The 115,343-nt window shown below is 54.4% G+C and carries 99 protein-coding genes and 7 pseudogenes (2 of these 106 cut by a window edge); 73 read left to right on the top strand and 33 right to left on the bottom strand.

Features of this window, described 5'->3' with window-relative positions; translation table 11 throughout:
* The 6 genes and pseudogenes from lepB to acpS form a co-directional block, all read left to right on the top strand.
* Positions 1 to 220: the end of a signal peptidase I gene (lepB, locus tag NL510_RS06590; RefSeq protein WP_253382614.1), read on the top strand. 743 nt of this gene lie to the left of the window's left edge; the window shows 220 of its 963 coding nt (coding positions 744–963); its start codon lies off the left edge, out of view; the stop codon is at positions 218 to 220.
* A gap of 222 nt (positions 221 to 442) precedes the next feature.
* A pseudogene (gene rnc, locus NL510_RS06595) lies at positions 443 to 1,124 on the top strand (ribonuclease III).
* Positions 1,121 to 2,026 (top strand): GTPase Era, encoded by a 906-nt coding sequence (era, locus tag NL510_RS06600; protein ID WP_253382616.1) that lies wholly within the window; start codon positions 1,121 to 1,123, stop codon positions 2,024 to 2,026. The pseudogene rnc and the gene era overlap by 4 nt, the downstream one beginning before the upstream one ends.
* A gap of 18 nt (positions 2,027 to 2,044) precedes the next feature.
* Entirely contained in the window at positions 2,045 to 2,752 is a 708-nt protein-coding gene (gene recO, locus NL510_RS06605) for a DNA repair protein RecO (RefSeq protein ID WP_253384788.1), read from the top strand.
* Positions 2,753 to 2,811: 59 nt separating this feature from the next.
* Entirely contained in the window at positions 2,812 to 3,543 is a 732-nt protein-coding gene (gene pdxJ / locus NL510_RS06610; protein ID WP_253382618.1) for a pyridoxine 5'-phosphate synthase, read from the top strand.
* Positions 3,543 to 3,923 (top strand): holo-ACP synthase, encoded by a 381-nt coding sequence (gene acpS, locus NL510_RS06615; protein WP_253382620.1) that lies wholly within the window; start codon positions 3,543 to 3,545, stop codon positions 3,921 to 3,923. The genes pdxJ and acpS overlap by 1 nt, the downstream gene beginning before the upstream one ends.
* On the opposite strand, the gene NL510_RS06620 is transcribed toward acpS, so the two are convergent.
* Complete coding sequence (locus NL510_RS06620; RefSeq protein WP_253382622.1) at positions 3,920 to 4,180, bottom strand: YfhL family 4Fe-4S dicluster ferredoxin; 261 nt, start codon at positions 4,178 to 4,180, stop codon at positions 3,920 to 3,922. The two genes, acpS and NL510_RS06620, sit on opposite strands and share 4 nt — an antisense overlap.
* A 56-nt stretch (positions 4,181 to 4,236) precedes the next feature.
* Positions 4,237 to 5,085, bottom strand: a complete 849-nt coding sequence (locus NL510_RS06625) for a MurR/RpiR family transcriptional regulator (protein ID WP_253382624.1) — start codon at positions 5,083 to 5,085, stop codon at positions 4,237 to 4,239.
* Between the two features lie 118 nt (positions 5,086 to 5,203).
* On the opposite strand from NL510_RS06625, the gene murQ reads away from it, so the two are divergent.
* From murQ to tadA, 4 genes are read left to right on the top strand one after another with little or no spacing between them, the layout of a single operon-like run.
* On the top strand, positions 5,204 to 6,097 hold the full coding sequence (gene murQ / locus NL510_RS06630) for an N-acetylmuramic acid 6-phosphate etherase (protein WP_253382626.1): 894 nt from the start codon (positions 5,204 to 5,206) through the stop codon (positions 6,095 to 6,097).
* Between the two features lie 12 nt (positions 6,098 to 6,109).
* A complete protein-coding gene (locus NL510_RS06635) occupies positions 6,110 to 7,471 on the top strand; it encodes a PTS transporter subunit EIIC (protein WP_253382629.1) in 1,362 nt (453 codons plus the stop codon).
* A 3-nt stretch (positions 7,472 to 7,474) separates the two neighbouring features.
* A complete protein-coding gene (gene yfhb / locus NL510_RS06640) occupies positions 7,475 to 8,110 on the top strand; it encodes a phosphatidylglycerophosphatase C (protein ID WP_253382630.1) in 636 nt (211 codons plus the stop codon).
* A gap of 24 nt (positions 8,111 to 8,134) precedes the next feature.
* On the top strand, positions 8,135 to 8,674 hold the full coding sequence (tadA, locus tag NL510_RS06645; RefSeq protein WP_253382631.1) for a tRNA adenosine(34) deaminase TadA: 540 nt from the start codon (positions 8,135 to 8,137) through the stop codon (positions 8,672 to 8,674).
* Here tadA and mltF read toward each other — a convergent pair.
* Positions 8,562 to 10,112: a membrane-bound lytic murein transglycosylase MltF gene (mltF, locus tag NL510_RS06650; protein ID WP_253382633.1), complete on the bottom strand. Its 1,551-nt coding sequence runs from the start codon at positions 10,110 to 10,112 to the stop codon at positions 8,562 to 8,564. The two genes, tadA and mltF, sit on opposite strands and share 113 nt — an antisense overlap.
* A 266-nt stretch (positions 10,113 to 10,378) precedes the next feature.
* On the opposite strand from mltF, the gene purL reads away from it, so the two are divergent.
* The 5 genes from purL (at position 10,379) to glnB (ending at position 18,732) form a co-directional block, all read left to right on the top strand.
* Positions 10,379 to 14,266, top strand: a complete 3,888-nt coding sequence (gene purL, locus NL510_RS06655) for a phosphoribosylformylglycinamidine synthase (RefSeq protein WP_253382635.1) — start codon at positions 10,379 to 10,381, stop codon at positions 14,264 to 14,266.
* Between the two features lie 531 nt (positions 14,267 to 14,797).
* Positions 14,798 to 16,231, top strand: a complete 1,434-nt coding sequence (gene qseE, locus NL510_RS06660; RefSeq protein WP_253382637.1) for a two component system sensor histidine kinase QseE/GlrK — start codon at positions 14,798 to 14,800, stop codon at positions 16,229 to 16,231.
* A complete protein-coding gene (gene qseG, locus NL510_RS06665) occupies positions 16,228 to 16,980 on the top strand; it encodes a two-component system QseEF-associated lipoprotein QseG (protein ID WP_253382639.1) in 753 nt (250 codons plus the stop codon). Before qseE ends, qseG begins: the two co-directional genes overlap by 4 nt.
* Positions 16,977 to 18,314, top strand: coding sequence for a two-component system response regulator GlrR (glrR, locus tag NL510_RS06670; protein ID WP_253382641.1), 1,338 nt, complete (start codon positions 16,977 to 16,979; stop codon positions 18,312 to 18,314). Before qseG ends, glrR begins: the two co-directional genes overlap by 4 nt.
* Positions 18,315 to 18,393: 79 nt before the next feature.
* Complete coding sequence (gene glnB / locus NL510_RS06675; RefSeq protein WP_003860685.1) at positions 18,394 to 18,732, top strand: nitrogen regulatory protein P-II; 339 nt, start codon at positions 18,394 to 18,396, stop codon at positions 18,730 to 18,732.
* Between the two features lie 35 nt (positions 18,733 to 18,767).
* On the opposite strand, the gene hmpA is transcribed toward glnB, so the two are convergent.
* Entirely contained in the window at positions 18,768 to 19,958 is a 1,191-nt protein-coding gene (gene hmpA / locus NL510_RS06680; protein ID WP_253382643.1) for an NO-inducible flavohemoprotein, read from the bottom strand.
* Between the two features lie 305 nt (positions 19,959 to 20,263).
* On the opposite strand from hmpA, the gene glyA reads away from it, so the two are divergent.
* Complete coding sequence (gene glyA / locus NL510_RS06685) at positions 20,264 to 21,517, top strand: serine hydroxymethyltransferase (protein WP_253382645.1); 1,254 nt, start codon at positions 20,264 to 20,266, stop codon at positions 21,515 to 21,517.
* A 183-nt stretch (positions 21,518 to 21,700) separates the two neighbouring features.
* On the top strand, positions 21,701 to 22,840 hold the full coding sequence (locus NL510_RS06690; RefSeq protein ID WP_253382647.1) for a 3-phenylpropionate MFS transporter: 1,140 nt from the start codon (positions 21,701 to 21,703) through the stop codon (positions 22,838 to 22,840).
* Here NL510_RS06690 and csiE read toward each other — a convergent pair whose 3' ends face one another.
* Positions 22,841 to 24,118, bottom strand: a complete 1,278-nt coding sequence (csiE, locus tag NL510_RS06695) for a stationary phase inducible protein CsiE (RefSeq protein WP_253382649.1) — start codon at positions 24,116 to 24,118, stop codon at positions 22,841 to 22,843. It lies immediately after the preceding gene.
* A gap of 125 nt (positions 24,119 to 24,243) precedes the next feature.
* Between csiE and NL510_RS06700 the strand changes: the two genes are divergently transcribed.
* A complete protein-coding gene (locus NL510_RS06700; protein WP_253382650.1) occupies positions 24,244 to 24,882 on the top strand; it encodes a DUF1007 family protein in 639 nt (212 codons plus the stop codon).
* Positions 24,873 to 25,853 carry a nickel/cobalt transporter gene (locus NL510_RS06705; protein WP_253382651.1) on the top strand — a complete coding sequence of 327 codons (981 nt, stop codon included), beginning with the start codon at positions 24,873 to 24,875 and terminating at the stop codon, positions 25,851 to 25,853. Before NL510_RS06700 ends, NL510_RS06705 begins: the two co-directional genes overlap by 10 nt.
* A gap of 46 nt (positions 25,854 to 25,899) precedes the next feature.
* On the opposite strand, the gene suhB is transcribed toward NL510_RS06705, so the two are convergent.
* Complete coding sequence (gene suhB / locus NL510_RS06710; protein ID WP_253382652.1) at positions 25,900 to 26,703, bottom strand: inositol-1-monophosphatase; 804 nt, start codon at positions 26,701 to 26,703, stop codon at positions 25,900 to 25,902.
* 133 nt (positions 26,704 to 26,836) lie between these two features.
* Here suhB and trmJ point away from each other — a divergent pair, with 133 nt between their 5' ends.
* The 11 genes from trmJ to sseB all read left to right on the top strand — a co-directional run bounded on the left by trmJ (position 26,837) and on the right by sseB (position 35,415).
* Positions 26,837 to 27,568, top strand: a complete 732-nt coding sequence (gene trmJ, locus NL510_RS06715; RefSeq protein WP_253382654.1) for a tRNA (cytosine(32)/uridine(32)-2'-O)-methyltransferase TrmJ — start codon at positions 26,837 to 26,839, stop codon at positions 27,566 to 27,568.
* A gap of 149 nt (positions 27,569 to 27,717) precedes the next feature.
* Positions 27,718 to 28,209, top strand: coding sequence for a Fe-S cluster assembly transcriptional regulator IscR (gene iscR, locus NL510_RS06720; RefSeq protein ID WP_253382656.1), 492 nt, complete (start codon positions 27,718 to 27,720; stop codon positions 28,207 to 28,209).
* Positions 28,210 to 28,326: 117 nt separating this feature from the next.
* A complete protein-coding gene (locus NL510_RS06725) occupies positions 28,327 to 29,541 on the top strand; it encodes an IscS subfamily cysteine desulfurase (protein WP_253382658.1) in 1,215 nt (404 codons plus the stop codon).
* A 23-nt stretch (positions 29,542 to 29,564) separates the two neighbouring features.
* Entirely contained in the window at positions 29,565 to 29,951 is a 387-nt protein-coding gene (gene iscU, locus NL510_RS06730) for a Fe-S cluster assembly scaffold IscU (RefSeq protein ID WP_005120408.1), read from the top strand.
* 13 nt (positions 29,952 to 29,964) lie between these two features.
* Positions 29,965 to 30,288: an iron-sulfur cluster assembly protein IscA gene (gene iscA, locus NL510_RS06735; RefSeq protein WP_253382660.1), complete on the top strand. Its 324-nt coding sequence runs from the start codon at positions 29,965 to 29,967 to the stop codon at positions 30,286 to 30,288.
* Positions 30,289 to 30,367: 79 nt separating this feature from the next.
* The gene (gene hscB, locus NL510_RS06740) at positions 30,368 to 30,883 is read left to right on the top strand and encodes a co-chaperone HscB (RefSeq protein WP_253382662.1); all 516 of its coding nucleotides are present in this window, start codon (positions 30,368 to 30,370) and stop codon (positions 30,881 to 30,883) included.
* A 14-nt stretch (positions 30,884 to 30,897) separates the two neighbouring features.
* Positions 30,898 to 32,748, top strand: coding sequence for a Fe-S protein assembly chaperone HscA (gene hscA / locus NL510_RS06745; RefSeq protein ID WP_253382664.1), 1,851 nt, complete (start codon positions 30,898 to 30,900; stop codon positions 32,746 to 32,748).
* A 1-nt stretch (position 32,749) separates the two neighbouring features.
* On the top strand, positions 32,750 to 33,085 hold the full coding sequence (gene fdx, locus NL510_RS06750; protein ID WP_217187352.1) for an ISC system 2Fe-2S type ferredoxin: 336 nt from the start codon (positions 32,750 to 32,752) through the stop codon (positions 33,083 to 33,085).
* A gap of 1 nt (position 33,086) precedes the next feature.
* Positions 33,087 to 33,287 (top strand): Fe-S cluster assembly protein IscX, encoded by a 201-nt coding sequence (gene iscX / locus NL510_RS06755; RefSeq protein WP_253382687.1) that lies wholly within the window; start codon positions 33,087 to 33,089, stop codon positions 33,285 to 33,287.
* Between the two features lie 59 nt (positions 33,288 to 33,346).
* A complete protein-coding gene (gene pepB / locus NL510_RS06760) occupies positions 33,347 to 34,633 on the top strand; it encodes an aminopeptidase PepB (RefSeq protein ID WP_253382694.1) in 1,287 nt (428 codons plus the stop codon).
* A 5-nt stretch (positions 34,634 to 34,638) separates the two neighbouring features.
* A complete protein-coding gene (gene sseB / locus NL510_RS06765) occupies positions 34,639 to 35,415 on the top strand; it encodes an enhanced serine sensitivity protein SseB (protein WP_253382696.1) in 777 nt (258 codons plus the stop codon).
* Between the two features lie 18 nt (positions 35,416 to 35,433).
* Here the strand turns inward: sseB and NL510_RS06770 are convergent, their stop codons facing one another.
* From NL510_RS06770 to NL510_RS06785, 4 genes are all read right to left on the bottom strand, one after another.
* Positions 35,434 to 36,204 carry a MurR/RpiR family transcriptional regulator gene (locus NL510_RS06770; protein WP_253382697.1) on the bottom strand — a complete coding sequence of 257 codons (771 nt, stop codon included), beginning with the start codon at positions 36,202 to 36,204 and terminating at the stop codon, positions 35,434 to 35,436.
* Entirely contained in the window at positions 36,204 to 37,049 is an 846-nt protein-coding gene (gene sseA / locus NL510_RS06775; protein WP_253382699.1) for a 3-mercaptopyruvate sulfurtransferase, read from the bottom strand. The genes NL510_RS06770 and sseA overlap by 1 nt, the downstream gene beginning before the upstream one ends.
* A gap of 85 nt (positions 37,050 to 37,134) precedes the next feature.
* Positions 37,135 to 38,502 (bottom strand): 6-phospho-alpha-glucosidase, encoded by a 1,368-nt coding sequence (locus tag NL510_RS06780; RefSeq protein WP_253382702.1) that lies wholly within the window; start codon positions 38,500 to 38,502, stop codon positions 37,135 to 37,137.
* Positions 38,503 to 38,514: 12 nt separating this feature from the next.
* Positions 38,515 to 40,059, bottom strand: a complete 1,545-nt coding sequence (locus NL510_RS06785; RefSeq protein ID WP_253382711.1) for a PTS transporter subunit EIIC — start codon at positions 40,057 to 40,059, stop codon at positions 38,515 to 38,517.
* A gap of 286 nt (positions 40,060 to 40,345) precedes the next feature.
* Here NL510_RS06785 and NL510_RS06790 point away from each other — a divergent pair, with 286 nt between their 5' ends.
* From NL510_RS06790 to NL510_RS06880, 19 genes and pseudogenes are all read left to right on the top strand, one after another.
* Complete coding sequence (locus NL510_RS06790; RefSeq protein WP_253382713.1) at positions 40,346 to 45,301, top strand: alpha-2-macroglobulin family protein; 4,956 nt, start codon at positions 40,346 to 40,348, stop codon at positions 45,299 to 45,301.
* A 1-nt stretch (position 45,302) separates the two neighbouring features.
* On the top strand, positions 45,303 to 47,630 hold the full coding sequence (gene pbpC / locus NL510_RS06795) for a peptidoglycan glycosyltransferase PbpC (RefSeq protein ID WP_253382715.1): 2,328 nt from the start codon (positions 45,303 to 45,305) through the stop codon (positions 47,628 to 47,630).
* A gap of 88 nt (positions 47,631 to 47,718) precedes the next feature.
* Complete coding sequence (locus NL510_RS06800) at positions 47,719 to 50,097, top strand: DMSO/selenate family reductase complex A subunit (RefSeq protein WP_253382717.1); 2,379 nt, start codon at positions 47,719 to 47,721, stop codon at positions 50,095 to 50,097.
* The gene (locus NL510_RS06805) at positions 50,094 to 50,723 is read left to right on the top strand and encodes a DMSO/selenate family reductase complex B subunit (protein ID WP_253382719.1); all 630 of its coding nucleotides are present in this window, start codon (positions 50,094 to 50,096) and stop codon (positions 50,721 to 50,723) included. Before NL510_RS06800 ends, NL510_RS06805 begins: the two co-directional genes overlap by 4 nt.
* Positions 50,716 to 51,504: a dimethyl sulfoxide reductase anchor subunit family protein gene (locus tag NL510_RS06810; protein WP_253382721.1), complete on the top strand. Its 789-nt coding sequence runs from the start codon at positions 50,716 to 50,718 to the stop codon at positions 51,502 to 51,504. The genes NL510_RS06805 and NL510_RS06810 overlap by 8 nt, the downstream gene beginning before the upstream one ends.
* Positions 51,504 to 52,380 (top strand): annotated as a pseudogene (locus NL510_RS06815) (4Fe-4S dicluster domain-containing protein). The gene NL510_RS06810 and the pseudogene NL510_RS06815 overlap by 1 nt, the downstream one beginning before the upstream one ends.
* A 121-nt stretch (positions 52,381 to 52,501) precedes the next feature.
* Positions 52,502 to 52,933, top strand: a complete 432-nt coding sequence (gene ndk / locus NL510_RS06820; RefSeq protein ID WP_014071336.1) for a nucleoside-diphosphate kinase — start codon at positions 52,502 to 52,504, stop codon at positions 52,931 to 52,933.
* A 169-nt stretch (positions 52,934 to 53,102) separates the two neighbouring features.
* A complete protein-coding gene (rlmN, locus tag NL510_RS06825; protein WP_253382728.1) occupies positions 53,103 to 54,269 on the top strand; it encodes a dual-specificity RNA methyltransferase RlmN in 1,167 nt (388 codons plus the stop codon).
* Positions 54,270 to 54,562: 293 nt separating this feature from the next.
* Positions 54,563 to 55,555: a cytoskeleton protein RodZ gene (gene rodZ / locus NL510_RS06830; protein ID WP_253382736.1), complete on the top strand. Its 993-nt coding sequence runs from the start codon at positions 54,563 to 54,565 to the stop codon at positions 55,553 to 55,555.
* 26 nt (positions 55,556 to 55,581) lie between these two features.
* Entirely contained in the window at positions 55,582 to 56,700 is a 1,119-nt protein-coding gene (gene ispG, locus NL510_RS06835) for a flavodoxin-dependent (E)-4-hydroxy-3-methylbut-2-enyl-diphosphate synthase (RefSeq protein WP_253382738.1), read from the top strand.
* 80 nt (positions 56,701 to 56,780) lie between these two features.
* Positions 56,781 to 58,055: a histidine--tRNA ligase gene (gene hisS, locus NL510_RS06840; RefSeq protein ID WP_253382740.1), complete on the top strand. Its 1,275-nt coding sequence runs from the start codon at positions 56,781 to 56,783 to the stop codon at positions 58,053 to 58,055.
* Positions 58,056 to 58,068: 13 nt separating this feature from the next.
* On the top strand, positions 58,069 to 58,689 hold the full coding sequence (locus NL510_RS06845; RefSeq protein WP_253382742.1) for a YfgM family protein: 621 nt from the start codon (positions 58,069 to 58,071) through the stop codon (positions 58,687 to 58,689).
* A gap of 10 nt (positions 58,690 to 58,699) precedes the next feature.
* Positions 58,700 to 59,878, top strand: a complete 1,179-nt coding sequence (gene bamB / locus NL510_RS06850; RefSeq protein ID WP_253382744.1) for an outer membrane protein assembly factor BamB — start codon at positions 58,700 to 58,702, stop codon at positions 59,876 to 59,878.
* Positions 59,879 to 59,990: 112 nt separating this feature from the next.
* On the top strand, positions 59,991 to 61,463 hold the full coding sequence (der, locus tag NL510_RS06855; protein WP_253382746.1) for a ribosome biogenesis GTPase Der: 1,473 nt from the start codon (positions 59,991 to 59,993) through the stop codon (positions 61,461 to 61,463).
* Positions 61,464 to 61,673: 210 nt separating this feature from the next.
* On the top strand, positions 61,674 to 61,856 hold the full coding sequence (locus tag NL510_RS06860) for a hypothetical protein (RefSeq protein ID WP_253382749.1): 183 nt from the start codon (positions 61,674 to 61,676) through the stop codon (positions 61,854 to 61,856).
* A complete protein-coding gene (locus NL510_RS06865) occupies positions 61,831 to 62,130 on the top strand; it encodes a hypothetical protein (RefSeq protein ID WP_253382751.1) in 300 nt (99 codons plus the stop codon). The genes NL510_RS06860 and NL510_RS06865 overlap by 26 nt, the downstream gene beginning before the upstream one ends.
* A 792-nt stretch (positions 62,131 to 62,922) precedes the next feature.
* On the top strand, positions 62,923 to 63,222 hold the full coding sequence (locus tag NL510_RS06870; RefSeq protein WP_253382753.1) for a hypothetical protein: 300 nt from the start codon (positions 62,923 to 62,925) through the stop codon (positions 63,220 to 63,222).
* Between the two features lie 222 nt (positions 63,223 to 63,444).
* Positions 63,445 to 64,986: a peptide MFS transporter gene (locus NL510_RS06875; RefSeq protein WP_253382756.1), complete on the top strand. Its 1,542-nt coding sequence runs from the start codon at positions 63,445 to 63,447 to the stop codon at positions 64,984 to 64,986.
* 60 nt (positions 64,987 to 65,046) lie between these two features.
* On the top strand, positions 65,047 to 65,268 hold the full coding sequence (locus tag NL510_RS06880; protein ID WP_253382758.1) for a zinc ribbon domain-containing protein: 222 nt from the start codon (positions 65,047 to 65,049) through the stop codon (positions 65,266 to 65,268).
* Here the strand turns inward: NL510_RS06880 and NL510_RS06885 are convergent.
* Genes NL510_RS06885 through xseA form a run of 3 tightly spaced genes read right to left on the bottom strand, consistent with a single transcriptional unit; the run spans position 65,265 to position 68,067 of the window.
* Entirely contained in the window at positions 65,265 to 65,615 is a 351-nt protein-coding gene (locus tag NL510_RS06885; RefSeq protein WP_253382766.1) for a protealysin inhibitor emfourin, read from the bottom strand. The genes NL510_RS06880 and NL510_RS06885 overlap by 4 nt on opposite strands.
* On the bottom strand, positions 65,616 to 66,635 hold the full coding sequence (locus NL510_RS06890; RefSeq protein WP_253382774.1) for a M4 family metallopeptidase: 1,020 nt from the start codon (positions 66,633 to 66,635) through the stop codon (positions 65,616 to 65,618).
* A 58-nt stretch (positions 66,636 to 66,693) separates the two neighbouring features.
* Positions 66,694 to 68,067 (bottom strand): exodeoxyribonuclease VII large subunit, encoded by a 1,374-nt coding sequence (gene xseA / locus NL510_RS06895; protein ID WP_253382776.1) that lies wholly within the window; start codon positions 68,065 to 68,067, stop codon positions 66,694 to 66,696.
* A gap of 158 nt (positions 68,068 to 68,225) precedes the next feature.
* On the opposite strand from xseA, the gene guaB reads away from it, so the two are divergent.
* The 4 genes from guaB (at position 68,226) to NL510_RS22785 (ending at position 73,511) form a co-directional block, all read left to right on the top strand.
* A complete protein-coding gene (gene guaB / locus NL510_RS06900) occupies positions 68,226 to 69,692 on the top strand; it encodes an IMP dehydrogenase (protein ID WP_253382784.1) in 1,467 nt (488 codons plus the stop codon).
* A 69-nt stretch (positions 69,693 to 69,761) separates the two neighbouring features.
* Entirely contained in the window at positions 69,762 to 71,339 is a 1,578-nt protein-coding gene (gene guaA, locus NL510_RS06905; protein ID WP_253382786.1) for a glutamine-hydrolyzing GMP synthase, read from the top strand.
* Between the two features lie 1,478 nt (positions 71,340 to 72,817).
* Positions 72,818 to 73,333 carry an autoinducer binding domain-containing protein gene (locus tag NL510_RS06910; RefSeq protein WP_301308592.1) on the top strand — a complete coding sequence of 172 codons (516 nt, stop codon included), beginning with the start codon at positions 72,818 to 72,820 and terminating at the stop codon, positions 73,331 to 73,333.
* Positions 73,320 to 73,511 (top strand): helix-turn-helix transcriptional regulator, encoded by a 192-nt coding sequence (locus NL510_RS22785; RefSeq protein ID WP_301308593.1) that lies wholly within the window; start codon positions 73,320 to 73,322, stop codon positions 73,509 to 73,511. Before NL510_RS06910 ends, NL510_RS22785 begins: the two co-directional genes overlap by 14 nt.
* 14 nt (positions 73,512 to 73,525) lie before the next feature.
* Here NL510_RS22785 and NL510_RS06915 read toward each other — a convergent pair whose 3' ends face one another.
* The 4 genes and pseudogenes from NL510_RS06915 to NL510_RS06930 all read right to left on the bottom strand — a co-directional run bounded on the left by NL510_RS06915 (position 73,526) and on the right by NL510_RS06930 (position 77,095).
* Complete coding sequence (locus NL510_RS06915) at positions 73,526 to 74,164, bottom strand: acyl-homoserine-lactone synthase (RefSeq protein WP_253382804.1); 639 nt, start codon at positions 74,162 to 74,164, stop codon at positions 73,526 to 73,528.
* Positions 74,165 to 74,750: 586 nt separating this feature from the next.
* A complete protein-coding gene (locus tag NL510_RS06920) occupies positions 74,751 to 75,047 on the bottom strand; it encodes an aminoglycoside phosphotransferase family protein (protein WP_436299125.1) in 297 nt (98 codons plus the stop codon).
* A gap of 191 nt (positions 75,048 to 75,238) precedes the next feature.
* Positions 75,239 to 75,869, bottom strand: a pseudogene (locus NL510_RS06925) (IbrB-like domain-containing protein).
* Complete coding sequence (locus NL510_RS06930; protein WP_253384790.1) at positions 75,866 to 77,095, bottom strand: phosphoadenosine phosphosulfate reductase; 1,230 nt, start codon at positions 77,093 to 77,095, stop codon at positions 75,866 to 75,868. The pseudogene NL510_RS06925 and the gene NL510_RS06930 overlap by 4 nt, the downstream one beginning before the upstream one ends.
* Before the next feature lie 451 nt (positions 77,096 to 77,546).
* Here NL510_RS06930 and NL510_RS06935 point away from each other — a divergent pair, with 451 nt between their 5' ends.
* The 4 genes from NL510_RS06935 to NL510_RS06950 all read left to right on the top strand — a co-directional run bounded on the left by NL510_RS06935 (position 77,547) and on the right by NL510_RS06950 (position 84,148).
* The gene (locus NL510_RS06935) at positions 77,547 to 78,443 is read left to right on the top strand and encodes a transporter (RefSeq protein WP_253382806.1); all 897 of its coding nucleotides are present in this window, start codon (positions 77,547 to 77,549) and stop codon (positions 78,441 to 78,443) included.
* A gap of 14 nt (positions 78,444 to 78,457) precedes the next feature.
* Positions 78,458 to 79,246 (top strand): hypothetical protein, encoded by a 789-nt coding sequence (locus NL510_RS06940; RefSeq protein WP_366518937.1) that lies wholly within the window; start codon positions 78,458 to 78,460, stop codon positions 79,244 to 79,246.
* Between the two features lie 20 nt (positions 79,247 to 79,266).
* Positions 79,267 to 82,410, top strand: coding sequence for an efflux RND transporter permease subunit (locus NL510_RS06945; RefSeq protein ID WP_253382808.1), 3,144 nt, complete (start codon positions 79,267 to 79,269; stop codon positions 82,408 to 82,410).
* An 82-nt stretch (positions 82,411 to 82,492) separates the two neighbouring features.
* Positions 82,493 to 84,148 carry a sulfatase-like hydrolase/transferase gene (locus tag NL510_RS06950; RefSeq protein ID WP_253382810.1) on the top strand — a complete coding sequence of 552 codons (1,656 nt, stop codon included), beginning with the start codon at positions 82,493 to 82,495 and terminating at the stop codon, positions 84,146 to 84,148.
* 46 nt (positions 84,149 to 84,194) lie between these two features.
* On the opposite strand, the gene NL510_RS06955 is transcribed toward NL510_RS06950, so the two are convergent.
* Positions 84,195 to 85,427 (bottom strand): anaerobic sulfatase maturase, encoded by a 1,233-nt coding sequence (locus NL510_RS06955; RefSeq protein ID WP_253382812.1) that lies wholly within the window; start codon positions 85,425 to 85,427, stop codon positions 84,195 to 84,197.
* A 423-nt stretch (positions 85,428 to 85,850) separates the two neighbouring features.
* Complete coding sequence (locus NL510_RS06960; protein WP_253382814.1) at positions 85,851 to 86,039, bottom strand: YfgG family protein; 189 nt, start codon at positions 86,037 to 86,039, stop codon at positions 85,851 to 85,853.
* 350 nt (positions 86,040 to 86,389) lie between these two features.
* Here NL510_RS06960 and NL510_RS06965 point away from each other — a divergent pair, with 350 nt between their 5' ends.
* Positions 86,390 to 88,603 (top strand): EAL domain-containing protein, encoded by a 2,214-nt coding sequence (locus tag NL510_RS06965; RefSeq protein WP_253382817.1) that lies wholly within the window; start codon positions 86,390 to 86,392, stop codon positions 88,601 to 88,603.
* A gap of 31 nt (positions 88,604 to 88,634) precedes the next feature.
* On the opposite strand, the gene ppx is transcribed toward NL510_RS06965, so the two are convergent.
* From ppx to purM, 4 genes are all read right to left on the bottom strand, one after another.
* Positions 88,635 to 90,173: an exopolyphosphatase gene (gene ppx / locus NL510_RS06970; protein ID WP_253382831.1), complete on the bottom strand. Its 1,539-nt coding sequence runs from the start codon at positions 90,171 to 90,173 to the stop codon at positions 88,635 to 88,637.
* 3 nt (positions 90,174 to 90,176) lie between these two features.
* Complete coding sequence (ppk1, locus tag NL510_RS06975) at positions 90,177 to 92,237, bottom strand: polyphosphate kinase 1 (protein ID WP_253382840.1); 2,061 nt, start codon at positions 92,235 to 92,237, stop codon at positions 90,177 to 90,179.
* A 190-nt stretch (positions 92,238 to 92,427) separates the two neighbouring features.
* On the bottom strand, positions 92,428 to 93,069 hold the full coding sequence (gene purN, locus NL510_RS06980) for a phosphoribosylglycinamide formyltransferase (protein WP_253382842.1): 642 nt from the start codon (positions 93,067 to 93,069) through the stop codon (positions 92,428 to 92,430).
* Positions 93,066 to 94,103: a phosphoribosylformylglycinamidine cyclo-ligase gene (gene purM, locus NL510_RS06985; protein ID WP_253382844.1), complete on the bottom strand. Its 1,038-nt coding sequence runs from the start codon at positions 94,101 to 94,103 to the stop codon at positions 93,066 to 93,068. The genes purN and purM overlap by 4 nt, the downstream gene beginning before the upstream one ends.
* 248 nt (positions 94,104 to 94,351) lie before the next feature.
* Between purM and bglK the strand changes: the two genes are divergently transcribed.
* The 5 genes from bglK to NL510_RS07010 all read left to right on the top strand — a co-directional run bounded on the left by bglK (position 94,352) and on the right by NL510_RS07010 (position 99,645).
* A complete protein-coding gene (bglK, locus tag NL510_RS06990) occupies positions 94,352 to 95,245 on the top strand; it encodes a beta-glucoside kinase BglK (protein ID WP_253382846.1) in 894 nt (297 codons plus the stop codon).
* A gap of 10 nt (positions 95,246 to 95,255) precedes the next feature.
* Complete coding sequence (locus tag NL510_RS06995; RefSeq protein WP_253382848.1) at positions 95,256 to 96,686, top strand: 6-phospho-beta-glucosidase; 1,431 nt, start codon at positions 95,256 to 95,258, stop codon at positions 96,684 to 96,686.
* Between the two features lie 163 nt (positions 96,687 to 96,849).
* Positions 96,850 to 97,476, top strand: coding sequence for a uracil phosphoribosyltransferase (upp, locus tag NL510_RS07000; protein ID WP_253382850.1), 627 nt, complete (start codon positions 96,850 to 96,852; stop codon positions 97,474 to 97,476).
* 83 nt (positions 97,477 to 97,559) lie between these two features.
* Positions 97,560 to 98,849: a uracil permease gene (uraA, locus tag NL510_RS07005; RefSeq protein ID WP_253382852.1), complete on the top strand. Its 1,290-nt coding sequence runs from the start codon at positions 97,560 to 97,562 to the stop codon at positions 98,847 to 98,849.
* A gap of 94 nt (positions 98,850 to 98,943) precedes the next feature.
* Positions 98,944 to 99,645 (top strand): DnaA inactivator Hda, encoded by a 702-nt coding sequence (locus NL510_RS07010; RefSeq protein ID WP_253384794.1) that lies wholly within the window; start codon positions 98,944 to 98,946, stop codon positions 99,643 to 99,645.
* A gap of 43 nt (positions 99,646 to 99,688) precedes the next feature.
* Here the strand turns inward: NL510_RS07010 and NL510_RS07015 are convergent.
* Positions 99,689 to 100,045: pseudogene (locus NL510_RS07015) on the bottom strand (leucyl aminopeptidase family protein); the annotation flags it as partial.
* Positions 100,046 to 100,053: 8 nt separating this feature from the next.
* Positions 100,054 to 100,188: pseudogene (locus NL510_RS07020) on the bottom strand (N(4)-(beta-N-acetylglucosaminyl)-L-asparaginase); the annotation flags it as partial.
* Between the two features lie 6 nt (positions 100,189 to 100,194).
* Here NL510_RS07020 and NL510_RS07025 point away from each other — a divergent pair.
* A pseudogene (locus NL510_RS07025) lies at positions 100,195 to 100,611 on the top strand (XRE family transcriptional regulator); the annotation flags it as partial.
* Here the strand turns inward: NL510_RS07025 and arsC are convergent.
* Together arsC and bepA are read right to left on the bottom strand one after the other, a co-directional pair.
* Positions 100,608 to 100,964 (bottom strand): arsenate reductase (glutaredoxin), encoded by a 357-nt coding sequence (gene arsC, locus NL510_RS07030; protein ID WP_253382854.1) that lies wholly within the window; start codon positions 100,962 to 100,964, stop codon positions 100,608 to 100,610. The pseudogene NL510_RS07025 and the gene arsC overlap by 4 nt on opposite strands.
* 18 nt (positions 100,965 to 100,982) lie before the next feature.
* Positions 100,983 to 102,446 (bottom strand): beta-barrel assembly-enhancing protease, encoded by a 1,464-nt coding sequence (gene bepA, locus NL510_RS07035; protein WP_253382856.1) that lies wholly within the window; start codon positions 102,444 to 102,446, stop codon positions 100,983 to 100,985.
* 220 nt (positions 102,447 to 102,666) lie between these two features.
* On the opposite strand from bepA, the gene NL510_RS07040 reads away from it, so the two are divergent.
* Positions 102,667 to 103,731 (top strand): AI-2E family transporter, encoded by a 1,065-nt coding sequence (locus NL510_RS07040; protein WP_253382859.1) that lies wholly within the window; start codon positions 102,667 to 102,669, stop codon positions 103,729 to 103,731.
* Positions 103,732 to 103,789: 58 nt separating this feature from the next.
* Here NL510_RS07040 and bcp read toward each other — a convergent pair whose 3' ends face one another.
* On the bottom strand, positions 103,790 to 104,260 hold the full coding sequence (gene bcp / locus NL510_RS07045) for a thioredoxin-dependent thiol peroxidase (RefSeq protein WP_253382861.1): 471 nt from the start codon (positions 104,258 to 104,260) through the stop codon (positions 103,790 to 103,792).
* Entirely contained in the window at positions 104,260 to 104,829 is a 570-nt protein-coding gene (locus NL510_RS07050; RefSeq protein WP_253382863.1) for a glycine cleavage system transcriptional repressor, read from the bottom strand. Before NL510_RS07050 ends, bcp begins: the two co-directional genes overlap by 1 nt.
* 145 nt (positions 104,830 to 104,974) lie before the next feature.
* On the opposite strand from NL510_RS07050, the gene dapA reads away from it, so the two are divergent.
* The 6 genes from dapA (at position 104,975) to ypfH (ending at position 111,431) form a co-directional block, all read left to right on the top strand.
* Entirely contained in the window at positions 104,975 to 105,853 is an 879-nt protein-coding gene (gene dapA, locus NL510_RS07055) for a 4-hydroxy-tetrahydrodipicolinate synthase (RefSeq protein WP_253382876.1), read from the top strand.
* 16 nt (positions 105,854 to 105,869) lie between these two features.
* Complete coding sequence (gene bamC, locus NL510_RS07060; protein ID WP_253382878.1) at positions 105,870 to 106,904, top strand: outer membrane protein assembly factor BamC; 1,035 nt, start codon at positions 105,870 to 105,872, stop codon at positions 106,902 to 106,904.
* 108 nt (positions 106,905 to 107,012) lie between these two features.
* The gene (purC, locus tag NL510_RS07065; protein WP_253382879.1) at positions 107,013 to 107,726 is read left to right on the top strand and encodes a phosphoribosylaminoimidazolesuccinocarboxamide synthase; all 714 of its coding nucleotides are present in this window, start codon (positions 107,013 to 107,015) and stop codon (positions 107,724 to 107,726) included.
* Between the two features lie 120 nt (positions 107,727 to 107,846).
* On the top strand, positions 107,847 to 108,716 hold the full coding sequence (gene ypfJ, locus NL510_RS07070) for a KPN_02809 family neutral zinc metallopeptidase (RefSeq protein ID WP_253382880.1): 870 nt from the start codon (positions 107,847 to 107,849) through the stop codon (positions 108,714 to 108,716).
* Positions 108,716 to 110,662, top strand: a complete 1,947-nt coding sequence (locus tag NL510_RS07075; protein WP_253382886.1) for a tRNA(Met) cytidine acetyltransferase TmcA — start codon at positions 108,716 to 108,718, stop codon at positions 110,660 to 110,662. Before ypfJ ends, NL510_RS07075 begins: the two co-directional genes overlap by 1 nt.
* A 73-nt stretch (positions 110,663 to 110,735) precedes the next feature.
* Positions 110,736 to 111,431 carry an esterase gene (gene ypfH / locus NL510_RS07080; RefSeq protein WP_253382888.1) on the top strand — a complete coding sequence of 232 codons (696 nt, stop codon included), beginning with the start codon at positions 110,736 to 110,738 and terminating at the stop codon, positions 111,429 to 111,431.
* A gap of 39 nt (positions 111,432 to 111,470) precedes the next feature.
* On the opposite strand, the gene NL510_RS07085 is transcribed toward ypfH, so the two are convergent.
* From NL510_RS07085 to NL510_RS07095, 3 genes are read right to left on the bottom strand one after another with little or no spacing between them, the layout of a single operon-like run.
* The gene (locus tag NL510_RS07085) at positions 111,471 to 111,668 is read right to left on the bottom strand and encodes a YpfN family protein (RefSeq protein WP_000383991.1); all 198 of its coding nucleotides are present in this window, start codon (positions 111,666 to 111,668) and stop codon (positions 111,471 to 111,473) included.
* A gap of 25 nt (positions 111,669 to 111,693) precedes the next feature.
* Positions 111,694 to 112,821 (bottom strand): succinyl-diaminopimelate desuccinylase, encoded by a 1,128-nt coding sequence (gene dapE / locus NL510_RS07090; protein WP_253382891.1) that lies wholly within the window; start codon positions 112,819 to 112,821, stop codon positions 111,694 to 111,696.
* Positions 112,822 to 112,831: 10 nt separating this feature from the next.
* Positions 112,832 to 113,209, bottom strand: a complete 378-nt coding sequence (locus NL510_RS07095) for an ArsC family reductase (RefSeq protein WP_253382893.1) — start codon at positions 113,207 to 113,209, stop codon at positions 112,832 to 112,834.
* 241 nt (positions 113,210 to 113,450) lie between these two features.
* Here NL510_RS07095 and NL510_RS22865 point away from each other — a divergent pair.
* Both NL510_RS22865 and ypfM read left to right on the top strand, forming a co-directional pair.
* Positions 113,451 to 113,528: pseudogene (locus NL510_RS22865) on the top strand (IS3 family transposase); the annotation flags it as partial.
* 514 nt (positions 113,529 to 114,042) lie between these two features.
* Entirely contained in the window at positions 114,043 to 114,102 is a 60-nt protein-coding gene (ypfM, locus tag NL510_RS07100) for a protein YpfM (RefSeq protein ID WP_253384796.1), read from the top strand.
* Positions 114,103 to 114,219: 117 nt separating this feature from the next.
* Here ypfM and acrD read toward each other — a convergent pair whose 3' ends face one another.
* Positions 114,220 to 115,343: the final stretch of a multidrug efflux RND transporter permease AcrD gene (gene acrD / locus NL510_RS07105; protein ID WP_253382895.1), read on the bottom strand. Its footprint extends 1,990 nt past the window's final position; 1,124 of the gene's 3,114 nt are visible here — the last part of the coding sequence; the start codon falls outside the window, past its right edge — the gene reads right to left on this strand; it ends in the stop codon at positions 114,220 to 114,222.

A 115,343-nucleotide genomic window follows, 5' to 3' on the forward strand; every position in this document is an offset into this window, starting at 1 on the left:
CCAGCAGCCGGGTCAACAGCTTGCCAGCTGGGTCGTTCCGCCAGGACATTACTTCATGATGGGTGATAACCGCGATAACTCCGCGGACAGTCGTTACTGGGGCTTTGTACCGGAAGCGAATCTGGTGGGTAAAGCGACGGCAATCTGGATGAGTTTTGAGAAGCAGGAAGGCGAGTGGCCGACTGGCGTTCGTCTGAGTCGCATTGGCGGAATCCATTAAATCTCAGTAATTGAACGCGTAGCCGCAGTTATTTGCGGCTACGCGAATTATTTCGGCGATAAATCTCCGTGAACTAACGACATCCCCTGCTGTTGTGTATAGAATATTCCCCCGAAGTTTTAGGTTGGCCCTGTAAGGGTGCCACGGCACACGAAACCGCGTTGGTTTTCTCAGGTCGGTTTCGTGTGCTGCATTTTTGACGCATTCATTTATTGGTATCGCATGAACCCCATCGTAATTAATCGGCTTCAACGGAAGCTGGGCTACACTTTTGTTCATCAGGAGCTGTTGCAGCAGGCATTAACCCATCGCAGTGCCAGCAGCAAACATAATGAGCGTCTCGAGTTTTTAGGCGACTCCATATTAAGTTTCGTGATTGCGAATGCGCTTTATCATCGTTTCCCCCCGCGTGGACGAAGGTGATATGAGTCGCATGCGTGCCACGCTGGTGCGGGGTAACACTCTTGCGGAAATTGCCCGCGAATTTGAGCTGGGCGAATGTCTGCGTCTTGGGCCGGGTGAACTGAAAAGCGGCGGCTTCCGTCGTGAATCAATTCTTGCCGATACGGTTGAAGCATTAATCGGTGGCGTGTTCCTGGACAGCGATATCCAGACCGTTGAAAAACTGATCCTGAACTGGTATCAGACTCGCCTGGATGACATCAGCCCGGGCGATAAACAAAAAGATCCGAAAACGCGTCTGCAGGAGTATCTGCAGGGTCGTCATCTCCCGCTGCCATCTTACCTTGTGGTGCAGGTGCGTGGCGAAGCGCACGATCAGGAATTTACCATACATTGCCAGGTCAGTGGCCTGAGTGAACCGGTGATGGGGACAGGTTCTAGCCGTCGCAAGGCGGAACAGGCTGCCGCCGAACAGGCGTTAAAAATGCTGGAGCTGGAATGAGCGAAGAAAAAACGTATTGCGGATTTATTGCCATTGTCGGACGCCCGAACGTTGGCAAATCCACCTTGTTGAATAATCTGCTTGGGCAGAAGATTTCTATCACCTCGCGTAAGGCGCAGACCACGCGCCACCGCATCGTCGGTATCCATACTGAAGGCGAGTATCAGGCGATCTACGTCGATACGCCGGGCCTGCACATGGAAGAGAAGCGTGCCATTAACCGCCTGATGAACAAAGCGGCGAGCAGCTCAATCGGCGACGTCGAGCTGGTGATTTTCGTTGTTGAAGGCACGCGCTGGACGCCGGACGACGAGATGGTGCTCAATAAGCTGCGCGATGGTAAAACGCCGGTGATTCTGGCCGTTAACAAAGTGGATAACGTGCAGGAAAAAGCGGACCTGCTGCCGCATCTACAGTGGCTGGGCAGCCAGATGAATTTCCTCGATATCGTCCCGCTCTCTGCAGAGACCGGTCTGAACGTGGATACCATCGCGGGCATCGTGCGCAAGCATCTGCCGGAAGCGATTCATCACTTCCCGGAAGAGTACGTCACCGATCGCTCCCAGCGCTTTATGGCGTCTGAGATCATCCGTGAAAAGCTGATGCGTTTCCTGGGTGCGGAACTGCCGTACTCCGTGACGGTCGAGATTGAGCGTTTTCAGACTAATGAACGCGGCGGTTATGACATTAACGGTCTGATTCTCGTTGAGCGAGAAGGGCAGAAGAAGATGGTGATTGGCAACAAAGGTTCTAAGATCAAAACCATCGGTATCGAAGCCCGTAAAGACATGCAGGAGATGTTCGAAGCACCGGTTCACCTGGAGCTGTGGGTGAAAGTCAAATCTGGCTGGGCCGACGATGAGCGTGCTCTGCGCAGCCTCGGTTACGGCGAAGATCAGTAGCCAAAGACGACGAGTATGATGGATGGATGGCAGCGTGCCTTTGTCCTGCATAGCCGTCCCTGGAGCGAAACCAGCTTAATGCTGGACGTCTTCACGGAAGAGTCGGGCCGCGTGCGCCTTGTTGCAAAAGGCGCTCGTTCCAAACGTTCTAATCTGAAGGGTGCATTGCAGCCTTTCACGCCGCTGCTGGTTCGCTTTGGTGGGCGAGGGGAAGTCAAAACCCTGCGCAGTGCCGAAGCCGTCTCTCTGGCGCTTCCCCTTTCCGGTATCACGCTCTACAGCGGCCTGTATGTCAATGAGCTCATCTCACGTGTTCTTGAACATGAGACGCGCTTCTCTGAACTTTTCTTCGATTATCTGCACTGTATCCAGGCGCTTGCTGGCGCAACCGGCACGCCTGAACCCGCGCTACGCCGGTTTGAGCTGGCTTTGTTGGGGTATCTTGGCTACGGCGTCGATTTTTTGCATTGTGCGGGCAGTGGAGATGAGGTCGAAGACTCCATGACCTACCGCTATCGCGAGGAAAAAGGCTTTATTGCCAGCATTGTGGTGGATAACCGTACCTTTACCGGACGACACCTTCGGGCGCTGTATGAGCGGGAATTCCCGGATGCAGATACCCTGCGCGCGGCAAAACGCTTTACCCGCATTGCGCTTAAACCGTATCTTGGGGGCAAACCCTTGAAGAGCCGCGAATTATTCAGGCAGTTTGTGCCAAAACGTTAACGAATTCCCCCTCTCCCTGAGGGAGAGAGGAAACGGATCAAAAGAACACGAGGATTGTCATGGCTGAATTACTGTTAGGCGTCAACATCGATCACATCGCCACGCTGCGTAATGCGCGCGGAACGGCTTATCCGGATCCGGTTCAGGCGGCTTTTATCGCTGAGCAGGCAGGCGCTGACGGCATTACCGTGCACCTGCGGGAAGACCGCCGCCACATCACCGACCGTGACGTGCGGATCCTGCGTCAGACGCTGGACACGCGCATGAATCTCGAGATGGCGGTAACGGAAGAGATGCTGACGATTGCCTGCGATACCCAACCGTATTTCTGCTGCCTGGTGCCGGAAAAGCGTCAGGAGGTGACCACCGAAGGCGGGCTTGACGTGGCGGGGCAACGCGACAAAATGCGCGACGCCTGCAAACGTCTGGCCGATGCCGGTATCCTGGTTTCACTGTTTATCGACGCCGATTTTGAGCAGATCACAGCCGCCGCTGACGTGGGCGCGCCCTATATTGAAATTCATACCGGCTGCTATGCCGATGCCAAAAACGATGCTGAGCAGGCCAAAGAGCTGGAGCGTATTGCCAGCGCGGCCACCTACGCTGCCAGCCTCGGCCTCAAGGTTAACGCTGGTCACGGCCTGACCTATCACAATGTCAAAGCGATTGCCGCGCTGCCGGAAATGCATGAGCTGAACATTGGGCACGCTATAATTGGCCGTGCGGTAATGAGCGGCCTGAAAGAGGCGGTATCAGAGATGAAACGCCTGATGCTGGAAGCGCGTCAGTAATGGCTATTCTGGGCTTAGGCACTGATATCGTTGAAATAGCCCGCATAGAAGCGGTGATCGCCCGCAGCGGCGATCGCCTCGCAAGACGCGTGCTGAGCGATAACGAATGGGCCATCTGGGAAGCGCATCAACAGCCAGTGCGTTTTCTGGCAAAACGTTTTGCAGTCAAAGAGGCGGCGGCCAAAGCCTTCGGGACCGGAATTCGTAACGGCCTGGCATTTAACCAGTTTGAAGTTTACAACGATGAGCTGGGGAAACCGCGTCTGCGCTTATGGGGGGAGGCGCAAAAACTGGCTGAGAAACTTGGCGTGTCACACCTGCATGTGACGATTGCGGATGAGCGCCACTACGCCAGTGCGACGGTAATTATAGAAAGTTAAAGTTTGTCCGCGTGGTGGATCAGAACAAACTTATCCCACAGCTGCTCTTCGTTTTCGAGGTGTGCCGGATCCTTAAGAATAGTATTGGGGATTGGGCACACTTTCTGGCAGGTCGGCGTTTCGTAATGGCCGATGCACTCGGTACAGCGATCGCTGTTAATCTCATAAATGCTGTCGCCCATCGAAATCGCCTGGTTTGGGCATTCGGGTTCGCACATATCGCAATTGATGCATTTTTTGGTGATTAACAGCGCCATCAGGAAATTCTCAGAAACAACACAAACAGGGCGGGCATTATACAATTATTCCCTGCTCAAACCAGTCTCTTTACCAACTCCTCGCTGTGACGAATATGTTCTGGCGCGTTCTCCAGATCCTGTTGGACCAATGCCATGAACAGCAGGTCTGTCAGCATCATTTGTGCGCTCGTCGATGAGATAGCCGCACTGCGCGTGGCCTGCTCTTCCGCAATGGTATACAAACAGCGTGTTGCCCGCTGCTGCAGAGAATTTGGCGTAAATCCGGTGATGGCCAGAACTTTACCGCCTACGCGTAAGACTTCATCGGTGGCTATATTGATCTCGCGACGTTCACCGGAATAGGAGATGGCCAGCAGCAGATCCTCAGGATCCATCGCCTGCACCGTCGCCAGCAGGGCGTGCATGTCCTGCTCAACTATCGCGTTATATCCGATCTTCGTCAGTTTCCAGCCAAAATTACGCGCGACGAGCCCGGAAGCGCCAATTCCGGTTAGAATGATACGACGCGCTCCCCGCAGCAACGCCACGCTTTCCAGCAGCTTCTCTTCGGGATTCACGTCCAGCGTCGCATGCATAGCAGCCACGTTCTCTTTGATCAGCTTTTCGCCCACCAGACGCATCGGATCATCGCCACGGATCTGATTATGTACCGGCATCGACTGCGGATTAGGATTGCTCACCAGCGCTTCGCTAATCGCCAGTTTTAGCGCCGGAAATCCCTTAAAGCCGATCTTCTGCGCAAACTTTACCACGCTTGACTGGCTCACTCCGGCTTCGCTCGCCAACTGCTGCGAGCTGAGATGGCGCGCGCGGTCGGGCTGAGACAGTAAAAAATCCGCCAGCTTTTTGTCGCTTTGTGCAAAGCCTGCGTAGCGCTGGCGGATGCGGATTAAACAGTTCATAGATTCTCCTGGCGAAAGTGTGAATATCTGCGCAAATAAACGTTTTACTCGCCTGAATGAATTTAATATTCCATCGTAGTATGATTATTACGAATTAAAAATTCTTGAGGTGCAAAAAATGAACCTGGGCTCACTCGTTTCTGAAACCCGTAACCCGCAAACCATGGATCTGGATGCGCTTTCCACCCTGGAGCTGGTTAACCGTTTTAATCAACAGGATACGCTGGTCGCTCAGGCAGTGAAAGCGACATTACCTGAGGTTGCCAAAGCAGTGAACGCGGCGGCGGCGTCGCTAAAGGCCGGAGGACGCATTATTTATATGGGGGCAGGGACCAGCGGACGTCTTGGCGTGCTGGATGCGTCAGAGTGTCCGCCAACCTTTGGCGTGCCGCACGGCCTGGTCATTGGGCTGATTGCCGGCGGCCCTGGCGCGCTGCTCAAAGCGGTAGAAGGCGCGGAAGATAACCCACAGCTTGGTGAAGATGATCTGAAGGCGCAGAACCTGACCGGGCGAGATCTGGTGGTCGGGCTGGCGGCATCCGGGCGCACGCCATACGTGATTGGCGGCCTGCAATACGCAAACCAGACCGGCTGCACGACGGTCGCCATCTCTTGTAACCCCGGATCGCCGATTGCGCAGGAGGCGGTAATTGCCATCTCACCGGTTGTCGGGCCAGAAGCCTTGACCGGCTCCACGCGTCTGAAATCAGGGACGGCGCAAAAGCTGGTGCTCAATATGATCTCCACCGGGGCGATGGTCAAGTTCGGCAAGGTCTATCAGAACCTGATGGTGGATATGCAAGCCACCAACGTCAAGCTGGTGGACAGAGCCTGCCGGATGGTGGTGGAAGCTACGGGGGCAAGCCGGGAAGAGGCGGAAAAGGTACTCGAACAAACCGGACATGACGTAAAACCGGCCATTCTGATGATCCTGAGCGGGCTGGATGCCACCGCCGCGCGCGCCAGACTGGCTGCCCATGAGGGGTTCTTGCGGGCGGCATTACAAAACTAACACGAGGCGTGTATGGAAAAAACAGCAGCGCTTGCCAGCCATATTTTGCAGGGGATCGGCGGAGAGAAGAATATTCAGCGTCTGGAAAACTGCATGACGCGCGTGCGCGTCGAAGTGCATGATGACGACCAGCTTGACGTGCCCGGATTAAAGCAACTCCCCGGCGTGAGTGGATACGTCAAACAGGGGCAACAGCACCAGCTAATTGTCGGGCCGGGCAAGGCGGCGCAGGTTGTCGATGCCATGCGGGCGCAGATGCGCGGTGAAACAACCGCGTCGTTTGAGGATGCCGAACGCACTAAAGCCCAGGTAAAAGCCAAATACAAAGCTCCGATGAGCGATGCGCTGCGACAGCTGGCAAACGTCTTTATTCCGCTGATCCCGGCGTTCATTGCCTCCGGGCTTATCACCGGGATTATCAATATCCTTAAGCGTCCGGATATTGTCGGCGATTTTGCGACTCATTATCCGAACCTGCTGGGGATCCTCGGCATCTTCGGCAGCGCTGTGTTTGCCATCATGAACATTTTAGTTGGGGTAAACACCGCCAAAGTGTTTGGCGGCTCACTGGCGATGGGCGGGGTAATGGCGGGTATTCTCTCCAGCCCGCAGCTGGCGCACATTACGCTATTTGGCGAGGCGTTACAGCCGGGGCGCGGCGGGGTCATTGCGGTATTGCTGGTGGTGATGTTGATGTGCTGGATTGAAAAGAGGCTGCGCAACCTGTTGCCTGGCGCGATCGAACTGATCCTCAATCCGTTGCTTACCACGCTAATCACGGGGAGCGTGGCGATCGTCGCTTTGCAGCCGTTGGGAGGATGGATCTCCGAAGCGATTGCCCACGGGGCCTCGGTGGCTATCGACCGCGGTGGCCTGCTGGTGGGCGCGGCGCTTTCCGGCACGTTCCTGCCGCTGGTGCTCACCGGCCTGCATCAGGGGCTGGTCCCCATCCACGTCGAGCTGGTGCAGGCGCATGGCTATAACGCGTTGTTGCCCATTCTTTCTATGGCGGGTGTAGGACAGGTGGGCGCCGCCATTGCGGTGCTGATGAAAACCCGTAATGACCGGCTGAAAAAGGTGATTAAAGGCGCCCTGCCGGTCGGATTACTCGGCATCGGCGAGCCATTAATTTTTGGCGTCACGCTGCCGCTCGGTAAACCTTTCCTTGCCGCCTGTCTCGGCGGCGCGGTAGGCGGCGCGCTCATCAGCTACTGGAAAGTCGCGACGGTGATCACCTTTGGGATCTCTGGCCTGCCTCTGGCGCTGACGATCGTGACCGGAAAAGTCATGCTCTATCTGTTAGGCTATTTAGTAGCAACGATTGCCGGGTTCCTGTTTACCTGGCTATTAGGATTCAATGACCCTGAGGAGTAAGGTTTGGCAAATCACGAGCGTCGTGTTGTCTTTTTCGACCTGGATGGAACGCTGCATCAGGAGGATATGTTCGGTACCTTTATGCGCTACCTGCTCCGGCGTCAGCCCCTGAATGCGTTGCTTGTTTTACCTCTCTTACCCGTTATCGGCCTCGCCCTGCTGATAAAAGGCCGGGCGGCGCGCTGGCCGATGAGCCTGTTATTATGGGGCTGCACCTTTGGCCATAGCGAGGCGCGGTTAAAACAGCTGGAACGGGATTTTGTGCGCTGGTTCCGCAGTCACGTGAACGCGTTTCCGGTGGTTCAGGACAGGCTCACCAGCTATCTGGATGCGAACGATGCCGATATCTGGCTTATCACTGGCTCGCCGCAGCCGCTGGTGGAACAGGTCTATTGTGATACGCCCTGGTTACCTCGGGTGAATCTTATCGCCACGCAGATTGCCCGGGGGTATGGCGGGTGGGTGTTGACGATGCGCTGTCTGGGCCATGAAAAGGTCGTACAGCTCGAGAAGAAAATTGGCACGCCGTTGCGCCTGTACAGCGGTTACAGCGACAGTAAGCAGGATAACCCGCTGCTCTATTTTTGCCAGCATCGCTGGCGCGTCACGCCGGTGGGTGAACTTCAGCAACTCGAATAGTCTTATCTCTAGCGGGTGTGTATAATGCCGCCCGCTTTTAGACTGGAGTATCAACCGTTGTCCACTCTCGAACACGATCACGAATACTGGATGCGCCATGCGCTAACGCTGGCAAAACGCGCCTGGGAAGAGGGTGAAGTGCCCGTAGGCGCGGTTCTCGTCCATAACCATCAGGTGATTGGGGAAGGGTGGAATCGCCCAATTGGCCGCCACGACCCTACCGCGCACGCTGAAATCATGGCGCTGCGACAGGGCGGGCTGGTGCTGCAAAACTACCGTCTGCTTGAAACCACGCTGTATGTCACGCTTGAACCCTGCGTAATGTGTTCCGGCGCAATGGTCCACAGCCGTATCGGCACTCTGGTCTTTGGCGCACGGGATGAAAAGACCGGCGCAGCCGGTTCGCTGATGGACGTGCTTGGACACCCGGGAATGAACCACCAGGTAAAGACTATCGGTGGGGTACTTGCACCGGAGTGTTCGGGTCTATTAAGTGACTTCTTCCGATTACGCCGTCAGCAGAAAAAGCAGCAAAAGGCAGAATTGAAGTCACTGGACGCGTGAGCTCCTCCGGCGCGACAATCGGATAGCTTTGCGCCAGCTGTCGCGCCTCGGCGGCCTTTTTTTCTTTCTCCAGCAGATACCCTACCAGGCTAATCTGATACTTACGAATATTCTCTACGTAGGCGTAAGCTTCATGCCCGCGCGCGTAGCCGTAAGTCAGCTTTTTATACCAGGTTTTTTGGCTCAGCAGCGGCAGACGCTGTTTGACGTCAGACCAACTGTCCGGGTTGCCTTTGGTTTTCGCTGTCAGCGCCCGGGCGTCCAGCATATGCGCATAACCCATGTTGTAGGCGGCGAGGGCAAACCAGATACGCTCTTCTTCCGGCACCGTTTCCGGCACTTTCGCCATCATATCCTGCAAATACTTCGCGCCCCCGCTGATGCTCTGTTCCGCATCCGTTCGGTCGTTAACGCCGAGGCTTTGCGCGGTATTTTTGGTTAGCATCATCAGGCCACGCACGCCAGTGGGCGAGGTGGCCTGGGTATCCCAGTGCGACTCCTGATAAGAGATGGCTGCCAGCAGTTTCCAGTCGATTTCCTGGGCGTATTTCTCAAATAAAGGTTTAAGGTCTGGCAGCACGTTATCCACTGCGCGCAGGAAACTGCGGGTATCCACATAATCAAAATCCTCGCCATGACCGAGATACTTCTCTTCCAGGCGGGCGAGAGTGCCGTCTTCATTGATGGTGTTGAAGAAATCAAGCATGGCCGCAGAGAGGGTCTGATCGTTATCCCGATGGGTAAACCAGGCGACCGGCTGTTCGTCAGTGACGTCAAGCGCCACGGCGATTTCAGGATGCACACGCTGGAAAAGGTTAATCGCAACCGAATCGGCAATGGTGAAGGCCAGTTTTTTGTCTTTTACCTGTTCGAGCAGTTCTGTCGTGCCGAGTTTCGGATCCACCTTCCAGCCGAGATCCGGGTATTTCTTCGCTTTCAGCTCGCGCAAATCGTCAATAACCACGTGGCCAGGCGCAATCGTCAGCTGCTGCTCGCCAATCCCGGCCAGCGTGCGTGGACGTACACTCCCGACGCGATAAACCAGCTGCTGCGACACGGAATAGTAGGTAGGACCTTGCTGATAGTTCTTACTACGCTCGCTGTTGTACACCAGCCCGGCGGCGAGGATATCGGCAGCGTTGTTATCAAGGTCGTCAAACAGTTGGCTGATGTTCTGACGCACGGTAATGTGGAGTTTTACGCCGAGATAGTCGGCAAACTGCTGGGCCAGTTCATAATCCAGACCAATGGTTTTGCCGTTGATGTCGCTGTAAATCAAGGGAGAGTTTAAGGTACTGACGCGCAATTCCCCCCGCTCCTGAATGGCGGCGATACGGTTTTCGGCTTTACCGAACCAGGGGATTGAAGGCCAGAGGGCCACTGCCAGCAGCAACGTAACAATGCCGATGAGCAGATAATTAATCTTTAATTTATTCAATTAGTTAATTCTCTGCGACGCCGGTTGCCTCAGTATGCTGTAGCCATGTTAAAAAATAAGGTTTGCCAGTGGATGAGCGGCATTTTGCGTAAAGATAAGCGACTTGGCAACAAATTAGCGCGACAGGCACCCTCTATTATTAAACGTAAACGATGATTTTATTTCGACGCAAACGGTTTCGTCGACGCTCAGGATTCTCTATAATGACGCCCGTTTTCCCCTTGCGCACACTGTAAGCGCCCCGGCGCTTCGAAGACGAGAGACTAATGATGGAAATTCTGCGTGGTTCGCCTGCACTGTCTGCCTTCCGAATTACTAAACTGCTGGCACGTTTCCAGGCAGCCGACCTTCCGGTAAGCAATATTTACGCTGAGTATGTCCATTTTGCTGACCTGAATGCCCCCCTGAATGCAGAGGAGCGCGTACAGCTGGAATGCCTGCTCAAATATGGTCCGAGTCTGAGCAACCACACGCCAACCGGCAAACTGATCCTTGTTACGCCGCGCCCGGGCACCATCTCCCCCTGGTCTTCCAAAGCCACCGACATCGCCCACAACTGTGGCCTGAAGGCGATCAACCGTCTGGAACGCGGCGTGGCGTACTACGTTGAAGCCTCTACCCTCTGTGATGAACAGTGGCGGGTGGTCGCCGCTGAGCTGCACGATCGCATGATGGAGAGCGTGTTTACCTCTCTTGACGACGCGCAGAAGCTTTTTGCTCATCATCAGCCTGCGCCAGTACAGAGCGTGGACCTGCTCGGGCAGGGCCGTCAGGCGCTGATTGACGCCAACCTGCGTCTTGGTCTGGCGCTGGCAGAAGATGAAATTGACTACCTGCAGAATGCGTTCATCACGCTCAACCGCAACCCGAACGACATCGAACTCTATATGTTCGCGCAGGCCAACTCCGAGCACTGCCGCCATAAGATCTTTAACGCCGACTGGATTATCGACGGCGTGCAGCAGCCGAAATCGCTGTTTAAAATGATTAAAAATACCATGGAGCACACCCCGGACCACGTGCTGTCTGCCTATAAAGACAACGCTGCGGTGATGGAAGGTTCCGAGGTGGGCCGCTTCTTCGCCGATCGCGAAGCAGGGCGCTATGACTTCCACCAGGAGCCAGCACATATCCTGATGAAAGTTGAAACCCACAACCACCCGACGGCGATCTCTCCGTGGCCGGGCGCGGCGACCGGATCCGGCGGTGAAATCCGCGATGAAGGCGCAACCGGACGTGGGGCTAAGCCTAAAGCGGGTCTGGTCGGCTTCGCCGTCTCTAACCTGCGTATCCCGGGCTTTGAACAGCCATGGGAAGAAGATTTCGGTAAGCCTGAACGCATCGTGACCGCGCTGGATATCATGACCGAAGGCCCGCTGGGCGGCGCTGCGTTCAACAACGAATTTGGTCGTCCTGCGCTGAACGGTTATTTCCGTACCTACGAAGAAAAAGTGAACAGCCATAACGGCGAAGAGCTACGCGGCTATCACAAACCGATCATGCTGGCGGGCGGGATCGGCAACATTCGCGCCGATCACGTGCAAAAAGGCGAGATCGTCGTGGGGGCGAAGCTGATCGTACTGGGCGGCCCGGCGATGAACATCGGCCTGGGGGGCGGGGCGGCTTCTTCTATGGCCTCTGGTCAATCCGATGCCGATCTCGATTTCGCGTCCGTCCAGCGTGACAACCCGGAAATGGAGCGTCGTTGCCAGGAGGTGATCGACCGCTGCTGGCAGTTGGGCGAAGCCAACCCGATCCTCTTTATCCACGACGTGGGCGCGGGCGGTCTCTCTAACGCCATGCCTGAACTAGTGAGTGATGGCGGGCGCGGCGGGCGTTTTAACCTGCGCGATATTCTCAACGATGAGCCAGGCATGAGCCCGCTGGAGATCTGGTGTAACGAATCTCAGGAGCGCTACGTAATGGCGGTTGCCGCTGACCAGTTGCCGCTATTTGACGAACTGTGCCGCCGCGAGCGCGCGCCGTATGCCGTTATCGGAGAAGCCACCGCAGAGTTGCATCTCTCCTTAAGCGACACCCATTTCGATAACCAGCCTATCGATCTGCCGCTGGACGTCCTGCTCGGCAAAACGCCGAAGATGACCCGCGACGTAACTACCCGTAAAGCGGCCGGTAACGCGCTGGATCGTCAGGAGATGACGGTTGCAGACGCGGTCAATCGCGTACTGCACCTGCCGACTGTGGCGGAGAAAACGTTCCTCGTGACCATCGGCGACCGTAGCGTTACCGGTATGGTCTCGCGCGATCAGATGGTTGGCCCGTGGCAGATCCCGGTTGCAAACTGCGCCGTCACCACCGCGAGCCTCGACAGCTATTATGGCGAAGCGATGGCGCTGGGAGAACGTACGCCGGTGGCGCTGCTGGATTTCGCGGCCTCCTCCCGTCTGGCCGTCGGTGAAGCGCTGACCAACATCGCCGCCACCCAGATTGGTGATATCAAACGTATCAAACTCTCCGCCAACTGGATGGCTGCAGCCGGTCATCCGGGGGAAGATGCGGGCCTGTACGAAGCGGTCAAAGCGGTGGGTGAGGAGTTGTGTCCTGCGCTCGGTCTGACCATCCCGGTGGGTAAAGACTCCATGTCGATGAAAACCCGCTGGCAGGAAGGTAACGAGCAGCGCGAGATGACCTCTCCGCTGTCGCTGGTTATTACGGCGTTTGCACGGGTGGAGGATGTCCGTCATACCGTCACGCCGCAGCTTTCGACCGATGATAATGCCCTGCTGCTGATCGATCTCGGAAAAGGCAACAACGCGCTAGGGGCGACCGCTCTGGCGCAGGTTTACCGCCAGCTCGGCGACAAACCTGCAGACGTGCGTGATGTGGCGCAGCTTAAAGGCTTCTACGACGCCATTCAGGCGCTGGTGGCGCAACGCAAACTGCTGGCCTACCACGACCGCTCCGATGGCGGCCTGCTGGTCACCCTGGCGGAGATGGCCTTCACAGGCCACTGCGGTGTGGAAGTAAACATTGCAACGCTTGGCGACGATCGTCTGGCGGCGCTGTTTAACGAAGAACTGGGCGCGGTGATCCAGCTCCGTGCGGCCGACCGCGAAGCGGTTGAAGCCGTGCTGGCCCAGCATGGACTTGCCGACTGCGTGCATTATCTGGGTAAAGCGGTGCAGGGCGACCGCTTTGTCATCGCAGCCGATGGGCATGCGGTATTCAGCGAAAGCCGTACCACGCTGCGCATGTGGTGGGCTGAAACCACCTGGCAGATGCAGCGCCTGCGTGACAACCCGGAATGCGCGGATCAGGAACACAACGCCAAGGCTAACGACAACGACCCTGGCCTGAATGTTAAACTCTCTTTTGATATCAGCGAAGACATTGCTGCGCCGTACATTGCGAGAGGCGCGCGTCCGAAAGTGGCCGTGCTGCGTGAGCAGGGCGTTAACTCCCACGTTGAGATGGCGGCTGCCTTCCACCGTGCGGGCTTTGACGCTATCGACGTGCATATGAGCGACCTGCTGGCCGGGCGTACCGGCCTGGATGATTTCCAGGCGCTGGTGGCATGCGGCGGCTTCTCCTATGGCGACGTGCTGGGCGCAGGGGAAGGCTGGGCGAAATCCATCCTGTTTAACACCCGCGTGCGTGATGAATTCGAAACCTTCTTCCACCGTCCGCAGACGCTGGCGCTGGGGGTCTGTAACGGCTGCCAGATGATGTCTAACCTGCGCGAGCTGATCCCGGGCAGCGAAGCCTGGCCGCGCTTTGTGCGTAACCAGTCCGATCGCTTTGAAGCCCGTTTCAGCCTGGTTGAAGTGACCCAAAGCTCGTCTCTGCTTCTGCAGGGAATGGTCGGCTCACGGATGCCAATTGCCGTTTCTCACGGTGAAGGTCAGGTAGAAGTGCGTGATGCAGCGCATCTGGCCCAGCTTGAAAGCAAAGGCCTGGTGGCGCTGCGCTTTGTCGATAATTTTGGCAACGTAACACAAACGTATCCGGCGAACCCGAACGGCTCGACGAACGGCATCACTGCGGTGACCAGCGAAAACGGCCGTGCAACCATCATGATGCCGCACCCGGAGCGCGTATTCCGTACCGTGAGCAACTCCTGGCACCCGGAAAACTGGGGCGAAGACAGCCCATGGATGCGGATCTTCCGTAACGCGCGTAAGCAGTTGGGTTAAGTTTTAAGGTCAGCGAAATAAGCCCGGTGAGTGGTAACGCCCCGGGCTTTTTTACGTGTGTCGCAAAATCGCGACAACAGGCTGATGCCAGTGTCGTCGAATGGAGACATTTAAGCGGTTGATTTTATTGATCCCTAAGATGTTTTGCTTAAGGTGTTGCTATTTAGCGACACATCGGCTGAAAATTGTCCGGTTAACCATTTACCTTATTTATGTTAAAAGAGTATATACATCAGTAAGATAATATTTTGTTTTGCATTCTGGCACGGCCGTTGCATAATAATAACCAGTGGCTCATTCACCTTCTTATGTCAGCCCCTTCGGGACGTGCTACATAAACTTCGAATGACGCACAAAAAGGTGCCTGCCGTCCAACTACTGATCATCGCGTTGCTTTATCAGGCCAGGGCGAAACGTCGAGTTAGGCACCGCCTCATTCCATGACAAAGCCGGGTTTTTACCCGGCTTTGTTGTACCTGAAGGGCAGACTCAGTTACGCTCTCCTTACCTTCACACTAAGAGAGTATTGCGTTGACACGCTGGCCCGTTTTTCCTCGCTCCCTGCGACAGCTCGTGATGATGGCATTTTTGCTGATCCTGCTGCCTTTGCTGATACTGGCATGGCAGGCGTGGCAGAGCCTGAATGCGCTCAGTGCCCAGGCGGCATTAACTAACCGCACGACGCTGATTGATGCCAGACGCAGCGAGGCGATGACCAACGCCGCGCTGGAGATGGAACGTAGCTATCGTCAGTATTGCGTTCTTGACGATCCTACCCTGGAAAAGGTCTACCAGAACCAGCGTAAACGCTACAGTGAAATGCTGGACGCCCATGCGGGCGTGTTGCCGGACGATAAACTGTATCAGGCGTTACGTCAGGATCTTAATGATTTAGCCCAGTTGCAGTGTAAGAACAGCGGCCCCGATACCGCCGCCGCCGCGCGTCTTGAAGCCTTTGCCAATGCCAATACGGAGATGGTTCAGTCCACCCGCACGGTCATCTTCTCGCGCGGACAGCAGCTACAGCAGGAGATAGCCGAGCGCGGTCAGTTCTTTGGCTGGCAAGCGTTAGTGCTCTTCCTGGTCAGCCTGGGGCTGGTTCTGCTGTTCACCCGCATGATTATCGGCCCGGTGAAGGGCATTCAGCGAATGATCAATCGCCTGGGAGAGGGGAAATCCCTCGGGGACGCGGTCGTCTTTACGGGCCCACGCGAGCTGCGCTCCGTCGGGCAGCGCATTATCTGGCTCTCCGAGCGCCTGGCATGGCTGGAATCGCAGCGTCATCAGTTCTTGCGTCATATCTCCCATGAGCTTAAAACGCCGCTTGCCAGCATGCGTGAAGGAACGGAACTGCTGGCGGACGAAGTGGCGGGGCCATTAACCCCTGAACAGAAAGAAATTGTCGATATCCTTGATGCCAGCAGCCGCAACTTGCAAAAGCTGATTGAGCAACTGCTGGACTACAACCGTAAGCTTGCCGATGGCGCGGTGGTGCTGGAAAAAGTCGACATTGAGCCGCTGGTGGATATGGTTGTCTCCGCCCATAGCTTGCCGGCAAGAGCTAAAATGATGCATACCGGGGTGGACCTCAGTGAACCCGCCTGTCTGGCTGAACCCATGCTGTTAATGAGCGTACTGGATAATCTTTATTCTAACGCGGTGCACTATGGTACTGAATCCGGTAACATTTACATCCGTAGCTATATCAATGGTTCTCGGGTAATAATCGATGTCGCCAATACCGGGACCCCAATCCCAAACGACGAAAAAACGATGATTTTTGAACCCTTTTTCCAGGGGAGTCATCAGCGCAAAGGTGCGGTGAAAGGAAGCGGCCTTGGCCTGAGTATCGCCCGGGACTGCATACGACGGATGCAGGGTGAGTTATACATTGTCACGGACGAACGTTCAGATGTTTGCTTCCGTATTGAACTGCCCCCTGAGCCGGAAAAATCAATGAAATGAATCTAAGTCTGGTGAGTATGTCACACGTCTTTTTCCGCGCCGCACGCGCGGTGTTTTCCAGCAAAAAATTACGCCTGAGTCTGCCATGTTTGCTTCTGGTGGGCTGTGTTTCCCATGCGCCAAAAAGTGCAATCAGCGACAAAACCGAAGACAAATTGCCAGAAAAACAACTCGCTGACTTTCTGAGTATCCCCTGTGAGGGGATCTGGCATTTAACCAGCCATGAGGCCGAAATGAACCCGTTGTTCTGGCTGCGTGGCATTGATTGCGCGCAGCGTCTGGCGCCCGTTGATGCGCGAGCGCAAGCTGCAACGTGGAGTGAGGACCGCTGGCAGGACAACTTCAGGCGCGCGATATTACTCGCGGATGCCAAAATTTCTCCCGTTGAGCGCCGCGCCAATACCGCACGGCTGGATGCCTTAAGCGCCAATATTCCGGCACAGGTTCGCCCGGTGTATCAACTCTGGCGGGACGGGCAGGCATTGCAACTGCAGTTATCCGAAGAGCGAACCCGCTACAGTAAATTGCAGCAGACAACGGATGGCGAGCTGGATATGCTGCGCCAGCAGCAGGAATCCTTGCGCACGCAGCTCAATACCACCACGCGCAAGCTGGAAAACCTGACCGATATCGAAAGGCAGCTCTCAACGCGTAAACCGGCGGGAAACTATCTGCCTGACGCGACGAAAAGTAATCCGGCCTCGGCGCCGGACGCTGATGCGCAGAAACAAGAGGAAGAGAAGCCATGACAAGCCGTAAACCCGCTCATCTCCTGCTGGTGGATGACGATCCGGGGCTGTTAAAGCTGCTGGGTATGCGCCTGGTGAGTGAAGGCTACAGCGTGGTGACCGCTGAAAGTGGGCAGGAAGGGCTGAAGGTGCTCAGTCGTGAGAAGATTGATCTGGTCATCAGCGACCTGCGGATGGATGAAATGGATGGATTGCAGCTGTTTGCCGAGATCCAGAAGCAGCAGCCAGGCATGCCGGTGATTATTCTCACGGCCCATGGCTCTATCCCGGATGCGGTCGCGGCGACACAGCAGGGCGTGTTCAGCTTCCTGACCAAGCCGGTGGATAAAGACGCGCTCTATAAAGCGATCGACAGCGCGCTGGAACATGCCGCACCCTCAAATGACGAAGCCTGGCGGGAGTCGATTGTCACGCGCAGCCCGATTATGCTGCGCCTGCTCGAACAGGCGCGGATGGTTGCGCAGTCTGACGTCAGCGTCCTCATTAACGGCCAGAGCGGAACCGGGAAAGAGATCCTTGCGCAGGCGATCCACAACGCCAGCCCGCGCAGTAAAAATGCGTTTATCGCCATTAACTGCGGCGCGCTGCCGGAGCAACTGCTGGAGTCCGAACTGTTTGGCCATGCCCGCGGCGCCTTTACCGGCGCGGTGAGCAGCCGTGAAGGGCTGTTCCAGGCGGCGGAAGGGGGCACGCTTTTCCTCGACGAAATTGGCGATATGCCCGCGCCGTTGCAGGTTAAACTGCTGCGTGTTCTGCAGGAGCGAAAGGTTCGCCCTCTGGGCAGCAACCGCGACATCGACATCAACGTTCGTATCCTCTCCGCCACGCACCGCGATCTACCGAAAGCCATGGCCCGCAATGAGTTTCGTGAGGATCTTTATTATCGCCTGAACGTGGTGAACCTGAAAATTCCTGCCCTTGCCGAGCGTGCGGAAGATATCCCCCTGCTGGCAAATCATCTGTTGCGTCAATCTGCCGATCGCCATAAACCTTTTGTGCGTGCGTTTTCCACCGATGCCATGAAACGGTTAATGACCGCAAGCTGGCCGGGCAACGTGCGCCAGCTGGTGAACGTCATAGAGCAGTGCGTCGCGCTGACCTCCTCGCCCGTGATCAGCGATGCGCTGGTGGAGCAGGCGCTGGAGGGGGAAAATACGGCCCTGCCAACCTTTGCCGAAGCGCGAAATCAGTTTGAACTCAATTATCTGCGCAAGCTGCTGCAGATAACCAAAGGCAACGTGACCCATGCGGCGCGAATGGCCGGGCGCAACCGTACCGAGTTCTACAAGCTGCTCTCTCGCCACGAGCTGGAAGCAAACGATTTTAAAGAGTAGTACCGCAAAATTCGCCTGAATATGATACTGTAAGCAACCGATTACGAGCAGCTTACAGGCAAGAGTTTAAGGACCCACCATGAAAAAGATTGATGCGATTATTAAACCTTTCAAACTGGATGATGTGCGTGAAGCGCTGGCGGAAGTGGGCATCACCGGGATGACAGTTACGGAAGTGAAGGGTTTTGGTCGTCAGAAGGGCCACACCGAGCTTTACCGTGGCGCAGAGTATATGGTGGACTTTTTGCCGAAAGTGAAAATTGAAATCGTGGTGAGCGACGATATCGTCGATACCTGCGTCGATACCATTATCCGCACGGCGCAGACCGGTAAAATTGGCGACGGTAAAATCTTCGTCTTTGACGTGGCGCGCGTGATCCGTATCCGTACCGGTGAAGAAGATGACGCCGCAATCTGATGATAAAAAGCCCCTGCGCAGAGGGGCTTTTGACCTTACAGCACCTTATGTGGCCCGAAACATTCGTAATGAATGCTGTCTTTATTCACCCCCAGTTCCACCAACTGCTTCGCGGCAAACTGCATAAACGCCACCGGCCCACACAGGAAGAACTGCATATCCGCTGCGCTGATCGTCTCTTCATGTATGCTTAAATTCATCAGCCCTTCGCCGTCGAAATGTGCCGCCGCACGGTCAGCCTCCGTTGGCAGACGATACCAGGTGTACGCCTTAAAATGCGGCAAACCCATCGCCAGCGTTTTCACTTCATCGGCAAAGGCGTGCACGTCGCCGTTTTCGGCAGCATGGAACCAGTTAACCTGAGCGCTATGCCTGGCGTTAACGAGGGTATCCAGCATCGCCAGCATCGGCGTTTGTCCCACACCTGCAGAGATCAGTGTGACCGGGGTATTGGCCTCGACCGCCATAAAGAAATCACCCGCAGGCGCTGCCAGATGTACCACATCCCCCACCCTGGCGTGGTTGTGCAGCCAGCCTGAGACCTGGCCGCCATCCTCGCGTTTCACCGCAATGCGATAGCCTTTTCCGTTTGGCTTACGGGTGAGTGAATACTGGCGAATTTCCTGATGCGGGAAGCCCTCAGGCTTCAGCCAGACGCCCAGATACTGGCCTGGCTGATAATCCGCAACGGGCTGGCCGTCCACCGGCTCAAATTCAAAGCTGGTAATCAGCGCGCTACGGGGTGTTTTCTCTACAATACGGAACGTGCGCGTACCTTCCCAGCCGCCGCGCTTGCTGGCGTTTTCGCTATAGATTTGCGCTTCACGGTTGATAAAGACATTTGCCAGCACGCCGTAGGCTTTGCCCCAGGCGTCCAGCACCGCCTGACCCGGGCTGAACAGCTCGTCCAGCGTGGCCAGCAGGTGGGCGCCAACGATGTTGTACTGCTCAGGTTTGATCTGAAAGCTGGTATGTTTCTGCGCGATTTTCTCAACCGCAGGCAATAACGCCGCCAGGTTTTCGAGATTGCTGGCGTAGGCTGCGATGGCATTGAACAGGGCTTCGCGCTGATCGCCATTACGCTGGTTGCTCATGTTGAAAATCTCTTTCAACTCCGGGTTATGCGCGAACATACGATCGTAAAAATGGGCGGTGAGTTTAGGGCCCGTTTCAACCAGCAGGGGAAGAGTAGACTTAACGGTAGCGATGGTGTGAGCGTCTAACATAGCAGCTTCCTTGAAAGGTGATTTTAATGATGTATTTTAAATGCATCTTATAAAAATACCCCTGCAATGTAAATGGTTCTTTACCACGTGAAAAATGTGCATCACAAAGCTGAAAAGAAATCCGTTGAAAATGACCAGGTTTTTATTCCTCGGACCCTTGTGTGGCGTGAAGGTAAACGTTTGCGTAAAATCGTTTGTCAAGACCTGTTATCACCGAACTAATCAGTTATACTGTTGCGCGTTGTCCAACTGGACTGCCTTTTTCAGGGCAAAATTTTTATCGTTAGCTGAGTCAGGAGATGCGGATGTTAAAGCGTGAAATGAACATTGCCGATTATGATGCCGAACTGTGGCAGGCTATGGAGCAGGAAAAAGTACGTCAGGAAGAGCACATCGAACTGATCGCCTCCGAGAACTACACCAGCCCGCGCGTGATGCAGGCGCAGGGTTCTCAGCTGACCAACAAATACGCTGAAGGTTACCCGGGCAAGCGCTATTACGGCGGCTGTGAGTATGTTGATATCGTTGAACAACTGGCTATCGACCGTGCAAAAGCGCTGTTTGGCGCAGACTACGCAAACGTGCAGCCGCACTCCGGCTCCCAGGCTAACTTCGCGGTCTACACTGCGCTGCTGCAGCCGGGCGATACTGTACTGGGTATGAACCTGGCGCAGGGCGGCCACCTGACTCATGGCTCACCGGTTAACTTCTCCGGCAAACTGTACAACATCATCCCTTACGGTATCGATGAGTCCGGTAAAATCGACTATGACGATATGGCGAAGCAGGCGCAGACCCATAAACCGAAGATGATCATCGGCGGTTTCTCCGCTTACTCCGGCATTGTTGACTGGGCAAAAATGCGTGAAATCGCAGACAGCATCGGCGCATACCTGTTCGTCGACATGGCGCACGTAGCCGGTCTGATTGCCGCAGACGTATACCCGAACCCGGTTCCACACGCGCACGTCGTGACCACCACCACCCACAAAACCCTGGCGGGCCCACGCGGTGGCCTGATCCTGGCGAAGGGCGGCGACGAAGAACTGTACAAAAAACTGAACTCAGCCGTCTTCCCAAGCGCGCAGGGCGGCCCATTGATGCACGTTATCGCAGCCAAAGCTGTGGCGCTGAAAGAAGCGATGGAGCCAGAGTTTAAAGTTTACCAGCAGCAGGTCGCTAAAAACGCCAAAGCAATGGTGGAAGTGTTCCTGGCGCGTGGTTACAAGGTCGTTTCTGGCGGGACGGAAAACCACCTGTTCCTGCTGGACCTGGTTGATAAGAACCTGACCGGTAAAGAAGCTGACGCCGCCCTGGGCCGCGCCAACATCACCGTGAACAAAAACAGCGTGCCTAACGATCCAAAGAGCCCGTTCGTAACCTCCGGTATCCGTATCGGCTCCCCGGCGGTAACGCGTCGCGGCTTCAAAGAAGCGGAAGTAAAAGCGCTGGCGGGCTGGATGTGTGACGTGCTGGACAGCATCAATGACGAAGCGGTTATCGAGCGCGTCAAAGGTCAAGTTCTGGAGATCTGTGCTCGCTTCCCGGTATACGCTTAGTTCTTCTGATTTGCATAAATAAAAAAGGCCGCGCTTGCGGCTTTTTATATGGGCTAACGTCGGCCCGCAGAGAGTGGCCCCGGGGCTGGTAAATGTTAATTTATCGTTAATTTATAGCGCGTTAACGGCTTGCTAAAGTCAGGGATTAGCGCCAGACTATCGCCTCCATTTCGGGAGGGATTCATGGTCTTGCATTCCACGCGCTGGCTGGCGCTCAGCTACTTTACCTACTTCTTTAGCTACGGTATTTTTTTGCCTTTCTGGAGCGTCTGGCTCGCAGGTATTGGTCTTACTCCGGAAACCATCGGCGTGCTGCTGGGGGCAGGGCTGGTGGCCCGTTTTCTGGGGAGCCTGTTAATCGCGCCGCGCGTTAGCGATCCCTCCATGCTTATCAAAGCAGTGCGGATCCTGGCGCTATTAACGTTGGTCTTTGTCGCCTGCTTCTGGGTCAGCAACTCGTTTGCCTGGCTGATGGTGGTGATGGTCGGCTTTAACCTGTTCTTCTCGCCGCTGGTTCCGCTGACGGATGCGCTGGCAAATACCTGGCAAAAACAGATAACCATGGACTATGGCCGCGTGCGCCTGTGGGGATCAATAGCCTTTGTGATCGGCTCTGCGTTGGTGGGTAAACTGGTCAGCCTTTACGATTATCGCGCTATTCTTGCCCTGTTGAGCATCGGCATCGCCTCCATGCTGTTGGGCATGCTGCTGCGCCCGTCGGTGATGCCGCTGGGGGAAAGTCGCCATCAGGAAAGCGCAGGCTGGCCCGCCTGGAGAAGCCTGGTCATGCAAAGCTGGCGTTTTTTGGCCTGCGTCTGCCTGCTGCAGGGCGCGCACGCCGCCTATTATGGCTTTAGCGCTATCTACTGGCAGAAGGCGGGGTACTCTGCGTCTGCGGTCGGTTACCTGTGGTCGCTGGGCGTGGTTGCTGAGGTGATCATCTTCGCCCTCAGCAACAAGCTGTTCCGTCGTTTTGGCGCCCGTGACCTGCTGCTGCTCTCAGCGGTATGCGGCGTGGTGCGCTGGGGGATTATGGGGTGGACCACTGAACTGCCGTGGCTGATCGCGGCGCAAATCCTGCACTGTGGGACCTTCACCGTTTGTCATCTGGCGGCCATGCGCTATATCTCGGCACGTGAAGGCGGGGAGGTTATTCGCCTGCAGGCGGTCTATTCAGCCGTGGCGATGGGCGGCAGTATTGCCATCATGACGGTGTTTGCGGGCTTCCTGTACCAGTATCTTGGTCATGGCGTCTTCTGGGTGATGGCGCTGGTCGCGCTGCCGGCAATGTTTTTTCGTCCAACGGTGGCGGCGCGAGCCTGATCAGGATTCCAGCATCGCGCGAATATGGTCTTGCTGCTGAGAGTTCAGCGTCTCAACGGCGTGGATAAGCGGTGGTGAGAACAGGGGCAGAACGGTAGGATAGGGGGTGATAACCAGCGCCGCTTCGCGCGGGGCCCCCTCTTTCTGAAAAGCCTGGAGCGCCAGATAGCGAATATTGAGCGGCAGTAGCGTCAGTTCACGCAACTGCTGCTCAATATGCTCCTCACACGCTTTGTCTGCGCCCATGAGCAGGATCACCTGCTTTTCGTGTAAGTCAGTCTCCTGCATGAGCCAGGCACCAAAAATCACCGCCACCAGGCTCATCTCCTCATCAGAAAAACGTAGCCCAAACTCGGCTTCAAGTTCAAACAGCGCCTCTTTGGTGGTGCGCAACAGGCGCGGGTAAAGGCGGTGGATCTCTTCAGGCAGGCTGTTATCTATGCCGATTTCAAACAGCGAGCGGTCCAGCGCCTGAGCGAGATGAATATAGAGCCGATCGGTCAGCCCCTGTTCATCACTAAACTTCATCCCGGTTAGCGCCCGAAAGCGGGCGACCATCCGCACTATCGTGCGGCGCAGACGCTGATCCTGCTGGTGTTTATCCAGCACCGGATCGGGCGTGCGTAACATCATAAACAACAGCGCCAGAAACAGCTGTTCATCGCTGTGCGTACCCTGAGGAACGCGTCGTTTCCAGTGACGAACGATCTCCTGCGCCGTGAAATATTCTCCTCTCGACTGTGTCCAGCCGCGCTGTATGGGGGAAAACTGCGGGGTATTGCCCTGATGGTGCTGAATCAGACAATATTGCAAATAGAGCTGCAAAAACTGGATATCGCGGCATTCAAACTGGCGTTGGAGTCTGCGCGAACAAAAGCTGATCAACGCCCGCAGGTTCGCATCGTCGTAAAGCGGACGGGCAATGCCGTGCTGTTTAAGCGCGGTTTTTAACGCTGGGGTAAACTGGTGCAAGACGAACTGCGGGCAAAGACGCAGCGCCCTGCGCAGCCAGTGCAGCAGGCATAAACGCTGATTGAGGGCCGAACCTTCAATCCGGTAGCTGCCGTCAGGGTGCGTGACGATATCGAGCCGGTGGTAGCGCTGGATTTCATCCCTCGTCTCGGCTATATCTTGCCGTGCCATGGCGTCGTCCACGCCATTCGCAGCGATTATGCTCTGTGCGTTAATGGCAGCATCGGGCAGGTAAAGCATTAAAAGCACCTGGCAGCGGCGCTGCGAGCTGGAAAGCACAGATGGAATTTCAAGCGTCGTCATCATCTGTCAGGTATCCAGTGGGAATGAGTGATAAGAATAGCTAAAGGATGGGCGCTGAAAAGCGCACCGGCTGGCCTTTCACTCAGGATTGCTGGCGAACATCACAGAATTTTTGACGTGGGGAACAGATGCAAATAGTTAAACAAAGCGCGATGGCGTTATTTTTGACGGTTTTTACATTCACCGCCAGCGCGCACCCTCACAGCTTCATCAGCCTGAAAACAGAGCTGGTAACGGACGGGGCGCAGCTTAGCGGCCTGAAAATGCGCTGGACGATGGATGAAATCACCTCCGCGGATCTGCTCTATGATGCGGGCAACGCAAAGCCCGGAGATGACGTCTGGAAAAAACTGGCGGCGGAGGTGATGGCCAACGTGCTGGGCCAGCACTACTTCACCGAGTTCTGGCATAACGGACAAAAGGTAAAATTCCTCAACCGGCCGACGGAATACGCGATGTCGCGCGAAGGGCATCAGGCGGTGCTGACGTTTATCCTCCCGCTGGCGCACCCGCAGCCGCTGTCCGGACAGACGTTCACCTTTTCAACCTTTGATCCCACCTATTATGTCGATATGCGCTACGGCGAAGAGGATGATGTGACATTGCCGACGAGCCTGCAAAAAACCTGTAAGCTGGCAGTCCATACGCCGAAGCCCAGCGAAGAGATGCTCAACTTTGCGGTCTCGCTCGATAAAGCCGATGCGCCGCCAGAAGATATGGAGTTGGGTAAACATTTTGCACAGGAGGTGACCTTACAATGTCAGTAATTGCTTCTCCGCTCAGAAAATCACGCCGCTGGCCGCACCTTTGGCCGCTGGCGCTCTTTTTACTGTTAGCCGTTTGCGGGGCGCTATGGTTGTGGCACGCCTGGCCGCAGGTGATGTTGAAAAGTATCGTCTGGCAGCGTGAAGTCAACCAGCAGCTGAGCGGCTTGTTAAAAGCGGTGGCGGAAAATCCAACGCAAGCGGGCGGTTCCCTGCTGGCGTTCAGCTTTATTTACGGCGTGCTGCACGCGCTGGGGCCGGGGCACGGCAAGATTGTCATTACCACCTGGCTTGCCACCCATCCGTCGAAGCTCAAATCCAGCATCGGCCTGACGCTGGCCTCCTCTCTGCTGCAGGGCGGCGTGGCGATTGCGCTGGTGGTCGTTGTGCTTACCCTTTTACGGCTTCCCGCGCGTCAGTTGCACCTGAGCAGTTTCTGGCTGGAGAAGGGGAGTTATGCGCTGGTGGGGGTGCTGGGCGTTATTCTCTGCTGGCGAGCGCTGAAAAAACTGCGTGCGCTATTGAAAAAACCGACATTCAAAGCCTTTACCCCGCATCACGTTCACGATGCGCAGTGCGGGTGCGGGCATCAGCACTTGCCGACGCAAGAACAACTGCAGAACGGCGACGACTGGCGGGCACGGTTGATGATTGTTCTCTCCATGGGCATGCGACCGTGCTCGGGCGCGATTATGGTGTTGTTGTTCAGTAAAGTGATTGGCGTGTTCGGCTGGGGAATGCTCTCGGCGTTAGCCATGGCGGCGGGAACCTCATTGACGATCTCCTCCCTGGCCCTGCTGGTCCACAGTTTTCGTCAACTGGCGGTAAAACTCAGCGGCAACAAAACGCCGGTACTGTGGCGGCAGGTCGGGTGGGCGACGCTTGCGCTGGCGGGGGGCGTTATTCTGCTGGTGGCGGCGGTGACAATGTGGACGAGCGCGGTGCCGGTGGGCAGAGGGTTGCGGCCGTTTTAGGGGGTCAGTGTTGTGCCCTCACCCATAGGGGAGAGCACGACCGGCATTAACGCTTCAGCGCTTCACTCAGTTCATCACGCATGTTCGCCAGCATAGCTTTAACAACGCGTGGGTTACCGGCAACGATATTGCCGGTGGTCATGTAGTTGTGCCCACCGGTGAAATCACAAACAATGGCGCCGGCTTCGCGTGCGATCAGCTCGCCCGCAGCAAAGTCCCACGGCTTCAGCGACAGCTCGAAGTAACCGTCAACACGGCCGGTCGCCACATAGGCCAGATCCAGCGCAGCAGAACCGGTGCGACGGAAGTCAGCACATTCGGTGAACAGTTTGCCCAGGATATTCATATAGGGAGTGGCGTGCTGCTTCGCCTTGAACGGGAAGCCGGTCGCCAGAATGGTGCCGTCCAGATCGCGTGCATTGCTGCAGCGCAGACGGTAGCCGTTCAGCTGTGCGCCCTGACCGCGGGTGGCGGTAAACAGTTCGTTACGCATTGGATCATATACAACGGCGACTTCAGTACGGCCCTTAATGCGTACGGCGATAGACACAGAGAAGTGTGGCAGGCGTTTTACGAAGTTGGTGGTGCCATCCAGTGGATCGATAACCCATTGAACATCCTGATCGATACCTTCATGTTCACCGCTTTCTTCGGTGATGATGGTGTGCTGCGGGTAAGATTTACGGATCGTTTCGATAATAATCGCTTCTGCGGCTTTATCGACGTTAGTCACGAAATCATTGCTGCCTTTCTGGCTGGTTTCTACGGAGTCTGGCGTTTCGTAGTGTTTGGCAATTACATTACCCGCCTTGCGCGCTGCGCGCACGGCGATGGTCAGCATCGGATGCATCGGTCTCTCTCACTGGATGTTAAAGAACAGGAAAATCGGCGCAGAGTATAGCACCGGGATCGGATTATGTCTCTCGATTATGATAATATGCCGGAATATTCTTCAGACACTGACTTTCAGACACCTAAAAATTATGCTGCAAAACATTCGAATCGTGCTGGTTGAAACTTCGCACACCGGCAACATGGGCTCCGTAGCCCGCGCGATGAAAACCATGGGCTTAACTAACCTGTGGCTGGTCAATCCCCTGGTCAAACCAGACTCTCAGGCTATTGCGCTGGCTGCAGGCGCCAGCGATGTGATCGGCAATGCGCAGATCGTCGATACTCTCGACGAAGCCCTCGCCGGATGCAGCCTGGTGGTTGGCACCAGCGCACGCTCGCGCACGCTGCCGTGGCCAATGCTGGACCCGCGTGAATGCGGCTTGAAAAGCGTATCGGAAGCTGCACACGCGCCGGTGGCGCTGGTGTTTGGCCGTGAGCGCGTTGGCCTGACCAATGATGAACTGCAGAAGTGCCACTATCACGTAGCCATTGCCGCCAACCCGGAATACAGCTCGCTGAACCTGGCGATGGCGGTACAGGTTATTGCCTATGAAGTGCGCATGGCGTGGCTGGCGACCGGGGAACAAGGTTCTGCACAGTCGCAGGACGAGGCCGTTTATCCCCTGGTCGACGATCTGGAACGCTTCTACGGCCACCTGGAACAGACGTTGCTGGCAACCGGATTTATCCGTGCGGATCATCCCGGCCATGTGATGAACAAGCTGCGCCGTATGTTCACCCGCGCGCGTCCTGAAAGCCAGGAGCTGAACATCCTGCGCGGTATTCTGGCGTCGATCGAACAGAAAAACACAGCGCCATAAACGGCACGGAAGGTCAAATACCTGACTAAAACAGTCAAGTAAATAGTTGACCAATTTAGTCAGGAATGTCAGACTTGGCCCTGCTATGCAATACCCCCATTTTACAATAAAAAACCCCGGGCAGGGGCGAGTTTGAGGTTAAGTAAGACATGAGACTGACATCTAAAGGGCGTTATGCCGTGACCGCGATGCTGGACGTTGCGCTCAACTCAGAAGCGGGCCCGGTTCCGTTGGCTGATATTTCTGAACGACAGGGGATCTCCCTCTCTTATCTGGAACAGCTGTTCTCCAGACTGCGTAAAAATGGACTGGTTTCCAGCGTCCGTGGTCCGGGCGGCGGATATCTGCTCGGTAAAGACGCGGGCAGTATTGCAGTAGGCGAGGTCATTAGCGCTGTTGATGAATCCGTTGACGCGACCCGTTGCCAGGGTAAAGGCGGTTGCCAGGGCGGCGATAAGTGCCTGACCCACGCGCTGTGGCGCGATCTGAGCGACCGTCTGACCGGCTTTTTGAACAACATCACCCTGGGTGAACTGGTCAATAACCAGGAAGTTCTGGACGTATCCGACCGTCAGCAAAGCCATGAGTCACAACGTAGCACCCGCGCGCAAGACGCTATCGACGTTAAGTTACGCGCTTAGTAAAACGAGTAAAATTTTAGAATCAGGCCGGGGTGGTAACACCCCGTGTACTCGGCCGTACATCCAGCCGGTTGCCTGATTCCTTGCATTGAAGCGATGTACGGAGTTTATAGAGCAATGAAATTACCGATTTATCTCGACTACTCCGCAACCACGCCGGTGGACCCGCGTGTTGCCGAGAAGATGATGCAGTGTCTGACCCTGGACGGAAACTTTGGTAACCCAGCTTCCCGTTCACACCGTTTTGGCTGGCATGCTGAAGAGGCGGTCGATATCGCCCGTAATCAGATTGCTGAGCTGGTGGGCGCCGACCCGCGTGAAATTGTTTTCACCTCTGGCGCAACCGAATCCGACAACCTGGCGATCAAAGGTGCGGCCAACTTTTATCAGAAAAAAGGCAAGCACATTATCACCAGCAAAACCGAACACAAAGCCGTGCTGGATACCTGTCGTCAGCTGGAGCGTGAAGGGTTTGAAGTGACCTACCTCGCCCCGCAGAGCAACGGGATAATCGACCTGAAAGCGCTTGAAGCGGCCATGCGTGACGACACCATTCTGGTCTCCATCATGCACGTGAATAATGAAATCGGCGTGGTGCAGGATATCGCGACCATCGGCGAAATGTGCCGTGAGCGCGGCATCATCTATCACGTTGACGCAACCCAGAGCGTGGGCAAACTGCCTATCGACCTGAGCCAGCTGAAAGTTGACCTGATGTCCTTCTCCGGCCACAAAATTTATGGCCCTAAAGGTATCGGCGCACTCTACGTTCGTCGTAAACCCCGTATCCGCATTGAAGCCCAGATGCACGGCGGCGGTCACGAGCGCGGCATGCGCTCCGGTACGCTGCCTGTTCACCAGATCGTGGGCATGGGCGAAGCTTACCGTATTGCGAAAGACGAGATGGAAACCGAGATGGCGCGCCTGCGCACGCTGCGTAACCGTCTGTGGGACGGCGTGAAAGATATGGAAGAAGTGTATCTGAACGGCGACCTTGAGCAGGGCGTACCAAACATCCTCAACGTCAGCTTCAACTATGTTGAAGGCGAATCGCTGATTATGGCCCTGAAAGACCTGGCCGTTTCTTCCGGTTCTGCCTGTACCTCTGCAAGCCTCGAGCCATCCTACGTGCTGCGTGCGCTGGGTATGACCGACGAGCTGGCGCACAGCTCTATCCGTTTCTCTTTAGGTCGTTTCACTACCGAAGAAGAAATTGACTACACCATCAAGCTGGTTCGTAACGCCATTGGCCGTCTGCGCGACCTTTCTCCACTGTGGGAAATGTTTAAGCAGGGCGTGGATCTGAACAGCATTGAATGGTCACATCATTAATCGGTAGGTAAGGAGATTTCATCATGGCATATAGCGAAAAAGTTATCGATCATTACGAGAACCCACGCAACGTTGGTTCTTTCGACAACAGCGACGAAAGCGTTGGTAGCGGCATGGTCGGCGCGCCGGCCTGCGGCGATGTGATGAAGCTGCAGATCAAAGTTAACAATGAAGGTATCATTGAAGACGCGCGCTTCAAGACCTACGGCTGCGGCTCTGCAATCGCCTCCAGCTCCCTGGTCACTGAATGGGTGAAAGGCAAGTCTCTGGATGAAGCACAGGCCATCAAGAACACGGATATTGCTGACGAACTCGAACTGCCGCCGGTGAAAATTCACTGTTCTATTCTGGCTGAAGACGCAATCAAAGCCGCTATTGCGGACTATAAAAGCAAACGTGAAGCAAAATAATTGAGGTTTGAGTATGTCGATTACCCTTAGCGACAGTGCTGCCGCGCGAGTAAGCTCTTTTCTGGCAAACCGTGGTAAAGGCTTCGGCCTGCGACTGGGCGTACGTACCTCCGGCTGTTCTGGTATGGCTTACGTACTGGAGTTTGTTGATGAACCGGCGTCCGACGACACCGTGTTTGAAGACAAGGGCGTGAAGGTGGTGGTCGATGGCAAAAGCCTGCAATTCCTCGACGGCACTCAGCTGGACTTCGTAAAAGAAGGCCTGAACGAAGGGTTCAAATTCACGAATCCGAACGTTAAAGACGAGTGTGGTTGCGGCGAAAGCTTCCACGTTTAACCGCGCGTCAACCGAAACCCCACCGTGGCTTACCTGCTACGCGTGGGGTTTGTTCTAACAGGCTACCCCTGAGATTGTTATGGATTACTTCACTCTCTTCGGATTATCCGCTCAATACCCGATTGATCTGCAGGCTCTGACGATCCGTTTCCAGGATTTGCAGCGCCAGTATCATCCGGATAAATTCGCCAGTGGCACTCAGTCAGAGCAACGGGCTGCTGTATCGCAATCAGCGACCATCAATCAGGCCTGGCAGACGCTGCGTCATCCGCTGGGGCGCGCAGAATACTTGCTTTCGCTCCACGGCTTCGACCTGGCGAGCGAACAGCACACCGTGCGCGACACCGCGTTTCTAATGGAACAGCTGGAGCTGCGTGAAGAGCTGGATGAGATTGAACAGGCCAAAGACGAAGCACGTCTTGAGAGCTTCATTATGCGCGTCAAGGGTATGTTCGATACTCGCCATCAGCAGATGGCGGAGCAACTGAACAATGAGACGTGGGACGTGGCGGCAGACACTGTGCGCAAACTCCGTTTTCTCGATAAACTGCGAAGCAGTGCTGAACAACTCGAAGAAAAGCTGCTCGATTTTTAATTTCGGAAGCAATTATGGCCTTATTACAAATTAGTGAGCCTGGCTTAAGCGCCGCACCGCACCAGCGTCGTCTGGCAGTGGGCATAGACCTGGGTACCACCAATTCTCTCGTGGCGACCGTGCGTAGCGGCCAGGCGGAGACGCTGGCCGACGAGCAGGGCCGCCATCTGCTGCCTTCCGTGGTTCATTACCAGCAGCAGGGGCACGTGGTCGGTTACGATGCGCGCGCCAACGCTGCCCGCGATCCGGCAAATACCATTAGCTCCATCAAGCGCATGATGGGCCGTTCGCTGGTCGATATCCAGACCCGCTACCCGCATCTGCCGTATCAGCTACAGGCAAGTGAAAACGGCCTGCCGATGCTTGCGACGCAGGCCGGTCTGCTTAACCCGGTTCGTATCTCCGCAGACATCCTCAAGGCGCTGGCTGCTCGTGCCACGGCAACGCTTGAAGGCGAGCTGGACGGGGTAGTGATTACCGTTCCGGCCTATTTTGACGACGCACAGCGTCAGGGGACCAAAGATGCCGCGCGTCTGGCGGGCCTGCACGTGTTGCGTCTGCTGAACGAACCGACGGCGGCTGCCATTGCTTACGGCCTCGATTCCGGGCAGGAAGGGGTGATTGCGGTTTACGATCTCGGCGGCGGAACTTTTGATATCTCGATCCTGCGCTTAAGCCGCGGCGTGTTCGAAGTGCTGGCGACGGGCGGAGATTCTGCGCTCGGCGGCGATGACTTCGACCATCTGCTAGCCGACTACATTCGCGAGCAGGCCGGTATTGCCGATCGCAGCGACGTGCGCGTACAGCGTGAACTGCTGGATGCGGCTATCGCGGCGAAAATCACGCTGAGTGATGCCCGGTCAGTCAGCGTCAGCGTGGCGGACTGGCAGGGTGAAATCACCCGTGAACAGTTCAACGAGCTGATTGCCTCTCTGATAAAACGCACGCTGCTGGCCTGCCGCCGCGCATTGAAAGATGCGGGCGTTGAGGCGGGCGAGGTGCTGGAAGTGGTCATGGTTGGCGGCTCTACCCGCGTGCCGCTGGTCCGGGAGCGTGTCGGCGAGTTTTTTGGCCGTACACCGTTAACCACCATCGACCCGGACAAAGTGGTTGCCGTTGGGGCCGCTATTCAGGCCGATATTCTGGTCGGCAACAAGCCCGACAGCGAAATGCTGCTGCTGGACGTCATTCCGCTCTCCCTTGGTTTAGAAACCATGGGCGGGCTGGTGGAGAAAGTGATCCCGCGTAATACCACCATTCCGGTGGCGCGTGCGCAGGAGTTCACGACTTTTAAAGACGGCCAGACCGCAATGTCCATTCACGTCATGCAGGGCGAGCGCGAACTGGTTCAGGACTGCCGTTCTCTGGCACGGTTTGCGCTACGCGGTATTCCGGCGCTGCCCGCGGGCGGGGCGCATATTCGCGTCACCTTCCAGGTGGATGCGGATGGCCTGCTGAGCGTGACGGCGATGGAAAAATCCACCGGCGTCGAATCGTCCATCCAGGTCAAGCCCTCCTACGGCCTGACCGATAGCGAAATCGCCTCCATGATTCAGGACTCAATGAGCTACGCCGAGCAGGATGTTAAGGCGCGTATGCTGGCCGAACAGAAAGTTGAAGCCGCACGCGTGCTGGAAAGTCTGACCGGCGCACTCACTGCCGATGCCGCGCTGTTAAGCGCCGCAGAGCGTCAGTTGATTGACGAAGCCGCCGCGCGCTTAAGCGCAGTAGCTGCTGGCAATGACGCTGATGCAATAGAAGAAGCCATTAAAAACGTTGATAAACAAACACAGGACTTTGCTGCTCGCCGCATGGACAAATCTGTCCGCGTCGCGCTGAAAGGCCAGTCCGTGGACGAGGTTTAGTATGCCAAAGATTGTTATTTTGCCTCATGCGGACCTCTGTCCGGATGGCGCTGTTCTGGAAGCGAATACCGGTGAAACCATTCTCGACGTTGCCCTGCGTAACGGTATCGAAGTGGAACACGCCTGTGAGAAATCCTGTGCCTGCACCACTTGCCACTGCGTCGTGCGTGAAGGTTTTGACTCTCTTGCTGAGAGCACCGAAGACGAAGACGACATGCTGGATAAAGCATGGGGTCTGGAGCCGGACAGCCGCTTAAGCTGCCAGGCGCTGGTGACCGACGAAGATCTGGTCGTGGAGTTCCCACGCTATACCATCAACCACGCACGTGAGCACTGATATGGGACTAAAATGGACTGACAGCCGAGAAATCGGCGAAGCGCTCTACGACGCGAACCCGGATCTGGATCCGAAAACCGTACGATTCACCGACATGCACCAGTGGATCTGCGATTTAGACGATTTTGACGACGATCCAACCGCATCCAATGAAAAAATTCTGGAGGCGATTCTGTTAGTCTGGTTAGATGAAGCAGAATAGATAATGAAACGGGCGGCCTCTGGCGGCCCGTTTGCTCGTTGCGAATAAGGATAAATAAAATGACCGAAGCGATGAAGATTACGCTCTCTACACAGCCTGCCGACGCACGCTGGGGCGAGAAAGCCACGTACAGCATTAACACCGACGGTATTACCCTGCACCTTACCGGCCAGGATGATACTGATCTTATCCAGCGCGCGGCGCGTAAAATTGACGGCCTGGGCATTAAACATGTCTCTCTGGAAGGCGAAGGCTGGGATACCGACCGCAGTTGGGCGTCCTGGGCAGGCTACAAAGGCCCGAAAGGCACCCGCAAAATCGCGTGGGCGAACCTCGACGAAGCCGGTCAGCAAGAGCTGGAAAACCGCCTGAAAATCATCGACTGGGTGCGCGATACCATCAACGCCCCGGCGGAAGAGTTAGGCCCGGAACAGTTGGCGCAGCGTGCCGTTGACCTCCTCTCCGGCGTGGCGGGCGAAAAAATGTCTTATCGCATCACCAAAGGCGAAGACCTGCGCGAGCAGAACTATATGGGCATCCACACCGTGGGCCGTGGTTCTGAACGCCCTCCGGTACTGCTGGCGCTGGACTACAACCCAACCGGCAACAAAGAAACGCCTGTCTTTGCCTGCCTGGTCGGGAAAGGCATCACCTTCGATACCGGCGGCTACAGCCTCAAGCAAAGCGCCTTCATGGACTCCATGAAGTCCGATATGGGCGGCGCAGCCACCATTACTGGCGCGCTGGCCTTCGCCATCACCCGCGGCCTGAACAAACGTGTGAAGCTGTATCTGTGCTGTGCAGACAACATGGTCAGCGGTAATGCCTTCAAGCTGGGCGATATCATTCGCTACCGCAACGGTAAAAACGTTGAGGTGATGAACACCGATGCCGAAGGCCGTCTGGTGCTGGCTGATGGCCTGATCGACGCCTCTGCGCAGAAGCCAGAATTGATTATCGACATGGCGACCCTGACCGGTGCCGCAAAAACGGCACTGGGTAACGACTATCACGCACTGTTCAGCTTTGACGATAAGCTGGCGGCTCGCCTGCTGGCGAGCGCTGCGGCGGAAAACGAACCCTTCTGGCGCCTGCCGCTGGCTGAGTTCCACCGTAGCCAGTTGCCGTCTAACTTCGCAGAACTTAACAATACCGCAAGCTCGGCGTATCCGGCGGGGGCAAGCACCGCGGCAGGCTTCCTGTCTCACTTTGTTGAGAATTATCATCAAGGCTGGCTGCATATCGACTGCTCTGCAACTTACCGCAAAGCTGGCGTTGAGCAGTGGTCTGCGGGCGCAACCGGACTGGGCGTGCGTACCGTGGCGAATCTGCTGACGGCAGAGTAACGGTTATGTTCGAAGCTAAAAACGAATTAGAAACCCTGCTGGAGCAGGCGGCGACCGAGCCTGCCCACCGTCCGGCGTTTTTCCGCACCTTACTGGAATCCACCGTGTGGGTACCGGGCACGGCGGCGGAAGGCGAGCAGGTTGTGGAAGACAGCGCGCTGGATCTGCTGCACTGGGAAAAAGACGACGGTGCCTCGGTTATCCCGTTTTTCACCTCTCTGGAAGCGTTACAGCATGCGGTAGAAGACGAACAGGCGTTCGTGGTCATGCCAGTGCGTACGCTCTTCGACATGACGCTGGGGCAAACCCTGTTCCTCAACGCCAAACTGCCGACCGGGAAAGAGTTCACCCCGCGTGAAATCAGCCACCTGATTGGTGAAGAGGGCAACCCGCTCAGCACCCAGGAGGTGCTCCAGGGGGGCGAAATGCTGCTGTTGTCTGAAGTGGCAGAACCGCCCGCGCAGATGATTGACTCCCTGACCATGCTGTTTAAAACCCTCAAGCCGGTGAGACGGGCGTTCCTCTGCTCCATTAAGGAACACGCGGACGAGCCGTCGGTGCTGCTGATTGGTATTGAGGCGGACGGCGATATCGAGGCGATCGTTCAGGCGGCGGGTAGCGTCGCCACCGACACCCTGCCGGGCGATGAGCCGATTGATATCTGCCAGGTGAAGAAAGGTGAGAAGGGCATTAGCCACTTTATTACCGAGCACCTTACGCCGTTTTATGAACGTCGCTGGGGCGGGTTCCTTCGCGATCTTAACACCACGCGGATTATCTGATCGCAACGGGGTGAGTACTCACCCCGTTGCTTCCAGCAGCAGTAAATCCATCAGTAGCACCAGATTCGACTCGAATGAGGTAATGCCAGCGGCTTCGGCAGCGTAGTGCACCGCCTCGTCATACAAGGCGAAGTGCACATCTGCCATCTCTGCCAGCGTATTCGCCGAGGCGCGGGTAAAAGCCACCACCGTCATCCCCACGTTTTGCGCAATTCTCGCTTTATCCAGCACCGGCTCCGTTTCACCGCTGCGGGAGACGGCGATAAACACCTGATAACGCGCCGCGTTGCTCAGAAAGATATTCCGGCTATCCCCCGGGCCGGAAATAAACGCGGTTTTACCCAGCACCTGCAGTTTTTTGGTCAGGTACTCGGCAAACAGATAAGAAAACCCGGCGCCGTAAAGAAAGAAGCTCTCTTTCTGGCGCAGCAGGTCGGCAAACTGCTGGCGTTTCTCTTCGGTGACCCACTGAAACGTCTGCTGATAGTTGGCTATAAACTGGCTGAACAGCGCGGGCAGTTGCGCAAGAGGAGTTCCTCGCTCAGTAATGTGCGGCGTATCGATGAGGCGCTGTTTACAGTGCCAGATGAACTCGCTAAAGCCGCTAAACCCCAGCTTCTGGCACAGGCGCATAATGGTAGCGGTTGAAACGAATGTCGCCTGCGCCAGCTCGCGCACCGTGATGTTGCCCACCAGCAGCGGATGCTCCGTGAGGTGGGCAAGCACGCGATACTCGGCGCGGGTCAGTGACGCCCCGTGGGTGAGCAACGTCGCCAGACGGTTATCCATTAGCGGGCGGGTTCAACCGGCAGATCGTCACGCGCACCCCATTCACTCCAGGCACCGTCGTACAGCGAGACATCGTTTACGCCGAGCGTGGCGAGGGCCAGGATCACCACGCAGGCCGTCACGCCGGAGCCACAGCTGGCGATCACCGGACGATGCAAATCGACGCCCTGGCGCGCAAAAATAGCGCGCAGTTCATCGGTGGTTTTTAGCTCGCCTTCCAACACCAGGTCGCCCCAGGGCACGTTCAAGGCCCCCGGGATATGGCCGCGCTTCAGCCCCGGACGCGGTTCATCCGCTTCGCCATTGAAGCGCGGCGCAGGGCGCGCATCGACGATTTGCGCCGTTTTTTCGTGGCTGACCACCAGCACGTCGGTCAGGCGCTTGACGATATCCGCGTCAAACGTCGCGTCGAACTCGCCTTCCGGCAGCGTCACATCGCCTTGCTGGAGCGGCAGCTCGCCGCGCTTCCAGCCCGCAAGCCCGCCCGCCAGAATCGAGACTTTTTCCACGCCGAAGTTTTTCAGCGTCCACCACGCGCGCGGCGCGGAGAAGAGGTTACCTTCATCATAGACAACGAGGTGTTTGTCTTTGCTGACGCCCAGCTCGCGCATCGCCACGGAAAACGCTTCCGGGCGCGGCAGCATGTGCGGCAGGGGGGAAGTGTGGTCGGAGAGGGCTTCAATATCAAAAAATACCGCGCCCGGAAGATGTCCGGCACGATATTCCGCAGGAACGTCGCGATGCTCTTGCCCGGGAGGGGCCATACGTGCATCAATAATCTGCACTTGCGGATCGTCGCTGTGCTCAACCAGCCAGTCGGTGGCGACAAAGAATGAGGTGGACATGGTGCCTCCATTTTTGTGAAAAAAGCATTGTCGATGTTTTTTCTGACACCGACAAGAACACCACGTTCAGCTCGCGAGCACCCCCTTATTTTTTTACCGCTTTGCCGTCCTGCCAGGCTTTTTGCAGCGCAGGCCAGTAGTCGCGGTTGGCTTCGATCATCTCGTCGAGAATCGTTTTCGCATGCTCCATCGTGGGCACCGTGCGGTTCAGGGTAAATGCCTGCAGCGCTTTTTCATAATTCCCTTCGATGGTCGCTTCCACCAGCAGTTGCTCACAGGCGAGTTGCTGTTGCAATAACGTCTGATGGAACAGCGGCACCTGGCCGACGCGCACAGGCTCTGGCCCTTCGCAGGTTATATAGGCAGGGACCTCAACAACGGCATCGTACGGCAGGTTGCAAATTGCCCCGCGGTTCTCGACCATCACCAGATGGCGCTGGCGCAGGTTGAAGGCCAGAGAGCGGGCGACATCAACGATAAACTCCCCGTGCACGCCAACGTGAAAAGCATCCGGTAAAATTCCGGTACGCTTATACTCTTCAGCGGCGGCGAACAGCTTTTTCTCGCGCCCGTTCATCACTTCGTTGGCGCGGGTGTAGTCCGGGTTCTGATGCGCGACAATCTGGTTCGGCATCAGGTAGTACTGCAGATACGGGTTCGGCAGATACTCCGGGAAATTGTCCATAATCGGCTTGATGTTGCGCCAGGTTTTGACCCATGACGGATCCGAGTGCTGCGGGTCGGTTTTAGCCGCATCTTCCGTCAGCAGGCCGAATTTCGCGATATGGCGACGCAGCTCCGGCAGCCTGTCCTCGCCGTCCACCAGCACGCGGGTAAACCAGCCAAAGTGGTTCAGACCAAAGTAATCCACCTCCAGCTTATGGCGATCGACACCCAGAATCGCCCCCATGTTGCGCATCGCGGCGACCGGCATATCGCAGATGTTGAGCACGCGAGCATTCGGGCGCAGACGACGCACTCCCTCCGCGACGATCGCCGCCGGGTTGGAATAATTCACGATCCACGCTTTTTCATCCGCGTAGCGATCCACCAGATCGATAAGCTTCACCATCGGCAGGATCGTACGCAGACCGTACGCCAGCCCGCCGGGCCCGCAGGTTTCTTGTCCGACCACGCCGTGGCGCAGTGGGATCTTTTCATCCTGCTCGCGCATGCGGTACTGGCCAACGCGCATCTGGGCGAAAACAAAATGCGCGCCGCTAAAGGCCTCCTGCGGATCCGCCGTCACGGTGAATTTGATGCTCTGGCTGTGATCGCGAATAACCTTCTCCACCACCGGTGCAAGGGTGTTCTGACGCGTGTCGTCGATATCGTAAAGGCGAATTTCTGCCAGCGGAAAATCCTGCAGTCGCACCATCAGGCTTTTCACGATACCCGGCGTATAGGTGCTACCGCCACCAGCTATAGAGAGAATGAACGGGGGTGTAACCATTTTTAGCTCCTGTCAGAGAAACGTCTCAACGGCTTCTCGCATTTTTTTGACATGCAGCCCGTAGACCACCTGAACGTTATTACCTTGTTTGATCATTCCTTTCGCGCCGGTCGCCTTGAGCCGCGGCTCGTCGATAAGGGTGACGTCCTTCACCGTGACGCGTAAGCGGGTATAGCAATTATCTACCACCTCAATGTTTTCTCGCCCGCCGAGGCCCACGACGATGGACTCGCCCAGCGCGTCATTATTGCCCTTTGCCTGATACTCCTGTTTGCTGTAAAGACGTGTCTCCTGATCCTCGTCTTCGCGCCCCGGCGTCTTCATGTTGAAGCGCAAGATTAAGAAGCGGAACACCACATAGTAGAGCGCAAACATCATCAGCCCGACCAGGATGTACATTGGCCAGTTGGATTTTTCGGTGCCGAGCGGCAGGTTATAGAGAATGAAATCGATAATCCCGTTAGCGCCGATAGCGTGGACGCCAAACAGCGAGAACAGCATCATGCCGATGCCAGTCAGCACCGCATGCACCACGAACAGCAGCGGCGCGACAAACAGGAAGGAGAACTCAATCGGTTCGGTTACGCCCACCAGCAGGGAGGTCAGCGCAGCCGGAATAAGAATGGCTTTAGCGATCGCTTTGCGCTCGGATTTGGCGGTTATGTACATCGCCAGCGCGGCGGCAGGCAGGCCAAACATCTTACTGATGCCGCGAGCGTCCCACACGACGGTACTACTGAGTTGCTTCACCTGCGGGCAGGCCATTTCCGCGAAGTAGATATTGCGGGCGCCCTGATACGTCACCCCGCAAACCTCTTGCGTACCGCCAAGCTCGGTGTACAGGAAAGGCGTATACACCAGATGGTGCAGGCCGGACGGCACCAGAATCCGTTCCAGAAAACCATAAATTGCCACGCCAAACGGGCCAGAACCTTTGATAGCCATCGCCAGCGCGCTAATGCCGTGCTGGGCAAAGGGCCACAGCTCGCTCATGATAACGCCAAGCAGCATAGAGACCGGCAACATGACAATTGCCACAAAACAGTGGCCGGAATAAATTGCCATCGCGCCGTTAAACTGTACGCCTGAGTATTTGTTGTACAGGTATCCGGAGAGCGCGCCGGTCAGGATCCCGGCAAAGACGCCCATCTCAAGGACCTGTACGCCCAGTACCATGCTTTGCCCGGTCGCTTTCATCTGCTCTGCGGGCGCCAACTCGCCCTGCAACTGCAGGGTAACGTTCATGGCATTGATAAACACCACAAACGCCACCAGGCCAATCAAGGCGGCGTAACCTTTATCGCGCGTCGCAAGGCCAATTGGAATACCAACGGCAAACACCAGCGCCAGATTCACCAGCACCGATACGGCGGATTTGGCGATCAATTGGCCGATACTCTGGATCAGCGGGTGGCCGAGGAAGGGCAGATAGTCGGCCATGTTACCGTTACCCAGCACATTACCAAACGCAATAAACAGGCCGACAATGGGTAAGATAAGTACCGGTCCGTACAATGATTTTCCGAAATTTTGTAGGGTGTTGACGGCTCGTTTCATGGCTATCTCTCTTATTGCACCGCGCATGCAGGGTGCGTCTCACGCTTAAAACTAGCAGGCTTTACGCGAGCTTATCCAGCTATCTTCTTGTTTTAAAAACAAATGACGGGAAAGGTAACATGTTACCTTCGGGTTTGTGATCGGCGTAGCATCGCAGGGTTGCCGCGCGGCATCGAGTTGCGAGCCGCGTTCCAAATCAGCAAATTGCGCTTTTTGAATTAATGAAACTTGCGGATAATACTTATTCGGATGACGACCAACAGGCTCAACGGGCCAGGGACACAGGATGAAACCGTTTCGCTTAGCCGCGATCTCACTCGCGCTACTCACCACGTTTACGCTTGCCGGTTGTGATAACAGCAACGATAAACCCCAGGCTGCGGCTCCCGTGGTATCTGCAACTCCGGCTGCGGTAAAAACGCCGGAAAAACCCGATGCAGCAATGCTTGCGAAACTGGCCGCGCAGAGCCAGGGTAAAGCACTCACTCTGCTGGATGCCTCCGAAGTTCAGCTCGACGGCGCCGCTACGCTGGTGCTGACGTTTTCTGTTCCGCTCAATCCCGATCAGGATTTTGCCAAAACTGTGCACGTGGTGGATAAGCAAAGCGGCAAAGTGGACGGCGCGTGGGAACTCGCGCCGAACCTGAAAGAGCTACGTTTGCGTCACCTGGAGCCAAACCGTCATCTGGTCGTCACCGTTGAGCGCGACTTAACGGCCCTCAACAAAGCCACCTTCGGCATTGATTATGAAAAAGCCCTGACCACCCGGGATATCGAACCGACGGTCGGCTTTGCCAGCCGGGGTTCACTGCTGCCGGGGAATGTGGTGGAAGGCCTCCCGGTAATGGCGCTCAACGTTAATAACGTGGATGTCAATTTCTACCGCGTGAAGCCTGAATCGCTGGCCTCTTTTGTGAGCCAGTGGGAATACCGCAGCGCCGTGAGCAACTGGGAATCCGACACGCTTCTGAAGATGGCCGAGCTGGTCTATACCGGCCGTTTTGACCTCAATCCGGCGCGTAACACGCGTGAAAAACTGTTACTGCCGCTGCGTGACATCAAACCGCTTCAGCAATCCGGCGTCTATATCGCGGTGATGAACCCCGCCGGGCATTACAACTACAGTAATGCCGCCACGCTCTTTACCCTCAGTGATATCGGGCTGTCCGCTCACCGCTATCACAACCGGCTGGATATCTTCACCCAGAGCCTGGAAAACGGGGCGGCGCAGTCAGGCGTGACCGTTACCTTGTTGAACGACAAGGGCCAGACCCTGGCAGAGGCGAAAAGCGACGCTGACGGCCATGCGAAGCTTGAGACTGATAAAGAGGCCGCGCTGATCCTCGCCCGTAAAGACGGGCAGACCACGCTACTTGACCTCAAGCTGCCGGCGCTCGACCTCGCAGAATTCGACATTGCAGGTAGCCCAGGCTACAACAAACAATTCTTTATGTTTGGTCCTCGCGACCTTTACCGCCCGGGCGAAACGGTTGTCCTGAACGGTTTACTGCGCGATAGCGACGGCAAACCGCTGCCCGCCCAGCCGGTAAAACTGGACGTGCTGCCCCCGGACGGGCAGGTGGCGCGTACCTTTATGGTGCAGCCGGAAAACGGTCTCTACCGCCTTAATTATCCGCTCGACAGCGGGGCGCAGACCGGGATGTGGCATATCCGCGCCAACACGGGTGACAACCTGCAACGGCTATGGGATTTCCATGTTGAAGACTTTATGCCGGAGCGTATGGCACTCAACCTGACCGGGCAAAAGACCCCGCTTTCGGTGCAGGATAACGTCGACTTTAACGTGGTGGGCTATTACCTGTATGGCGCGCCGGCTAACGGAAACGCTTTGCAGGGCCAGCTTTTCCTGCGTCCGCTGCGCGAAGCCGTTAGCGCGTTGCCGGGCTTCCAGTTTGGCGATATCGCCGAGGAAAATCTTAGCCGCAGTCTGGACGAAGTCCAGCTAACGCTGGATGAGCACGGGCGCGGTCAGGTCTCCACCGAAAGCCAGTGGAAAGAGGTCCATTCACCTCTGCATCTAATCCTACAGGCCAGCCTGCTGGAGTCGGGCGGTCGGCCGGTGACGCGTCGCGTTGAGCAGGCTATCTGGCCTGCGACCGCACTGCCCGGTATTCGTCCTCAGTTTGCCAGCAAGGCGGTGTATGACTACCGCACCGATACTACCGTCAACCAGCCGATTGTTGATGAAAACGCTAACGCCAGTTTTGATATCGTTTATGCCGACGCCACTGGCGCCAAAAAAGCGGTGACTGGACTGCAGGTTCGCCTGGTCCGCGAGCGCCGGGACTATTACTGGAACTGGTCTGAAAGCGATGGCTGGGAGTCGCAGTTTGATCAAAAAGACCTGGTGGAAGGCGAGCAGGCGCTGAATCTCAAAGCCGATGAAACCGGCAAGGTGACTTTCCCGGTAGAGTGGGGGTCTTATCGCCTGGAAGTCAAAGCGCCTGACGACACTGTCAGCAGCGTTCGCTTCTGGGCGGGCTATAGCTGGCAGGATAACAGCGACGGTACCGGCGCTGCTCGCCCTGACCGGGTAACGCTGAAAATCGACAAACCGGCCTACGCGCCGGGTGACACTATCCAACTGCATATTGCCGCCCCGGCAGCGGGTAAAGGCTATGCGATGATTGAAACCAGCGAAGGGCCGCTGTGGTGGAAAGAGATTGACGTCCCCGCAAACGGACTGGATCTCGCTATTCCGGTGGACAAAGCCTGGAGACGCCACGATCTCTATCTCAGCACGCTGGTGGTGCGCCCTGGCGATAAATCCAAATCGGCCACCCCAAAACGCGCGGTTGGGCTGCTGCATCTGCCGATGGGCGACGAAAATCGCCGCCTGAATATCGCCCTTGAAAATGTGCCGAAAATGCGTCCGAACCAGACCTTGTCGGTGAAGGTTAAAGCCAGCGTCAAAGAGGGCGCGGTACCGCAAAAAGTCAACGTGCTGGTGTCGGCAGTGGACAGCGGCGTACTGAATATTACCGACTACGTCACGCCGGATCCCTGGCAGGCGTTCTTCGGCCAGAAGCGCTATGGCGCGGATATCTATGATATCTACGGCCAGGTGATTGAAGGACAGGGGCGGATGGCCGCGCTACGCTTTGGTGGTGACGGAGATGAACTCAAGCGCGGCGGTAAGCCTCCGGTGAATCACGTCACGATTATTGCCCAGCAGGCGCAGCCCGTTGAGCTTGATGCCAATGGTGAAGGCGCCATTACGCTCCCCATTGGCGATTTTAACGGCGAACTGCGTCTGATGGCGCAGGCCTGGACGGAAGAAGATTTCGGCAGCAGTGAGAGCAAGGTGACTGTCGCCGCGCCGGTCATTGCCGGGCTTAACACGCCACGCTTCATGGCAAGCGATGACACCTCGCGGTTGACGCTGGATCTCACCAACCTGACCGATCAGCCGCAGACGTTGAATGTTGCGCTCACGGCGACTGGCAAATTGTCCCTGGAAGGCGCCCAGCCGCAGCCCGTTGAGCTACCGCCGGGAGCACGCAGCACGATGTTTATTCCGGTGCGTGCGCTCCAGGGCTACGGCGACGGTGAAATCAGCGCTCAGGTTACGGGTCTTCAATTGCCAGGCGAGACCTTCGCCCCGCTGCAGAAGCACTGGAAAATTGGCGTGCGTCCCGCGTTCCCGGCTCAAACGGTGAACACAGGCGCCATGCTGAACCCGGGCGAGTCCTGGAGTGCGCCGGCACAGCAAATCAACGGCTTCTCGTCGGCCACGTTGCAGGGACAACTGTTGCTCAGTGGTAAGCCGCCGCTGAATCTGGCGCGCTATATTCGTGAGCTGCAGGCTTATCCTTATGGTTGTCTGGAACAAACCACCAGCGGCTTGTTCCCGTCACTGTATACCAACGCCGCGCAGCTTTCAGCGCTGGGCATTAAAGGTGATGCGGATGACAAACGTCGCGCGGCGATTGACGTCGGCATCTCCCGCCTCCTGCAAATGCAGCGTGACGACGGAGGCTTTGCTCTGTGGGATAAAAACGGCCCGGAAGAGTACTGGCTGACAGCCTACGTTACAGACTTCCTGGTGCGCGCGGGCGAGCAGGGCTATAGCGTGCCGGCCGAGGCGGTAAATAACGCCAATAGCCGCCTGCTGCGTTACCTGCAGGATCCCGGCATGATGTCTATCCGCTACAGCGACGACACCCAGGCGAGTAAATTCGCGGTGCAGGCCTACGCTTCGCTGGTGCTGTCGCGCCAGCAGAAAGCGCCGCTCGGCGCACTGCGTGAAATCTGGGATCGCCACGATCAAGCGGCTTCGGGTCTGCCGCTGATGCAATTAGGTATGGCGCTTAAGTTAATGGGCGATGCCCCGCGCAGCCAGCAGGCACTGGATTTAGCGCTCAGGACACCGCGTGATGACAGCAAAAACTGGATGGCGGATTACGGCAGTGCGCTTCGCGACAATGCCCTTATGCTCTCTTTGCTGGAAGAGTACCGGCTTCTGCCGGATGCGCAAACCAGGCTGCTGAACGCTTTGTCTGAACAGGCGTTTAGCCAGCGCTGGCTTTCAACCCAGGAAAGCAACGCGCTGTTCCTGGCAGGGCATTCACAACAAACCCTGAGCGGAGCATGGCAGGCGCAAACCTCCTTATCTGATACCGCATTAAGCGGCGATAAAGCACAGGTACAAAATGTTAACGGCGACCAGCTTACTGCGCTGCAGGTGACCAACACCGGCACTGCGCCGCTTTGGGTACGCCTTGATAGCACCAGTTACCCGGAATATGCGCCACAGCCATCGTCAAACGTGCTGCAGGTTGAACGCCACATTCTGGCAACCGACGGCAGCAGTAAATCACTCTCTTCGCTCAAGAGCGGCGAGCTGGTGCTGGTATGGCTGGAAGTCAACGCCAGCCAGAACGTGCCGGATGCGCTGGTGGTGGATCTGCTCCCGGCGGGGCTGGAGCTGGAAAACCAGAATCTGGCAACCAGCAGCGCCAGCCTGCAGGACAGCGGCAGCGAAGTGCAGAATCTGCTAATCCAGATGCAGCAGGCGGACATCCAGCATATGGAATTCCGCGATGACCGCTTTGTCGCGGCGGTACCGGTCAACGAAGGGCAACCGGTCACGCTGGTCTATCTGGCGCGCGCCGTCACGCCGGGAACCTACCAGGTCCCGGTTCCGATGGTGGAATCGATGTATGTGCCGCAGTGGCGGGCAACGGGGGCGGCCAGTGGCCCGCTGATTGTTGTTCCATAACATGCAAAAGGCGCGTCTGATACGCTCTCGCTGGCTGTGGCTGGCGGGAGCGCTTCTCGTTTTATCAGGGCTAATGATCGCCGCTGACCGTCTGTGGCCGCTTCCTCTCAAAGAGGTTAACCCCGCCAGAGTGGTGGTGGATGAGCGGGGCGCTCCGCTGTGGCGTTTTGCCGACAGTGAAGGCATATGGCGTTATCCGGTGACCATTGAAGAGGTTTCGCCGCGCTATCTTGCGGCGCTTATCCAGTATGAAGATCGCTGGTTCTGGGAGCATCCCGGCGTGAATCCGTTCTCTGTGCTGCGCGCCGCCTGGCAGGATCTCCGTTCCGGGAAGGTGGTGTCCGGCGGCAGTACGCTCACCATGCAGGTGGCGCGCCTGCTGGATCCGCATCCGCGTACTGTCGGCGGTAAAATTCGTCAACTCTGGCGCGCTATCCAGCTGGAGTGGCACCTCTCTAAGCGCGATATTCTTACGCTCTATCTCAACCGTGCGCCGTTTGGCGGCACGCTGCAGGGAATCGGCGCGGCAAGCTGGACCTACCTGGGAAAACCCCCTTCGCAGTTGAGCTATTCAGAAGCGGCGCTGCTGGCGGTCCTCCCGCAGGCCCCAAGCCGTTTACGTCCCGACCGCTGGCCGGAACGGGCGCAGGCGGCGCGCAACAAAGTGCTCGACCGCATGGTGACCCATGGCGTCTGGTCCGCCAGCCTGGTTAAAGCGTCCCGTGAAGAACCGGTATGGCTGGCGCCCCGGCAAATGCCGCAGCTGGCGCCGCTTTTTTCACGCATGATGCTCAATAAAAGCCGCCACACCAAAATTGTCACCACGCTCGATGCCGCCCTGCAGCGACAGCTTGAAGAGCTGGCCATGAACTGGAAATCGCGCCTGCCGGCACGCAGTTCGCTGGCGATGATCGTCGTGGATCACACGGACATGAAAGTGCGCGGCTGGGTAGGATCGGTGGATATCAACGATGAGACTCGCTTTAGCCATGTGGATATGGTGAATGCGATCCGATCGCCGGGATCGGTGCTGAAACCCTTTATCTATGGCATGGCGCTGGACGAAGGGCTGATCCATCCCGCCTCATTACTGCAGGATGTGCCGCGAAAAACCGGCGATTATCGCCCAGGGAACTTCGACAGCGGATTTCACGGGCCGGTGAGCATGAGTGACGCTCTGGTGCGTTCCCTCAATCTGCCAGCCATTCAGGTGCTGGAAGCCTACGGACCTAAACGTTTTGCGGGCTTGCTGAGTAACGCAGGGCTACCGCTTTTCCTGCCCACGGGAGCTCAGCCTAATCTGTCGTTGATTCTGGGCGGGGCCGGGGCGCGACTGGCGGACATTACCGCCGCATACAGCGCTTTTGCCCGCCACGGTAAAGCGGCGCGACTGCGCTTCCAGCCGGACGACCCGCTGATTGAACGCCCGTTGTTGTCACAAGGCTCTGCCTGGATCATTCGCCGTATTCTGGCCGGTGAAGCCCAGCCGCTGCCGGACGGCGCACTGCCGCAGATTGCGCCGCTGGCCTGGAAAACAGGGACCAGCTACGGCTACCGCGATGCCTGGGCAATTGGGGTAAACGCGCGCTATGTGATTGGCATCTGGACCGGAAGGCCGGATGGTACGCCCGTCGCCGGCCAGTTTGGTTTTGCGAGTGCCGTACCGCTGTTAAACCAGGTGAATAATCTGCTGCAGTCGCGCTCACCGGTAGATGAAGCTCGTCTGCCGCGCGACCCACGCCCGCAAAGCGTAGGGCGGGGAGTGATTTGCTGGCCGGGCGGCCAGTCTCTGCCGCAAGGGAGTAATAACTGTCGCCGTCGTTTGTCGACATGGCTGCTGGATGGCAGTGAACCTCCTACCCTGTTGTTGCCCGGGCAGGAAGGTATCCGCGGGATCCGTTTCCCCGTCTGGGTTGATAAAATGGGCAAACGCGTCGCCGCAGACTGCCCGAACGCCACTGAAAATGTGTTGGACGTCTGGCCGCTGCCGCTTGAACCCTGGCTTCCCCCAGCGGAAAAAAGGGCCGCCCGACTGCCTGCATCCTCCCGGGAATGTCCGCCGCTGGATAACAGCACTGGGGCCCCGCTGATGATTTCAGGTATAAGAGATGGGGCGATTATCAAACGTCTTCCGGGCGAGGCGAATATCACGCTTTCTCTGACCACCAGTGGAGGGGAAGGGCAACGATGGTGGTTTTTAAATGGCGAGCCATCAGAAAGCCGAAGCCCGAATTACTCACTGAAATTATATTCACCGGGCAAATATCAAGTGCTGGTGATGGATGAAGCGGGTCAAATGGCGACGGCGAATTTCGAATTAGGTCGGTAAGGCCTACTCCCAACGAGTTAGCTTGATAATTATCAATGTTCCTTGCGGCAAAAGCACGAGAATGCGCTTTTTATTTAAGGAACGAGCAATGAAAAAAGACAAATTCAGGGAAGAGGGCTTCATCCCTGGCGTTTCACGACGGCGTTTTATCCAGGCAGGAACAGCTCTTGCCGCCCTTCCGTTTGTCGTGAGCACGGCAAAAGCAAAGCCGGATGGGGCAGACGCCCCAGAGGCTTACCACGATGAAAAAGTGGTTCAAACCTGCAGTACCTTTGACTGCGGTGGTAAATGTGACATCCGTGCTCACGTAACCGACGGCGTCGTTACCCGAATATCTACGCGTCCTGATAACGAACTGGATCCACACATGCCTGTTATGCGCGCCTGCGTGCGGGGACGTGCGTACAGAAAATTTGTTTATCATCCCGATCGTTTGAAATATCCCATGAAACGCGTGGGGAAACGTGGCGAGGGAAAATTTGAACGTATTTCCTGGGACGAAGCCACCACGCTTATTGCCACTCAATTAAAAACGATAACGCAAAAATACGGTGCCGCATCACGTTATGTCCACGTAGGCACGGCCGTTTCTGGTGGGACTTTTTCCGGTGACAAAATGGTTCGTCGGCTGCTCAACTTAACCGGCGGCTATCTTGAAAGTTATCACTCGGTGAGTATGGGCAACACGGCCGCAGCAACCCCTTATACCTACGGCACCGCCGCGAGCGGCAGTTCCCTGGATACCTTGCTGGAGACCAAACTGGTGATCCTGTGGGGGCACAATCCAACCGAAACCATTTTCGGCCACAGCAACTACTTCTTCCAGAAGATGAAGCAAAGCGGCACCCGCTTTATTGTGGTTGATCCGCGCTATTCGGATACGGTTGCATCCCTTGCCAACCAGTGGATCCCGTTACTACCAACCACCGATAACGCGCTGATGGATGCCATGATGTACGTGATCGTCACGGAAAATCTGCACGATCGCGAGTTTATCGAACGCTTTACCCTTGGCTTTGACGAAGCGTCCATGCCAGCTGGCGTTCCGGCGAATGAATCCTTGTTCGCCTATCTCAATGGCGCTAAGGATGGTGTGGCGAAGACGCCAGAGTGGGCAGAGAACATCACCCACGTGCCCGCGCAGACGATCCGCCAGCTGGCGCGCGACTATGCGACGACGAAACCTGCCGCATTGATCCAGGGCTGGGGCCCGCAGCGTCATAACTGCGGCGAACGCACCGCGCGCGGCTCTACGTTACTCGCTACGCTCACCGGTAACGTCGGGGTGAAAGGGGGCTGGGCGGCAGGCTATGGCGGGGCGGCTAACCGCAAATTCGCCGTAGGCCCGCAGATGCCTGAAAACGCGGTGAGAGCCAAAATATCGGTGATGAACTGGGTACAGGCCGCTGATGATGCCTCAAAGGTGACGCCGGAAATGGGGCTGAAGGATGCCGGGACGCTGGACACTAATATTCGCATCCTGTTCTCGCTGGCGGGTAATTATCTGGCGAACCAGAATCCCGATCTGCACCAGGCGACGCGCATTCTGGAAGATGAGTCGAAAATTCAGTTTATTGTCGCAAGCGATCTGTTCATGACCCCGAGTGCTCGCTACGCCGATCTTCTGCTGCCGGAAACCAGCTTTATGGAACGCTGGAACATCGGTGAAACATGGGGAACGGCAAATTATCTTATCTTATCTGAAAAGCTGATTGAGCCAGAATTCGAACGTCGTTCAGACTATGACTGGCTGCGGGACGTCGCCGCTAAGCTGGGTATTGAGCAAGCGTTCAGCGAGGGGCGCGACGAGCAGGCCTGGATTGAGCATATCTGGGAGCAGACGCGGCTGGCGATGCCGGAAGAAAACTTACCCGACTTCGCCACACTGCAAAAGACGCGTCAGCATCTGTTCAAAAGCGCGCCGTTTGTTGCCTTTGAGGACAATATCCGCGATCCGCAAAATCATCCGTTCCCGACACCGTCCGGGAAAATCGAGATCTTTTCTCAGCGCCTGTACGACATGCGTCATCCGGAGATCCCGGCCCTGTCGCACTATGTACCTGCCCATGAAGGGCCAGAGGATGAACTGGCGAAGAGCTTCCCGCTACAGTTGATCACCTGGAAAGGTAAAAACCGTGCTAACTCTACGCAATATGCCAACCCGTGGCTAATTGAGGCGCAGCAGCAAAAGCTGTGGATTAACCCCCAGGACGCGCAAAAGCGTGGCATTACCCAGGGCGATGCCGTACGTATCCACAATGCGCGCGGGGTATGCGAAATCCCGGCCGAAGTGACACCGCGCATTATTCCGGGCGTGGTGGCAATGCAGGCGGGCGCCTGGTGGCAACCGGACGAGCAGGGCGTGGATAAGGGCGGCTGTGCGAACGTGCTCAGTTCAGCCCGCATTACCGCGCTGGCGAAAGGGAATTCACATCAAACCATGCTGGTGGAGGTGGCAAAAGCATGAGTCAGTTCAAACATTATGCGCCAGTGAGCGAAAAACAGCTGGGCTTTTATATCGACTCTTCACGCTGCTCGGGCTGTAAAGCCTGCCAGGTGGCGTGCAAAGATAAAAACAATCTGGATGTCGGGCGACGTTACCGCCGGGTGTATGAAGTTAACGGCGGGAGTTTCATTCCAACCGGGCAGGGCGGTGTGAATAACAACGTTTTTGCCTACACGCTGTCAATCTCCTGTAACCATTGCGCGGACCCCATCTGTACCAAAAACTGCCCGACCACCGCCATGCACAAGCGGCCTGGGGACGGCATTGTTCGCGTCGACACGGATAAGTGTGTCGGCTGCGGTTACTGCGCATGGTCGTGCCCTTACGGCGCTCCTCAGCTTAATGCGCAAACCGGACAGATGTCGAAATGTGATTTTTGCGTAGACCTGCAGGCCAGAGGAGAACAGCCGGTCTGCGTAGCAACCTGCCCTCTGGAGGCGATTAAATTCGGTCCAATTGATGAACTGCGGGCGAAATACGGTGCGGTATGCGATGTGAAAGGCTTGCCTGATTCATCGATAACCCAACCGAATCTGGCGATCAAAGCGCATCAGGGTGCTGAGAAAGAGGGTAGCCGTCATGCATGAATTACCGCTGCTAATTTTTACCCTTTTCCTGCAGGGTTCGGTGGGCATTACGCTGTGGCTGGCCTTTGCAGGGAGGCAGGCCCCGCAACGTCAGGTACTGTTTACCGCCGCCGGGGCGTTTCTACTCGCCGCGGTTGGGCTTCTCGCTTCGGCGCTGCACATGGGTTACCCGCTTAATGCCCTGAACGCGCTGCGCCACGTTTCCAGCTCCTGGCTGAGCCGTGAGATTATCTTCGCCAGTCTGTATCTCGCGGCGCTGGGTCTTGCGACGTTGCTGGTGTTGGCGAAAAAGCCTGGCTGGACGCTGCTATTGGTTATCGCGGGTATTGTCGGGCTGGTGGATGTGTTCTGCATGGCGCAAATTTACATTCACACGTCCGTAGTCACCTGGCAGCATATCAACACGCTGGTGCTGTTTATCGGCTCGGTTGGTATTATCGGTTCGGCCTGCGTAACCCCGGGGGCACGAAGCCGGGGCAGGGTTCAAGCGGCTGTCGCCATTGTCACGCTGCTGGTGCTGATACGTCTGGTGATGCAGCCCGTCTGGCTGGCAGACATTAACGCGCTTGACCACACCGTCGTCACCTTCCCGCATGCGCCGTTGCAGATGCTGGAGCAGCTCCGGGTTATGCATATCCTGAGCGGGGGCGTGTCCGTTCTGGGAATGTTGTTCTTCGCTGTCGGTGGCCTGAAAGGCGCGCGTGGCACGCTGTTTACGGGGAGCGCGTTGCTGATTATTGGCGAACTGATGCTGCGCTTCGTCTTCTTCAGTATTGGCTGATGGTTGGTTTAACCTTCACCCCGGCGATGGACGTGACGCAAAAATGCGTCCGTCGCCGCTTTCGCCGCGCCGCCTGTCGCGCCTGTGTGGACGCCTGTCCTGCTCAGGTGTTCTCAATCACTGGTACAGGCCTCTCGGTGGATGAAAGCCGCTGTATCAAATGCGGAGATTGCCTCTTTGTTTGTCCCGCAGAGGCCATTGTCGGTGTGACTGCGCCAAAACGCTCTCTCTGCGGCGACACGCTAATTGGCCCCTTTAACGGCAAAGGACCGACGGTGGCTGAACTGCTGCTGTGGCACGCACAATACGGCGTGCGCGCTGTCAGTATCGACGCGGAACGGCACGCTGAATGGATGGTGGCGCTTGCCGGGCTTAATCTGGTGCTTCGCCGACGGGGTGAGCCAGGCTGGACGTTTACGCCCCGGCGCAATAATGAGATTAACCTCGCCCGCCGTTCGCTTATTCACGTGCCGCAGAAAGGGGTGACGGTATGTTCCGTGGTGCCAGGCCCGCGCCAGCTTCGCATGGCTTTCCCCGGCTTCAGCCAGTCGGATACTGTTCTCAGCCCGCAAAAGTGCGACCTGTGCGGCGCCTGCTGGCGAAGCTGTGCTGAAAGCGCGATTCGCTTTGAAAAGGGAACGTTTATCGTTGAGGCTGCGCGCTGCACGGGTTGCGGCGGCTGCGAGGCGGTATGTCAGCACAACGCGCTAGAGGTGATACAGAAGGACGCGCCGGCACAGATAACGGCCCGCCAGACGTATGCGGCGACCTGTGTCTCATGCCAGCGTGCGTTCTGGTCGTTTAAAACCGCAAGAAAAGCAGTGTTCGCTGTGTCTGCGCCACGCGCACGGTATGAGAAACCCTGGCTGTTGCTAATCTTCGCCTTATTTTAAAAAAATGTTATGTCGAACCATAGGCAATGGCCCCATTGCTCATTATAATCCGCGCCACACCATACTCAGGTATGCAAAATAACAGACATTTGACAGAGGTTATCATGGCTATTGAACGTACTTTTTCCATCATCAAACCAAACGCGGTGGCAAAAAACGTTATTGGCAGCATCTTTGCTCGCTTTGAATCTGCAGGGTTTAAGATCGTTGGCACTAAAATGCTGCACCTGAGCGTTGAACAGGCTCGCGGTTTCTACGCTGAGCACGAAGGCCGCCCGTTCTTTGACGGTCTGGTCGAGTTCATGACTTCTGGCCCGATCGTCGTCTCCGTGCTGGAAGGCGAAAATGCGGTACAGCGTCACCGCGATCTGCTGGGGGCAACCAACCCGGATAACGCGCTGGCAGGCACTCTGCGCGCTGACTACGCAGACAGCTTCACCGAGAACGGCACCCACGGTTCCGACTCTGTTGAATCGGCCGCTCGTGAAATCGCTTTCTTCTTCGCAGAAGGCGAAGTGTGCCCGCGTACCCGTTAATTTAGCGGTTTCGTTTACATATTATTTTCGTAAATGCTACGTCCAGACGTGGCATCCCTGCGCCAGACTTTGTACAATGTTACGCCCCGGATGAGCATACCGCTTTCCGGGGCGTTTCTTTTCAACCCTCCACGGGCCATAACGTGTAACAACGAGGCCGGATAAAATTATGTCTGAATTAGTGAATACCTCCGAAGTCGCCATTCCTGCGGTTCCAAATAAAAATGGAAAAATTAACCTGTTGGATCTGAACCGTCAGCAGATGCGCGAGTTTTTCAAAGAGATGGGCGAAAAGCCGTTTCGTGCCGATCAGGTCATGAAATGGATGTACCATTATTGCAGCGACGATTTTGATGACATGACTGACATCAATAAAGTGCTGCGCAATAAGCTCAAAGACGTGGCTGAAATCCGCGCACCGGAAGTGGTGGAAGAGCAGCGTTCTTCAGATGGCACCATCAAATGGGCGATTGCCGTTGGCGATCAGCGCGTTGAAACCGTCTATATTCCGGAAGAGGATCGCGCCACGCTGTGCGTCTCATCTCAGGTGGGGTGTGCGCTGGAGTGCAAATTCTGTTCTACCGCTCAGCAAGGTTTTAACCGTAACCTGCGCGTCTCTGAAATTATCGGTCAGGTCTGGCGTGCGGCGAAAATCGTGGGCGCTGCAAAAGTGACCGGGACCCGCCCAATCACCAACGTGGTAATGATGGGAATGGGTGAACCGCTGCTGAACCTGACCAACGTGGTTCCGGCGATGGAAATCATGCTCGACGACTTCGGTTTTGGCCTGTCCAAGCGCCGTGTAACCCTCTCTACCTCAGGTGTTGTGCCTGCGCTGGATAAGCTGGGCGACATGATTGACGTTGCGCTGGCCATCTCCCTGCATGCGCCAAATGATGCCATCCGTGACGAAATAGTCCCTATCAACAAAAAGTACAATATCGAAACCTTCCTCGCAGGCGTGCGCCGCTACCTCGAGAAATCCAATGCCAACCAGGGCCGTGTGACCATCGAGTATGTCATGCTGGATCACGTTAACGACGGTACCGAACATGCGCATGAGCTGGCCGAGCTGCTGAAAGATACGCCGTGCAAGATCAATCTCATCCCATGGAACCCGTTCCCGGGAGCACCTTATGGGCGCAGCTCCAACAGCCGAATCGATCGCTTCTCCAAAGTACTGATGGAGTACGGTTTCACCACTATCGTGCGTAAAACCCGTGGTGACGATATTGATGCGGCATGCGGACAGCTGGCGGGCGATGTTATTGACCGGACGAAACGAACCCTGCGTAAACGCATGCAGGGCGAAACGATTGCAGTCAAAGCTGTTTGATAATTATGCACTCACGGCGCATTATTTGCGCCGTGAGTGCATAATCTTAGTGAATAATCAGCCAGATTCGTAATGTTTGATAAATAATTACGGTGCGTTTCCTGCGACTTTCGGGCAGTATGTAACGACCTAACAACAGTTTAGCCTCACGGGCAGGGCTGCACTGTCATCTCCGGGCTGACAGTCTTATAATGGCTCTTCCAGGTAAACTGACCAGAAGTTTCGCGGTGCGGGTGGCATTGTGACTCACCGGCGCCTGAACCCTTTTTTTCACGTACCAGTAGTTGTAGCGAATGAATACTGAAGCCACTCACGACCAAAATGAAGCACTCTCCACTGGCGTTCGTCTTCGCAACGCCCGTGAACAACTCGGACTCAGCCAGCAAGCCGTTGCAGAACGCTTGTGCCTGAAAGTTTCCACGGTTCGCGATATTGAAGAAGATAAGGCGCCTGCCGATCTGGCTTCAACATTTTTGCGCGGTTATATCCGCTCTTACGCAAAGCTGGTGCATATCCCCGAAGAAGAATTACTGCCAATGATGGAGAAGCAGGCCCCGGTCCGTGCAGCAAAAGTTGCGCCGATGCAGACCTTCTCTCTGGGCAAACGTCGTAAAAAACGCGACGGCTGGCTGATGAGTATTACCTGGCTGGTGCTGTTTGTGGTGGTCGGCCTGACGGGCGCATGGTGGTGGCAAAACCACAAGGCGCAGCAGGAAGAGATCACCACTATGGCCGATCAATCTTCCGCGGAGCTGAACCAGGCCGGAAGTGATAACGCCCAGAGCCTGCCGCTCGCCACCGACGGTGCAGCCACCTCAGGCGACGCACAGACGGCAACAGCGGATGTCCCGGCAACAGAGCCATCACAGACCCCTGATGCCACGGCTAACGCGCCAGCGCCGCAGACACAGGACCAGAATGCGGTTGTTTCGCCTTCACAGGCCAATGTGCTGAACGCGCCAGCGGACAACGCTGTAGCCTCTCTGCCCACCGATCCGGCAGGCACAACGACTCCAGCGGCGGATCCTAACGCGCTGGTGATGAACTTCAACGCCGACTGCTGGTTGGAAGTCACTGACGCAACGGGCAAAAAGCTATTCAGCGGCCTGCAGCGTAAAGATGGCACGTTAAACCTAACCGGTCAGGCACCTTATAAACTTAAAATCGGCGCACCGGCAGCGGTTCAGATCCAGTATCAAGGAAAACCTGTCGACCTGAGCCGATTTATCAGAACTAACCAGGTTGCGCGTCTTACCGTGAGTGCCGAACAATCAGCAGCACAGTAACAGACGGGCAACGCGGGAGATTTTTCATGCATAACCAGGCTCCGATTCAACGTAGAAAATCGAAACGGATTTACGTTGGGAATGTGCCAGTCGGCGATGGGGCGCCTGTCGCCGTTCAGTCAATGACCAACACGCGCACCACCGACGTGGAAGCAACGGTCAATCAAATCAAAGCATTAGAGCGTGTAGGCGCGGATATCGTGCGCGTTTCCGTGCCGACCATGGACGCCGCTGAGGCGTTTAAGCTTATCAAACAGCAGGTCAGCGTTCCGCTGGTTGCGGATATCCACTTCGACTACCGCATCGCACTGAAAGTGGCCGAGTACGGCGTGGATTGCCTGCGCATTAATCCGGGTAATATCGGCAGTGAGGAGCGCATCCGCACGGTTGTGGACTGCGCGCGCGACAAAAACATTCCTATTCGTATCGGCGTCAACGCCGGTTCTCTGGAAAAAGATCTGCAGGAAAAATACGGTGAGCCGACGCCGCAGGCGCTGCTTGAATCCGCTATGCGCCATGTCGATCATCTGGATCGTCTCAACTTCGATCGGTTCAAGGTGAGCGTAAAAGCGTCTGATGTCTTCCTGGCCGTTGAGTCTTATCGCCTGCTGGCAAAACAGATTGATCAGCCTCTGCACCTTGGGATCACCGAGGCGGGCGGGCTGCGAAGCGGCTCGGTTAAATCGGCGATTGGCCTGGGCTTGCTGCTTTCAGAAGGTATTGGCGATACGTTGCGCGTCTCGCTGGCGGCCGATCCGGTAGAAGAGATCAAAGTCGGATTCGATATTCTGAAATCACTGCGAATCCGCGCTCGCGGGATCAACTTTATTGCCTGCCCGACCTGTTCGCGTCAGGAGTTTGACGTGATCGGTACGGTGAATGCGCTGGAGCAACGTCTGGAAGACATCATCACCCCAATGGACGTGTCCATTATAGGCTGCGTGGTGAATGGCCCGGGTGAAGCGCTGGTCTCAACCCTGGGTGTGACCGGCGGCAATAAGAAAAGCGGGCTGTATGAAGATGGCGTGCGCAAGGATCGCCTCGATAATAATGACATGATCGACCAGCTTGAAGCCCGTATTCGTGCTAAAGCCAGTATGCTGGATGAGACGCAGCGTATTAGCGTTCAGCAGGTTGAAAAATAACGTGATGGGAAGCCGCGAGCTTCCCATGTATGATTGAACCCATTCTTTGGGTTTTTTTTGTATATAGAAAGAGAATAAACGTGGCAAAAAATATTCAAGCCATCCGCGGCATGAACGATTATCTGCCTGGCGAAACCGCCATCTGGCAGCGCATTGAAGGCACGCTAAAGCAGGTGCTCGGCAGCTACGGTTACAGCGAAATCCGTTTGCCGATTGTAGAGCAGACCCCGTTATTCAAACGCGCAATCGGCGAAGTGACCGACGTGGTTGAAAAAGAGATGTATACCTTTGAAGACCGCAATGGCGACAGCCTGACCCTGCGTCCGGAAGGTACGGCGGGCTGTGTACGCGCCGGCATCGAACATGGTCTCCTGTACAATCAGGAGCAGCGTCTGTGGTATATCGGCCCGATGTTCCGCCACGAACGTCCGCAAAAAGGCCGTTACCGTCAGTTCAACCAGTTGGGTGTGGAAGCGTTTGGCCTGCAAGGTCCAGACATTGATGCCGAACTGATTATGCTGACGGCACGCTGGTGGCGTGCGCTGGGTATTGCTGAGCACGTTTCGCTTGAGCTGAACTCAATCGGTTCTCTGCAAGCGCGTGCCAATTACCGCGATGCGCTGGTGGCATTCCTGGAACAGCATAAAGAGAAGCTGGACGAAGACTGCAAACGTCGTATGTACAGTAATCCGCTACGCGTCCTTGACTCCAAAAACCCTGATGTACAGGCGCTCTTGAACGATGCGCCTGCGCTAGGTGATTATCTTGATGAAGAGTCTCGTGAACACTTTGCCGGACTGTGCACGCTGCTTGAAGCCGCGGGCATTGCCTATACCGTTAACCAGCGTCTGGTGCGCGGGCTGGACTACTACAACCGTACCGTGTTTGAGTGGGTAACCACCAGCCTTGGTTCCCAGGGCACCGTGTGTGCTGGCGGGCGTTATGATGGCCTGGTTGAACAACTGGGTGGTCGCGCAGCGCCAGCCGTTGGCTTTGCGATGGGACTTGAACGGCTTGTTTTGCTGGTTCAGGCAGTTAATCCGGAATTTAAAGCAGATTCCGTTGTCGATATATACCTGGTGGCCTCAGGTGCGGATACGCAGTCTGCGGCGATGCAGCTTGCTGAACGCGTGCGTGATGCACTGCCGGAGGTTAAACTGATGACTAACCATGGCGGCGGCAACTTTAAAAAACAGTTTGCTCGCGCCGATAAGTGGGGCGCAAGTATTGCACTGGTGCTGGGTGAGTCCGAAGTGGCTAACGGCGAAGTGGTAGTGAAAGACCTGCGCTCTGGTGAGCAAACTACGGTAACGCAGGATGGCGTTGCGGCGCATTTGCGCACTTTATTGGGCTAAGGAGAAGGACTGCGTGGAAATTTACGAGAACGAACACGACCAGGTCGATGCGATCAAACGATTCTTTATTGAAAACGGTAAGGCCCTGGTTGTGGGGGTTATTTTGGGCGTCGGCGCGCTGATTGGCTGGCGTTACTGGAACAGTCACCAGGCTGATACCGCGCGAGACTCGTCGCTGGCGTATGAAACGACCATCGGCGCAATTCGTGCCGATCAGCCGCAAACGCTGGCGGCTGCGGAGAAATTCGCCGCTGATAATAAAAACACCTACGGTGCGCTGGCCGCACTGGAAATCGCTCAGCAGTACGTTGATAAGAACGAACTGGATAAAGCGGCTGCACAATTGTCGCAGGGTCTCGCGGCTGCCAGCGATGAAAATCTGAAAGCGGTCATCAATCTGCGTCTGGCACGTATCCAGGTTCAGCAGAAAAAAACTGATGAAGCGTTGAAGACCCTCGATACCATCAAAGGCGAAGGCTTTACAGCCATTGTTGCCGATCTGCGCGGTGAAGCACTACTGAGCAAAGGTGACAAAGCGGGCGCGCGCAAAGCCTGGCAAGCTGGTATCGATAGCAATGCTTCACCTGCGCTGAGCGAAATGATGCAGATGAAAATAAATAATTTGTCCGTCTGAGAGGGACCCGATGCAATTGCGTAAATTACTTCTGCCAGGACTGCTTTCCGTTACGTTATTGAGTGGCTGTTCACTGTTCAGTGGCGAAGAAGATGTTGTAAAAATGTCCCCGCTGCCAACTGTTGAAAACCAGTTTACCCCGTCAACCGCGTGGAGAACGTCAGTAGGAAGTGGGATTGATGATTTCTATTCCAACCTGCATCCGGCATTTGCTGACAGCGTTGTCTATGCGGCTGACCGGAAAGGTACCGTCAAAGCGCTCAACGCTGATGACGGAAAAGAGGTGTGGTCGGTAAATCTGGCAGAGAAAGACGGCTGGTTTTCCCGTAAACCTGCACTGCTGTCTGGTGGTCTGACCGTTGCCGGTGGCCACGTGTATGTGGGTAGCGAAAAAGCGCAGGTTTATGCCCTGAACACCAGCGATGGCTCTATCGCCTGGCAAACCCGCGTTGCCGGTGAAGCGCTGTCTCGTCCAGTGGTAAGCGATGGCGTTGTGTTGATTCATACCAGCAACGGCCAGCTACAGGCGCTAAACGAAGCGGACGGTCTAGTGAAATGGACGGTTAACCTTGATATGCCCTCTCTTTCTCTGCGCGGTGAATCCGCCCCGGCTACCGCATATGGCGCTGCTATTGTTGGCGGTGACAACGGTCGCGTGAGTGCGGTACTGATGGAACAAGGCCAGATGATTTGGCAGCAACGTATTTCTCAGGCGACCGGTTCAACTGAAATTGACCGCCTGAGTGACGTCGATACTACCCCGGTGATTGTGGATGGTGTGGTTTATGCCCTGGCCTATAACGGCAACCTGACTGCGCTGGACCTGCGCAGCGGCCAGATCATGTGGAAACGTGAGCTGGGCTCGGTCAATGATTTCATTGTTGATGGCAACCGCATCTACATGGTTGATCAGAACGACCGTCTGCTGGCACTGAGCACTGAAGGTGGCGTAACGCTGTGGACGCAAAGCGATCTGCTGCACCGCCTGCTGACAGCGCCAGCGCTGTTCAGCGGTAGCCTGGTGGTGGGTGATAGCGAAGGGTATATGCACTGGGTTGATCCTGAGACGGGCCGCTTCACGGCGCAGCAAAAAGTCGATAGCTCCGGCTTCCTGACGGACCCGGTTATTGCTGACGGTAAACTGCTGATTCAGGCAAAAGACGGCACGCTGTACGCGATCGCGCGTTAATTACCGGGCGGTTGTAGTATACTAAACGGCTGCTGTTCACTCAGGAGCCGTTTTGACATTTTTAAAAACGCCGCAAAAGCGACGTTATTTTGAATTTTATGAGGCTTCAAACATGGTACCTGTGGTCGCGCTTGTCGGGCGCCCTAACGTTGGAAAATCCACTCTTTTTAACCGTTTAACACGCACCCGAGATGCGCTGGTTGCGGATTTCCCGGGGCTGACGCGTGACCGTAAGTACGGTCGTGCAGAGGTGGAAGGACGCGAGTTCATCTGTATTGATACCGGCGGTATTGATGGTACGGAAGACGGCGTGGAAACGCGTATGGCGGAACAGTCGCTGCTGGCTATCGAAGAAGCAGACGTGGTGCTGTTTATGGTTGATGCCCGCGCAGGCCTGATGCCTGCGGACTCGGCGATTGCTAAGCATCTGCGCGCGCGTGAAAAGCCCACCTTCCTCGTGGCGAACAAAACTGACGGTATTGATGCCGATCAGGCGGTCGCGGATTTCTGGTCTCTGGGCCTGGGTGAAATTTACCCCATTGCCGCTTCGCACGGTCGCGGCGTCACCAGCCTGCTGGAAACCGTACTGCTGCCGTGGGTTGATGAGGTGAACCCGCCGGAAGAAGTGGACGAAGATGCTGAATATTGGGCGCAGTTTGAAGAGGGCGTTGAAGGCGAAGAAGAGCCTGAAGACACCTTCAACCCGCAGGATTTACCGATTAAACTGGCGATCGTAGGGCGTCCAAACGTAGGTAAGTCAACGCTTACTAACCGTATACTTGGTGAAGAACGCGTGGTTGTGTATGACATGCCGGGCACGACCCGCGACAGCATCTATATCCCTATGCAGCGCGATGAGCGTGAGTTTGTCCTCATCGACACCGCGGGCGTGCGCAAACGTGGGAAAATCACCGATGTGGTGGAAAAGTTCTCGGTTATCAAAACTCTGCAAGCGATCGAAGATGCCAACGTGGTCCTGCTGGTTATCGATGCTCGTGAAGGCATCTCCGATCAGGATCTCTCCCTGCTTGGTTTTATCCTCAATAGTGGGCGCTCACTGGTTATCGTCGTCAACAAGTGGGATGGCCTGAGCAATGAAGTCAAAGAGCAGGTGAAAGAGACCCTGGACTTCCGCCTGGGCTTTATCGACTTTGCACGCGTGCACTTTATTTCTGCCCTGCACGGCAGCGGCGTGGGTAATCTGTTCGAGTCCGTTCGTGAAGCCTATGACAGCTCCACGCGTCGTCAAAGTACCGCTATGCTAACCCGCATTATGACCATGGCTGCAGAAGACCACCAGCCGCCGCTGGTGCGTGGCCGTCGCGTGAAGCTCAAATATGCCCACGCCGGGGGGTATAACCCGCCTATCGTGGTCATTCATGGCAACCAGGTTAAAGACCTGCCGGACTCCTACAAGCGCTATCTCATGAACTACTTCCGAAAATCGCTGGACGTGATGGGTACGCCTATCCGCATTCAGTTTAAGGAGGGGGAGAACCCGTTCGCCAACAAGCGTAATACGCTGACCCCAAACCAGATGCGTAAGCGTAAGCGTTTGATTAAGCACATTAAGAAAAGCAAATGATGAATCACTAAAAATCATCTGCTATCGAAAAACCCTGAAGCCCGCATTGTGTCGGGCTTATTTGTTATCAGTGGCTATCATAACGACGTATGAAAACGCATAATTAGGGTGTGCCTACTGACCTTTGCTGTGTTTCGCGGGAAACGCAACATTGGTAGAGCATTTGCTGATGATAAAGTGACCGTTGAAACCGAACGACAGGGAGATGTTATGAGCAAACGCATTGACGTGACCGGAAAGAATGGCGCGACGTTGTCAGCCAAAGGTAGTGGTCTTATCTATACAAAAGAGCTGGGATGGCTTGATCTCGGTCATGCCAGAGGTACAGATATTCGACTTTTGCTCAACCAGTTCCGCTCTGGCGAGGATGATGCATACTGCGTCACTGTTTGAGCACTGGCAGACACGTTTTAGCTGGATAACAGACAGCGGTTTTAGTGCTGAAGATCTGGTTTCTGATCTGTTGGGGTTTTACTCGGTTGTCCGTCCCATGAATTACCTTGATTTGTTAAGCATCGACCCGAAAGAGAAAGCGCAGCGTCGCTGGGACTTTTACGGCTCTGTTGGTCGGAATAAAAATAATTTTTTCCTGCCTTTGCTCTTCCCTGATCCTGATGACCCCTGCATTCGATACATGCCTTATTATGGCAAATATCGCACTGGATGAAGCAGATTGACCGGTTTACTGATACGGCCAGTAAAATCGCAAGACCATTAATCAAAAACGGGGTCAGTTTCGGTTTTTGGACGGACTAGAATAATGAGATTTTTACGTAATACGATTTACATTATCCTGGCTGTCGTCATTGGCATTACGGTATTCACTGTTGGCTTTTCACCAGCGATTTGATTAAACACGCCCCGAGAATCAGTGAGGTGTATGACTTAGAATATCGTTCACAGGATGGCGCTTCGCCAGAAATGAGTTCATCACATTTCATCATACGCGTGACGCTGAAACACTTCGCAGTTACCTCAAAGAGAAAGGCTTTATTTACGAGGCTACTGATAGTTTTGGTGAGCAATGGACGCACTGGTGATGTCATTAGCCGTTGATAAAAGCCAGCAAACCGTGGTTCTGACGGAGCTTTCGTACCCTTAAATATAACCCCGGTACTAAGCGGGGGATAATTCGCTATGGCTGCCTAATACTAAGTGCTCAGTACCTGCTTTAAAAAACGGGCTAAGTTACCGTTCCTGTTATCGGTAAGCTCGTAGATGACTATATGAATTTTGATGTAGATGCACGCCATCACTATCAGCGCGGCCATTTCCGTTTGCATCCCCCGGCCAGATGGTTCTGGCATCAGTGAAGGCTGTATTACTTTCTTACTTTCGCGTGATTTTTATGTGGTTCGTGCAGCGTTACTAAAAGCCCACCGTCACCGTATTTTACAGGGGAATAAACTGTGGGCTTATGGTGAAGTAACGGTGATCGGTAATACGTCAGGGAGTTGCGATGTCGCGCCCGGCTAAGTGGTCGTTACACCTGCTGGTGTTTTTGGCAATCACATTTTTCCTGATGCTTTCAGGGATATTCGGCCCGCTGGCCGAAAGCCTCAAATATACCGTCACAAATCTGATGAATTACATCTCAACTGAAAAGCTGGAGCTTTATCCTGATCGCGTAGAGGATAACTATTTCACTATGTATAAACAAGCACAGTGTAAGTTACCGAAAGGTATACGACTGACTCTCGGGGCATGTTTAATCAATCGCGGGTCAACCTGCATCATGGCGCCTGCTTTCTCTGTGTGATGTCAATCACTCTTCCCTTCCAACCCTGTTTAAATCTAAGAAACTAGACAGCCATCGAGTTTTCACCTTAAAGTCCCGGGTTCGGTTCTGGATAAAATGAGCACCGGGTTATCAAATGGTTAACCAACTTTTCGCCGTATGTAAAAAATCGATCGGAGACGTAACCGTTCGGCGTACATACTGGTGTTAGCAAGCACGACGACATACCTTTTCGGGAGAATTATGCAATCCTCTGTTAATCAAAAAGAAAGCCGAACTTTCTTCGGCCATCCCTATCCGCTCGGGTCGCTGTTTTTCACCGAGATGTGGGAACGCTTCTCGTTTTACGGCATTCGTCCATTACTGATCCTGTTTATGGCAGCCACCGTTTATGACGGCGGGATGGGGCTGGCGCGTGAAAATGCCTCGGCAATCGTGGGTATCTTTGCCGGAACCATGTATCTGGCCGCGCTGCCGGGCGGCTGGCTGGCGGATAACTGGCTCGGCCAGCAGCGCGCCGTCTGGTACGGTTCGATTCTGATTGCACTCGGCCATCTGTCAATCGCGCTCTCTGCCTTTATGGGCGATAACCTGTTCTTTATCGGCCTGATGTTTATCGTACTCGGTTCGGGTCTGTTTAAGACCTGTATCTCGGTAATGGTGGGCACGCTCTACAAAAAAGGCGATGCGCGTCGCGACGGCGGTTTCTCGCTGTTTTATATGGGCATCAACATGGGGTCGTTCATCGCCCCTCTGATCTCCGGCTGGCTGATAAAATCTCACGGCTGGCACTGGGGCTTTGGTATTGGCGGAATCGGCATGCTGGTGGCGTTAATCATCTTCCGCGCGTTTGCCGTTCCGTCGATGAAACGCTACGACCGTGAAGTCGGGCTGGACTCGACCTGGAATAGCCCGGTGGTGAAGCGTAACGGCGTGGGCGCAGGGTTGATCACGCTGGCGGTGGGCGGTGTGGTGATTGTTACGCTGATTGCGCAGGGCGTGATTGTGATTAACCCGGTTGCGGTTGCCAGTACGCTGGTATACGTGATCGCGGCGTCCGTTGCGCTTTACTTCATCTATCTGTTCCTTTTTGCCGGTCTGAATCGCAAAGAGCGCGCCAGACTGCTGGTTTGCTTTATTCTGTTGGTTTCTGCGGCGTTCTTCTGGTCCGCGTTTGAGCAAAAACCGACCTCGTTTAACCTGTTTGCCAACGACTACACTGATCGTATGATCGGGGATTTTGAAATCCCGGCGGTGTGGTTCCAGTCGATTAACGCCCTGTTTATTATCCTGCTGGCACCGGTGTTTAGCTGGGCATGGCCAAAGCTTGCCAGCAACAATATTCGTCCGAGCAGCATCACTAAGTTTGTTATCGGTATTCTTTGTGCGGCGGCGGGCTTTGGCCTGATGATGCTGGCGGCGCAGAACGTATTGAGCAACGGCGGTGCTGGCGTGTCTCCGTTCTGGCTGGTGGGCAGTATTTTAATGCTGACGCTGGGTGAGTTGTGCCTCAGCCCGATTGGGCTGGCGACCATGACGCTGCTGGCTCCGGAAAGAATGCGTGGTCAGATGATGGGTCTGTGGTTCTGCGCCAGCGCACTGGGTAACCTGGCCGCAGGCCTGATTGGCGGCCACGTGAAGGCTGACCAGTTGGACATGCTGCCGGATCTCTTCGCGCATTGTTCCATCGCCCTGGTTATCTGTGCGGCTGTACTGATCGTACTGATTGTTCCGGTGCGCCGCATGCTGGAAAATACCCAGACAAAACCGGCCGCTGAGGCCTGATTTTTCGCTTAAAATGCCGGGACAGATTTTCTCTCCCGGCCACACCTTACAGGAGTAAGCATGTCGATAACCTGCCCGGATTGCCACGCGGAACTGGCGCCACAAAATGGGATAGCGCACTGCGATAACTGCAATAAAGAGATCCCATTAGACGCGCGCTGCCCGGAATGCCATACGCCGCTCCAGGTGCTGAAAGCTTGTGGTGCGGTGGATTATTTCTGCCAGAACGGCCACGGACTCATCTCGAAGAAACGCGTGGAGTTCGTCAGGGCCGGAGATTAATCGCACACGCAGCCTTCGCCCTTTTGCCACAGTTCAATCAGCGATTCCGGTGCTTCCTGTTCAGGCACCAGCACAATTATATCAGCGTATTGCGCCTGATTGTGCTGGCTCCAGAAGATCTGAATGCGAAAATAGCGCTGATCGCCCCTTCCCGCTGACGAGGCCTGACCGGGCGGTTGTCCGCGCGGAAGAGCCTGTTCCAGTATGCTTACCACGCGCTGGCGCTGCGCGTCGTTAAGAGAGGAGAGCGTGATGGTACGCTGGCCGCTCAGCTTTGGAATAAAGGCGACGCCGCCTTCCCGGGCCAGCTCAACCACGGCGTCATCCGTTAGTTCCGGGATCTGCATTTACAACACTCCTACTTGTTCCCACGCTTGCCTGATGGCCGCCGCAACCTCGCTGCCGGCGCGTTTTTCCCCATGTGCAATCGTCAGTTTTGCAAAGGCGTCGAAGTCGGCATCTTGTGCCAGCGTGCGATCGCAAACCGTGTCGTACCAGGCATAACCCACTTTTTCCCAGGCATAGCCGCCAACGGCGGTCGCGGCAAGGTAAAACGCGCGATTAGGAATGCCGGAGTTGAGATGCACGCCGCCGTTATCCTCCCGGGTTTTGATAAAATTCTTCATATGGCCCGGCTGGGGATCTTTACCGAGCAGAGGATCGTCATAGGCGGTGCCGGGAGCCGACATAGAGCGCAACCCTTTACCGTTTATGCCTTCAGCCAGGAGCCCTTCACCAATCAACCAGTCTGCTTTATCGACCGTCTGCTTAAGATGATACTGTTTAACCAGCGAGCCAAACACGTCTGAGAGGGACTCGTTCAGCGCGCCCGCTTGCTCAAAGTAAATAAGCCCGGCTTCGGTCTCGGTGACGCCGTGGCTGAGTTCATGTGCCACTACGTCTATGGCAAGGGTGAAGCGGTTAAATATCTCCCCGTCGCCATCGCCAAAGACCATCTGCTGACCATTCCAGAAGGCGTTTTGATACTCCCGTCCGTAATGAACGGTACCGGTCAGAATCAGGCCCTTATTATCGAGTGAATCACGCTGATAATTTTTCCAGAAGAAATCGTGGGTAATACCTAAATACTCGTAGGCTTCATCCACCGCTACATCGCCGTTGGACGGCTGGCCTTCATAACGCACCTGCGTACCCGGCAGCTCCTGGGCCTGTTTTGCATCGTAAATATCGCGCTCCAGCTGACCGGCTCTGTTCACATGCGGCGCGGCGGGTTTACCCGGCATATGCGCCATCAGCGCCTGCACATGGGTTAACGTCTGCCGGGCGCAGCGCTGCTGCGGCTCAGAACCGCTTTCAATAATACGACGAAGAATATACGGGGGAATGACGCTGTTAAGATGGGGCATGCTGCTCTCCTTATTAAAAAAGGGAATAGCAGGAGTATAGTTTGTAACCGGCGAGGAATTATCCGGTTTTGCGCTGACGCGTTTTTTTCGCCGGTTTAATCTGTTTTACTTCGCTCTCTACCCAGCCGTCAGACAGTCGGGTGGTCAGGACATCACCGGCTTTCACCTGCTTCGTTTGTTTCAGCACTTTGCCATCGGTGGCGGTGGTGACGCTATAGCCGCGCGCCAGCGTGGAGAGGGGGCTGACCGCCTCCAGATGGGTGACGGCATTACCAAAGCGCTCGCGGGTAGCGCTGAGCCGCGCGCGGATATTGTCCGCCAGACGATACTCCAGCTGCTGGATACGCGTTTGCGCACGATAGATTTTCGGCTGCGGGTTTTGCTGGTTAAGGTGCTGGGTGAGGCGCTGTTGACGAGATACCACGCGCTTGAGCTGGTTATCCAGCGCAAGGTTCATGCGTTGACGCAGTCGCTCCAGTACGGTTTGCTGGCGCGCCAGGCGTAATTGCGGATGCTGTTGTTGCAGGCGATGATAAAGCTGAGTAAACCGGCGGGTACCGTTGGCAAGGTAATAATCCATTGCCATTTCCAGACGCTGCTGACCGTTCTGGATCTGGCGCAGTAATTCCAGCTGATTACGGCTCACCACTTCCGCCGCGGCAGAGGGCGTCGGGGCGCGTAAGTCTGCGACAAAATCCGCAATCGTCACGTCCGTTTCGTGCCCAACGGCGCTCACCACCGGGATCCGGCTTGCGAAAATCGCCCGTGCTACGCGCTCGTCATTAAAGCTCCAGAGATCTTCGAGCGAACCGCCGCCGCGCCCAACGATTAAAACGTCGCACTCCTGACGCGCATTCGCCAGTTCGATAGCACGGACAATCTGGCCAGGTGCATCGTCACCCTGAACGGCGGTCGGGTAAATGATAACGGGCAGGGAAGGATCGCGTCGCTTCAGCACGTGCAAAATATCATGCAGCGCCGCGCCGGTTTTTGAAGTGACAACCCCAAGACAGTGGGCAGGTGAGGGTAGCGGCTTTTTGTCCTGCTGGTCGAACAACCCCTCTTCTGAGAGCCGGGCTTTAAGCTGCTCGTACTTTTGCTGCAGTAAACCTTCGCCCGCAGGCTGCATGCTCTCAACGATAATCTGATAATCGCCGCGCGGCTCGTACAGAGTGATAGTGGCGCGAACCAGAACCTGCTGACCATGCTGAGGACGAAACGTCACGCGGCGATTGCTGTTGCGGAACATCGCACAGCGCACCTGAGCGGTGTCGTCTTTCAGCGTGAAGTACCAGTGTCCGGATGACGGTTGCGTGAAGTTGGAAATTTCACCGCTGATCCAGACCTGTCCTATTTCCTGCTCAAGCAGCAAACGCACCCTTTGGTTAAGGCGGCTAACGGTATAAATTGAGGGGGATTGAGAGGATAACATGTGAGCGGGATCAAATTCTAAATCAGCAAGTTATTCAGTCGATAGTAACCTGCTGGGAGGCAATCGCAAGCATTTTTTCAAAAAAGTGTAGATGCAAACGGTTACGCTCTGTATAATGCCACGGCAATATTTAACCACCCAGGTCAGAGATATTGCCCATGCTACGTATTGCTAAAGAAGCACTGACGTTTGACGACGTCCTCCTCGTTCCCGCTCACTCCACCGTTCTGCCGAATACTGCCGATCTCAGCACGCAGTTAACGAAGACCATTCGCCTGAACATTCCTATGCTCTCTGCGGCAATGGACACCGTGACTGAAGCGCGCCTGGCGATCGCCCTGGCACAGGAAGGCGGCATTGGCTTTATTCATAAAAACATGTCTATTGAGCGTCAGGCTGAAGAAGTTCGCCGCGTGAAAAAACATGAATCCGGCATTGTGTCTGACCCCCAGACCGTTCTGCCAACCACCACCCTGCATGAAGTGAAAGCCCTGACCGAGCGTAACGGCTTTGCCGGTTATCCGGTGGTGACAGAAGATTACGAGCTGGTGGGGATTATCACCGGTCGTGACGTGCGCTTTGTGACTGACCTGAACCAGCCTGTCAGCGTATACATGACGCCAAAAGAGCGTCTGGTTACCGTGCGTGAAGGCGAAACGCGTGAGGTGGTACTGGCTAAAATGCACGAAAAACGCGTTGAGAAAGCGCTGGTTGTGGATGCCAGCTTCCACCTGCGCGGCATGATTACCGTTAAAGATTTCCAGAAAGCAGAACGTAAACCTAACGCCTGTAAAGACGAGCACGGCCGTCTGCGCGTCGGCGCAGCGGTTGGCGCGGGTGCGGGCAATGAAGAGCGTGTTGACGCGCTGGTTGCTGCAGGCGTTGACGTGCTACTCATTGACTCCTCTCACGGCCACTCCGAAGGGGTTCTGCAACGCATTCGTGATACCCGTGCGAAATACCCTGACCTGCAGATAGTTGGCGGTAACGTCGCGACTGGCGCAGGCGCGCGCGCGCTGGCTGACGCCGGTTGCAGCGCGGTGAAGGTGGGTATCGGCCCAGGCTCCATCTGTACCACCCGTATCGTGACCGGCGTGGGCGTTCCGCAGATCACCGCCGTTTCTGACGCGGTTGAAGCGCTGGAAGGTACCGGTGTTCCGGTTATCGCTGACGGCGGTATCCGCTTCTCGGGCGATATCGCTAAAGCTATCGCCGCTGGCGCCGCTGCCGTGATGGTGGGTTCGATGCTGGCCGGTACAGAAGAATCCCCGGGTGAAATTGAGTTGTTCCAGGGCCGTTCTTATAAATCTTACCGTGGTATGGGTTCTCTGGGCGCCATGTCTAAAGGTTCCTCCGACCGTTACTTCCAGACCGATAATGCAGCTGACAAGCTGGTCCCGGAAGGTATCGAAGGCCGCGTGGCCTATAAAGGCCGCCTGAAAGAGATCATTCACCAGCAGATGGGCGGGCTGCGCTCATGTATGGGCCTCACTGGCTGTGGTACTATCGACCTGTTGCGTACTAAAGCGGAATTTGTACGTATCAGCGGTGCGGGTATCCAGGAGAGCCACGTTCACGACGTGACGATCACTAAAGAGTCCCCGAACTACCGTCTGGGCTCCTGATTTTCTTCGCCCGACCTTGCGTCGGGCGATTTATTTTACTCTGTTTCACTTGCCTCGGAATTAGCGTCAATGACGGAAAACATTCATAAACATCGCATTCTTATCCTGGACTTTGGTTCTCAGTACACTCAACTGGTGGCGCGTCGCGTGCGCGAACTGGGCGTTTACTGTGAGCTGTGGGCGTGGGATGTTACGGAAGCACAGATCCGCGAATTCAACCCAAGCGGTATTATTCTTTCCGGCGGCCCGGAAAGCACCACCGAAGAGAATAGTCCGCGCGCGCCGCAGTACGTATTCGAAGCAGGTGTTCCGGTATTCGGCGTGTGCTACGGCATGCAGACCATGGCAATGCAGCTGGGCGGTCACGTTGAAGGGTCTAACGAACGTGAGTTTGGTTACGCGCAGGTTGAGGTGGTTACCGATAGCGCGCTGGTGCGCGGCATCGAAGACTCCCTGACGGCAGAGGGCAAACCGCTGCTGGACGTGTGGATGAGCCACGGCGACAAAGTAACGGCTATCCCGTCTGACTTTGTGACCGTTGCCAGCACCGAAAGCTGCCCGTTTGCCATCATGGCGAACGAAGAAAAACGCTTCTACGGCGTGCAATTCCACCCGGAAGTGACGCATACCCGCCAGGGGATGCGCATGCTGGACCGCTTCGTGCGTGATATTTGCCAGTGTGAAGCCCTGTGGACGCCGGCAAAAATCATCGACGATGCCATTGAGCGTATTCGCCAGCAGGTGGGCGATGATAAGGTGATCCTCGGCCTGTCCGGCGGCGTTGACTCTTCCGTGACCGCGATGCTGCTGCATCGTGCTATCGGCAAAAATCTGACCTGCGTATTCGTGGACAACGGACTGCTGCGTCTCAACGAAGCCCAGCAGGTTATGGACATGTTTGGCGACCATTTTGGTCTGAATATCGTTCACGTGGAAGGCGAAAAGCGCTTCCTTGACGCGCTGGCGGGGGAAAACGATCCGGAAGCGAAACGTAAAATCATCGGCCGCGTGTTTGTTGAAGTGTTCGACGAAGAAGCGCTGAAGCTGGAAGACGTGAAATGGCTGGCGCAGGGCACTATCTATCCGGACGTTATCGAATCCGCGGCTTCCGCCACCGGTAAAGCGCACGTTATCAAATCTCACCACAACGTGGGCGGACTGCCGAAAGAGATGAAGATGGGCCTGGTTGAACCGCTGCGTGAGCTGTTTAAAGATGAAGTGCGTAAGATTGGCCTTGAGCTGGGCCTGCCGTATGACATGCTTTACCGTCACCCGTTCCCGGGCCCGGGACTCGGCGTTCGCGTGCTGGGCGAAGTGAAGAAAGAGTACTGCGACCTGCTGCGTCGTGCGGATGCTATCTTCATTGAAGAGCTGCACAAAGCTGATCTGTATAACAAAGTGAGCCAGGCGTTCACCGTGTTCCTGCCGGTTCGCTCCGTAGGGGTGATGGGCGATGGCCGTAAATACGACTGGGTTGTCTCCCTGCGTGCGGTTGAAACCATCGACTTTATGACCGCCCACTGGGCACATCTGCCGTATGACTTCTTAGGCCGCGTGTCTAATCGCATCATCAACGAAGTTAACGGTATTTCCCGCGTGGTGTATGACATCAGCGGTAAGCCACCTGCGACCATTGAGTGGGAATAAGCCGATAACCCTTCCTGGGATTTCATGAACAGGTGAAACTGTAATCAACCCTCTGTTTTTACAGGGGGTTTTTATTTATGTGCATTCATGTTTCCTCACTCCAGTTCACACTTTTTAGCGGTATTTCTCACGGTATCGCCTTAAGTAAGGTGGTGCGGACAAAACTGGATTTGCTGTAATGATGAAGGGGTCCTGCGCTTATCTGAGATAAACGAAAGTCAAACTGGCTCACCTGTCCTTTAGGACAGTTTTATTATTATCCTTTTTGTCTATACTAAAAAAAATACCTGACCATTAAGCTTCCGTCATAAGACTTAGTGGTCAGGCGGTCAAAGACCATCCAATCACTTACATACAAGCGGTACTATACAATAATTGAAGCATTGTGTATAGAATGCAAGCAGTATCCAGACATTGAAAGCGTAAAAAATCGACAAGCATCAATAAGTTGCAGTTTACCTGTTGCTATTTTTTGTTTAAACAGCGAATATGTATAGTTGCTTAGCAAAAAAAAGATGTGTTTTGGTTCGTTTTCGCCAGTTATATACACTCGTGTGTGTTAAGACACGACCCTGGCATTCGATGGCAAGTACCATTGAGAATGCATACTCCTGGCGTCCGGTTATCATCTGCGCGTTTACCGCTGCCCCACGATGCGCGTTACTGTTGCAAATTTCGCGATGAGGTGCTGAAAGTGTCTCCCCACGTAAAAAACTCTGCTCCTTAAATGCATCTTGACGTCTGAAGTAAAATAATACGGTCTGACCTTTCCTTGGTGCAAGCATCACTTACAATCCTTCGATCGTAACGTAAGCTGTCTTCATGAAGTAATACCCGGTATGGCATCACTTTCAGGTGTTAAAGCAGACAGATAAACAAATAAGAAGCTTGCTGTCCACGGACATACCAGTCTGCACCGATTTGGGGATTGAGATGGATATTCACCTTATCTACGTAAAATACCGGATGCCATATCACTTCGCTCAGAGTAGGAATAAATAATGTATATGTTGCCACTAATCTACCTGTAGATTTTAATATTTCAGCCAGATTGCTGTAACTATAGGATTTTTATTCTACGAATCAAGTACGGATATATTTATTACTGTTAGCAGGCTCATTTTCCAGAAAAATTATTTTTAGTTTAGCTTAACAGGCGCTATACGATTCCTGATAATTAATATCACTCGAGCGCAAAAAAAGGTGCACATTGGCGAACAACGCAGGAATTTTTTTACCACGCATTCAGCTATAACGTAGAAAAGGTTGATGTGACGTAAGTGAAATTAGAGAAGTCAGTGCTCTGGATTAAACCAACAGTAAAGGAATAATTAGTCTTAACAAAAATTTTCCACAGGTAGCATTCTTTCATGCAGTCAGTAGCACTATTATTGACGAAATATTGGTTTGATAGGGTGATTTTAGTGTAAAACAGCATTATACTTGTTTACTCACGTATCTCAAAGGAAATAACTGACATGAAGGATGTATATTATAACGACAAAAAAATCAATTCGTTAATTCAGAAAGAACTGGATATATTCTTTAAGGACTACGATGGTACTATCTATGCTTATCTGATAATGAATAAGAAAAACCCTGCACAAATTAGAATAATTAATAATAGCCCTGCATGGTTTGATATTTATACGAAAAGGAATTATCAATTTGTTGACCCTGTTATCATTCGAGCTTTACGCAGCGTTGATGATTTTTCTTGGGAGAACAGCATCATCTCCTCGGGTTTTTACAACCTTACGCGAATTTTTAATGAAAGTTTGAAATATGATATCTACCAGGGAAGAACATTTCCTCTGCATGACTATCAGAACAATCTGGCTGTGCTATCCATTGTAAATCACAAAGATTCTGGTATTGACATGGAAAAAGATCGTTCGCGGTTCACGATCTTTTTCATTCAGTTACATCAGAAGGTGCTCAATCTTTATAGCCAATCTCATCAGAAAGAGAACGTTTTTTTTGTCACCGCGTGAGCGGCAAGTACTCAAGTGGGTTAGCACCGGGAAAACGTATGACGAAGTTTCAGTTATTTTGTCAATTTCAGAGCGCACGGTGAAATTTCACATGGGTAATGTAATGAAAAAACTCGGAGTAAACAACTCCAGACATGCGGTGAAACTTGGAACAGAACTTCGGTTGCTGGAAAATTGAGCCATAATCACCGGTTACAAGTGGCGTAAATGGTGGAGCATATCACGAAGCCAGCCGCTGGCTTTGTCTGTGCCTATAATATCTTCGATTATGCTCATATTGGCAGGCATGAAAATATAATAAATAACTTCCCTTTTTTCTGATAAACCTTTCTGAATAACTTCTACATTCCAGTTCGCCTGGCGAAATAAGGCATACATTCCGCGACTGGCCACTGCATACATCCCCCGATAATTTTTCTTCATGCAATAAATAATCATTGCGAGAAACAGCATCTTACTGGCTGGCAAACCATGTAGAGTTGCAGAAAAACGCCTTTCTTTATCTATAAACAGGCGGCTGACTTCACAGCAGGGGATATCTGTGGGGACAGAGATTTTATCATCAAAGTAATCATGAAAAACTTCGCTGATCATTGTTGGCTGCGTCGAATCTATAAATCGTGCCCCACATAGCAAATGTCCGCCATGCATGCCCAGCAGGTAGGTCGTGTTTTCGTTGTCAAATTTATCCTTTTCCAGGCCTTCAGTGCATTCGACTTTCCAGCCGAGCCGCTCCCGAAAGGTTTTCCTTCTGAGTCTATAGAGTTCGGTCGCTAAGTTCGGCGGCAATTCATTGTGATCATTTACTAAAAACTCAATTACAGAACTCATTTTTTTCTCCTGATAATTATATCTCGAATTACTTAATACCTGTCCTTTTGGACGGCTTTTCTTGCTACGAATTTTCGCTATACTAAAAAAAACTGACTCTATAGCTCCTTGACATCCAGCGTGTTACCGTATCAAGTTGTGTAAGTAAAAGTTCTTGTTCGGCGTTTGAGATGCTGAACCTTTTTGCTTACAAACAATAAATTGTACTGTTAAAGAAATCTAATTTCGCTAACAGTGCCCGTGCTTAATAAATCTCCTTGCCAGGCACACATTAGTATACGAGCTGTCACATTAAGGGATTAATCAGGTGATACACTGTTTTTTTGCTATTGTGCCAGGTCAGGGCTTTGATAAAGATCTCCTACATAACGTCTCCATTATCCTGGTTATGTTGTTGCCCAGAGTGTCCGTTAATATATGGCTTATGCCCGGAGTCTGCGCGAATGCCAAAAGATGATGACATTGCGGGGTATTTTCGTTGATCACACGTATGTTATTCGCCTGGTACTGTGACTGAATAAGTCTCTGCGCTGCCAAAAACAGCCCACAAGATGCCGCAGATTAATTAAACATCTTCAGTCCTAACTTAATCAAATTTTAAGTGTATTATTACAATATGAAATCTGAATTGACAGGCGGGACCCGTGGCACGCTCCAGAAGCATTGCCGCACTTTCATGGGAAATAATCTGTGCGGCTCCATTTCCTGCCCACCATGCCATAAGTGCATTACCTCTTTTTTCTTTCTGGTCACCGGTTATTTTTAGCATCGCTTTTATACCATCGATCGATGTTTTAACCGGGAGGCGTTGTGAAGTATGTGTTACGAATGGTGAGCCGTCCGGGATGAGTTTCCAGCGGCTCAGCCAGAGTTCGAATTGTATTCATTCATAATTCTTTATCTCTCTGTCGGTCAGGGGATTGTTTACGGCAGACTCCTGAGCGTCTACCGTCCTTAGCTTTACCTGCTTCCTGAATGCTCAATTTCATAACCTGTCGGTAGTACAAGACATCCAGCAACTGCTGTTTTAGCGTCTAATAATAGCCTGACAACCCCCCTAAACGATAAACGAGCCTATTTCACCGTCCAGGCTTGTGAAAAATCCCGTTCCTGAAACATCTCCATCAGGCCGCTGATTTGCTTTAGCCGTAAAACTTCGTCCCTGTCCATTCCCAGCTCTGTCGCTATTTTTTTATCATCCCAGCTAAGGCGGGCCAGCTCCTGGACGATGGTGGACATTGCCTGTATCTGGTGCTGTCCTCTGGCGCGATTATGGCGAATGGTGGCAGCAATACGCTGGGTTTTATCGGATGCGCTGGGGCCGACCGTGACAACCGGAATATAACCCTGCAGGCGCTGGCGCAACTTGCTCCGCTGTCGGGCAAGCGAAAAAACGGTGAAACCCGTCAATCAGCGTGTAATGGCTGGCTTTGTCCTGCCAGACCACCAGGGGTTGGGTAAACCCGGAACGCAGAAGAGAGGTATAAAGCAGACGATTTTCCGCAGGCGCAACCTGATTGGGGTTATAGTTATTTTCTTCAACCTCTGTGGCGCAAACCCACTGTACGCAATCAACGGGTTCCTCACTGAATGGGCTGAACTGATGTAGCAGCGTTCTGATGCGGTTGGATACCTCAATTTTTTCTTTATCTGGCATATCTGCTATTAACTCAGTGAGTGCATCAAGCAGCAAGGTTAGTGTCATAGCAACCTCCATTCCAGCCGCTTCTCTTTTGTTTTCTGACAATAACGCGCGTAGTGGCTGGCTTTTGTTGGACTAAACGACAGCGCGCGGCACCAGAAATCATTACGCAGTAACACTTTGCAGATGCGACGCCATGACGGTACATCTTTACAGCCAAGATCATTTTCCTGCTCATCGGGAATGTCGCGGGTGAAACCGTGGTTTTGATACCAGTGCAGGTAGACGCTTATCTTATTTCGATAATGCTCTGCAGTGCTTTCTGGCAGGCTGTCGAGGATAAACATGGCATAACTCCGCCAGGTGGCATGGCTTTTCGGCCGGGTGAGTTGTCGTACGGCGAAGAACTCACCGTGCCGGTTAGCATAAAGTTTCCCGCAATTAGCCCCGGCGACGCGATGGCAAAGCAGTGCCCAACGTTCCGGCTCCAGCGTATGGTAGAGCCACAACCCTTTTCGCTGCTCAGGACCAAAAGGTTCGCAAACCCGCATCAAACTCAAAGGCACACCAGCCTGATACATCAAGTCATATAGCGGGTTATAGGGCTTGCCGGTTCTGGAAATCCAGGTCCAGATATCGTCTGTTTTCCAGTCATAAAGCGGGTAAATATTCCACGTATATCCCTGTGTCGTCGCGGTTGTCCACGGCATATCATTGGCATAACGTTGTTTACGTTTACTGGTTATAGACTGGAACCGCTGTAACGACTCATCCGCACGGATGCCGACAAGCATGGCGGCAGGACGGCCGACAGAAAACCAGATCGCAAAAGCCGGGACGAACTCTTCAAATGTCATATTCTGACGATAAAAAGGAAAGAAATGAATATCGGTAATCGCCTGTTCCGGCGGCTGGCGTACCCAGGCGGTATCCGGCTGCCAGCATATCCATTCAGGCTCGTACACAGAAACAGCGTTAGGCGTAGAAAGGGGGAGTGCCACCCAATAGAAGGCTTCAATCACATCGTGATAGGCGCTGCGCAAGTTTTCCACATGCTCGATGGTATAAGAAAATTGCGCTTCCCAGTCGATGAACAAAACATGAAATCGACGGTTTAGTTTCTGCGCACAGGCCGCTGCCAGGTGCAACAATATTGTCGAATCTTTACCGCCAGAGAATGACACGCAAATACGTTGAAAGGTATTAAATGACCAAAGCAGGCGTCGCTGTGCTGCTTCCAGCACATTATAACCAAGCATTATTTTTTGCGTCATGGGCTCCTCCATAATTAGACGTGCAATAACAAGTGTATCAGCTTTTATTTTATTTTTTGTGAGGTGGTAGGTAACACGAGTAACAATGTGTATTGTCAGTATCAAATTCATTGACATCCTGTATGCTTTTACTTAATGCGGTATTAATGTGATGTTTTATTATTTTTAAGTGTAATAATTTGTTTTTATACCGGGCTGTTCGGGGAGTTTTGCGTAGCCTCTACCGCCTTTAGCCTATTGATTTTTCTTGTCAGTATGTAATACTTCGCGGGTGAATTTGTAAAATCCCTTCAATTAATAATCCCTCTGCGACTTTTTTTGCCTGTAGGTTCGTGTACACCGTCATTTGTATATCAGGAACGAACCATGTTTATTTTTGATTCATCACCCGTGATATTAAATACCAGGTGTTTGTTAGCGCCCGGGGATGTATATCCCAATCTGACTATCATTCCAGGGGGCTAATATGAGAGGGAGAATAAAATCATTTATACTTTCCGTTGCTATGACTGGACTGGCGGGCGTTGTCGGCCTGTTTTCGGGCGCAGCGTTAGCCGACAATGCGCGCGACTGGCAAAATCTTCCTAAAGACATAAATCTCGCGTTTGGTTATTACGACACGATGAATGTTGATGCGCCTGGCGTAAATGTCGACGCGGATGTGTTCCTTTTCCGCTATGCAAGATCGTTTGATATTGATGGCCGGATTTCGGCTGTTCAGATAATACAACCCTATACCCGGCTATCTGCTTCGCTTGAAGATTTACCGCATCTGGGTAATTTCGAGAATGAATCGCTGGGCGACACACAAATTATTTTCGCTCATGGCCTGCTGGGCAATCCAGCACTATCTGTCAGTGAGTTTCAGCGGTGGAAGCCAGAACCTTTCCTGACGGCGGCAATGTGGCTGACCGTACCCGATGGACAATATGATAAACATCAGGCCTTGAATTCCGGTGCGAATCGCTGGGCATTTAAACCTGAACTTGCCTCTGGTTATCCTGTTGGACCGGTCTGGCTGGAGTTAAATAGCTGGGTAAGTTTTTACACCGATAACGACGAATATCTGGGCGACAACACTTTATCGCAAAGACCGCAATATGCCGCTGAAGGCCACATTAGCTATACGCTTTCACCAGCCGCGTGGTTTTCTCTTGATGGCACCTGGAGCGGAGGAGGTGAAACAAAAGTCAATGGTGATTTAGAGGATAACGAACAAAACAACGTCATTGTGGGTACCACGCTAGGATTCCAGTTAACCCCACAATTTGGCGGGCTGATAGCCTGGAGTGATACTGTTCAACATAATCCGGATTCACCGGATGTTGATGGCTGGACGTTCCGCTTACAGTACGTATGGTAACCAGGACGTGCAAAATGAAATATAAAACTGTACTAATGTTTTTTCTGCTGGTTTATTCAGTCAGTATGCCATTACGGGCTCAGGAAAGTGCCGCCAGCGTGGCGAACCAGTCTAATAACCCTTTACACCCGGCGGCATCGTTGTCATTACAGGACTACTATACGCCTGAACTTTATGACAGCGATCGGCATACCAACGATCTTATGTTACGCGCGACAGTTCCCGTTGCGCCCGGCATCATTCCCGTGCCGCAGATCTTGCGAATGTCGGTTCCGGTTGCAACCCGCCCTCAATTTACTGGCGGTTACGACACCGGCATCGGTGATATTAATCTCTTTGATATCTTCCTGCTGAAATCTAAAGGCGTAAAGCTTGGCGTTGGTCCGTTAATAACCGCTAATTCCGCCTCCCGGGATGAACTGGGAACCGGGAAATGGCAGGGCGGTTTATCCGCCGTTGCTGCTCAGGACTCAAGCGTAGGGGTATTCGGCGGCCTGGTGCAGTGGCAGAAAAGTTTTGCCGGAGAGGATAACCGGTCCAATGTCGAGTCCATGACGCTACAGCCGTTCGTATTTTATAACCTCCCTCAGGGCTGGTATTTACGCTCATCCGGGATCATGAATTATAACCTCGAGAATGATGATTATTATCTCCCCGTTGGGCTGGGGATAGGACGTGCCTGGAAAAGCCAGCGAAAAATCATTAATACCTTTATTGAACCGCAGTGGACGGTAGCGCACGAAGGTGAGGATTTACCGAAATTTATTGTATTTGCAGGTGTTAATATCACCTTCATGCAATAAAAAATACAGGAAGGTGTATTATGTCCGGATTCTTTATTGAACGACCAATATTCGCCTGGGTCCTGGCTATTTTATTAATGATGATGGGAGGGCTGGCGGTATTAAAACTCCCGGTAGCGCAGTATCCCAATATTGCACCCCCGCAGGTGGTTATTTCAGCCAGCTGGCCTGGTGCGGATGCCAAAACCGTCGAGGACAGCGTCGCGCAGGTTATCGAGCAAAATATGAATGGGCTGGATAACCTTCTGTATATGGCATCCAACAGCGACTCATCCGGAAATGTCTCTGTTACGTTGACCTTTGATTCAGGAACCGACCCGGATATCGCCCAGGTTCAGGTGCAGAACAAACTCCAGTTAGCAATGCCGTTGCTGCCGCAGGAAGTACAGCAGCAGGGGATCAGCGTGAAAAAATCCAGCAGTGGTTTCTTGATGGTGCTGGCCGCAATTTCACAAGATGGCAGCATGGATCAGAACGATCTGGCGGATTTTATTGCCTCTACCATTAAAGATCCCGTTAGCCGCACGGCGGGCGTTGGCGATGTTCAGCTTTTTGGTGCGCAATACGCAATGCGCGTCTGGCTGAAACCCCACAAGCTCTGGCAGTACCAGTTAACAACGTCCGATGTGCTCTCCCAGATCAAAGCGCAAAATAACCAGATTGCGGCAGGACAATTGGGCGGCGCGCCGGCCGTTCCCGGCCAGCAGTTGAATGCCTCGATCATTGTCCGTACACGGCTGACCAGCGAGACTCAATTTGGTCACATCCTGCTAAAAACGATGCCGAATGGTGCATCGGTCCGTCTTGATGATGTTGCGGACATTTCAATGGGGGGGGAAAACTATAACGTCATCGCCCGTTTTAACGGCAAACCCTCTGCTGGCCTGGGCATCAAGCTCGCGACGGGGGCAAACGCGCTGGACACGGCGAAAGCGATCAGGGCGCAAATTGACAGGATGCGGCCGTGGTTTCCTCAGGGCGTTAAGCTGGTTTATACCTACGATACAACGCCGTTCATCACCCTCTCTATACAGGAAGTATTCAAGACTCTGTTTGAAGCTATCGTGCTGGTCTTCCTGGTGATGTTTCTTTTTCTGCAGAACCTGCGTGCCACCTTTATCCCGACGATGACCGTCCCCATCGTGCTACTGGGGACGTTCGCCATTCTCCTGGCGATGGGATACTCGATCAATACCTTGACGATGTTTGGCATGGTACTGGCAATCGGTCTGCTGGTTGATGATGCCATAGTGGTGGTGGAAAACGTCGAGAGGGTGATGGCGGAAGAGGGATTATCCCCAAAAGCGGCGACGCATAAATCCATGAAGCAGATCCAGGGCGCTCTGGTGGGGATCGCCATGGTTCTGAGCGCAGTATTTGTCCCTATGGCTTTTTTCGGCGGTTCAACCGGGGTTATATACCGGCAATTTTCCGTCACCATCGTAGCCTCTATGCTGCTGTCGGTACTGGTGGCGATGATTTTCACTCCAGCACTGTGTGCGACGCTTCTGAAACCTCATCAAAATGAGGAGGGAAAAAAGGGCTGGGCAGGAATATTTAACCGTAAGTTTGCCCGAAGTACGGAACATTATTGCAGTAGCGTCCGGCAGATGTTGGGCGCGACCCGCCGCTATATGGTGGTCTGGCTGTTGCTGTGTGCGGTGCTGGCGGGGCTTTTCTTACATCTTCCTTCCGCTTTTTTGCCTGAAGAAGATCAAGGCGTATTTCTGACGATTGCCACCCTGCCTCCCGGGGCGACGCAGGGGCGAACGCAGAAGGTGCTGGACAGTATCTCTCGTTATTATTTGACCCAGGAAAAAAACAGCGTGGAGTCTGTTTTCACGGTAAACGGATTCGGGCTCAGCGGACGCGGGCAAAACAACGGGCTGGTGTTTGTTCGACTCAAACCCTGGGAAGGGCGACAGGATGAACAGCAGGGCGTACAGGCCATTGTGCGTCGCGCGACCCACGCGTTTCGCGCGATTCAGGATGGTATGGTTTTCGCCTTTAACCTGCCGGCGATCACCGAGCTGGGAACGTCAGCGGGGTTCGACATGGAATTAATCGATCGTTCTGGCGTGGGGCACCAGAAATTAATGGCCGCCCGAAATGCTCTGTTTGGCCTGGTGGCGAAACATCCTGACGTGCTGGTTCGCGTGCGCCCGAACGGGCTGGATGACACGCCGCAGCTTAAAATTGACGTTGATGAGAAAAAGGCCCAGGCCTCTGGCGTGTCCGTTTCGGATGTCGATAGCACCTTCGCGACCGTACTCGGTAGCAGCTATGTCAATGATTTTGTTGATCGTGGCAGGATTAAAAAGGTGTACGTACAGGGCGATGCGGCGTACAGAATGCTGCCGGAGCAGACGAAACAGTGGTATGTCCGCAGTAATACCAATGAGATGGTGCCGCTTTCATCGTTGGCCAGGACGCGCTGGATAAGCGGGTCTCCGCGTCTTGAACGCTATAACGGGTTGTCCTCACTGGAGATTCAGGGTGAAGCCGTGCCGGGGAAAAGTACCGGGGACGCAATGCAACTTATGGAAGCGTTGGTCAAACAATTGCCGGGAGGCGTTGGGGCTGAATGGACGGGGATGTCATACCAGGAACGCCTGGCCGGTCACCAGGCGCTGTGGCTTTATCTGATTTCCATGATTGTGGTTTTTCTGTGTCTGGCCGCATTGTATGAAAGCTGGAGTGTTCCTGTCGCTGTGATTCTGGTCGTGCCTCTGGGCGTGTTTGGCGCGGTACTGGCGGCGATGCTGTGCGCTAAAAATAACGATATTTATTTTCAGGTGGGTTTGTTGACGACGATCGGTCTGTCGGCCAAAAACGCCATTCTTATCGTTGAATTTGCTAAGGAGCTGCTTGAAAAAGAGGGGTATTCGGCGGTTGATGCGGTGCTGGAAGCGGTACGCATGCGGCTACGCCCGATATTGATGACCTCTCTGGCGTTTATTCTTGGCGTCCTGCCGCTGGTGCTCAGTAGCGGCGCTGGCGCTGGGGCGCGAAAAGACGTCGGGATTGGCGTGTTAGGCGGCATGACCTCGGCCACCCTACTGGCAATATATTTCGTGCCGGTCTTCTTTATTGTCGTGAATCAATTCTTCTGTGGGCCTGCCCTTATGCGAAATAATAAGGAGGCGCTCTCACCACATAGTTAATTATTGAATGCCTGACAATAAACATATTGCTTTCAAACTCTGGTGTGTTTTTTATTACATTCTGTAAATAAGGGAGTTGCATATGAGATTTTCTTTTTCGAAGAAAAAACTTGTTCTGGCTATCGCATTAAGTCTGCCTGTTATGGGTATTGCAGCAGACAACCAGCCGGATAGCTCAACAATGGCGGGAACATATAAGGGATACGATCTCCCCGGACAGTATTTAGTCAAAGAGACCACAAAGATTGCCGATAATATGATGCCAGTTGTCGTCAATCCGCTGCAGAATGATGAAGCGCAGCAGAAACTGGCGGCACTGGAGAAAAAAGAGGGTAAGAAACCGAACATCATCGTCTTTCTCCTTGATGATGTCGGGTGGATGGATGTCGGCTTTAATGGCGGTGGTACTGCCGTTGGCAACCCCACGCCGGATATTGATGCTATTGCTCAGCAGGGGCTCATTCTGACTTCTGCTTACTCACAGCCCAGCTCTTCTCCTACCCGGGCGACTATAATGACCGGGCAGTATTCCGTGCATCACGGTATTCTGGTTCCACCAATGTACGGGCAGCCGGGTGGCCTGGCTGGTTTGACGACCTTACCTGAATTGCTCCATAAACAGGGATATGTTAACCAGGCGATTGGTAAATGGCATATGGGGGAAAACACGGGATCGCAACCGCAGAATGTCGGGTTTGATGATTTCAGGGGTTTTCTTTCAGTCTCTGATATGTACACCGAATGGCGAGATGCGCATTATAATCCGGAAATTGCGTTAAGCCCGTCTCGTTATAATTACATCAATAAGTTGCCTTTCAGCAAAGATGATGTGCATGCTGTTCGGGGCGGTAAAATACAAAGTCTCGCAGAAATCACGCCTAAATATATGGAAGACCTGGATCAGCGCTGGATGCACTATGGCGTCGATTTTATTCACAAAATGAAAGACAACAGCAAGCCCTTCTTTCTCTATTACGGTACAAGAGGGTGCCATTTCGATAATTACCCGAACGCCCATTATGCAGGGCGCTCTCCGGCACGTACCTCCTATAGCGACTGTATCGTAGAAATGAATGATGTCTTTAAAAATCTGTATCAGGCACTGGTGGATACCGGGCAACTGGATAACACCCTGATCCTGTTTACGTCGGATAATGGGCCGGAACAGGAGGTTCCACCTTATGGCCGTACGGCGTTCCGCGGGGGCAAAGGGTCAACCTGGGAAGGTGGCGTACGTGTTCCGACATTCGTCTACTGGAAGGGGATGATTCAGCCTCGTCGTTCTGACGGTTTGTTCGATCTTTCTGATATTTTCCCCACCAGTCTTGCGCTGGCCGGTAAACCGGGAGCGGCAGTTGCTCAACTGGTTCCCCAGACAACATTTATTGATGGAATAGATCAGTCGTCATTTCTGCTTGGGGATAACGGCCAATCTAATCGTCGGGTAGAACATTATTTCCTGAACGGTAAATTGTCGGCAATCCGCATCGATGAGTTTAAATATCACACCATTGTTCAGTTACCTTACGCCTTTACGAAAAAGGGCTATCAGGGAGGCTTTACGGGAGCGATAATCCCTTCAGCAGGATCGTCCTTCTTTAATCTTTATACCAATCCACAAGAGGATGAAAGCATTGGCATCCGCCATATTCCAGCCGGTATTTTGTTAGAGAATGCCATTAATGATTACAAACAGATCCTGAAAAAATATCCACCTAAAGTACAAATCACGCTGTAATTTTATATCATTCAACGGTCTGAACGGACCGTTGAATGATAAGCTATTATCCTTTTCGCACATGAATGAATTCGGCCTGCATGATGTCACTGGCGGGTCGCCCACGGGCTATAAGATCGGCCATGGCCCGCAGATAAGGAGGGAGATAGCTGAAGAAAATACGGAATCCCGCGCACAAATAGTTCAGGTTGCGGTCATTTTCGCCTGTTTTTATGAAGCGGTGCTTAGGGCAGCCGCCCCAGCAGGCATTGAGTAACTCACACTTTCGACACTGCTGCGGCAACTGCATGAGTTTATCGGTACCGAATTTATTTTGTGAGGCCGAGTCCAGCATTTCAATAAAACTCTTCTCTTTGATATTCCCCAAATAATATTGCGGGTAGACATAATGATCGCAGGAATAGATATCGCCATTATGTTCAAGAATAACTGAACGGCCGCAGGTCGGTTGGTGATGACACACGGTGCCCGGCATATTCATGAAATTGGCAAACGCCCACTCTATATTCATAACAAACACTTCACCAACATCACGTTTCAGCCAGCGGGTGAATACCGAAACCAAAAACTTCCCGTAGTCTTCTGGCAGGACGGACCATGACGTCATTGCTTCGTCATATCCGCCCGGGCCGTGTAACTGTAGCCCCTGCAGGGAGGCCGCCGAATCAGCACGCCGTTCCACGACAGGTATAAATTGAATAAATTTTACCCCTGCATTGCAGAGGAAATCATAGACCTGCTCAGGTGAACGAGCGCTGTAGCGGTTAACGCAGGCGAGAACATTGTATTTTACGCCATGTTGTTGCAGGCGCTTAAGCGCGGCCATTACCCGATGATGGGTGGAATTGCCACTTTTAGTCCTCCGCATGATGTTATGAATCTCTTCCGGACCGTCGAGCGACAGCCCAATTAAAAAATCATGTTTGACGAAAAATTCACACCATTTATCGTTGATTAATAATCCGTTGGTTTGAAAACTGTTCGTTACTTTTCGTCCAGCAGCGTATTTTTGTTGTAACAAGATAGCTTTATGATAAAAATCAAGCCCCATAAGGGTAGGCTCGCCGCCTTGCCAGGTAAAAGCCACTTCATTATGGAGGGGCGTGGACTCAATATAGTTGCGTACGTAAAGCTCCAGGATGTCAGGGTCCATATATCGCTGCTGTTGATATAACGCATGTTTTTCAAGATAGAAACAGTAACTGCAGTTGAGGTTGCATTCAGACCCGCTGGGTTTCGCCATGACATGAAAAGGACGCATTGGTGAAGTATTAAACATTGAAACTCCTGTAAAAACGGGTATAAAGGCCCGGCTTGTGCATGTTGGTGATAATAAATGGATAATGCCTGAGGTGCGTTATTTTTTTAACTAACCTTACATCTCAAATAAAAATTTTGCTTATGACGGAAATGAAAACATTATATGCACTTTATTAATTTGCGTTGGCTCACGGAACTAATTTGTGATTTTTAAATATTTCATTTCCGTAACTATGAAAGAGTAATGAGATGTATATTTTTATTTATAATTGCGCGTGAGCCATCAAACGTCGGCGCGAAGCGGGATCCTTAAACTGCAGGGAGCTTCAGCCGGTACGGCGTATCAGGCGAATGTCCTGACGGAACGGCAGCAGATACCGAGGTACAGAAGGTGAAGTGATACGCCGTGAACTCCGCGTTTACTGCAAAGCCATCGGAGAGGTTAGCGAACAGGGGGATCTACGGTCAGGCTGGTTTGTTGCGACTGGATCTTTTCCTGGTGGTGATACCAGGCGCCGATAGAGGAGTAAACGAAGCGGCCAAAGAAAAACAGGAAGCTGATGAGCAGTATGATGCGGGTCATCCGCGTGTTAAACCGATGTCGTTTGTGCATACGCGTGACCTGACTCACTGTGTGTTTCCTGGGCATACCCTGCCGGGCGATACCGCTATTAAGGCACAGCGGCAAGAAAGGGTCAATTACGCGATGTGTAAAAATGCGTCAATATAATTATTGGTGAATGTTATGAAACTTGATGAACACATTTACTGCTTTGATAACAGAAAGAAAAAAATCCTTCAATTACGTAAGAATCCATTATTCACAGTGATAAGTTTGATTTGAGTCAACGGATTCCCCTCACCAATAATTACAATCCACCCTCCATTATGTCCGCCAGGCCGATAGCAGGGCGGCATGCAGGTCAGGTTGGATGCCTGTCTTTATTTTTCCTCAGGAGCGAAAGATTTAACCGGGCATCTATGAATATTTTTAACTTCCTGACACAGCATAAAGATCGCTGGTGGGCTCTTCCTCTTATTTTATCCCTTATTCTGCTTCCTGTGCTCAGCAAAACCAATACACTTACGCATCTGGGCGACGGTATTGTGGCGCTTTATTATATGCCGCTACCGTTTCTGCTGACGCTGATGATGTTCTTTGGCCTGGATGCTCTACCCGGGATCGTGCTGTCGCTGTTTCTCCGCTACTACCCGTCGATGAGCCTGTTTGAAACCGTGGCTACCCTCTTCCATTTTCTTGTTCCTCTGGTGCTCAGTTGGGGGGGGTATCGCGTATTTACTCCCCAACGAAATATGACGGCTCACGGAGACGCGCGGCTGATGGCGCAACGTCTCTTCTGGCAGGCATTTTGTCCTGCAACGCTGTTTTTAGTGCTGTTCCAGTTTGCGGTCTATCTCGGTATCTATGAAAGCCGTCAGAGCCTGGCGGGGCTGAACCCCCTCACTATTCGCACACTTATCAACTACCAGACGCTGCTGGTAAGTGGGCTTACCGGCGTGCCGCTGAGCTATCTGCTTATTCGTCTGATTCGTCATCCGCGCTATATCAAAGCGCTGGCTTCTCAGATCCGCACGCAAATAGATAAAAAAGTGACCCTGATTGAGTTTGTGATCTGGGTGATGGCGCTCGCTGGCCTGCTCACGTTGCTGCTGATCCCGATGAACGAAAACAGCACCATTTTCAGCACTAATTACACACTGTCGCTGCTCATGCCGGTGATGCTCTGGGCGGCGATGCGCTTTGGCTATAAGCTGATGTCGATTATCTGGACGCCGATCCTGCTGGTCTCAATTCACTATTTTTATCGCTACATTCCGGTGCAGCAGGGGTACGACATTCAACTGGCTATTACCTCATCGAGCTATCTTGTCTTTTCGTTTATCGTGATTTATTTGTCGATGCTGGCGACTCGCCAGCGTGCCGCCAATATTCGTTCCCGCAGGCTGGCGTTCCTGGACCCGGTCGTACACATACCGAACCTGCGGGCACTGTCGCGGGATCTGGCTAAAAACCCGTGGTCAGCGCTCTGTATGCTGCGTATTCCCGAACTCGAAGTTCTGGGGCGTAATTATGGCATTCTGCTACGCATTCAATACAAACAGCAACTGGCACAATGGGTTAATGGCCCGCTTCAGCACAAAGAGAAGGTCTATCATCTGACCGGCTATGACCTGGCGGTGCGTCTCAATGCCGAGTCGCATCAGCAGCGGATTGATGCCCTGGACGAACATATTAAACAGTTCCGCTTTGTCTGGGATGGTATGCCGTTGCAGCCGCAGGTTGGCTTTAGCTATTGCTACGTACGCTCACCGGTTAACCATCTTTATCTGGTACTCGGCGAGTTGGGCGTGGTCGCCGATCTGTCGCTTTCTACCAACCATCCGGAGAATCTCCAGCAGCGCGGTGCGGTCCATCTACAGCGCAACCTGAAGGATAAAGTTGCGATGATGAGCCGCCTGCAGCACGCGCTCGAGCAGGATGAGTTCACCCTGATGGCTCAGGCTATCCGCGGGCTACGTGGGGATTGCTATCATGAAGTGTTACTGCGAATGCCAGACGAGAGCGGTGAAATGATCTCACCCGATCGGTTCCTGCCTGTCGCACAGGAGTTTGGTCTGTCGTCGCGCGTCGATTTATGGGTCCTGGAGCGCACGTTGCGATTTATGTCAGCGCAGCGGGAACGTCTTCCCGGCCAGCGCTTTGCCATCAATCTGGCGCCATCCACCATCTGCAGGGTGCAGTTCCCGCAGGAGGTGGGCCGCCTGTTAACAAAATACAATATTGAAGGCTGGCAACTGATTATTGAAGTGACAGAAAGCAGCACTTTCACTGGCGCGGAGCAGGCGATAAAAACCCTCGCGCAGCTGCAAATAATGGGCGTACGCATTGCGATTGACGATTTTGGCACCGGCTACGCAAGCTATGCGCGGCTAAAAAACGTCAATGCGGACATTCTCAAAATCGATGGAAGCTTTATTCGCAATATCGTCAGCAACAGTCTGGATTACCAGATTGTGGCCTCTATTTGCCATTTGGCACGCATGAAAAGAATGCTGGTGGTGGCGGAGTACGTCGAAACGGAAGAGATACGCAGCGCGGTGCACGCGCTAGGTATCGATTATATTCAGGGCTACTTGATCGGCAAGCCGGTTGAGCTTGAGTCGCTGGCGTAAGCGCAGGCGTCAGCGGTTGACGCCTGCGCCATTACGCGGCAACGTCGGCGCTCTCTTCTTCAATCTTCAGAAGCCAGCCGGTGACCGCTTCCCAGTACTGCTGCTCTTTTTCCAGATCCAGCAGTACCAGCGCATTCTGGCTAAACCAGTCATGCGGGAAGCTCAGCGTCCAGTGATGATCGTCGGTTTTCAGCTTTAACGTCGGCGGCGTCGTTGTCGCCTGGCGTTGATTGTTAAGCAGCACGCCGAGACGCAGCAGCTGGATAAGCGGCAGGAACTGCTTTTTCTTGAACAGCGTAAAGCGCGGCAAATCGTCGAGCTTTATGGCTTTACGATGGTAGCGAACCAGCGTGGCCATCATGGTTTGCTGCTCCTGGTTGAAGCCGGGCAGATCGCTGTTTTGCAGAATATAGGCGGAATGTCGGTGCATGCCGCTGTGGTTAATATTCAGTCCCACTTCGTGGAGCATGGCCGCCCACTTCAGCAAGGCAGCAAGCTGCGGATGCGCCAGCTTCGGATTCTGTTCCTGCCACTGATCGTACATTTGAACGGTGGTTTCCAGCACGCGTTTCGCCTGTTCGCGGTCGATGTTGTACTGATTAGCCAGGCTTTGCGCAGTGCGGCTGCGAATATCCTGGTGACGGAAGCGGCCTTCCATCTCATACAACACCCCTTCGCGCAGCGCGCCGTCGGAGAGACGTAGCTCCTTAATCGCCAGCGCATCGAAAACCCCGCACAGAATCGCAAGACCCGGCACAAACACCGATTTTCGCTCTTCCGAGAGACCCGGCAGGCTCAGTGCGTCGAAGGTTTTATGTTTAAGGACTTCATCGGTAAGCAGCGTCAGCCGCTCAGGGGTGATATTCCCATCTTTTTCACCCATCTCCAGCAGCACTTCATGTGCGGCTTTAATCGAGCCGGAGGCGCCCAGCGCCACGTTCCAGCCCTGGATTCGGTACTGCCAGGCCAGGTTTTCCAGTTTCTGAATGGCGGCCATACGTGCGCGCTGAAAGTTTTCCCGGCTAATTACGCCGCCCGGGAAATACATCTGCGCAAAACTGACGCAGCCCATACGGCGGCTTTCGACCAGCCGAGGCTCAAAGTCTTCCCCAATCACCAGCTCCGTTGAGCCGCCGCCGATATCGATAACCAGCTTGCGGCCTTTTTCCGGCTGCGTATGCTCCACGCCCATAAAGATCAGCCGCGCTTCTTCGTTGCCGGAGATTATCTCTATGGGATAGGGGATCACTTTTTCCGCACGCTTGAGGAACTCGGAGGCGTTCAGCGCCTGGCGTAACGTATGTGTGCCAACAATGCAGACGCTGGACGGCGAAAAGCCCTGCAGGCGTTCAGCAAACAGCGACAGGCAGTTTAAGCCTCGCTCCATCGCCTCTTCGCTGAGCATGCTGCGCGCGTCCAGGCCATCGGCCAGATGCACACGCTGCTTCAAACGACCGATGATCTGCATCGCACCATCCACCTCACGGGCGATGACCATGTGGAAACTGTTAGAACCAAGATCGACCGCGGCAAACTCCTGCGGTCGTGGGGTCTTATCATTTATCGGCATAGGTTAATCGGGTTGCTCGAGTGATTTGATATAGTCGTAAATCGCCAGTTGTGACCGTACTTTGCGGCGGTTGCCGCGCGGCACATAGCGGTTACTGAGTTCTTTGTCGATATGGCGAGCTTTCACCGTATCGCTAAACAAAATCTCGATAATGTCGAGGATCTGCTGTTTCAGACGGGGATCCAACAGCGGAGCCGCGACTTCAATTCGATAATCAATGTTGCGCGTCATCCAGTCCGCAGAAGAGAGATAAACCTGCTTGTCGCCCGCATTATCAAAAATGTAGATCCTGTCGTGTTCCAGGTAGCGGTCAACAATGCTGATCACGCGAATATTATCACTGATGCCTTCCAGCTCCGGGATCAGCGAACACATACCGCGGATCAGCAGGTTAACCGGTACCCCGGAGCTGGAGGCGGCATACAGCCGGTCAACCAGACCTTTATCGACGAGGTTATTGAGCTTGAGCGTAATACCGGACGATATCCCTTTCTGCGCATTGGCGATCTCTTTATCGATCATATCGTACAGCAGGCGGCGCGAGTTTTGCGGCGACACCAGCAGATAATCGAAGCTCACCGGGCGGTACGGGTTCTCAATAAAGTTAAACACCCGACGCACCTCGTTTGTAATACGCGCATCGGCGGTCAGTAGCGAATAATCGGTATAAATCCGCGCGGTCTTCTCGTTAAAGTTACCGGTACCGATGTGGGCATAGCGCACCACATCGTCCCCCTCTTTACGGGAGATCAGGAACAGCTTAGCGTGAATTTTCAACCCCGGCGCGGAGAAAATAACGTGAACGCCCGCTTCGGTCAGACGGCGCGCCCAGTGAATGTTGGCTGCTTCGTCGAAACGTGCCTGCAGCTCAACCACCACGGTGACTTTCTTGCCGTTATGCGCCGCGTGGATCATCGCATCGATAATGCGTGAATCTTTTGCCACACGGTAGATGTTGATTTTGATAGCCAGCACGTTCGGGTCGAATGATGCCTGGCGCAACAGTTCCAGCACATGTTCAAAGGTATGGTACGGATAGTAAAGCAAGACATCGCGTTCGCGGATGGCATCAAAACCGTTTCGGAATTTATCAAACCAGAGATGACGCAGGCGCGGCAGCGGTTTGTTCACCAGATTGGCTTTGCCAACGTTCGGGAAGCCAATGAAGTCTTTAAAGTTGTGGTAACGCCCGCCGGGAATGATGGAGTCATAGCGGGAGATGGTGAGCTTATCGCGCAGCATTTCGACCATGGCATCAGGCATATCGCGCTGATAGACAAAACGTACAGGCTCTGCCGTCAGGCGCTGCTTGAGGCTGGAGGACATCAGCTCCATCAGGCTGGCTTCCATCTCGTGCACCAGGTCATATTCAGCGTCGCGGGTCATCTTCATGGAATAGGCGTTGAGCGCGTCGTAATCGAAAAAGCCTTTGAAAATGTCGTCCAGACAGTAGCGCAGGATGTTATCCAACAAAATCATCGGCTTGCGTCGACGCGGGGTTTCCGGCGGTAGGTTCACAAAGCGCGGAACCTTATCGGACGGAATTTCCAGTAGCGCATAGCTAATGTTGTCACCGCGAATAATTTCCACCGCCAGGTAGGTGTAGTCATCCTTCAGGAACTGCACCAGATCGGTTTCGCGGGTGATCAGAATGGGGGTAATGTGCTGGCGCAGATAGTGTTTAAAGTAATGACGCAGCCAGGTTTGCTGGTTGGCGGAAAGCTGGCGTTCGTTGATCAAGAAAATTTGGTTGCGTGCCATTTCCAGTAGCAGCTCATTATAGAGAGCATCAAACTCCTGATCGGCTTTCATTACGCGAGACTGGATTTTTCCAAGCAGATGGCGCGAATGGGAGTTCAGCCCCTGTTCTTCGCTGATGATGATGCGTCGCTTCAGTTCGGCAAAACGAACCTTATAGAACTCATCCAGGTTATTGGAATAAATACCTAAAAAACGCATACGCTCAATCAGCGGGTTACTTTTGTCCGCCGCTTCCTGAAGGACGCGCTCGTTAAAGGCTAACCAGCTTAGCTCTTTCTCAATATATAACTTTTCCTGACCCATTACAGCTCACACTCCAGTTCATTCACGGGACGTGGTAAATCCGTCTCGTCCTTATTATGGCGAGCATTTCCACGATATGTCCAACAGTGCCAGAAAAGTATGACAGTTATTTTTTTTCTTGGGGATTTTAGAGGGTTGGGAATGAGGCAGGATCCCACTCGGGTGACGTCGCATCACCCGACATAACAGATTACTCCTGCGCCGCATAACCTTGCGCAGGAAGCTGAACGCCGTCCAGCCAGGCGGCGCCATCGCGCATTTCAAGACGTCCGTCGACCAACCAGCTCACCACCAGCGGGTAGATAGCGTGCTCCTGGGTCTGCACGCGTTCGGTCACGTCATCTTCGTCGTCGCCTTCAAAGACCGGCACTTTCGCCTGCAGAATAACCGGCCCCCCGTCCAGCTCGTCGGTGACAAAATGCACGGAGGTGCCATGCTCTTCATCGCCGTTCTCAAGCGCCTGGCGGTGCGTATGCAGACCGGGATATTTCGGTAGCAGGGAAGGGTGAATGTTGAGCAGCCGTCCCGCATAGTGCGCCACAAATGCCGGGCTGAGGATCCGCATATAACCCGCCAGCACCACAACGTCCGGTGCGTAGGCATCCATTTCCTGGACCAGTTCACGGTCAAACGCTTCACGGCCAGCGAACTGACTGGCTTCCAGCGCATGGGCGGGAATATTCGCTTCCCGCGCACGCTCAAGGCCGAATGCGTCGGCCTTGTTGCTGAATACTGCCCGAATGGTGCCATTGATTTTTTTCTGTTCGCAGGCGTCAATAATGGCCTGCAAATTACTTCCGTTGCCAGAAATGAGCACCACGATGTTTTTCATTCAATGACCACGCGCTGTTCGGAATCGGATGCTTTGATAATACCGATTTTCCACGCGTTTTCACCTTTCTCCGTCAGCAGCGTAATGGCCTTATCCGCCTCGCTTGCCGGCAGGGCGATAACCATGCCTACGCCGCAGTTGAAGGTGCGATACATTTCGTGAGCGCTCACGTTGCCCGCGGTTTGCAGCCAGGTAAAGACGGACGGCCACTGCCAGGATGATTCATCGATTACGGCCTGGGTGTTATCCGGCAGCACGCGGGGAATGTTTTCCCAGAAGCCGCCGCCGGTCAGGTGAGCAATGGCGTGAACGTCGACATTTTCGATAAGCTCCAGCACGTTTTTCACGTAGATACGGGTCGGGGCGAGCAGGCTATCGGCCAGTGGTTTGCCATCAAGTTCGGTGGTCAGCGGGTCACAGCCGCTCACCTCGAGGATTTTACGCACCAGAGAGTAGCCGTTGGAGTGCGGGCCGCTGGAAGCCAGCGCAACCAGCACGTCGCCGTCAGCCACTTTGCTGCCGTCGATAATTTCTGATTTTTCTACCACCCCGACGCAGAAGCCGGCGACGTCATAATCTTCACCGTGGTACATGCCCGGCATTTCAGCCGTTTCGCCGCCCACCAGCGCACAGCCGGACTGCAGGCAGCCTTCGGCGATACCGGTAATCACGCTGGCGGCGGTGTCTACGTCCAGTTTGCCGGTGGCGTAGTAATCGAGGAAGAACAGCGGCTCCGCGCCCTGTACGACCAGGTCATTTACACACATTGCCACCAGATCGATACCGATCGTGTCGTGACGCTTAAGATCCATCGCCAGGCGCAGTTTTGTTCCTACACCGTCAGTACCCGAGACCAGAACAGGTTCACGATATTTTTGCGGCAGCGCGCACAGTGCGCCGAATCCCCCCAGGCCACCCATCACTTCCGGGCGGCGGGTTTTTTTCACCACACCTTTGATTCGGTCAACCAGCGCATTACCTGCGTCAATATCAACACCGGCATCTTTATAGCTGAGAGAAGTTTTGTTGGTCACGGCTCAAGTCCCCACGCGATTGCATAGCTTGTAAGAAAAATCGGCGCAATTCTAACAGTCCAGGCAAACGTTTGCGAGCCTATTCTCGGCGTGCGCGTTTTTTTCTCTGCGCACCCCACGGCAGCAGACAAACTTGACTCCGTTCACGAAAATGAAACCGGTTTCGGCGATCTGCTTGCAACCCCTTTCAGGAATCAACATCATAAAACTGAAACCGGTTTCAGTTTCATTCAGGAGGAATGAATTACATGAAAATCGCTGCATTTGACATTGGTGGTACCGCATTAAAAATGGGGGTTGCCACTACGCAAGGGGTACTGCTGCAGACGGCTAAGGCCGCCATTAAACACAGTGATGGTGACGCTATTCTTACGCAGATGCTCAACTGGGTGACGCTGCACCCGGACCTCGAAGGCATCGCCATCAGCGCGCCGGGGTACGTTAATCCGCATACCGGCTTTATTGAGATGGGCGGGGCCATCCGTCGGTTTGATCATTTCGCGATGAAGGCCTGGCTTGTGCAACACACGGGTTTACCCGTTACTGTCGAAAATGACGCCAACTGCGTGCTGCTGGCCGAGCGATGGCAGGGCAAAGCGGCGGAGGTCAATAACTTTCTGGTGCTCACTATCGGCACTGGTATCGGCGGGGCGATTTTCTGCAACGGCCAGGTGGTACACGGCGCCCGTTTCCGGGCCGGAGAGTTTGGCTACATGTTGACCGAACGCGCTGATTCCAGACGCGTCGCTCGCCATTCCATGAATGAAAACTGCACCCTGCGCACGCTTCGCCAACGCTATGCCGACCATTATGGTCTCGCGTTTGATGAGGTTACCGGGGAGGCTATTTTTGACGCTTACGATGCCGGTAACGCGGCATGCCGTCGCCTGGTCGACGACTTTCTCAACGGCATCGCGACAGGGCTTTACAACCTGGCGAACGTCTTCGACCCACACGTCATTTTCATCGGCGGCGGTATAGCAGAGCGTCCCGGGTTTATGGATTTACTCCGCACCCATCTCGCATGGTTTGGTATCGCGGAGATCGCCGATGTCGTGAGCCACGGCAACCGTGCCGGACTGATTGGCGCGGTTTACCACTTCAGACAGCAGTATCCGTCAGCCATCAGCAACATTGAATGAGGGAAAGAGTATGTCAGGATTTAAAGCAGGTTTTCTGTGGGGCGGCGCGGTTGCCGCGCATCAACTGGAAGGCGGCTGGAAAGAGGGCGGCAAAGGGATAAGCGTGGCCGATGTCATGACCGCTGGCGCACACGGCGTGCCGCGTGAAATTACCAACGGTGTCCTGCAGGGCAAAAATTACCCTAACCACGAAGCCATCGACTTCTATCATCGCTATAAAGAAGACATCAGACTCTTTGCCGAAATGGGCTTCAAATGCTTCCGTACCTCTATCGCCTGGACGCGTATTTTCCCGAAAGGCGATGAGTCTGAGCCTAACGAGGCTGGCCTGAAATTCTATGACGATCTGTTCGACGAGTGCCTGAAGTACGGCATTGAGCCGGTCATTACCTTGTCGCACTTCGAGATGCCTTTCCACCTGGTCACCGAATACGGCGGCTGGCGAAACCGTAAGCTGATCGATTTTTTTGTTCGCTTTGCGGCGGTGGTCTTCCAGCGCTACCAGCATAAAGTGAAATACTGGATGACCTTTAACGAGATCAACAACCAGGCTAACTTCCACGAAGATTTTGCGCCGTTTACCAACTCCGGGCTGAAGTACGAGCCGGGTGAAGAGCGCGAGCCGGTCATGTTCCAGGCTGCGCATTATGAGCTGGTGGCGAGCGCCCTGGCGGTGAAAGCGGGACGCGAAATTAACCCGTCGCTGCAGATCGGCTGCATGATTGCTATGTGCCCAATCTATCCGCTCACCTGCGCGCCTGATGACATGATGATGGCGATGAACGCCATGCATCGTCGCTACTGGTTCACCGACGTCCACGTGCGCGGTAAGTATCCGCAGCATCTGCTTAACTACTTCGAACGTCGTGGTTTCGCGCTGGATATTACCGAAGAAGATAAAGCGGCCCTCAAACAGGGCTGTGTGGACTACATCGGTTTCAGCTATTACATGTCCTTTACCACCAAAGCGACGGCGGATAACCCAGGGCTTGATTACGACGAGAGTAAGAGCCTGGTCTCCAACCCTTACGTGCAAAAATCTGACTGGGGCTGGCAGATTGACCCGGTAGGGCTACGCTACTCGCTCAACTGGTTCTGGGATCACTATCAGTTGCCGCTGTTTATCGTTGAAAACGGCTTTGGCGCTATAGACGTGCAGGAGCGCGACGGCACGGTGAACGACCAGTACCGCATTGATTATCTCGCGGCACACATCAGCGAGATGAAAAAAGCGGTAGTGGAAGATGGCGTTGATCTGATGGGCTATACCCCGTGGGGCTGTATCGACCTGGTTTCCGCCGGTACCGGTGAAATGAAAAAACGCTACGGTTTTATCTTTGTCGATAAAGACAACGAGGGCAACGGCACGCTCAACCGCAGTAAGAAAAAGTCGTTTGACTGGTATCAGCAGGTGATTGCCAGCAATGGCGAGCAGCTATAATTCTCGGGCATCACCTTGCACCTGAGCCGGAGCTAGCCTCCGGTTTTTTGTGCCCAAATCATTTTGATTGATCGTCGTCAAGCAAGTTGGGTATGGCGCAGTCCGAAAAAAGCGGTATAATCCCGCGATTTTTTTGCGGTTGCCGCCTCAGAGGAGAAAGAAAATGAAGATTGTTGAAGTGAAGCACCCACTCGTTAAACACAAGCTGGGCCTGATGCGTGAGCATGACATCAGCACGAAGCGTTTTCGCGAACTGGCCTCTGAAGTGGGCAGCCTGCTGACCTACGAAGCGACCTCCGATCTGGAAACTGAAAAAGTGACCATCGAAGGCTGGAACGGCCCGGTGCAGGTTGAGCAGATTAAAGGTAAAAAAATTACCGTGGTGCCAATCCTGCGTGCGGGTCTCGGCATGATGGAAGGCGTACTGGAGAACGTACCCAGCGCACGTATCAGCGTAGTCGGTATCTACCGTAATGAAGAGACGCTGGAGCCGGTTCCGTACTTCCAGAAGCTGGTGTCTAACATCGACGAGCGTATGGCGCTGGTGGTTGACCCTATGCTGGCGACCGGCGGGTCTATGATTGCGACCATCGACCTGCTGAAAAATGCGGGCTGTAGCAGCATTAAGGTGCTGGTACTGGTTGCGGCCCCGGAAGGGATCGCGGCGCTGGAAAAAGCCCACCCGGACGTTGAACTGTATACGGCGTCCGTCGACCAGGGGCTGAACGAGCACGGGTACATTATCCCGGGGCTTGGCGATGCCGGCGATAAGATTTTTGGAACGAAGTAATCGAATAACGATATAAAAGCCGACTTTGAGAGTCGGCTTTTTTATGAATACAACACCCACAACCCTACTCAGAGGACAACACTATGACGCGCCGTGCTATCGGGGTGAGTGAAAGACCGCCGCTTTTACAGACGATCCCGCTTAGTTTGCAGCATCTTTTCGCCATGTTTGGCGCAACCGTGCTGGTGCCAATCCTGTTTCACATTAACCCGGCTACCGTTTTGCTGTTCAACGGCGTGGGTACGCTGCTGTATCTTTTCATCTGTAAGGGCAAAATCCCGGCGTATCTGGGGTCTAGCTTTGCCTTTATCTCGCCGGTGTTGCTGTTGCTACCGTTGGGATATGAAGTCGCATTGGGCGGGTTTATCATGTGCGGCGTACTGTTCTGCCTGGTTGCTTTTATTGTGAAAAAAGCCGGTACGGGCTGGCTGGACGTGATGTTCCCACCGGCGGCAATGGGCGCAATCGTTGCCGTCATCGGTCTTGAGCTGGCGCAGGTGGCGGCGAACATGGCGGGACTGCTGCCTGCTGACGGCCAGTTACCGGACACCAAAACCATTATTATTTCGCTGGTGACATTGGGGGTGACGGTATTTGGTTCCGTACTGTTCCGCGGCTTTCTGGCAATTATCCCGATTCTTATCGGCGTGCTGGCGGGCTATGCGCTCTCATTTGCGATGGGTATTGTTGATACCCGTATTATTGCCGACGCGCACTGGTTCGCGCTGCCAACCTTCTATACGCCACGTTTCGAATGGTTTGCCATCTTCACTATTCTGCCCGCTGCGCTGGTGGTGATTGCGGAGCATGTGGGTCACCTGGTAGTCACGGCGAATATCGTTAAGCGCGATCTGATCCGCGAACCGGGCCTGCACCGTTCAATGTTTGCTAACGGTCTTTCTACCGTTATCTCCGGTTTCTTTGGCTCCACGCCTAATACCACGTATGGCGAAAATATTGGCGTCATGGCGATTACCCGCGTTTACAGCACCTGGGTTATCGGCGGTGCGGCGATTATTGCCATCCTGCTCTCTTGCGTAGGCAAGCTGGCCGCGGCTATCCAGGCCATCCCGATCCCGGTGATGGGCGGTGTGTCTCTGCTACTGTACGGCGTCATTGGGGCATCCGGTATTCGCGTGCTGATTGAATCTAAAGTCGATTACAACAAAGCGCAGAACCTGATCCTGACCTCCGTTATTCTGATTATCGGCGTGAGCGGTGCGAAGGTGCATATCGGTGCGGCAGAGCTGAAAGGAATGGCGCTGGCGACTATCGTGGGTGTCGGCCTGAGCCTGATCTTCAAACTGATCTCCGTGATCCGTCCGGAAGAAGAAATACTCGACGCCGACGACAGCGAAAAAGCCCCCCATTGATCGTACAGCCGGGCGAAAGAACGCCCGGTTCTCTCCTTGCAGGTTCCGTGCTAAACTCGTTGCCGATTTTATGTCAGATCTGGTTGAGGTATTTCTGAACGGACCGGCACAGCTCTCACTGCCACTCTATTTACCTGACGACGAAACTTTCGCGAGTTTCTGGCCGGGTGATAACCCCTCTTTACTGGCGGCACTGCAAAACGTACTGCGTCAGGAACACAGCGGATACATCTATATCTGGTCACGCGAAGGCGCGGGACGCAGCCACCTGTTACATGCCGCCTGTGCGGAGCTTTCTGCCCGCGGGGATGCGGTAGGCTATGTGCCGCTGGATAAACGCACCTGGTTTGTGCCTGACGTGCTGGAGGGTATGGAATATCTCTCGCTGGTCTGCATCGACAATATCGAATGCGTGGCGGGGGATGAGCCATGGGAAATGGCGATCTTCAATCTCTACAACCGTATTCTGGAATCGGGTAAAACCCGGTTGCTGATAACCGGCGATCGTCCGCCGCGCCAGCTCAACCTGGGCTTGCCGGATCTGGCTTCGCGTCTGGACTGGGGACAAATTTATAAGCTGCAGCCGCTGTCTGATGAAGACAAGCTCCAGGCGCTACAGTTGCGCGCAAAGCAGCGCGGATTTGAACTGCCTGAAGACGTTGGCCGTTTCCTGCTCAAGCGTCTGGACAGGGAAATGCGCACGCTCTTTGATACCCTCGATCAGCTCGATCGCGCGTCTATTACTGCCCAGCGCAAGCTAACCATCCCGTTTGTGAAAGATATCCTCAAGCTTTAAGTCTGCTCACCCGGGAAGGCGCTGCCGTCACCGGGCGAAATTGTCAGGCCAGATCCCGCAACACATGCTCGACTAAAAGCGGAATCGGTCTCCCCGACGCCACGCTTCGTCCATGCTCACGCCACAGCACCGTACCGCTAATATCCAGATGCGCCCACGGTATGGACGGCGGGCAAAAATGATGCAGCAGCCACCCCGCCGAGGCGCTGATCGCCGCATTGTTGGTTGGGGTATTGCTCAGATCGGCGATGGCGCTATCGGTCTGCTTTTTCAGCCGCGCATCCAGCGGCAGTGACCACACTTCATCTCCGCTCTGTTTACCCGCGTCGGTAAGCGCATGACGTAACGGCTCATTTTGCGTCATCAGTCCGCTCAGCTCATAGCCCAGCACCCGCGTTATTTCATAAACTGGCCGACCAGCAGACTGTTATAGCGCTGACGGCTGAGGGCATAAGCCACGCGCACCGGGTTGGCGATATCCTCCAGATTGCCCACGGCGCCAAATGCCAGCGTGTCGCCATCCCTATAGGCCGTATCCAGCTGGTCATACGTCATTTGCCTTTATCGCTGCATATGGACGACGGTGGCGAGCAATATCTGCTGTCGGCGCGGGAACCGGTGAGCGGCTGGTGCTATGCCCGGCTATACGCGAGAGTATCGTCGCAGTTGCTTGCGCACTTCACGCGGGCCTTGCTGACAGCCTGCCCGGTACTTATCCAATCTGTTGAGACGTTTGGTTTTGAGTTGACGCTGCCAGAGGGTAACGTTGCCGTCAATTCGCATGTGCATAAACAAAATGCTCTGCAGGTGGCGGCGCTGGGGGAGATTATTCCTCGCGTAAAGCGTGAATCAGCAGGCGATCTGTTGATTCAACTGTGCGAGTTTTATAACCGGGGGAAAACACAGAAAAAGTTAGGCGACAGCACGCCGCAGGCGTTTCTGGAAACGCTGCGGCAAAGGCGTTAAAGAATTTGCAGCGCCTCTTCCGGCGGGCGACCAATACGCGCCTGACCGTTTGCCACCACAATCGGGCGTTCAATCAGCTTTGGATTTTCAACCATTGCCTGAATTAACTGCTCTTCGCTAAGCTTAGGGTCATTCAGATTGAGCGACGTATACAGATCCTCTTTTTGGCGCATCAACTCGCGCGCGCTGCCCATCCCCAGCAGGTGTAACAGCTGGCGAAGCGTCTGCGCATCCGGCGGCGTCTGTAGATACAGTACCACCTGCGGTTCGACGCCGTTAGACGTGAGCAGGCTGAGCGTGTCGCGGCTTTTGGAGCAGCGAGGGTTATGGTAAATCGTTACCGCGTCTGTCATGACGTGAACTCTCCTTTATTACATCTTCGTATACGGTTTGAAGCGTTGCTGCATGCTGCGTAGCTGGTCGATGCGTGCGTCGTAGCGGGCCTGTTGCAGGCTGCCGAGTTTGACCTGCGAGCTGGCGCTGCTCAACATGGAGATGGCCTGGTCAAGACGACCGACCAGCGCGAAACCTTCAGCGCGTGCCGCCAGCTCCTGGTCGCGGTTGCCCAGTTGGGCCTGGGCCTGAGCAAGCAGATCCCAGCCGTTTTGATCGTCTTTATTGTTAAAGGTGTAGCGGTTGAGGATGGTTGCCGCTTCTGCCGGCTGCCCGCCCTGTAAGTAAGCGTTCGCCAGGTTTAGTTGCAGCACCGGATTGGTGCGCACGTCTTTCGCCGCTTTCAGGCGGTTAATCGCCTCACTCGCTTTTTTCTGTCCGAGGTCGATATCGGTTGCGAGATCGAGATACCACGGGTTATTCGGTTCGGCGGCCAGCAGGGGGTGGAGTGCCCGACGCGCCTCGTCGTATTTGCCGGCTTCCATTGCCTGCAGCGCCTGACCATACTGGGCCGCGTTTTTCTCACGCACGTTGCCTCGGGCGAGTGCATCGAGCTGATCGCTGGTGAGCTGGTTACGGCCATTATTATACATGCCCAGGGTTCTGATTTTCGCCATGTAGAAGGCTTGTGACGATTGCACCACTACCGGGCGCATTTGGTTTGCACGGTTACGTGCATCCGACAGGCGGCTTTCCGGTAAGGGGTGGGTAAGCAGGATTTCCGGTGGACGCGTGGAGTAACGCGCCTGATCGAGCAGTTTTTCCAAAAAGCCTGGCATTGCCTGCGGGTCAAAGCCCGCGCGCTGCAGGACCTGGATCCCGATGCGGTCCGCTTCCTGCTCGTTTTGCTGGGTAAAGCTGATCATGCCCTGACGCGTACCCGCCAGCGTACCGGTCAGTGCCGCCATCCCCGCCTGCGGGCTGGCCATGGCTAACAGAATGGAACCGAGCGCGCCGACCCAGGTCAGCGGGGCATTACGCTTTTGGTCTTCCATTGCCCGCGCCAGGTGGCGCTGGGTGACGTGCGAAATTTCGTGCGCCATTACCGACGCCAGCTGGCTTTCGTTATCGGCGTAGCGGAATAACGCCGAATGCAGTACCACGTTACCGCCAAAGAAGGCGAAGGCGTTGATTTCGTCGTTATTGATTAAATAGAAGTGGAAGGGCGTTTTCACCGAGTCGGCATGCGCAACCAGGCGCATCCCCAGACCGTTGATGTACTGTACCAGCAAAGGGTCGTTGATCAGCGGGGCGCTGCCGCGTAGCTGACGAACATAATAATCACCCATTTGCATCTCCTGACCAATGGAGAGCGTGCTTCCCGCTGTGGTACCCATATCCGGCAATGAATCGGACGAGTCAGCAAAAGCAGGCAATACCTGACCGACCGCCAGTACGGCAATCAGAGTCGCAACCCGTGTTTTTCTCAACTGCCTGAACATAACCACTGTCCTGTATGTTGGATGTGCTAATTTGACCGATGAACCCGCGTAACGTTCATCTCCACTGCCCTGCGAGTGTAGCTGTGTTCAGGCATGAAGAAAATCCCATTCATCAGGGTTTTGCGAAACGTTACAGTGGTACAAAAAGGAAAGTCTTTTTTGTGACATTTAGATACAATTCCCCCTTTCTCTCCCGCCATCCGCTTCAGGGAAGGGTTGTATGCTCGAAATGTTAATGCAGTGGTACCGACGTCGTTTTAGCGATCCGGAAGCCATTGCTTTGTTGGTTATTCTACTTGCCGGGTTCGGTATTCTGTTCTTCTTTAGTGGCCTGCTCGCGCCTCTGTTGGTGGCGATTGTGCTGGCTTACCTACTGGAGTGGCCCACGGCGCGTCTGGAAAATATCGGCTGTTCCCGTCGCTGGGCGACCAGCATTGTGCTGATACTGTTTGTCGGTATCCTGCTGCTGATGTCATTTGTGGTGATGCCTGTTGCCTGGCAGCAGGGCATCTACCTGATCCGCGACATGCCCGGCATGCTGAATAAGCTTTCTGATTTTGCCGCCACGCTGCCGCGTCGTTATCCCGCGCTGATGGATGCCGGGATTATTGATGTTATGGCAGAAAACATGCGCGCCCGCATCATGACCATGGGCGATTCGGTGGTGAAGTACTCTCTCGCGTCGCTGGTCGGGTTACTAACGATTGCGGTCTATCTGGTCCTCGTTCCGTTAATGGTGTTCTTCCTGGTCAAAGATAAAGATCAGATGCTGAATGCTGTACGCCGCATACTGCCGCGCAACCGCGGGCTGGCAGGGCAGGTCTGGGAAGAGATGAATCAGCAGATAACCAACTACATTCGCGGCAAGGTGCTGGAGATGATTGTGGTGGGGGTGGCGACCTGGATTGGCTTTGTGATCTTTGGTCTGAATTACTCACTGCTGCTGGCAGTGCTGGTGGGGTTCTCGGTTCTTATTCCTTACATCGGCGCGTTTGTGGTGACCATTCCGGTGGTCGGTGTCGCCCTGTTCCAGTTTGGCCTGGGCACCGAATTCTGGAGTTGTTTTGCGGTGTATCTGATCATTCAAGGGCTGGATGGCAATCTGCTGGTGCCGGTACTGTTTTCAGAGGCGGTTAACCTGCATCCGCTGGTGATCATTCTGTCGGTGGTGATCTTCGGCGGGCTGTGGGGATTCTGGGGCGTGTTCTTTGCGATCCCGCTGGCAACGCTGATTAAAGCGGTAGTCCACGCATGGCCGGACGTGCCTGCGGTAGACGAGACCTGAATGCTGCCCTGACTCAGGTCCATGAGAAACGGCAACCGAGGTTGCCGTTGTGCGTTTATCAGGCGCTTTGCTTCAGCCAGTTCAATACCACGTCGTGGTGATTGCTGGTTTTGAAGTCATCGAACACGTGTTCCACTTTGCCATCAGCGTCAATCAGGAAGCTTATGCGGTGAATGCCGTCGTAGGTTTTGCCCATAAAGGACTTCTCGCCCCACACGCCAAACTGCTCGCAGACCAGGTGCGCTTCATCGGACAGCAGGGTGAAATTCAGGATCTCTTTCTCGGCAAAACGCGACAGCTTCTCCGGCTTATCGGTGCTGATACCCAGCACTTCGACCCCGGCTTTTTTCAACTCATCCATGTTATCGCGCAAGCCGCAGGCCTGCACGGTACAGCCCGGCGTCATGGCTTTCGGGTAGAAATAGACCAGAACACGCTGTCCCTGGAAGTCGGTCAAATTTACTTGCTCGCCGTCTTGATCCGGTAAGCTAAATTTCGGTGCGATGTCACCGGCTTTCAGTGGATTCATTACTCAACTCCATTCTGTTCATGCTGCGAATAGTCGACGACGCTTATACTGCCCTGCGCGTTTAATTCTGTACAGAGGGCTTTAAACGCTTGCTCGATATTTGATGCATCCTGCGAGGCAGGACTGTGGGCGGTAATCTGGATAAACAGCAGCGGAAGAGGGGAGGTATCGCTAATCTGCGTTCGGGATACCAGCTCGGCAATGTGCATCTGATGGCTGTCAAACAGCGCGGTAAAACGCTCAATCAAATGAGGTGAATCCGGTACTTCAACCTGCACCCACACGGTGGAAGGCAACGCCGGGCGCGGGCGCGCCGTGGTGCGCTTCATGACGATCAGCAAATCCAGCTCTGCCCCTTTTAACGGCAGGGTCGATTCAATAAGCGTTATGGCATTCCACGTGCCGGAAAGCAGCATAATAAAGGTGAACTCTTCGCCCAGCATCGCCAGGCGGCTGTCTTCAATATTGCAGCCGCAACGGCTTACGTGGCGGGTGATGGTGTTCACGATACCCGATCTGTCGGCACCCAGCGCAGTGATAACCAGGTAATGTTGTGATGAGGTTGTCAAACCTGTTCTTCCTTTGCGTGGTTAAGTCTTCCTAAGGAAAGCATAAAAAAAACATGCATACAACCGCCTGAGAGCCTCAGGTCGCTTGCTTTTATTGCAGTTCCAAACGTAACATTGAGACTCTTGTTCGCACAGAGGATGGCCCATGTTCACGGGAAGTATTGTCGCGCTTGTTACACCGATGGATGAAAAAGGTAATGTCTGCCGCTCCAGCATGAAAAAGCTGATTGATTACCATGTCGCCAATGGAACCTCGGCGATCGTATCGGTAGGGACTACCGGTGAATCTGCAACGCTGAGCCATGAAGAGCACGGCGATGTGGTTATGCTGACCCTTGAGCTGGCTGACGGGCGGATTCCTGTCATCGCGGGTACGGGCGCTAATGCCACCGCAGAAGCTATCAGCCTGACTCAACGTTTTAACGACAGCGGCATTGTTGGCTGCCTGACGGTCACGCCATACTATAACCGTCCTACACAGGAAGGTTTGTTCCAGCATTTCAAAGCCATCGCTGAACATACTGACTTGCCGCAAATTCTGTATAATGTGCCATCCCGTACGGGCTGCGATATGCAGCCGGAAACCGTCGGCCGCCTCTCGAAAGTAAAAAATATTATCGCGATTAAAGAGGCGACGGGGAACTTAAGCCGCGTTCATCAGATCAAAGAGCTGGTTTCAGATGACTTTATCCTGTTGAGCGGCGACGATGCGACCGCGCTGGACTTTATGCAGCTTGGTGGTCATGGCGTGATTTCCGTAACGGCGAACGTTGCGGCCCGCGATATGGCGGAAATGTGCAAACTGGCGGCAGCGGGTCATTTTGATGACGCGCGCGTGATTAATCAGCGTCTGATGCCTTTGCACACTCAATTATTTGTCGAACCCAATCCGATCCCAGTGAAATGGGCATGTAAGGCGTTGGGACTTGTAGCGACCGATACGCTGCGTTTGCCAATGACACCGATTACCGACCACGGTCGTGACATCGTCGCTGGCGCGCTCAAGCATGCCGGTTTGCTGTAGAGTTTAGGGAGATTTGATGGCTTATTCAGTACAGAAGTCGCGCCTGGCGAAGGTTGCGAGTGTTTCGCTTGTTATGCTGCTCGCTGCCTGTAGTTCAGACTCGCGCTACAAGCGCCAGGTGAGCGGTGATGAATCCTATCTGGATGCGGCACCGCTTGCTGAACTTCACGCACCGGCTGGCATGATCCTGCCGCTTCAGAACGGTGATTTCAATATTCCCGTGACCCACGGCAGCGGCCAGGTCGGTAAAGCGCTCGATATTCGTCCGCCAGCTCAGCCTCTGGCGCTGGTGAGTGGGGCGCGTACCCAGTTTACAGGTGATACGGCGTCTTTGCTGGTTGAAAGCGCGCGCGGTAGCTCGCTGTGGCCGCAGGTTGTCAGCGTTATCCAGTCGAATAACTACAGTGTGGATAAACGCGACGATGCCAGCCAGACGTTAACCACCGACTGGATCGAATGGAACCGTCTGGATGAAGATCAGCAGTACCGTGGTCGTTATCAAGTCTCCGTTAAACCGCAGGGTTATCAGCAGGCGGTGACCGTTAAGCTGTTGAACCTGGAGCAGGCGGGCAAACCGGTTGCAGATGCGTCGTCCATGCAGCGCTACAGCACCCAATTGCTGAACGTGATTGCCGCAGGTCTGGATAAGAACGCTTCTGACGCTGCCAACGCCGCGCAGAGCCGCAACGGTGCGACCTTCGACGTGCAAAGTGCTGCGGATGATACCGGCCTGCCAATGCTGGTGGTTCGTGCACCATTCAACCAGGCCTGGCAGCGCCTGCCGGCAACGCTTGAAAAAGTGGGCATGAAAGTGACTGACAGTACGCGCTCAACCGGCAGCATGACGGCGACCTACAAGCCGCTGTCTGAGAGCGCATGGCAGGAGCTGGGCGCACGTGATCCACAGCTGGCGTCAGGCGATTACAAAATTCAGGTCGGTGACCTCGATAACCGCAGTAGCCTGCAGTTTATCGATCCGAAAGGTCATACGCTGACCCAGTCGCAGAACGATGCGCTGGTCGCCGTCTTCCAGGCGGCATTCAGCAAATAAATACAAGGGCTGGTGAATCCAGCCCTTTTATTTTCGTGCCACGCAAACGTGTGCGTGGCATAATATCTTCCGTTTTGAACACAAATTATCACACCAGGAGTAATGAAGATGCAGAAGCAAGCTGAGTTGTATCGTGGCAAAGCGAAGACCGTATACAGCACCGAAAACCCGGATCTGTTGGTGCTCGAGTTCCGCAATGATACATCAGCAGGGGATGGCGCGCGTATTGAGCAATTCGATCGTAAAGGCATGGTGAACAACAAGTTCAACCATTTCATTATGAGCAAACTGGCCGAAGCGGGTATCCCAACTCAGATGGAGGCCTTACTGTCCGATACGGAGTGTCTGGTGAAAAAACTGGATATGGTGCCGGTTGAGTGTGTCATTCGCAACCGCGCCGCGGGCTCTCTGGTGAAGCGTCTGGGTATTGAGGAAGGCATTGAACTGAACCCACCGTTGTTTGATCTGTTCCTGAAAAATGACGCCATGCATGACCCCATGGTCAATGAATCTTACTGCGAAACCTTTGGTTGGGTGAGTAAAGCGAATCTGGCCCGTATGCAGGAACTGACCTACAAAGCCAACGACGTGCTGAAAAAACTGTTCGATGACGCGGGGCTGATCCTCGTCGATTTCAAGCTGGAGTTCGGCCTGTTCAAAGGCGAAGTGGTGCTGGGTGATGAATTCTCACCCGACGGCAGCCGCCTGTGGGATAAAGAAACGCTGGATAAAATGGACAAAGATCGCTTCCGCCAGAGCCTGGGTGGCCTGATTGAAGCGTACGAAGCGGTAGCACACCGTTTAGGCGTTAAGCTCGACTAACCTCCTCTGTTGCCAAAGGATGTACGCATCCTTTGGCGTCTTGCCTTTGTTTCCTATGGTAATCTTGTCGTTAACCGCCTACGATCATAGCTATTATAAATGGAATAGTTCGAGGTGGTTATGCGCTGGCAAGGGCGTCGTGAGAGTGACAATGTAGAAGACAGGCGCAGCAGTGGCGGCGGGGGGCCTTCAATGGGCGGCCCCGGCTTTCGGTTACCCAGCGGCAAGGGAGGGATTATCCTGCTGGTTGTGGTGCTGGTGGCAGGCTACTACGGCGTTGATCTCACGGGTTTAATGACAGGTGAACCTGTACAGCAAGAGCAACAATCTCAGCGCTCCATCAGCCCCAATGAGGATGAAGCCGCCAGGTTTACCTCCGTTATTCTCGCCACCACGGAAGACACCTGGGGCCAGCAGTTTGAGAAAATGGGGCGCGCCTGGCAGCCGCCAAAACTGGTGATGTACCGTGGCACAACGCGCACCGGCTGCGGCACCGGGCAGTCGGTAATGGGGCCTTTCTACTGTCCGGCTGACAGCACCGTCTATATCGATCTCTCTTTCTATGACGACATGAAAAGCAAGCTTGGCGCTGACGGCGATTTTGCCCAGGGCTACGTCATTGCGCATGAAGTTGGGCATCACGTGCAAAAGCTGCTGGGCATCGAACCAAAAGTGCGCCAGCTCCAGCAAAATGCGTCCCAGGCTGAAGTTAATCGTCTGTCGGTGCGTATGGAGCTGCAGGCGGACTGCTTCGCGGGCGTCTGGGGCCACAGTATGCAGCAGCAGGGCGTGCTGGAGTCCGGTGACCTGGAAGAGGCCCTGAATGCCGCCCAGGCCATTGGCGACGACCGTCTTCAGCAGCAGAGCCAGGGGCGTGTGGTACCTGACAGCTTCACCCACGGCAGCTCTGAGCAACGTTACAGCTGGTTTAAGCGCGGGTTCGACAGCGGCGATCCGGCGCAGTGTAATACCTTCGGCAAAGCCATGTAATGCAGGCGTTTGAACAGCTGATAAACCTGCTTGAGCGTAAGGGCCATCGTCGGCTGGTGGTGCTTAGCGGGGATGAGCACTGGACACTTACGCAGGCTCATGCCCTGCGTGATGCCCTGTCGGGGGACTGGCTGTGGCTGGGGGATAACGCCTCAAAAGCCATCGGTGGGCTACTGGGACGCGAGTTCCGGCACGCGGTATTCGACGCCCGCGTCGGGTTTGACGTATCCGCCTTTGCCGCACTCAGCGGCACCTTGCGAGCCGGTAGCCTGCTGGTTCTACTGGTGCCGCCGTTTTCCGACTGGGCGGACAGGCCCGATAGCGATTCCCTGCGCTGGAGCGACAGTGCTGAGCCCATCGCCACTCCGCATTTTATTCGCCATTTTTGCCGGATAATTTCATCCGATCCTGAGACCCTCGTCTGGCAGCAAAATCAGCCTTGCGTCCTTCCTCCTGCTCCTGAATCTCAAGACTGGCAACCTGCCAGCGGTGCGCCGCAGCGCGAACAGGCAGCGATCCTGGCGGCGATCGAGGGCATGGAAACGGGGATTGTTGCCGTCACGGCGGCGCGTGGGCGGGGGAAATCAGCCCTGGCGGGAATGTTGCTTGAGCGTGTGCAGGGGAGCGCCATTGTCACCGCGCCGGCCAAAGCCGCAACGCAAGTGATTGCCCGTTTCGCCGGAGAGCATTTTCAGTTTATGGCCCCGGATGCCTTACTGGCCTCCGGCGTGCTGGCCGACTGGCTGATTGTTGATGAAGCGGCGGCAATCCCAGGCCCGCTGCTTGAGAGGCTGGCTGCACGCTTTCCTCGCATCCTGTTGACGACCACGGTTCAGGGCTACGAAGGGACGGGGCGCGGTTTTCTGCTCAAGTTCTGCGCCCGATTTAGCGCCTTAAAACACTATACCTTATCAACGCCCATTCGCTGGGCGAGTGGCTGCCCGCTTGAGAGAGTGGTGGCGAAAGCGCTGCTGTTTGACGACGCGCCTGTCGATGAAATACCGCAGGGCGAGGTGAGTTTGACATCGCTTTCGCCTCGGGCATGGGAGCGCCAGCCCGCGTTTGCAGCGAGCGTATATGAACTACTGTGTGCGGCACACTACCGCACCTCACCGCTGGATTTACGGCGTATGATGGATGCGCCGGGGCAGCACTTCGCTGTGGCAAAAACGGCTTCCCGTATTGCGGGGGCGCTCTGGCTGGTGGATGAAGGGGGGTTAAGCCCCGGGCTTAGCCGCGCAGTCTGGGCGGGCTTTCGTCGTCCTCGCGGCAACCTGGTGGCCCAGTCCCTGGCGGCACATGGCAGCTCTCCGCTGGCTGCTACCCTTAAGGGACGGCGAATTACCCGTATTGCCGTGCATCCTCATCGCCAGCGGGAAGGGATCGGGCAGGCGTTAATCCGCACTGCCTGCGGCGAGGATTATCTCTCGGTAAGTTTTGGCTATACCGATGAGCTGTGGCGTTTTTGGCAACGATGCGGTTTTGTGCTGGTGCGCATGGGCAGCCACCGCGAAGCCAGCAGCGGATGCCATACGGCAATGGCGATGCTGCCGCTAAGCGACGCAGGGCGGGCATTATGCCAACAGCAGCATCAACGTCTGTGCCGGGATATGCGCGTACTGTCGGCCCGGAATGACGAAAAGATCCCCGTGCCCGATTGCTTTGACGCTACCCTTAATGATGACGACTGGCTGGAGCTGGCGGGGTTTGCTTTCACGCACCGCGCCTTTTCGACCTCCGTCGCGGCGTTAACGCGCCTGCTGTTAAACGTAGACCTTCCGCTTTTGGCGCTGCGCGGGAAAATGCAGGGAGAGACCTCTGAGGCCGGACGAAAAGCGTTGCTTACCCGGCTGCGTGTTGAAACTGCGCAAGGACTTGAAAGCCTGGATCCTGAGCGCTGTCAGCAGTTGAAACACGACGTAGTGCAATGGCAATTTTTTCAATGACTTCTTCAGTAAAGTGGCATGGTCATTACTGCGCAAAGGCGTAGGATCCAGTCCATCAATTAAGGAGACCGCCATGAAACATGACCATTTTATTGTTCAACGCCCCGATACACTGGCTAAACAGTTACTGCTGTTGTTTCATGGGGTTGGCGATAATGCCGTCAACATGGGACAGATTGGCAGCTGGTTCGCACCGATATTCCCGGACGCGCTGATTATCAGCATTGGTGGCGTGGAGCCATGCGGCCCGGATGGCCGGCAGTGGTTCTCCGTGCAGGGCGTGACCGAAGAGAACCGTCAGGCGCGCATTGATGCCGTCATGCCTGCTTTTATCGAAATCGTGCGCTACTGGCAGCAGCAGAGCGGCGTGGAGGCTAACGCCACCGCGCTGATTGGCTTCTCGCAGGGGTCGATTATGTCGCTTGAGAGCGTGAAGGCGGAGCCGGGTCTGGCTTCGCGCGTCATTGCATTTAACGGACGCTTTGCGACGTTGCCGCAGCGGGCCACTACGCATACCACCATTCACCTGATCCACGGTGGTGAAGACAGGGTAATCGATCTGGCTCACGCGGTGGCTGCCCAGGAGGCGCTCATTCGTGAAGGCGGGGATGTCACGCTAGATATCGTCGAGGATCTGGGGCATGCTATTGACGATCGCAGCATGCAGTTTGCGCTCGACCATTTGCGTTACACCGTGCCGAAGCACTACTTCGACGAAGCGCTCAGCGGCGCTAAGCCGAATGATGGTGATATTGTCGAATTTATGTGATTGTTTCCCCTCTCCCTTATAGGGTGAGGGGAATGACAATTACTTCTTCTGATCTTTCTTCGGCCAGTCGTCTTCATCGTCCCACTTATCGTTAAAGTCACGATGCGGCGGGAGATCCGGTTTGTTGGCGAGGAATTTTTTGTGGTCAACGCGCTTCAGATCTTTAATCACGTTAAGCAGCACGCCCACTAAAAACACCAGCACCAGAATCCACCAGTACTTTGAAAGCCAATCCATTCGCTATTCCTTCTCTGAGCAACCGTCAGGCGACGAGTTGCTCCATGATACGTTGATACATACGGGCCAGCAGTTGTAAATCTGCCGCATTCACACATTCGTTGATCTTGTGAATTGTCGCGTTTACCGGACCCAGTTCGACAACCTGTGCCCCCATCCGGGCAATAAAACGTCCGTCCGAGGTACCGCCTGTGGTCAGCAGTTGGGGCTTAATTTCATTATAGTGCGCGATAGCGTTCACTACCGCATCCACCAGTTTTCCGCGCTGCGTCAGGAACGGCTGGCCGGAAACCCACCATTCAACGGTGTAGCGTAATTCATACTTTTCCAGCAATGTAATCACCCGGGCTTTAATCATCTCATCGGTCAGTTCCGTGCTGAAGCGGAAGTTAAACTGAACAAAGAAATCACCCGGGATCACGTTGTTGCTGCCGGTTCCGGCCTTCACGTTGGCAATCTGCATGCTGGTTGGCGGGAAGAAAGCGTTACCGTTGTCCCACTCAATGCCCACCAGTTCGTTCAGCATCGGGGCTGCGCGATGAACCGGGTTGTCAGCCAGATGCGGATAGGCAACGTGGCCCTGAACGCCATGAATAGTCAGATTGCAGGTCATTGAGCCACGACGACCGTTTTTTACTACATCGCCTACAACTTCATTGCTGGACGGCTCGCCCACCAGACAATAATCCAGACGTTCGTTACGTGCCATCAGGGCTTCAACCACCTTCACGGTGCCGTTGTGTGCGCTGGCTTCTTCATCGGAGGTAATCAAAAACGCGAGGCGGTTTTTATGGTCTGGATGCTGGGCAACAAAGCGCTCGGCCGCAATGACCATCGCCGCCAGCGAGCCTTTCATGTCCGCCGCGCCACGCCCGAAGAGCATGCCGTCACGGATGGTAGGCTCAAATGGTGGGTTTATCCAGCGGTCCGCATCGCCTGCGGGCACTATGTCGGTGTGTCCGGCAAACGCCAGCGTTTCACCCTCACCACGCCAGGCCCAGAAGTTTTGCGTATCGCCAAAATCCATGTGTTCAACGGTAAAACCGATGGCACGCAGGCGCTCAATCATTAATGCCTGACAACCTGCATCGTCCGGGCTTAGGGAAGGACGGCGAATAAGCTGCTGAGTCAGCTCAATGACCGGGCATGACATAGACTACACCTCAACGAAAAAAGTCTGAATAAAGGGTTTCACTGAAACCCAGCAGCATAGGCTGCCCGGGCGCGCAGAGCAATGGGCGTTTGATGATTGCCGGCATTTCAAGCATCAGTTTTGCCGCGCTGTCGCCATCAACAATGCTGGCTCGCAGGGATTCGTCCAGTTTGCGCCAGGTGGTGCCCCGGGTATTGAGCAGCGCTTCCCAGCCCAGTTCGCCGATGGCGTGATGCAGGAAGTCTGCCTCAAGCCCGTCGGCACGGTAGTCGTGGAAGCGATATTCGACGTTGTTGGTCTCCAGCCAGCGGCGGGCTTTTTTGATGGTGTCGCATACTTTAGGAGAAAGGCCGTACATAGTTAATTTTGGTTCAGCGTAGTTTCTCATGGCGTTTTACCTTTTCGATTGGGTATACCCTGTAGCATACAGACGTTCAGGAATTGTGAAAGCAACATGATTATTCTTTAATAATCAGATGGCTATAGCTATTGTGCTTATTGCGGCATAAAAATTTTGAATAATTGTTGCTATAACAGCCGCAAATTTTTAGGGTAATCGTACCATCGCTTTCTGCATCTGACCTGCCATCATGTTTGATCGCCTAAGGCGTTGTGGTGAGAAGTCCTAAAGCTTCTTCCACTCACTGAAAGTCGAATGCAGCCACGGTGAACGCTTTATCAGCCGGGAAATCATGCGGACGACGGTGGTTTAATTATAGAGTCACAAGCTATACGACAAGCATTGCATTGATTCCTCAGGTTTTGAAAGTGGTACATTCGGAATCGAAATGTAAAGGTAACTCACTGTTATTAGGTAACTTCTATTATCATTGTTAATGAGTGTTTTTATTCTTAAGATGAATGTATGTTCAGAAATTTCGAAGATGTCTCTCAGTGTAAAATATAATCCATTCGGCTGTTTTCTTAATTTACAACCCTTCTTAATTCATCGCACATCTGTAAGCTGAATATTCTTTCATCATTTGCGCATAGAAGTCCATAAGCTTTAAAATCCTCATAAACTCAGTGGGTCATATAATTCACACACCGCAGTAAAGTTATTTCTGAATGTTGCTATACATCACATAAAATTTATTCCGTTACGCTCATATTTACCCTACACCCACCATGACAGTAGGGTGTGTCACAGCAATAGCCTAAATTGTCTTCACAAAGATGCTTCATTTCCATAGAATGGCCATAATAATAAGAGAGGTTGTTATGATTGAACGTGAACTGGGGAACTGGAAAGAATTTATCGAAGGCATGCTTCGTAAATGAGATTCAGTAAGAATTGCAAGAGCACTTAAATAAGTAAAATAACCATGGTGTGAAATAATCACACACTAAACAGGCGGCTTGAGTGCCGCCTTTTTTATATCTGCCATATCCTTAACGTTATTCAGGACGCTCCTTCAGCGGGAAGCGGCGACGCACCAGCACAAAGAACAGGGGAACAAAATAAATAGCCAGCACGGTGGCTGAAATCATGCCGCCCATCACCCCGGTGCCCACCGCGTGCTGGCTGCTAGAACCCGCGCCCGAGCTGGTGGCCATCGGTAACACCCCAAAGACAAACGCCAGAGAGGTCATCAGGATCGGACGCAAGCGCTGACGGCAGGCGTACAGCGTGGCGGCCGTGAGTTCATGCCCTTTGGCATTCATCTCGTTGGCAAATTCAACAATCAGAATGGCGTTTTTCGCCGATAGCCCGATAACGGTGAGCAGCCCCACCTGGAAATAAACATCGTTTTCAAGCCCACGCATCCAGGTCGCCAGCAGCGCCCCGATAACGCCGAGTGGGACAACCAGCATGACCGAGAACGGGACTGTCCAGCTTTCATACAGCGCGGCAAGACAGAGGAAAACCACCAGCAGTGAGAGCGCGTAAAGCGCTGGCGCCTGAGCGCCGGAGAGGCGTTCCTGATACGACATCGCCGTCCACTCCAGGCCAAAACCGGTCGGTAACTGCTGCACCAGTTTTTCCATGATATCCATCGCGGTACCGGTACTGACCCCTGGCGCGGCTTCGCCCACAATCTCCAGCGCCGAATAGCCGTTATAGCGTTCCAGGCGCGGCGAACCTGTCTCCCAGCGCGAGGTAGCGAACGCCGAGAACGGCACCATGCCGCCCGCGTTATTACGCACATACCAGCGGTTTATATCATCCGGCAGCATGCGATATTTCGCGGCAGACTGAACGTACACTTTCTTCACGCGGCCACGGTCCATAAAGTCGTTCACATAGCTGGAGCCCCATGCCGTTTGCAGCGTGTCGTTAATATCATCAATAGAGACGCCCAAAGCCTGTGCCTTACGCTGGTCGATATCAACCTGTAGCTGCGGGCTATCATCCAGACCGTTGTGACGAACGCGGGTCAACTGCGGCTCTTTACCGGCCAGGTCGAGCAGTTTATCGCGTGCGGCCATTAACGCATCGTGCCCGGCCCCCGCGTGATCCTGCAATTCCATATCAAACCCTGCCGAACTGCCCAGCCCGCTAATGGCGGGCGGACTACTGG

Source organism: unidentified bacterial endosymbiont (genome assembly GCF_918797525.1).
Taxonomy (GTDB): domain Bacteria; phylum Pseudomonadota; class Gammaproteobacteria; order Enterobacterales; family Enterobacteriaceae; genus Enterobacter.

Bases quoted from the DNA above. Each gene is read 5' to 3' on its own strand.
- era (WP_253382616.1), top strand. From the start codon at position 1,121: ATGAGCGAAGAAAAAACGTATTGCGGATTTATTGCCATTGTCGGACGC.
- recO (WP_253384788.1), top strand. From the start codon at position 2,045: ATGGATGGATGGCAGCGTGCCTTTGTCCTGCATAGCCGTCCCTGGAGC.
- pdxJ (WP_253382618.1), top strand. From the start codon at position 2,812: ATGGCTGAATTACTGTTAGGCGTCAACATCGATCACATCGCCACGCTG.
- acpS (WP_253382620.1), top strand. From the start codon at position 3,543: ATGGCTATTCTGGGCTTAGGCACTGATATCGTTGAAATAGCCCGCATA.
- NL510_RS06620 (WP_253382622.1), bottom strand. From the start codon at position 4,180: ATGGCGCTGTTAATCACCAAAAAATGCATCAATTGCGATATGTGCGAA.
- NL510_RS06625 (WP_253382624.1), bottom strand. From the start codon at position 5,085: ATGAACTGTTTAATCCGCATCCGCCAGCGCTACGCAGGCTTTGCACAA.
- murQ (WP_253382626.1), top strand. From the start codon at position 5,204: ATGAACCTGGGCTCACTCGTTTCTGAAACCCGTAACCCGCAAACCATG.
- NL510_RS06635 (WP_253382629.1), top strand. From the start codon at position 6,110: ATGGAAAAAACAGCAGCGCTTGCCAGCCATATTTTGCAGGGGATCGGC.
- tadA (WP_253382631.1), top strand. From the start codon at position 8,135: ATGCCGCCCGCTTTTAGACTGGAGTATCAACCGTTGTCCACTCTCGAA.
- purL (WP_253382635.1), top strand. From the start codon at position 10,379: ATGATGGAAATTCTGCGTGGTTCGCCTGCACTGTCTGCCTTCCGAATT.
- qseG (WP_253382639.1), top strand. From the start codon at position 16,228: ATGAATCTAAGTCTGGTGAGTATGTCACACGTCTTTTTCCGCGCCGCA.
- glrR (WP_253382641.1), top strand. From the start codon at position 16,977: ATGACAAGCCGTAAACCCGCTCATCTCCTGCTGGTGGATGACGATCCG.
- glnB (WP_003860685.1), top strand. From the start codon at position 18,394: ATGAAAAAGATTGATGCGATTATTAAACCTTTCAAACTGGATGATGTG.
- hmpA (WP_253382643.1), bottom strand. From the start codon at position 19,958: ATGTTAGACGCTCACACCATCGCTACCGTTAAGTCTACTCTTCCCCTG.
- glyA (WP_253382645.1), top strand. From the start codon at position 20,264: ATGTTAAAGCGTGAAATGAACATTGCCGATTATGATGCCGAACTGTGG.
- NL510_RS06690 (WP_253382647.1), top strand. From the start codon at position 21,701: ATGGTCTTGCATTCCACGCGCTGGCTGGCGCTCAGCTACTTTACCTAC.
- csiE (WP_253382649.1), bottom strand. From the start codon at position 24,118: ATGATGACGACGCTTGAAATTCCATCTGTGCTTTCCAGCTCGCAGCGC.
- NL510_RS06700 (WP_253382650.1), top strand. From the start codon at position 24,244: ATGCAAATAGTTAAACAAAGCGCGATGGCGTTATTTTTGACGGTTTTT.
- NL510_RS06705 (WP_253382651.1), top strand. From the start codon at position 24,873: ATGTCAGTAATTGCTTCTCCGCTCAGAAAATCACGCCGCTGGCCGCAC.
- suhB (WP_253382652.1), bottom strand. From the start codon at position 26,703: ATGCATCCGATGCTGACCATCGCCGTGCGCGCAGCGCGCAAGGCGGGT.
- trmJ (WP_253382654.1), top strand. From the start codon at position 26,837: ATGCTGCAAAACATTCGAATCGTGCTGGTTGAAACTTCGCACACCGGC.
- iscR (WP_253382656.1), top strand. From the start codon at position 27,718: ATGAGACTGACATCTAAAGGGCGTTATGCCGTGACCGCGATGCTGGAC.
- NL510_RS06725 (WP_253382658.1), top strand. From the start codon at position 28,327: ATGAAATTACCGATTTATCTCGACTACTCCGCAACCACGCCGGTGGAC.
- iscU (WP_005120408.1), top strand. From the start codon at position 29,565: ATGGCATATAGCGAAAAAGTTATCGATCATTACGAGAACCCACGCAAC.
- iscA (WP_253382660.1), top strand. From the start codon at position 29,965: ATGTCGATTACCCTTAGCGACAGTGCTGCCGCGCGAGTAAGCTCTTTT.
- hscB (WP_253382662.1), top strand. From the start codon at position 30,368: ATGGATTACTTCACTCTCTTCGGATTATCCGCTCAATACCCGATTGAT.
- hscA (WP_253382664.1), top strand. From the start codon at position 30,898: ATGGCCTTATTACAAATTAGTGAGCCTGGCTTAAGCGCCGCACCGCAC.
- fdx (WP_217187352.1), top strand. From the start codon at position 32,750: ATGCCAAAGATTGTTATTTTGCCTCATGCGGACCTCTGTCCGGATGGC.
- iscX (WP_253382687.1), top strand. From the start codon at position 33,087: ATGGGACTAAAATGGACTGACAGCCGAGAAATCGGCGAAGCGCTCTAC.
- pepB (WP_253382694.1), top strand. From the start codon at position 33,347: ATGACCGAAGCGATGAAGATTACGCTCTCTACACAGCCTGCCGACGCA.
- sseB (WP_253382696.1), top strand. From the start codon at position 34,639: ATGTTCGAAGCTAAAAACGAATTAGAAACCCTGCTGGAGCAGGCGGCG.
- NL510_RS06770 (WP_253382697.1), bottom strand. From the start codon at position 36,204: ATGGATAACCGTCTGGCGACGTTGCTCACCCACGGGGCGTCACTGACC.
- sseA (WP_253382699.1), bottom strand. From the start codon at position 37,049: ATGTCCACCTCATTCTTTGTCGCCACCGACTGGCTGGTTGAGCACAGC.
- NL510_RS06780 (WP_253382702.1), bottom strand. From the start codon at position 38,502: ATGGTTACACCCCCGTTCATTCTCTCTATAGCTGGTGGCGGTAGCACC.
- NL510_RS06785 (WP_253382711.1), bottom strand. From the start codon at position 40,059: ATGAAACGAGCCGTCAACACCCTACAAAATTTCGGAAAATCATTGTAC.
- NL510_RS06790 (WP_253382713.1), top strand. From the start codon at position 40,346: ATGAAACCGTTTCGCTTAGCCGCGATCTCACTCGCGCTACTCACCACG.
- pbpC (WP_253382715.1), top strand. From the start codon at position 45,303: ATGCAAAAGGCGCGTCTGATACGCTCTCGCTGGCTGTGGCTGGCGGGA.
- NL510_RS06800 (WP_253382717.1), top strand. From the start codon at position 47,719: ATGAAAAAAGACAAATTCAGGGAAGAGGGCTTCATCCCTGGCGTTTCA.
- NL510_RS06805 (WP_253382719.1), top strand. From the start codon at position 50,094: ATGAGTCAGTTCAAACATTATGCGCCAGTGAGCGAAAAACAGCTGGGC.
- NL510_RS06810 (WP_253382721.1), top strand. From the start codon at position 50,716: ATGCATGAATTACCGCTGCTAATTTTTACCCTTTTCCTGCAGGGTTCG.
- ndk (WP_014071336.1), top strand. From the start codon at position 52,502: ATGGCTATTGAACGTACTTTTTCCATCATCAAACCAAACGCGGTGGCA.
- rlmN (WP_253382728.1), top strand. From the start codon at position 53,103: ATGTCTGAATTAGTGAATACCTCCGAAGTCGCCATTCCTGCGGTTCCA.
- rodZ (WP_253382736.1), top strand. From the start codon at position 54,563: ATGAATACTGAAGCCACTCACGACCAAAATGAAGCACTCTCCACTGGC.
- ispG (WP_253382738.1), top strand. From the start codon at position 55,582: ATGCATAACCAGGCTCCGATTCAACGTAGAAAATCGAAACGGATTTAC.
- bamB (WP_253382744.1), top strand. From the start codon at position 58,700: ATGCAATTGCGTAAATTACTTCTGCCAGGACTGCTTTCCGTTACGTTA.
- der (WP_253382746.1), top strand. From the start codon at position 59,991: ATGGTACCTGTGGTCGCGCTTGTCGGGCGCCCTAACGTTGGAAAATCC.
- NL510_RS06860 (WP_253382749.1), top strand. From the start codon at position 61,674: ATGAGCAAACGCATTGACGTGACCGGAAAGAATGGCGCGACGTTGTCA.
- NL510_RS06865 (WP_253382751.1), top strand. From the start codon at position 61,831: ATGATGCATACTGCGTCACTGTTTGAGCACTGGCAGACACGTTTTAGC.
- NL510_RS06870 (WP_253382753.1), top strand. From the start codon at position 62,923: ATGTCGCGCCCGGCTAAGTGGTCGTTACACCTGCTGGTGTTTTTGGCA.
- NL510_RS06875 (WP_253382756.1), top strand. From the start codon at position 63,445: ATGCAATCCTCTGTTAATCAAAAAGAAAGCCGAACTTTCTTCGGCCAT.
- NL510_RS06880 (WP_253382758.1), top strand. From the start codon at position 65,047: ATGTCGATAACCTGCCCGGATTGCCACGCGGAACTGGCGCCACAAAAT.
- NL510_RS06885 (WP_253382766.1), bottom strand. From the start codon at position 65,615: ATGCAGATCCCGGAACTAACGGATGACGCCGTGGTTGAGCTGGCCCGG.
- NL510_RS06890 (WP_253382774.1), bottom strand. From the start codon at position 66,635: ATGCCCCATCTTAACAGCGTCATTCCCCCGTATATTCTTCGTCGTATT.
- xseA (WP_253382776.1), bottom strand. From the start codon at position 68,067: ATGTTATCCTCTCAATCCCCCTCAATTTATACCGTTAGCCGCCTTAAC.
- guaB (WP_253382784.1), top strand. From the start codon at position 68,226: ATGCTACGTATTGCTAAAGAAGCACTGACGTTTGACGACGTCCTCCTC.
- guaA (WP_253382786.1), top strand. From the start codon at position 69,762: ATGACGGAAAACATTCATAAACATCGCATTCTTATCCTGGACTTTGGT.
- NL510_RS06910 (WP_301308592.1), top strand. From the start codon at position 72,818: ATGAAGGATGTATATTATAACGACAAAAAAATCAATTCGTTAATTCAG.
- NL510_RS06915 (WP_253382804.1), bottom strand. From the start codon at position 74,164: ATGAGTTCTGTAATTGAGTTTTTAGTAAATGATCACAATGAATTGCCG.
- NL510_RS06935 (WP_253382806.1), top strand. From the start codon at position 77,547: ATGAGAGGGAGAATAAAATCATTTATACTTTCCGTTGCTATGACTGGA.
- NL510_RS06940 (WP_366518937.1), top strand. From the start codon at position 78,458: ATGAAATATAAAACTGTACTAATGTTTTTTCTGCTGGTTTATTCAGTC.
- NL510_RS06945 (WP_253382808.1), top strand. From the start codon at position 79,267: ATGTCCGGATTCTTTATTGAACGACCAATATTCGCCTGGGTCCTGGCT.
- NL510_RS06950 (WP_253382810.1), top strand. From the start codon at position 82,493: ATGAGATTTTCTTTTTCGAAGAAAAAACTTGTTCTGGCTATCGCATTA.
- NL510_RS06955 (WP_253382812.1), bottom strand. From the start codon at position 85,427: ATGTTTAATACTTCACCAATGCGTCCTTTTCATGTCATGGCGAAACCC.
- NL510_RS06965 (WP_253382817.1), top strand. From the start codon at position 86,390: ATGAATATTTTTAACTTCCTGACACAGCATAAAGATCGCTGGTGGGCT.
- ppx (WP_253382831.1), bottom strand. From the start codon at position 90,173: ATGCCGATAAATGATAAGACCCCACGACCGCAGGAGTTTGCCGCGGTC.
- ppk1 (WP_253382840.1), bottom strand. From the start codon at position 92,237: ATGGGTCAGGAAAAGTTATATATTGAGAAAGAGCTAAGCTGGTTAGCC.
- purN (WP_253382842.1), bottom strand. From the start codon at position 93,069: ATGAAAAACATCGTGGTGCTCATTTCTGGCAACGGAAGTAATTTGCAG.
- bglK (WP_253382846.1), top strand. From the start codon at position 94,352: ATGAAAATCGCTGCATTTGACATTGGTGGTACCGCATTAAAAATGGGG.
- NL510_RS06995 (WP_253382848.1), top strand. From the start codon at position 95,256: ATGTCAGGATTTAAAGCAGGTTTTCTGTGGGGCGGCGCGGTTGCCGCG.
- upp (WP_253382850.1), top strand. From the start codon at position 96,850: ATGAAGATTGTTGAAGTGAAGCACCCACTCGTTAAACACAAGCTGGGC.
- uraA (WP_253382852.1), top strand. From the start codon at position 97,560: ATGACGCGCCGTGCTATCGGGGTGAGTGAAAGACCGCCGCTTTTACAG.
- arsC (WP_253382854.1), bottom strand. From the start codon at position 100,964: ATGACAGACGCGGTAACGATTTACCATAACCCTCGCTGCTCCAAAAGC.
- bepA (WP_253382856.1), bottom strand. From the start codon at position 102,446: ATGTTCAGGCAGTTGAGAAAAACACGGGTTGCGACTCTGATTGCCGTA.
- NL510_RS07040 (WP_253382859.1), top strand. From the start codon at position 102,667: ATGCTCGAAATGTTAATGCAGTGGTACCGACGTCGTTTTAGCGATCCG.
- bcp (WP_253382861.1), bottom strand. From the start codon at position 104,260: ATGAATCCACTGAAAGCCGGTGACATCGCACCGAAATTTAGCTTACCG.
- dapA (WP_253382876.1), top strand. From the start codon at position 104,975: ATGTTCACGGGAAGTATTGTCGCGCTTGTTACACCGATGGATGAAAAA.
- bamC (WP_253382878.1), top strand. From the start codon at position 105,870: ATGGCTTATTCAGTACAGAAGTCGCGCCTGGCGAAGGTTGCGAGTGTT.
- purC (WP_253382879.1), top strand. From the start codon at position 107,013: ATGCAGAAGCAAGCTGAGTTGTATCGTGGCAAAGCGAAGACCGTATAC.
- ypfJ (WP_253382880.1), top strand. From the start codon at position 107,847: ATGCGCTGGCAAGGGCGTCGTGAGAGTGACAATGTAGAAGACAGGCGC.
- NL510_RS07075 (WP_253382886.1), top strand. From the start codon at position 108,716: ATGCAGGCGTTTGAACAGCTGATAAACCTGCTTGAGCGTAAGGGCCAT.
- ypfH (WP_253382888.1), top strand. From the start codon at position 110,736: ATGAAACATGACCATTTTATTGTTCAACGCCCCGATACACTGGCTAAA.
- NL510_RS07085 (WP_000383991.1), bottom strand. From the start codon at position 111,668: ATGGATTGGCTTTCAAAGTACTGGTGGATTCTGGTGCTGGTGTTTTTA.
- dapE (WP_253382891.1), bottom strand. From the start codon at position 112,821: ATGTCATGCCCGGTCATTGAGCTGACTCAGCAGCTTATTCGCCGTCCT.
- NL510_RS07095 (WP_253382893.1), bottom strand. From the start codon at position 113,209: ATGAGAAACTACGCTGAACCAAAATTAACTATGTACGGCCTTTCTCCT.